The organism is Pseudomonas sp. 9.3L (assembly GCF_058536285.1).
Genome location: NZ_JBZUBK010000001.1, coordinates 95,001 through 210,343, shown reverse-complemented (window position 1 = coordinate 210,343; position 115,343 = coordinate 95,001). Strand labels below are relative to the sequence as shown.

The window sequence follows — 115,343 nt, the reverse complement described above, 5'->3', positions numbered from 1 at the left end:
TACCGCAGCAGTGGCGGAGTCTACGTTGATGCGCAGGTCCTTTGGATCGAGCCGTGCCAGCACCTGGCGTGCGGCTACACGGTCGCCTACATCCACGTTGCGCTGGATGACCTTACCGCCTACGCGAAAGGACAGTTGCGTCTGCACGCGGGCCTGAACGTCGCCGGTCACCTCAACCTTTGGTATAAACGCCGCGGCCTGCACATTCTGCACCTTGACCCGCGGCCGCTCTGGCTGCGAAGCCGGTTCTTCACCACAGCCATACAGCACTACTGACAGCAGCCCACAGGCTACTGCCTTTCCCCATGCACGCGTCATGCACACTCCCTTTGCACGGATTATTCGATGATCCGACTGTAACCGATTGTAAAGGGTCAATTGTGGGGAAGTAGCGTATTTAAGCGCGGAGAAGGCGTTACAGCGGGCAATGAAAAGGAGGGCATGGAGCGCTGGCTTGCGTGCGCCTGTTTAAACGCACACAAGCCCGGGTAATGCTCAGCTAAGTAGCCGTAGGGCGGCCAGCCGACGCGGATCAGAACGCAGGCAATACCGCGCCGTTGTACTTCTTCTCGATAAAGGCTTTCACTTCAGGCGAGGTCAGCGCCTTGGCCAGCTTTTGGATGGCGTCGCTGTCTTTGTTGTCCGGGCGGGCAACCAGGAAGTTCACATATGGAGAGTCTTTATCTTCGATCACCAAGGCGTCCTTGGCAGGGTTCAGCCCAGCCTCCAAGGCATAGTTGGTGTTGATCATGTCCAGGTCCACCTCGTTCAGCACGCGGGGCAACATGGCCGACTCAAGCTCCTTGAACTTCAGGTGCTTCGGGTTGCTGTCGATGTCCTTGGGGGTCGCCAGGGCATTTTTCGGGTCTTTCAAGGTGAGCACGCCAGCCTTCTGTAATAGCAGCAGGGCGCGGCCGCTGTTGCTGCCTTCGTTCGGAATGGCCACGGTGGCGCCGTCTTTTAACTCGGAGAGGTTCTTGATTTTCTTCGAGTAGCCGCCGAAGGGCTCAACGTGAACGCCGATTACGGTCACCAGGTGGGTGCCTTTACCTTCGTTGAAGCTGTTCAGGTAGGGTTCGGTCTGGAAGTAGTTGGCGTCCAGGCGCTTTTCGTTTACCTGCACGTTTGGCTGCACGTAGTCGGTAAACACTTTGACTTCGAGGTCCACGCCTTCCTTAGCTAGAGCGGGCTTCACCAGCTCAAGAATCTCGGCGTGAGGAATAGGCGTAGCGGCTACCACGAGTTTTTCCCCCGCGTGAGTGAAACCTGCTACCGAGAGCGCGGCAGCAAATGCCGAGAACAAAAACGCCTTTTTCATGAATGACCCTTATTTATTAATGGGTAGTTATTAATGTGCCAGCAGAGGGCAGGAACAATACTCAATTCCCTTATGCCGTTGAAATATCTTTTTCACAGTTGCCTATGAATTTTTCTCAGCTTGCAGCCCATCAGACGCCCTTGGGCCTGAAGAACAAGGTATCGCCCCGGCTCAGCCCGGTCAGGCTGTCGTGGTCCTTGACCACTTCCGCTTCGATCAACTCGTCCTGACCTTCTACCTTCAAGGTGATGCGGGTAGTGGCGCCCAACGGCCGTATGTCCCGCACTCGGCCCGCATGGTGTGCCTCCACCTCGGCACGCGCGAGGGACACTTCGTGCGGGCGGAACTGCACGGGTTGGTCGCCCCCCAGATGCAAGCGGTTGGAATCCCCCAGAAAGTGGTACACAAAGTCGCTGGCCGGCTGCTCATACACTTCACTTGGAGAGCCAATCTGCTCGATCACGCCCTTGTTCATCACCACGATGCGGTCCGCCACTTCCATGGCCTCTTCCTGGTCGTGGGTCACGAATACGGAGGTGAGGTTAATGTCCTCGTGCAGGCGAGCCAGCCATCGGCGTAGCTCCTTGCGCACCTTGGCGTCCAAGGCCCCAAAGGGTTCGTCGAGCAGCAGCACCTTGGGCTCGACCGCCAAGGCACGAGCCAGGGCGATACGTTGGCGTTGGCCGCCGGACAACTGTTCGGGGTAGCGATCAGAGAGCCAGTCCAGTTGAACCATGCTCAACAACTCGTGGACCTTCTCAGCGATTCTTGTCTCGCTGGGCCGCTGGGCCTTGGGTTTCATCCGTAAGCCAAACGCCACGTTGTCGAACACGCTCATGTGGCGAAACAAGGCATAGTGCTGGAACACGAAGCCCACGTTGCGATCCCGCACATCGTGGCCGGACACGTCCTCGCCATGAAAGACGATAGTGCCCTGGTCGGGCGTTTCCAGGCCGGCAATGATCCGCAAAAGCGTGGTTTTGCCACAACCGGACGGGCCGAGCAGCGCCACCAATTCACCGCTGCGGATATCCAGGTCAATGCTGTTCAACGCTTGGAACTGGTTGAAACGCTTGCTGACGTTACGCACTTCGATCGACATGAGTTATTCCTCCGCAGCGCTATGGCGCAGGCGGTCAAGACGGCTTTCGCTCCACTGCTTGAGCAGCAGAATGAACAGGGCGAGGGCGAGCAACAGGCTGGCCACACTGAAGGCAGCCACGTGGTTGTATTCGTTGTAGAGAATTTCTACGTGCAGCGGCAGGGTATTGGTTACGCCTCGGATATGGCCGGACACCACCGACACTGCGCCAAACTCCCCCATGGCGCGGGCGGTGCAGAGCACTACACCGTAAGTGAGGCCCCACTTGATATTAGGCAGGGTGACGTGCCAGAACATCTGCCAGCCATTGGCCCCCAGCAAGCGCGCAGCCTCCTCTTCCTGGGTGCCCTGCTCCTGCATGAGTGGAATCAGCTCGCGCGCCACGAACGGAACCGTGACGAAGATGGTGGCCAACACGATGCCCGGCAGCGCGAAAACGATTTGCACATCGTGGTCGGACAGCCACGGGCCGAACACACCGCGTGCGCCAAACATCAACACATACACCAGGCCGGCAATCACTGGAGATACCGAGAAGGGCAAGTCGATAAGGGTAATCAGCAGGCTTTTGCCGCGAAACTCATACTTGCTCGCACACCAGGCCGCGCTCACCCCGAATACCAGGTTGAGGGGCACTGAAATAGCCACGGCCAATACAGTGAGCTTGAGGGCACTGAGCGCATCGGGCTCCAGAATCGCTTCGAAGAAGGTAGCCACCCCGCCTTTGAGCGCTTGCGACACCACGATGAACAGCGGCAGCACCAGAAATAACACGAAGATGACCCAGGCCGAGGTGATCAAGGCCCTTCGGGCAACGGGGCTGCCACGGCGGGCAGCATTGGCGGCACGCGCCGTCGAAACGGTCGAACTAGACATGCGGCCTCCTTATGGGGTTTCGATACGGCGCTGAAGCAGATTGATCAGCAGCAACAGAATGAAAGACACCACCAGCATCAACACCCCGATGGCCGTTGCGCCGGTGTAATCGTACTGATCCAGCTTCACCATAATCAGCAACGGCAGGATTTCGGTCTTCATGGGCATGTTGCCGGCAATGAAGATCACCGAGCCGTACTCACCTACCCCGCGGGCAAACGCCAGGGCAAAGCCGGTGAGCCAGGCCGGTAGCAGCGCTGGCGCAAGGATATGCCTGAACACCTGCCAGGGCCGAGCCCCAAGGCAAGCGGCAGCCTCCTCTACTTCACGGGGAATATCAGCCAATACCGGTTGTACGGTGCGCACCACGAACGGCAGGGTAACAAAGGTCAGCGCCAGGGTGATGCCCAAAGGGGTATAGGCAACCTTGAACCCCAGGCTGGTTGCAAATTGGCCGACCAGCCCTGCCGGCGCATAGAGTGCCGTCAGGGCAATGCCCGCCACGGCCGTGGGCAGTGCGAAAGGCAGGTCAATCATGGCGTCGATGATGCGCCGGCCGGGGAAGGTGTAACGCACCAGCACCCACGCCAGCAGGGTGCCAATCACGCCATTGAGCACCGCAGCGCACAAGGCGGTGCCAAAGCTCAGTTTCAGGGCTGCAAGCACTCTGGGTGCCGTGGCCACGGCCCATAGCTGGTCCAGGCTGAGTTGGGCAGCGTTCACGAACATGGCGGCAAGGGGTATCAGCACAATCAGGCTGAGGTACACCAAGGTATAGCCTAGCGTCAGCCCGAAGCCGGGTATGACGGGAGAGATACGGCGCGACATAAGGGTCCTTGTTTGAACGAACCAGACCCGGGCAATGACCCAGGTCTGTTGGCTACCACCGCGTTGATATTACTGAGCCTGATAAATCTGGTCGAATACCCCGCCGTCGTTGAAAAACTTGGGCTGGGCGGTTTTCCAGCCGCCGAAGTCTTTGTCGACGGTGACGAGGTTCACCTGTGGGAAGCTGGCGGCATATTTCTTGGCCACCTCAGGGTCCCGTGGGCGGTAGAAGTTTTTCGCGGCGATCTCCTGACCCTCCGGGCTGTACAGGTACTTCAGGTAGGCCGTTGCCACCTCTGTATTGCCTTTTTTCTCTGCGTTCTTATCGACCACGGCCACAGGGGGCTCTGCCAGGATCGACAGCGACGGCACAACGATGTCGAACTTATCAGCCCCGCCTTCTTCCTGCAGCGCCAGGTGCGCCTCGTTCTCCCAGGCCAACAGCACGTCACCTTGCCCATTGTTGACGAAAGTGATGGTCGAACCGCGTGCGCCGGTATCGAGTATAGGTACGTGCTTGAACAGCGTTTGCACGTAAGCCTTGGCCTTGGCTTCGTCACCGTTGCTGGCTTTCAGGCCGTAGGCATAGGCCGCCAGGAAATTCCAGCGCGCACCGCCCGAGGTTTTAGGGTTAGGGGTAATCACCGATACATCGTTTTTTACCAAGTCGCCCCAATCCTTGATGCCCTTGGGGTTGCCCTTGCGTACCAGAAAGACAATGGTCGAGGTGTAGGGCGTACTGGCGTCCGGCAAGCGGGCCTGCCAATTAGCCGGCAACAATTTGCCCAGGTTGGCGATTTCGTCGATGTCCCCGGCCAGGGCAAGAGTAACGACGTCCGCGCGCAGCCCGTCGATCACCGAGCGCCCCTGCTTGCCTGAGCCGCCATGGGATTGCTGTACTTTCACCGTGTCGCCGGGGTGGCTCTGCTGCCAATGCTTGCCAAACGCCGCGTTGTAGGTCTGATACAGCTCGCGTGTGGGGTCATAGGACACGTTGAGCAATTCGTAGTCCTTTGCAACAGCGGGCCCTGCAAGCGCAACGGCGGCAAGCATAGCCAACGCATAACGGCGGGTGGTCATGGTGAAGCTCCTGATAGCGGCGCGTAATGGCGTTAGACGGTGTTAATAGGGCAAAGCGTTAGCTGGGCTTGGTGCCGGGCTGTTGAAGACGAAACTTTTCCTTGCGCTCGATCTGCACCACGTGGGCGTTGTGAACGGTGATTTCTACCGCACCAAAGCGCAGGCCCTGCAAGGCCCGTTGGATTTCCCTGAGGATCGCGGCTTCGTCCTGCCCTTCGAGGCTACGCAGCGGTACGCTCATGCTTCAGCTCCTATAAAAACGATGCCCGACGCTACGCCAGACGTGCGCCAACTATACGAGCGCCTCTTTATTCTCAAAAATAATATTTATGCATGTTTATAGACCTTAAAGGCATAACGAAATCGAACTGCTCCTTTCCTTACATACCTGCTTACTAATTAGTAAGGTTCTGGTCGTAAACCCCTATCGTTGAGTACAGGGAGCCGTTAGATTCACCCGGTCTTTCACCGACGAGGCTTTCCCTGCCTATGTGGTACAACGGCTTACTCGACCTCACTGTCTGGCAACTGGTAGCGGTCACCCTGGTCATGACTCACGTGACCATCATCAGCGTCACGGTTTACCTGCACCGGTATTCCGCACACCGCTCGCTGGAGCTCAATGCCGGGCTCAAGCATTTCTTCCGCTTCTGGCTGTGGCTAACCACCGGCCAGAACACCCGCGAATGGACTGCCATCCACCGCAAGCACCACGCTAAGTGCGAAACCGTCGACGACCCCCACAGCCCGGTCATCAAGGGGCTGGGTACCGTGATGCGCACCGGCGCCGAGCTGTACCGCGCCGAAGCCGAAAACCCCGAAACCCTGCGTATCTATGGCAAAAACTGCCCAGACGACTGGATAGAACGCAACCTGTACAGCCGTTTTCCCATGGGGGGCGTTACTCTCATGGCGGTCATCGACCTGGCCCTGTTTGGCGTGCTGGGCATGACCGTCTGGGCAGTGCAAATGATGTGGATACCCTTCTGGGCGGCTGGGGTGGTCAATGGGCTTGGGCATGCGGTGGGCTATCGAAACTTCGAGTGCCGTGATGCGGCCACCAACCTGGTGCCCTGGGGCATAGTGATTGGCGGTGAAGAGCTGCACAACAACCACCACACCTACCCCAACTCCGCAAAGCTGTCCGTAAGGCCCTGGGAATTCGACATCGGCTGGCTGTGGATACGGGTGTTCAGCCTGCTGAAGCTGGCGAAGGTCAACCGCGTGGCGCCTATTGCACACCGCGTACCCGGCAAAGGCTCCCTGGACATGGACACCGCCATGGCGATTCTCAACAACCGGTTCCAGATCATGGCGCAGTACCGTAAGCAGGTGATCGGGCCGCTGGTAAAGCTGGAGCTGTCACGGGTCGATGAGTCGCTACGCCACCGCTTGCGCAGGGCCAAGGGGCTGTTGTCCCGAGAGCCTAGCTTGCTGCACGAACATCATCAGGCACGCCTGGACAGCATGTTGGAAACCAGCCAGGCCTTGCGGGTGATCTATGAAAAACGCCTGGCCTTGCAACAGATCTGGGCGCGCACCAGTGCGAACGGCCATGACATGCTGGCCGCCATGAAAGACTGGGTGCAAGAAGCGGAAACCAGCGGCATCCATGCCTTACGGGATTTTGCCGCTAGCCTCAAAACCTACTCACTGCGCCCTGCTGCTGTATAAACAGCCCCTTGGTCATGGGCCTCACCGCCATGGCCGGGGGAACTTTACAAACGTCAAGCGTGTCTGAGGCTCATACTCGCTACTGCAGCGGGCCATATCATGGCCACCTCCTGGTGAGCCATCCCTCGCCGTATTCTTGAAGAAGCCGTGATGATGGCCAACACTCAAACCTCTACTCCACCACTCGATCAAACGCCTGAAGCCGCCCAAACCCTGCTTGCCCTGATGCACGCACAGGGTGAAGTCGCCCGCCTCAAAGAACGCGAAGAGCTGTTCAGCGCCCTGCTTGTGAGCGTGAACGCCGTCCTCTGGGCGTTCGATTGGGAAACCCAGCAGATGGTCTACGTGAGCCCTGCGTACGAGCGCATCTTCGGCCGTTCGGCAGGCCTCCTGCTGGCCGACTACAACGAGTGGCGCGACAGCATCTACCCCGACGACCTGGACTACGCCGAGCGCAGCCGCGCTGAAGTGCTAGAGAAAGGCTCTATCGAGGACCGTGAATACCGGATCATTCGCGCTGACGGGCAAATTCGCTGGTTAAGCGACAAATGCTTTATCAGCCATCAACCTGAGGCCGGGCAGCGGGTGATCGTGGTGGGGATTGCCGAAGACATCACTGAAAAGAAGCACCTGGAAGGCGAGCTACAACGTCTGGCCACGACCGACGTACTGACCCAGAGCAGTAACCGTCGGCACTTCTTCGAATGTGCCCACCGTGAGTTCGAGCAGTCGCGCCTCAATGACACGCCTTTGGCGTTCCTGCTGCTCGATATCGACGACTTCAAGATGATCAACGACACCTACGGCCACCAAGACGGTGACTTGGTGTTGCAGCGAATTGCCGAAAGCGGAAAAGGGGCCCTGCGCCGTGGGGACTTGTTCGGGCGGATTGGCGGGGAAGAGTTTGCAGCGGTGTTCCCGGGCTGCGCCCCCGACATGGCACGCCAGATCGCTGAGCGGCTGCAACGCGAAGTGCAGCGCTTGAGCTTTACCAGCGGCGGTAAAACCTACGGCATTACCGTGAGCCAGGGCCTCACGAACCTCAAGGAAGACGACGAGGCCTTGGATAACCTGTATTCCCGAGCGGACGCGGCCATGTACCAGGCCAAGCGCCAGGGCAAGAATCAAATCATCATGTCGTAAGCGTGGTTAAACTTGCCCTTATCACGCAGGCCTTGCTGATTTCCTCATAAAAAACCCGCCTTCTCCGGGCGGGTTTCTTACAACACAAGCGACCCTTTACAGCGCTGCGAAGCACTCTTCCAGGATGGCCAAGCCTTTATCGAGCTGCTCATCCGGCGCCGTGAGGGGCACCAGCACACGCAGCACATTCCCGTACGTACCGCACGACAGCAGGATCAGGCCTTTTTCACGCGCTGTGGTTACCACTTTAGCCACCGCCGCTGCGTTCGGCTTATGGCTGTCGCCGCCTTCGAACAGCTCTATAGCAATCATGGCACCCAGGCCGCGAACGTCACCGATCACCGGGTATTTCGCTTGAAGCGTACGCAGACGTGTGGTGAGGCGTTCAGCGACATCCAGGCAGCGCTGCAGCAACTGCTCTTCTTCGAACACGTCCATTACCGCAAGGGCCGCAGCACAGCCCAGTGGGCTGCCGGCATAGGTACCGCCCAGCCCACCCGGCGCGATGGCGTCCATGATTTCTGCCTTGCCGCACACACCCGCCAGCGGGAAGCCGCCGGCAATGGACTTGGCGAAGGTGGTGAGGTCGGGTGTAACGCCCATCTGCTCCATGGCGAAGAACGTACCCGTACGGCCGGCACCGGTCTGCACTTCATCCGCGATCAGCAGAATGCCGTGCTGGTCACACAAAGCGCGCAGCCGCTGCATGAAGTCTTTAGGCGCAACGTAGAAGCCGCCTTCGCCCTGAACAGGCTCAATAATGATGGCGGCGATATCACGCGGCTCGGCGTCATTTTTGAAAATGCGCTCAATGCTGGCGATAGCGTCGTCGGTGCTCACGCCGTGTAGCTCGCAGGGGAATTGGGCCCGGAAAATCCCACCGGGCATCAAGCCCATACCTGCGGAATACGGCACCACTTTGCCAGTCAGGCCGAGGGTCATCATGGTGCGGCCATGGTAGCCGCCCGTGAAGGCGATCACGCCAGCACGCCCGGTGGCAGCGCGGGCGATCTTCACGGCGTTTTCAACGGCTTCAGAGCCTGTGGTCACCAGCAAGGTTTTCTTGGCGAAATCGCCCGGCACCTTGGCGTTGATTTTCTCGCACAGCTCTACGTAAGGCTCATACGCCAGCACTTGGAAGCAGGTGTGGGTCAGCTTATGCAACTGAGCTTCAACCGCTGCCACAACCTTTGGGTGCAGGTGGCCGGTGTTGAGTACGGCAATACCGCCCGCGAAGTCGATGAACTCACGGCCTTCGACGTCGGTAACGGTAGCGTTTTTTGCGTGGTCGGCAAAGATCGGGTGGATCTGCCCAACGCCGCGAGGTACAGCAGCCATGCGCCGCTGCATCAGGGATTCATTGGTTTTACTCATGTCAGGCCTCAGTCGCCGCTCATCGTCGGCGTGATTCAGGAGGAGGCGTTGGCAGTGGCTGGGCAGCATACGATGATCGACTGCCCAGCAGCACCAAGTGCCCTAAAGAGTGCCAAGCGATCAGATGCTCAGGCAGATGTATTTGATTTCCAGGTAGTCTTCGATGCCGTACTTGGAGCCCTCGCGGCCCAGCCCCGACGCCTTCACACCACCAAAGGGCGCGACCTCGTTGGAGATCAAGCCGGTATTGATGCCAACCATGCCGTACTCCAACGCTTCGGCCACGCGGAACACACGGCTCAAGTCACGGGCATAGAAGTAGGACGCCAGGCCGAACTCGGTATCGTTGGCGGCAGCGATCACGTCGGCTTCGTCTTTGAAGCGGAACAGCGGCGCCAGGGGGCCGAAGGTTTCTTCCTTGGCCACAGCAGCGCTGGCCGGCACGTTCAACAACACAGTGGGCTGGAAGAAGTTGCCTTCCATCTGCTCGCCACCCGTCAGCACCGATGCACCTTTACCTACTGCGTCGGCGATGTGCTCCTTGACCTTGGCCACGGCTTTTTCGTCGATCATAGGGCCGGTGGTTGTGCCGTCTGCCAGGCCATCGCCGACCTTGAGTTTTTCTACCGCTACCTTGAGCTTCTGAGCGAAGGCGTCGTACACGCCATCCTGCACATAGAGGCGGTTAGCGCACACACAGGTTTGGCCATTGTTGCGGTACTTGGAGATCATCGCGCCCTCGACAGCCTTGTCCAGGTCGGCGTCGTCGAACACGATAAAGGGCGCATTGCCGCCCAGCTCCAGGGACACTTTCTTGATGTCTTTGGCGCATTCGGCCATCAACTGACGACCAATGTCGGTAGAGCCGGTGAAGCTCAGCTTGCGTACGGTGGGGTTGCTGGTCAACTCACCGCCGACCTCGCCCGCGCTGCCCGTGACCACGTTGAACACCCCTTTAGGGATGCCGGCGCGCTCAGCCAGCTCGGCCAGGGCCAGCGCCGAGTACGGGGTTTGTGAGGCAGGCTTGAGCACCATGGTGCAGCCCGCCGCCAGGGCCGGGCCGGCCTTGCGGGTAATCATGGCCGCAGGGAAATTCCAGGGGGTAATGGCGGCCGTTACACCGATAGGCTGCTTGAGCACGATCAGGCGCTTGTCGGGCTGATGGCCAGGGATCACGTCGCCATAGACCCGCTTGGCTTCTTCAGCGAACCACTCCAGGAAGGACGCGGCGTAGGCGATTTCACCCTTAGCCTCAGCCAGCGGCTTGCCCTGCTCCAGGGTCATCAAGCGGCCCAGGTCATCCTGGTGCTCTAGCATCAATTCGTACCAGCGGCGCAGCTTGGCGGCGCGCTCTTTGGCGGTTAGGGCGCGCCACGCAGGCAGCGCGCGATCAGCCGCTTCGATGGCGCGGCGGGTTTCAGCCTTGCCCATCTTCGGCACGCTGCCGAGGACTTCTCCGGTAGCCGGGTTATTGACCTTGAGGGTCTGACCGCTATCAGCGTCTGCCCAGGCGCCATCGACATAGGCCTGTTGGCGGAAGAGGTGTGCGTCTTTGAGCTGCATGTCTGCTCCCTAAGCGAGCCTCGCCAAAGCGAAGCCTTGAGGTAAAGGGCGATGTATCCCAGGGCTAGGCGTTTGAAATCTCAAACACATCCTAGAATCTGGAGGGCGAAAGGACAATAGCTGTTCGGAAAAAAGAACATTGCGGTGTGACGGCTACTACTGCCTCGCCTGCCTTTATAGGACCGTTCACATCTGAAAACGATGCGCAGCTCATCGGCGTAGACGCGCCCCTCCCACATCGGTATCATTGCGGCCGCTTGCACTCGTAGCTCAGCTGGATAGAGTACTGCCCTCCGAAGGCAGGGGTCATGGGTTCGAATCCCGTCGAGTGCACCAATTTCGTCAAGTGCTTGTAGGGTAAGGAATTATCCGCGAGCACCGGGTCTGCAAGGCTGGTGGGGCACTTCACAGTGCTTTCAGGTGGGGCATCGCAAAGGTGCCAGCAATGCCAGCCCAACCCTCATACATCACACTGAATCGTCACCGCACATACTATTTTCGGATAGTAGTACCTAAGCCCGTGCGCGCTGCATTAGGCCTTCAGCGCGAGATTCGTCGCTCCCTCAAAACTGACAGCCTACGGCTAGCGCTTCGCCGCGCCAGGCAATACGCTGCACGCATAGAAGCGGTTTTTGACAAGGTGCTCGGTATGGTTGATCAAGACGATTATGTCCTGACAGATGAAGACTATGAGTCGCTCACCAAAGAGCTGAATCAGGCTAGCCATGGTGATCTGTGGGGATCGCACTCAACCGATCCCGTAGAAGCTACACCTGCTTACAAGTCGGCTTTCACGGATGACGAATGGCGCCAATCAGAAGAGAAACAAAGGCGCAGCGATATTGCACAAAAATTGACAGGCCACTCAAAAAGAGATGTGCCTGAGAGCCAGCAGGATCTCGCAGAGCAGCTTTACACCGCAGGACTCAACCTACCCCGACGTGAGTTTGTGCGGCTGCTGCCTCAACTCATAGACAAGCTTGCGTTGAACCAGCTTGACGGAACAGCCCAGGCAACGCCAGCCACAGTGCAGTCAACGATCCAGACAGTCCCTTTGCCGAATGGCCCAACAATATTTGGACTGTGGGAGCTTCTACGAGAATCGGATATCAGGCTCAATAAGAAGAAGTCGGTTAGCGCTCACAATGATGAGCACGGACACGCTTGCAGGCTCACCATCTTGAGCGGAAACAAACCTTTTTCCTCGCTTAGCCTGGAAGCGATCAATCAGCTATACCTGCAATCTTCACTAGTAAAAACTGTGCGCGGGGCGAAAATTCCACAACCAGACTCTCCGGTCGAATCTATCCTAGCCAAGCCAGGCGATGAGCGCCTCAGTAGCGCAACCGTCGAAAAAATGGTAATTAGGCTAGATGTGCTCCACAAGTTTGCATACAAAAAAGGTCTTACTGACATCGATCCGGCGAAGACCGAAAAGCCTTACTTCCGCAAGCGGAAACCGCGTGCTACTCGGTCTGCTGACGAGGGGGAATCCTTCCTAGCTTCGGACCTTCAAGCGATATTCTCCGGCCACATCTACGTGGGCACAGACACTGGGAAAACCGACTTGGTATTTCCCTATCATTTTTGGCTCCCTCTTTTTGGCTTATTTACAGGCGGCAGGCTAAACGAGATCTGCCAGTTAGATCTGGAGGACATCTGTCAGGAGGAGGACACGGGACTATGGTTCATCCGTATTGCGGACGATCCCGACGACAAGCCGCTTCCAAAATCGCTGAAGAATGAGTCCAGTCACAGGCTCCTACCCATTCATGACGAACTCATCAGAGCAGGCTTTCTGAAGTTTATTGAGCAGGCACGGTCTGAACGGCGGGTGAAACTGTTTTCCGACGGCCTCACCTACAACCCATCAAAGGGATGGGGAGGTAATGCAACGACCTTCTTCACACGCATGCCCAGCCTCAGCACTCCGCAGGGTGGGTACTTTTTCAACGTTGGAATTCGTAAACGCTTAAAGAATGGCAAGCCCGACAACAAAAACTTTCACTCGTTTCGACACACCTTCATTGGATTATTGCGAAACACCGGAGGGAATGCGCTTTCTCTCTTGGAGACTTTCACAGGACATGCGAAGCAGAATAGAACTCAGGCTGATGACTACGGACTGGGTGTATATCTAAAAACGAAGTATGAAGCCCTACATAGCGTGCAGTTCCCAATCGACTTGTCAGGTATAACCTATGCCAACTTTAAGGAAAGGCATGGGAAAAAACTCGAGGAGAGCGTTACAGCGCACCGCAAAAAACATGGCGTGAATCAGACAGATTAAATCAAGTGACTCTCTGATCTAGAAATCTCATCACCGCGCCTGATTGCTGGCTCAAGGGAATGCGTGGCGAGCCGAGCACACTCTCTCAACCCCCTATACACTAAAAGCCCTGACTGATTCTTGAGCACTTGCAGTAAGGCGTAAAATAACCTGAGGTGATCGTCCATGGACAGATACAAGTTTCTGTATGAGCTATCTCGGAAGGCGCTGGACGAGGAACTTGATCGATACAAAAGGCTGGATGAGAAGGCAAGTCGCTTTTTGAGTATTTTGAGCATTGGAATCGTTGCATATACAGCTTTGCTCAATGCCGGTGCCTCAAAGATATTTCCATTACATAACGTTACCATCGCAGAGTGGTTATTTTTGGTCCTCGCAGTATTAACTTTCCTTGCGCTCCTCTCCTCTTGGCTCAGAATATTCCAAAGTATCAAGCTATCGAATAGTCCCAGAATCTCTATCGGGTCGCCAACCAACACCATGGCGGCAGAAGAGGAGCTGATCTCAATGTATTACGCGCTGTCCCTATCCTGCCAGGCGGCTTTAGCTACGGCTAGAACCATCCTGGCGGAAAAAACCGGCTATCTTGAAAGCGCATACAAAGAAATTCAGTTTTCAACGTATCTCCTCGGAGCCTCTGTGGGCTCATATTTCTGGATTGCTGCCACGACAACAGGAAAGCCCCTATGACTGATAGCCAAAAAACACCTGATCCTAAGCCAGACCAAAAACCGAAGCCGAATCCGCTAGTGAAGCCACCCGAGGTGGTCATGGTATTGGACCACGTGCATCCATCTCAAACCAAAAAACGCTAGGAGCACCTCCTTTTCATCAGCTTCGAAAGCTGATGAAGAGGGTCGGCCCCTTTAGCCTTATTCGGTTTTCTCAGCTCATCGCTAACTTACCTCACACCGTTATCAAAGAAGTAGACAGGTTTGATAGTGCTACGACCATTCGTCGATCACTATCAAATATCTATTTAAAATAGCTATCTGATCGAACTATCATAGGCCTACCGAATTCGAGTCTAAAGGATAGCCCCTATGAATGCCCACCTTTACCTCCGCGCATCGACCAAGGATCAGGACGCTAACCGAGCGAAGGTGGCGTTGGAGACCTTCGCGGCTGAGAAGGGGCTAACCGTCGCAGGCATTTACGCAGAGAACATAAGTGGGACCAAGCTTGATCGCCCTCAGTTGCTCGCCATGCTCGAAGCTGCGGCACCTGGAGACATCTGTCTCTGTGAATCTGTAGATAGGCTCACGCGACTGTCTCAGTCCGATTGGAAGTCGCTGAAAGCCACAATTGAAGCCAAAGGCCTGCGGCTGGTAATTGCCGATCTGCCAACGAGCCATTTGCTGGTGCAGGATACCGGTATAACCGGTCAGATTATGGAGGTCGTCAACGGCATGTTGATTGACCTGATGGCGACCATGGCCCGCCTAGACCAAGAAAAACGTGTAGAGCGTATTCGTCAAGGCATCCAGAACAAGCAAGCTGCTGAACCTGACTGGAAGCCCACCGGCAAGAGCAAGGACGCAGGCAAGTGGGGAAAGGTCCAAAGCATCCTCGCCAGACACCCGCAAGCTTCCGCTGATGAGGTCGCTAAGATGGCGGAGTGTGGCGTTGCAACTGTTTACCGCATCAAGCGGGCGCTGAACGCCTGATTACTACAAACCTGCATTGCACTTAACCAGGCATTTGCATTCGATGCCGACCACCGATTGCATAGGATTTGCCGAGAATACTCAGTGACCACTGATCGGCTGAGAGCTTCACATCGCTGCCGGTGGCGAAAGGCACAGTTCGGCCGATTCTGTTGAAAAAGTCGGTTTTTAAAAATGTCATAGGATGAGGTGTTGAAGTCCCTTTTCAACGCGCGTCCACGCGACATCTCACCCTGAAAGGGTTTGCGAACGATCGAGATTTTAATCTCAAACGCGTACTTTCTTGCCATCGAAACCACGTCCGACTGTTTTCAACAGAGTCGGCCATAAGCAGTCTCTCCTTTCTTGCTCGAAACGACCGGCTTCGCAGCTTCATTGGCGCTCAACGCACTGCTACCATCCGCTCACTAATAACCAGAGCCTTCTCTATCCTACGGATTGCAGCCTTTTCAATTTTTGCGGCCATCTTTTCTTTGCCAGCGTTGGCACAGGAAGAGTTTCAGTGTGCTGGCGCAACCGTCACTATTGGCGTGTATACGACCAGGCCGTTGCGGTCAACAGAAGGCGCAGACGTGGTCCTCCGAGTACAACGAGGTCCACGTTCAACGATTTTGCGATACAGCAATGTGGATTTCGTGGGCGGCGCATGCGACACCGACGCAAATAACGCAAGCCGGATCATCTATCAGGCTGTCTGCGGCGGTAGCGGTAGCGGTAGCCATGATTTATCGAACTGGGTGAATCAACCCTGAAAGCCTTCAAGCCCTGCTGGTACCTTCGGACGACAGCCTTGCGCCAGCCATCGCTCTGCTCGGGCATAAGCCGATGCTGAAAGACAAACCTATGAGTGTGAGCGATGAAGCTCATCGGGTTGGATTAACCACGCCGTAGCTACGGGGACAATATGTCCGCTTTCTGCCCAGAAGCCGTCAGTCAGTATCCGCGAATGGGCCGATTCACTGTGTATGGTGCTAGGTAAGAGGCAGGTTTCTTTACTCGAAAACCAACCTGTGGCAGTTGAGCTGGAGCTCCGGCCACAGGAAAATCCGACTATCCCTAACGCGGGACGGTCGTTATCCCGCAGCGACTTCTTTTGGTGTAAATGTATCGCGCGCTACGTTACCGATGGTGTTAGTCGTGTAGGCATCGAAACTTCCGCCAATCAAGCCACCCAGCAGGGGCACGGCTTTACCGAGATTGATAACGCCTTTTTCACCAAATTTGGTAAACAGCTTGAAGCCTACCTTTTTGTTTATCTCTATAAGCGTTTTACCAGAAATCGATTTCACGGCGTTCATCGCCAGCTTGTTACCGACGGCAATACCGATGTCCTTCAGCACTTCCTTGGCGGAGTTTGCTGTGAGGCAGGCGAAAACTAGAGTCTTTACCTTGTCATCCTTGACGTCGTAGCCGCCCAGGTGGGCGATGGCGGCAATCATGCGAATTTGTACGAAAAGCACACTCGTGATATTGGCGGGCAACGCGATGGGCAGTGTGATCAATCCACCCAAGCCGGTAATGAAGCCTGAGGTGGCGGATTTGGTGTTCTGCCAGCGAATCAGTGAATTCGCTTGATCGTAGGCAGAACTATCTCCCTCGGCGTAGCTGGCCGCAAGCTCCTCGGCGGAATCAAGACCGGAGAAACCATTCACAGATCTCTCGTAGGCCCAGTCGAGGACTTGCATTATCTTTTCTTGACTTATCAGTTCCATCTTCAGTCTCTGCGCATTATTGACGGCTTTATGATGCCATACATATTCCATTACCCGCATTATCTTGCTTTGAACAAATCCCTCGCCCCACCCATGCTCCACTGCGCCGACGGCAATGGTGGGCTCTTCGGCAAACACATTCGCCTCCCACCGTAGCGTGATGTGCCTTGGCGTCCGTCTCCCTCAACTTACTTTTATCGGGCCTAGTGAATTCCGGATTGAGAAATAATGACAGTCATCATTATGCCAAATCGCTCCTAAAAACATAATAAAACGCTTGCAAGCTACTGATATTAATCAATTAAACGCTAGACGCTATACATCGTACGGCATATCCTCAATCCACTGCTCACAGAAGCAGATTAACCATCAAACAGGCGAGATTCCAAATATGAACCGATATCAACACCCGAGACCAAGGACACGCCCCGATGAGTACCCTAGAAGAAAACGCTCGTGACTTTCTGAGTAATTCAGTCAGCTCATATCGTCGCCTGGCTCAACACCTAAACAACAGCAATCCGAGAACTGACGGCGTTCGTTGGACGAAAGACTCTGCTTACCATCTCTGCCGTAAAAATGGCTTTAGCTCGCCCAGGCCATGTAGGAATCAACCTGCTGCCAGCATCACCCAGCGCAGCCATACTCGCAAAGCCATCGCTGACGCTCTGACAGACACCCTTAATGCGTCCGGCACCCTGATAGCCTCGCTCGCCCCCTTTCAAATCAAAGATGTCGCCCGCATGTCTGGCTTTCCGCTTGCCACCGTTGCCAGCAACTGGGACCGACTCGAACGCGAGTTGCTTGCCTTGGCTAAACTGCCGCCAAAGGCGACTGTCCTTCACATCTTTGAAGAAGAGGTTTGAGATGGCAGGTAAAAAGGTCACGCCCGACCAAAGCACCCAAGTAGTCATACTTCGAGAAGCTGGCTACACGCTTCCAGTAATTGCGAGTCGCCTAGAACTCAGCATCAGCACCGTACAACGCATTATCAGGACGAACAAAGTAGTAGCTGGCGCTAGCACCCAAGCATTGATCGATAAAGCCAGGGAGGAGTTGCTCACTACGGCGTTTTCATTGGAGTCGGTGCAACAGCTCGCGGCGTCATTGGTAGTCGATGAGTTGGTGCTGACTGAGAAGATACGACTCAAGCTTGCTAACGCTATTGAAACTCTCGATCCGGCTGACCCGATGGCGTTTAGAGCCCTAGCTGCTGCATCGACAGCGCTTAAGCTGACACAGGAGGTCACCCGCAAAGCATTGCCCCTGGAGAAGCTGAATCAAGCGCTTGAGATAGAAGAACTGCCCGAACTCAAGATCCACATTATGACGGCTGATGATGTCGCGGAGATGCGTGCTCAGCAGCGGCTAGAAGATGCAGAAATTAGTGGAGATGATCAAGCCGCCCTAGACGAACTGGAAAACCTGCAATGGATGAAAAATCGGCGGCTAGTTCAATCAGATCAGAAGGACGAAGACGATGATGTTGTCTGCGAAGGGTTTGACCACCTCATGACCGGGACGTGACCGGGCGAAGTGTCAAAGTCTTAGAACGAACCTGAATGGTCGATCACCTTGGCGGCTCTGCCGGGATGACGATTTTGAAAATCTGACCCTGCTTCCACGTGGGTATGAGAGCCCTGATATGAGAACCACTCAGCAAAGCACACCAGCCTCATTAAGCAGTCCTGAATCGTTTACAGGAGCGCTCAACACCAAGACCCAAGCCCCGTCGGTAACACGTGTAGAGGGAACTCCCAGCCAACCCTGCGTAACAGGCGCTTTGGACGGTCATGAGAAAAAACCCGTAAAGTCCCAACCCTCCAAAACGAGCCAGGGCCTAGTATCCATGCTGTATGCGAAGCAATTGGCGATGTCGAAGAGGAGTATATTGTCTACAGACACTCCCTATACTCCGGGATCAATCTACAGACGAAAGACTCTCCTTGATCAGCCTGTACCCAAAGAGATGGAGCTCAAGGCTTGGAAGCATACCAACGAGTTCACGAAGCTAGCCGTAGCGGCTGGCCCATTGTATGAAATGGCTCAGGCAAGATCATGGGAGCTGAAAACTTTCACTTTGATTCTCAGTAAACAGCTGAGTGACCGGCTGGATAACGGTGACGCCACCGCACTCGAATATGTGCGGGACCAGATGACACGGCAGGTGCGAGCGGCGGTAGACACCAGAGCTGAATTTTTATATGGTGTCGAAAAAGCACCCGCAGCGCTGGCTGACAAATCCAGCCGGAGACGATGGCACCTGCATGGCGTGATGATCGGCCCAGTGGGATTTGCTGCTACCGGGAAAACGGCGCTGCGTATGAAGCTCCAATCGATCAAAGGAGAAGCTGACGCGGATTTTAGGTTTGATACACCCGGAGTGAGCATCGAACGTGATCAAAGGCCATCTGTGGTGGGATGGTGCTTCTACTCAGTTAAGAACGGACTATCAGTGGAAATCAAACCATCCCTCGAACACGAGTACGACCTCCCCCCTTGCAAACACACCTTCATATCGTCGCAGCTGAGGCGAGAGGCCAAACGGTGGCACGAGGCCAAGCTCCAAAACAAACTCCTCCCAGAACTCATTGCAGGAGCTCCAGAGCTGTACACCGCCACTGCATGCCCACCCCGGCGATCTGGCTGATGCGGCAGGCGCTCAGAGCACCTGCCCCGCTATGCTCGTTATGTGCTGGACTTTGTGCAATGCCCGCCACGAACAAAGTTCTTCACGTCGTTGTAGACCCCAGGCAACGTACCCCGCGACTCTAAATAGGTAACCTCGGTTTTGGCTCCGGTAACGCCTTTACCCTTGACAACCGCAATCACGAACGGTCCGCCACCCAAAGGCCGGGGGATTCCCCAAGAGATACTAAACTCGTCTCTCTCGGGATAGTAAAAGGATCGGGTCACGGAGAGGTCTTCACAAGTCGTACCTGGCTCCAGTGAGTTAGTCAGCCGGTAGTAGACATCGCCAACCTTTTGATCAACGACAAAAGCCTGGCGTCGCCCCTCTGTTTCGACGTCGGATTGGCTCGTTGCACAACCTAGTAAAAAGCACGGAGCGCATAGCAGTATCAAAAACTTCATGTTTTTCCCTTATTCGAGAGCTAATGAGCGAGGCGAGTGAGACGTGGCCTACACAATGCCTTTCTTGGGGGATGGCCGGTTCCCGCGCGCTTGGGCAAGAGCGCTACTGTGAGCATTCTTCTTTTGTAAAAAACTTGGTCTCCCCGTTAACCACCTGCACGCATATGGGTTCATCCATCGCAGCTTTGAAAGCCGCTTGCTTTTCAGCCTCCTCTTTCTCAAGCAAAGCGGCGGTCTCCAAAGGGTCCGGCAAGCACTCTTTAACAGTCGTTTTGCCGTCGCGGTTCTCAACGGTCGTAACACGACTGTACTTGCAGCCTGACTCGGCTTCTTTTTCTACAGGGCAACCAGCAATAGCCGCGCATGTTAGGAGCAGTAACAGGAGGTTCAGCTTTTTCATAGGTACACCTTTTAGATCAGAAGACCGCTATTTCCGAGGACCTGCCTCTAGCCCCTACTTGATTGCCTGTACCTTCAGGGCCAATCAATGAGCGAAAACTGTCTGCGCACCGTGCTGCAATCATCAGGGCTTAAACCCTGTGATTGACGCTCAGCGTTTTCACGGACACCTGCTATAAAAATAGGGAGGTAGGTCTTCTGGTCTTGGGAGCCAGGCTTGAAACGTCTGTCCATCCAAGAGCCGACTTGGCTCGCCTCACCGGTTACGCTAAGCCCGCAGCCTGCGGCACGGCCCAGCATCACGGCATACGTAGTCAGTTTATCGATGTCGGCATCTGAAGCGGCTTGGGCAGAATTGATGCTGAGCGCTATGAGAAATCTGAATGCAAGACTTGGGGATTGAGAGCTCAAGAAACGGTCCTTGTCAGCGTGCTTGATGAGCATATGCTAATCATAGTATGTAGAAGAGTAGTATGCATGCAGACACATTTGCAAGCATGCCTATTAAACCTAATGACTGCCCACTTGTGGCGGTCTTCGCCGCTAATGTCCGCCGCAGACGTCTTGAGCTTGAGCTTTCCCAAGAAGAGCTTGCCGCGCGCGCAGGCGTCCACCGCACTTATGTGGGGATGCTGGAAAGGAGCGAAAAAAATTGCACCATCTACAATATCTGGCGGCTTGCATCAGCTCTGGAAAGCGACGCAGCAGACCTACTGATCGAAAATAAATGATCCATGTTCTCGCTGATGCCAATGAGAGTGAGCATCATCAAAAGGCACTCTTTTGATTTTATGCGCGAACCTGTTCGAAGGTCGGTCGTCTCGTCCCAGATTCATGAGTAGGTTGTAGCTGAGCTCGAAACGTGCAGAATAGGCTGAGTTTGACCGCCACTAACTAGCTCCACTAAGTGTGACACTGCCTCTGCAACCTAGCGTGAAGGCCCCAGAAACAGGTGCTTCGGAGTTCATGGGTTCGAATCCCGTCGAGTGCACCATACAAAACAGGGCCTTAGGTGAAAACCTAGGGCCTTTTGTTTTGAGCTGCGCCAATTCTGTGCCTAAACCGTGCCTCCCTATCCCCTGCGACTTATGCGCTGAGTATGCCTTTGACTACTAGCTATGTGGGCTGGAAGAGCTGAGAGGATGTATCCATCCCTGCAATTGGCTCAGCCCAACGCACCTTCCACGTACACCAAGCCCTTATTGGCGGCTTGAGGTGCTAGGCCTAAGGCTTGGAGGCGCAAGACTCACCATTGCCCAAAACAGTTGTGGCAAGGCTTGTCAGAAACGCAGGCTGCTCAACTTGGAGATAAACATATCCACTATCCTCCCTGGATCCAGGTCAAATTTTTGCTCTTCCCTGATGTTCCGGTCATCGTCATACGGTGATCGCCATGAGGGCCAATGCAGGTCTGCTAGAGATGGCTCGAGAGGGCAGTTAGGTGCGGAGATCGAGAGCATAAGACTCAGCAGGATCTTTTCGCGCAGAACACCTCTTGGAACGCTATCAGCGGACTTCGCCAGAGCTTGAAAGAGCTTCTGAAGGTAGTGAATGAAGTGTTGCATCGCGTCGCCCAAAGGCGGTGCGGTTCCAAGCTCATAAACTTCCACGAAAAGGGCGGCTTTCTCATCGCGCACATCTTCTGACGCTTGCTGATGGAAGCTATCCGTCAGATGCAAGATATCAGTCGGCATCTCGTTTACGAAGAAACTCTCCACGGAATACCTCGGCGCCTCCCCCGGGCTGCTATAGAAAACTCTGTCCGCAACAGCGACATCTTCAATTTTCTCAGCTGGAAACGTTGCATTCACACCGAATCCTACTTGCGCAGCATCTAAGAGCGTAGATCGGACTAGCTCGATTAGCTCGACCCTATAGTCTCGATTGGTCGCACCTTGGTAATCGAATATATGCCCATGTCCGACATTCTCAACCTTGCCCAGCAAGCGACGCAGACCTCGCCACCGGCCGGAGTAAAAGTTGCGCCAGCCCCATGACTCCCTGGTTTCAATCGCGGGCAGTGGCGTGGGAGCAGCTTCTGGAGGCGCCGACCGCTCCTCCGAGCCTTGATCCGACCTGGATTGCAACTCCTTGAGGGCCCGTTGTTGGCGGCGAAGTTCGCTGGCCAAACCCAGACCCAGTGAGCTAAGGCGCGTTTGGCCCACAATCTCTTGATGGTTGATGGCAACCTGCGGGCGAAGTCCTGAGCCGAACACTTGCTCACACCAAGCGGCATAGGTTAGATTTTTGCCAGTGGTGCGGGGCAGTCTTTTTGCCAGCTTCTTAAGAAGGGAAGTCTCCAGGTAAGAGCAATCGACCAAAACGTCGAACCTCTTCAACATCCTGAACTGAACCCACTGCTCTAACTCTTCACGGTCCATCCAGTTACTCCACTTCAAGTAGAATCGGTGTTCTGTCTCATCTAATTCAACCGCAGGATAGCCTGGCTTCGACGAAGAGCGCTCCGGGGTGGCAAGTTATCGGCATGGCGCAACGTCCTCGAGCTGGAGCGTGATCTCCGTACAACAAGCACACGAGAACGGGATAAGGAGGGCTCTTTTTTTTGGAGCACAAAACGAACCTGCCAGGCAATTCCTTGGTCGAGCTTAATCATCAGACTTCTGAGAGCTGTATTTACTCCGCCGCATCAGCGGCTACGGTATCGACTGCTCAGCCATCACTTAATTACAAAGCCCAATAGTACTGCTTGATTTTCTGCGCCATCAGCCGGCGGCGCTCGGCCAGAAAGGCGTCAAATTGCGCGGGCTGATAAGCAGCCAGATCCTCAGGAAGACAATTCGCGGCCAGGTTGACTTTGAGATCATCCAGGTGGGTGATCGCCCCATACCGCGCTACGCCGGTGTCACACTGAGCGAGTACCTCCGCCATATAGTCAGCCGGCGCGGTGTGGCCGATCTTGATGTTCACTTCCTGCTGCACGTACACGTAGTTGGCGACTTGGTTGTACTTGCTTCGCTGCAGTCCTTGGAGTTTTAGGAAATTCTTCGGGAAGATGTGGTGAATATCACCATGGTGCGTGAGCATGTCGCGCACGGTGATGTCTTTTGACAAGAAGCCCTTGTCCCCACGGTTAGCCTGCGCGGCCCAAAACACCTTGATCGCAGGGGCATTAACGGACGATGTAGTCAACGACTGTGGCAAACCGAAATCCCAGAAAGCGTCGGAAAGCTCAGCGTCCTCGATCTCGCCCAGCACCTCCTCGAACTTGCGCTCATGAACGGCCTTGATGTCTTTGTCGAAGCGCGACTCCGGCGAACCCGAGTAACGCCCGGTCAACAGCGACATGACAAACCAACGTCGAACCCAGCTTTCGATATTGGGATTGTTGCCCAAGTTGCGTTTGAGCTTGAGGTACAAGACATAGGCGAAATTCAGCGCGTTAACCGAACCTATCATGGAGCTGTCCACGAATCCGGCCGAGCGAATGATCATCAAGAAGCGCTTGAAGTGCGTTTCGTTGATGAACTCCTTGACCCCTTCGCTCAGGACCTTGAACGACTCCTCTTCGATTTCTTTCTCATAGCTTCGCGTATCGAAGTTACGACCCGAGAGCAGCCCGACCAGATCCGATAGGCGACCACGATTGAATTTGGTAGTGAAGGCCACGCGCAGCATGTCCGAGTAACTCGGGTCGTACAGATCATCGTTCTCCCGCCTCAGCCAGCGCATAGCCTTGAAGTAGCCCGTCTGGACGAAGGCTTTGTCATTGTTCTCAATATGGGCGTAGAACTCGGGGGCGATGGAAAGGTGGCAGAAGTAGTCGATGGCCTTGCGCAGAGTATTACCGTCGAACTCCTCGTTGGCAGCGATTTTCGACATCACGAAGTCCGCCTGGCTGAGCACAACACCTTTTGAGTTGATGCGGATGAAGATCTCCGTGACGGTCTCGATATCCAGATCAGCCGCCAGCTCGATCAGACCGATCTGCTTTTTGGTGATATCGCAAAGCCTGTCCAATCGCTCGTAGACGAGATCTTCATTCAAGTCAGGGTTTGCGGTCAGATAATCCCTAGCGGCCTTGTGCGACTTTAACTCGCCATTGACGATTGGCGCGATATCGGCGAACCACGCTTTGTCTTTTTCAATAGCGGGGTTGCTGACCTCGAAGCGCTCCTCGATAGGGTGGAAGGCAATACGGATACGCACTTGCTGGTAATCCTGGTTGATCACCTGCTGGCCAGCGATCGCTGCGGTCAACGCGGTAACCCTTTGCTGGCCGTCGATCAACACCTTCTTGCCTTCGGCCAACGAGCCGTCTTTGAGCTTAACCGTGGGATTGCGCCAGGCGATAATGTAGCCGACCGGGAAACCCTGATACAGGCTGTCCATCAGGTCGCGCACCTTGCTGGCATCCCAGACAAAAGGGCGCTGAATTTCTGGGATCGCAATTTCGCCAGACTTGACCCAGCTCAAGAGAGTTTCGATCAGGTGCTGGTTAACGGAGTACTTTTGGGCAGACATACACAACATCCTTGTCGCAAAGCTTGCTCAGATTGAGTGGCTCAGATCATCAGGGTAAGGCAATCCACTCGCCCTCTCCGACCCCGGAGCGGATTGAGACAATCATTTGTTCCACTGCGGCCCGCTCCACTCGCTGGGGGCTGTCGGCATGGTAACGGGCTTGGAAATATTCATGCCCAATGCGAGTCAGTCGGTAACCGTCAGGCCCACTTTCGATTCGCCCTCCATCCAAGTGAGTTTGGAAATTCACCATGAACCGCTTCAACGGAAAGGATTCTCCCTGACTCATCTCCGTAACCTCCAAGATGGCAGCCATATATGTCCACAGCCGACGACCTGTGGGGGTTACGGCGAGTTTGTAGAGCCGACTATCGCTATCCATTCCTAGTTCCTTTCATTCCACCGAGCTGACAACACCTGAGTCTATATTGGGTCTCGTTAAGTATGGCACTTTGCCCGAGGGTACCAGATTTGCTGCAGCTTCCAAGTGGACGTCCTGGTCATCGAAGAAAATGTGGGGGTTGAAGCCCGTAAGCACTTTGGGCTTGCCCACACCACCGAGGAAGAAAGCTTCATCAACGTACACGCCCCAGGCACGCAGAGTGTTGATCACGCGCATTTCCGACGGGGAGTTTCGAGCGGTGACAATGGCGATTCTGATCGGTGAATCCTTGCTACCGGTAGGTAAACGCTCCTGCAATTTGGCCAGTTTTATGAGCAGGCTGGCGTAGGGGCCCTCTTCCATGGGGGTGTGCTGCAGTGCATCTTCCTGCGCCTGAAAGGCATCCAGCCCTTGGGTTTTGTAGACCAGTTCACTAGCATCGGAAAACAGGACTGCGTCACCGTCGAAAGCGATGCGTACCTGGCCTTTGGGGATTTGCGGAGCGTTGGCTGGGGGCGCCTTTAGGATCGCAGCGGCGCATTGCCGGGAATCGATCACCTTTTGCGCGTCGTCCACGTTGGTGGTGAGAAATAGATCGACATCGAAGGCATCCATGTAATCAGCCACTGACTCGCCACCAGTGAACGCTGAACGCGTGATCGCCAACTGATCCCGGCGAATGGTCTTGAGTACGCGAATACCCGTGTCCGGGCTGTTGCGAGACATCACCACTACTTCGACCAGAGGGGATAGGTCGCCTCTTTCCATATGCCGGTTGAGATCGAGCAGCGCCTTAGCCAAATGATAACCGGTGCCAGGTGACAGCGGCTCGTCCTCGTGCTCCTCCATGTAGCGACGATAGTTGTCGATCACGCTTTCGGGGTCGGCCTCAAGCGCCGTCTTGAACATCTGATCGGACTCGCTCATGTCAAAAAGGGCAGTGGCGGAGATGCCCACCACCAAGGTGTTGCTCAAATCAAGTGCCATCACATTACTTCCTGCATAACAGAGATGATCATGAGCCCCCCCCCCCGCCGCGAACGTTGGAAAGCTTGATGGAGGCGAGCCGCCCCCCCTCAGAGCTGACCAGCGAAGGCTCTCTGACTCAAGGATTCAAAAAGTGGAGAGTCTGCATCCCGAAACTTCTGTTTCAATCTATCCATCACGATTTTTCTGATACGAACGAACGCCTCCTGCTCGACAAGAGGTGGCTTAAATACCGGAGCCTCTCTTAACCTAGCCAAAGTAATTTCTTTGAAAGTCGCACCCTTCGAATTTTTATCAATCCATGAACGAAACCCAGCGCTCCTGAGCAGCTCAACTAAAAATTCAGCCTTAACGTCGCCAGCTGGCGAAATTTTTGCCGTCCCTTGAGTCAAATTTGCACCATCAAGAAAAGACGGAACGATATCAGCAGAACCAATGCTCGCTCTAATGCAATAAACAATGTCACCTGCACTGACCTCGGAACGCTTGAATTTATTTGCTATATCAACGGATGTGCATGCGTAGCCTGCAGCCTGCAGTTTTCCATTTTTAAAATCTCCAGTTCTAATATATGGAACACCACCATCCACATGATCCCCGGCCTGAACGATGCCATACGTAATAATTGAATCTTGTCTAACGAGATCCGAAAGAGCAAAAGTCTCCCAGCCCTTTAAATTGGTAGCTGGGTCACCGAACATGTCTAAAAAGGCGGCGCGAAGGAAGTCATTGGCGAGCTGGATGGCTTGCTGGCGTTTGCGGCGGATGGCGTCGGCCTTGTCGAGGATAGCAGCGATGCGCTTTTGTTCGGGCAGGGGTGGGAGAGGAATTTCAATTTTTGTAAGTCCCTGCCCAGTTATTTGAGGCTGTGCCGAGCCAGATATGACGTCATTGAAGCCACGTCCTAGAAGGTAGTAATAGAGATATCTGATATCTGCCTTTTCGCAGTCCAAATCATCCAGAGCCATTGCATTGCCATTAATGTAAGACTCAGGTTCAGATATATGTACATTTCCGCAAGTGGCGCCACGACAAGTAATCATCAAAGTCGGAAATTCGTGCGTATATTCCGAGTAAAAGCCAATTTTTCCATTGGCGCCATATACAGGGTAACCCTCTTCAAGCAGACTACTGGCGGAAATAGTTTTCCACTGTCGAGGACGGCATATGTCATGCAATTTGGGACTGTCAGAAATTTTGTGTTCGGGCATAACATGAGCGAAAGGAGCCTGTATGCCGACCAAAAAGAAACCTGCGCGCCAACCACTGAGAGATCTGCCCAAAATCCCGAAAGAGTTGCTTGAGTCTTTCGGTGAAGGGCTGATGACCGCCGATGCCATCGAGATGGCTTCTGCGGCGTTCAAGAAGGCCTTGATCGAGCGCGCCCTGAGTGCCGAACTGGGTCACCATCTGGGCTATCCATCGGGCGCGCAGCGGCCGGAGGATGAAACCAACCAGCGCAATGGTAAAAGCGGCAAGACGGTTCTAACCGGCGATGGCCCGATTCGGCTGGAGATTCCGCGTGATCGAGATGGCAGTTTCTCCCCCATCCTGATTCCCAAGCACGAGCGCCGTTACACCGGTTTTGACGACAAGATCATCGCCATGTATGCCCGTGGCATGACCGTCAGAGAGATCCGTGCGTTTCTTTGCGAGCAGTACGGCACGGACGTGTCGCCGGACTTCATCAGCTCTGTAACTGACGAGGTCATGGCAGAGATCGGCGCGTGGCAACAGCGGCCCCTGGAGCCGATGTATCCCGTTATTTTCTTCGATGCCCTGCGGGTCAAAATCCGTGAAGAGGGGCTGGTCCGTAACAAGGCGATCTACCTGGCGCTGGGTGTATTGCCCAACGGAACCCGCGATATCCTAGGTATCTGGATCGAAACCACGGAAGGCGCCAAGTTTTGGATGAAGGTCTTCAACGACCTCAGGACACGCGGCGTCGAAGACGTGTTGATCGCGGTGACCGATGGCCTCAAAGGCATGCCAGAAGCCCTCAGCGCCGTGTTTCCAGAGACGACCTTGCAGACCTGCATTGTTCATTTAATCCGCAACAGCCTTGATTACGCGGCCTGGGATAAGCGCCGCGAATTGGCCAAGGCGCTCAAGCCGATCTATCAGGCAGTCACCGCCGAAGCGGCCGAGCAAGCGCTGGATGCCTTTGAACAGGGGCCCTGGGGCAAGCAGTACCCCACAGTCGTGGCGGCTTGGCGACGCGCGTGGGATCGAGTCATTCCATTCTTTGTATTCCCGCCTGCCATCCGCAAAGTGATCTATACGACCAACGCTATCGAGAGCATCAATGCGCAGTTGCGTAAGATCATTAAAACCCGAGGTCACTTCCCGACCGACGAGGCCGCGACCAAGCTGATCTGGCTGGGGTTACGCAATATCACGGCCAAATGGGGCAACGCAGCCCATGATTGGAAAAGCGCGATGAATCAGTTCGCAGTTCTGTACGGAGATCGATTTATCAGGCCGACCTGGTAAAGCATGGCTTGCCTAACGGCAGGCCGTTATTGGCCCGCACACAAAAAATCTGACAGGCCCTGCAATTTAAGCGACGGCCAACTCACAGCATCTCCTCCAGCGCATCCAGGTCCGCCAAAATTTCCAATTCCAGCTCTTTTAGCCGTCCCAAAATCACCTTTGGATCTTCGTACTGCTCTTGCTGGTACTCCACCTCTCTATAGCGATTGATAGACAGGTCATACTTGTTAGCAGCGATATCTTCAGCAAGCACGACAAACGCCTTTTTGCGCTTGTCGCCAAACAGGGTGTTGATAGTGCTGGCGCTGACATTACCTTCGACCATCTGACGATATTTGTGCCACTGGGCAATCGCATCAGGCAGGTCATTGCTGCCCTCGCCTTTAAGCTCAATGCGTTTGTCGTCCAGCGAGTAACCATCGGCGTGCAGATCATAGAACCACACGCGCTCGGTGGTGCCGCCTTTAGTGAAAATCAGAATGGCTGTGCTAACACCGGCATAGGGCTTAAACACTCCGCTGGGCAAGCTGACGATGCCTTCGAGCTGGTTATTGTCGAGCAGCTCCTGGCGCAGTTGCTGGTGAGCCTTACTGGAGCCAAAGAGCACACCGTCCGGGACGATCACCGCTGCACGGCCGCCAAGCTTGAGCGATCGCAGGATATGAGCGACAAATAGCAGCTCGGTCTTTTTGGTTTTCACCAGGCCCAGTACGTCTGGGTTGGTGTTGGTTTCGTCAAGCGTGCCTTTGAACGGAGGATTAGCAAGCACCACGTCGAAGAAGTCTTGCTCCTGACGCGGGTAGTATTCCTTGATGGACTTGCTCAGGGAGTCCTGATAGCGAATATTCGCGCCATTCACCCCGTGCAACATCATATTCATGCTGGACACCCGCAGCATGGTGGTGTCGAAGTCAAAGCCCCAGAACATGTGCTTGTTGATATGCTCGCGATACGGCTCAAGCAGGTCGCCGCTGTAGTGCGGATTGCCGTCCTCATCTTTGAATATGCCGGCATCACTGGAGTGCACTTGGTTAAGGTACTCCATAGTACGGGCGAGAAAGCCCGCAGTGCCGCAGGACGGGTCGCATATCACATCGGTGGGCTGAGGCGCGATCAGTTCGATCATTGCATCGATAATGTGCCGCGGCGTGCGGAACTGGCCATTGATGCCGGCGGTTGTGAGCTTGCTCAGCAGGTATTCGTAGATATCACCCTTGACGTCGCTCTGGGTCAGCGGCAAGTCGTTGACCATCTCCACGGCGGAGGTCAGTACCGACTCGTTTTTGATCTCCAGGTCAGCGTCCTGCATGTACTCGCCGATATGACCCAGGCCTTCCAGCGCGCTGCCTTCTTCACCCAAGCCGTCCGCCGCATCGGACTTCTTGCCCAGTTTGGCGAAGTAGGGATAGACGTTCTGCTTGAGATGCTTGTGCAACTCTTTACCACTGAGGTGGTGGAAATTCTTCCAACGCAGCAACTGGCCTTCCGGCGTATTGGGGAACAGACGATCAAAAGACTTGCCGGTACGATTGGCCTTACGCTCGGCCACGTCTTCCTGCATGTCGAGCATGCGGGCGAACATCAGGTAGCTGATCTGTTCGATCACGGTCAGCGGGTTGGTGATACCGCCAGTCCAGAACTTTTCCCAGAGCTTGTCGATATCGTTGCGGATTTTGCCAGTAAGCATTTTTTGCTACTTCTCTTTATCAGAATTCGGAATTACTGCTGGGCGGACAATTCGCCAGCAAAAGGATCATGTGCGCCAGCGAGCAAAGGCTCGTTTGACGCGGCAGTTTCTTCGATGGCTTCGACGATCAGGGACAGACGCTCCGCCTCGAAATCCATATGGGCTGGCTCAAGCTGCGGCAGGGTCTTGCTGACTTTTGCGGACAGTTTGTCGAAACGCTCGACCTTACCGTAGAGACCCTGCTGCCCCGCCAAGGCTTTCACGGTGCCGTTGTAATGATTGCTCGCCGTATTGAGGCTTCCGCCCAGCTTGCTGAGGCGCTCGGCAACAATGCAGACCTGGTTGTAAATTTCCCCGGCTTTTTCACTGATCTCACGCGCATCGGCATTGCTGCGTTCAAGCATCCAGAGATTGGAGACGGTACGCAAAATCGGGATCAGCGTGGTGTGGGAGACCAGCACGATACCCTTCTTGTAGCCGTACTCAAACAGATCCTTGTTGTGCTTCATGGCCTCGATATAAGCAGGCTCGATGGGCATGAACATCAGTACAAAGCTTGGGCTACGCATACCAATCAGGTTGGTGTAATCCTTGGATGCCAAATCGTCGATGTGCCTGCGCACAGACTTTACGTGCTCCACCAATGCCAGTTGATATTCCTCCGGAGTGCTAGCAGAGCCGGCGCGATCATAGGCGACCAGCGAAACTTTGCTGTCGATGATCATGTGCTTGCCGTCTGGGATTTTGATCAGGTAGTCAGTCTGCTTGCTCTTGCCTTCAGCGTCCTTGAACGCGCTTTGCACTTCGTAGTGCGCCTCCTCGACCAGGCCGCTCATTTCCAGGGTGCGACGCAATTGTGCTTCGCCCCACGCGCCACGCTGCTGAGAATCACCCTTGAGGGCCGATGTCAGGTTGTTGGCCTCACTACTCATCTTCAGCCCAATATCCAGCACCTTCTTGATCTCAGCATTTAAGCTGGTGTTGCCTTGCAGAGAAGCATCGTGAACATCATTGATGCGCTTCTGAAAGCCCTCGATCTGATCACGGAAGGGTTTGAGCATGCCGTCAATGCTGGTCTGGCTAGTGTGGGTGAAGGTCTTGCCTTTTTCCTCGAAGATCTTATTAGCCAGATTTTCGAACTCCTGAGTCAGCGATTTGCGGGTATCGGCCAACTGAAGCATTTGCTCCTGGAAGTGCTCTTCGCGCTTTTGCAGAGTGGTTTTAAGTTCAGTGTGCTCGGACGACAGTCCGCCGAAACGCTCCTGCAATGCATTGAGTACCTGCGCCCGCTCAGTCAACGCCTGCTTGGCCTCGCTCAACTGCTCACGTACATCGCGGTCGGAAGTTTCCAGAGACTTGGCCCGCTTACCCTCATTGGCCAGCTCATCCTTGAGGCGGTCACGGTCTGCTTGCAATTGGTCGTTGGAAGTCTGCGCTTTTTCCAGGCGATCACGCAGATCGCTGACCCGCTCTTGGAGTGCCCTCCCCTCAGCCTGGGCAGTATCCAGGCGCTTAGCGGCTTCATGATGCTGCCGGTTTGCCTCTTCCAACTTCACTTGCACAGCAGCAATGACGTCCCGGCTCTGCTGTTGCTCAGTGTTCAGCCGCGTCACGTTTTCGAAGGCTGACTGTAATTGCGCGTTCAACTTGCTTTCTGCAACTTGCAGCTCATGACCGCGCCCTTCCGCCGCCTTTAGCTGCTCAGTGAGAACAACCTTCTCTGTGATTACCGATGCCTGAGCCGTGTGAGACTGCTCAAGCTGGACTGTCAGTTGGCTCAGTTGCCGCCCCTGACGCAACGCTGCTACGAAGTAACCGAGCAGCGCAGAAGCCACAGCGAGCACTGTAGTGATAACAATGATGTCCGTAGTCCATTGACTGGCTTGCATGGTCACTCCTGAACGCCAGATGGCGAGTTGTTCTCGCGAAGGAAGGGTTTGAGCACTGCGACCAGCTGATCAATATCAGTCGGCTTGAAAACGCCATCGATTCCCTCATGGGAAATTCTGTTGAAGGGTGCATCGTAGAGTTTTTCGATGACGATGCTGCCGTGCTGGGCGATGTAGTTCTTCAACAGGTTCATGAAGCTCACCTGCTGAGCAGTGAGGCTTGGGTGGCTGTGAAGGAAATTCTTGAAGTGCTCTTCGATGGCCTGCGCATCCTGTCCGATCATCTCGCGAATCGTGACGTGTAGCTGCTCTGCCGTACGTCCATAAAACTCATTCAGCAAATCTAGGCTTACTCCGGGATGGCTGGTAAGAATAGTCGAGGTCAGGGTTTTCAAGTCTGGCTCGGCGATTGGCTCGCCTTTGTGGATTTTTTGCAGAATCGGATTGGCGGCGAGCATATCTGTGAGAATTTTTTTCAGTCGACCACGATACTGCATCGCCTCGCTGGCACCCGAGATCACGACTCGACGCTCCTCAGCCACCACGTTGTCATCCTTGGCTTTGGTGACTCCAACTCCGTAACTGACCGCACTCCCCGTCTGCCGGTATTTCATGATGCCGCGCAGTTCCTGGCGGGCGTTCTCCAGCTTGCTAATGCTCGGCTGCTGCCAGAAAGCCGCACTGCGCACCTCGGCGAGAATCTCATCCTTCTGGCGCACGGCCTGGATATTCACAGCAAGCTTGTCCAGCTCAGCCAGAAGGGCGATCTTGCCGTCCTCGAAACAACTGGCCTGCTCCACCAGACAGCGTTCAATGTTGGCGACCAGCTTGTCCAGCGCGGTAGCGTGTTTGTCGTGCAATACCCGAGCGGACATCAGCGGGGCAATGGTGTTGCTCAAGAGATGCTGAGTATTGGCCTCAAAACGTTTTAGCAGATCGGTCTGCTGCAACTGGTGCACGTTACGCAGCTCGCGCTTGACCGCCACGCTGGTTTCCGGAAGGTCATTGATGTCGGCGGTCAATAAGTCAGTGGCGGCATCGAAAGCCTCGGCATGGTTGAGCCTCAGCGCGGCCTGGGCCAGTTCCAGACGAGCCTCGAAAGTCGACTGCAGCAAAGACTTGCCGCCAGTGTCTTCCGGCTCCTGGTACTCCTGCTCGAAGAAATCGAAGTTGCCGTAGTGATCAAAGATCAAGAACTCTTGCTTGTCTTTGCCATGACCAAACAGATTGGGACGCAGGCGGGTGCCTCGACCAATCATCTGCCAGAATTTGACCCAGGACTTCACCGGCTTGGCGAACACAAGGTTCACCACCTCTGGCACGTCGATACCGGTGTCCAGCATGTCGACCGAGATGGCTATCCGAAAGTCGTTATCCGGCTTTTTGAATTCCTTGATCAACGAGCCCACATGAGTGATCCCGTTATGGATAACCTTGCAAACCTTGGTCCCGTACTGCGGGTAGAGTTTGCAGAAGAGCTTTTCGAGATGCTCGGCGTGATCCTGGCGCTGAGCGAAGATGATTGTCTTGCCTACCAGAGAGCCGGTTTCATCCTTGATGCCGTTGTCGATCAGGTTTTCCAGAATGATGCGATCGGTGTCTTCACTGAAGATCTTACGGCCAATGTCCTTGCCGGCGATGGTCGTGCGCTGGGCCTCCTCTTCGCCGAGATCTTCCTCAAGCTGGGCCTTTTGTTCGTCACTCAGGTCTCTGTAATGAATGCCATCACGCAGAAAATCGGTGGTTAAATCCTTGACGCGAAACGGCACCAGATAAGGCGGCTCGTTGTTGATGGCGGCATCCAGACCAAACTCAAACGTAGGGTCGGTGGTCTCGCAATCGAAAATATCGAACGTGTTACGGCTGATGAATTTGACCGGCGTGGCGGTGAGGCCAACTTGCAGCGCATCGAAGTAGTCGAAGATATCGCGATATCTGTTGTAGATACTACGGTGGCTCTCATCGGCAATGATCAGGTCGAAGAAGCCCACGTCGAGCTGAGCGAAGCGGTTCATCATTCCCGGGTAAGTGGCAATGAAGATTCGCGCCGTCTGATCCACCTTGCTGGTTTCACCGATGACGCAGCGCGGTTCGCTCGGCAAGTTCTGCTTGAACGCATCGTCAGCCTGAACACGCAGCTCTTTGCGGTCGCAGAGAAACAACACTCGTTTGGCCCAGCCGGTGCGCAGTAGCAGCTCAGCCAGGGCAATGGCCACACGGGTCTTGCCGGTACCGGTGGCCTGAATGATAAGTGCTTTGCGCCGCTGCTTTTGAAAATGGGCGGCAACGGTCTTGATGGCCTCGATCTGATATGGGCGGTCGGCGATGCTCAAGTCAGGGTTGTGCTGCTCCAGCTTGGCGATACGATACTGGCGCTGGTACGCCAGATACTCGAGGCTGCTCTTACTATAGAGGCCATACACCGGGCGGTAGGTATTGTATTGCGCGTCATCCCAGATAAAAGTTTCGTAGCCGTTGCTGTAGAAAATCACCGGCCTCTGCATGCCCATACGCTCAAAGCCATCGGCGTAAATCCGCGCTTGCTCACGCCCGGCTTGCAGGCTGACATTGCCAGATTTCTTGGCTTCGATCACAGCCAATGGCTGGCCGTTATCACCCCAAAGCACATAGTCCGCACGCCCCTTGCCACTGGGATTGTCAGGACAGTCGACTTCGACTTCCAAACCAACCTGAGCAGAATCACTTACATTCCAACCGGCCTGTTGCATCATCAGATCGATCATGAGCTTGCGGGTTTTCGACTCGCTCCATTGCAGGCTGTCAGACACCTGTTGACTCTGCTGCATACGCTTTTGCTGATCAGGCTTGGCTGGCGGATCAAGCTTGTCGAGATTGCGGGTACGTTCTTGCTCAAGCTTGTCCAACACACGCTGAAGCTCTTCCTGCCGCTGGTTCAGCTCCTTTTCATAGCTGAAGACAGTCTTCTGCAGCTTAGCCAACGCAACAGTTGGGTCCTGGACATTGGCGAACTCGGGGATCGCAGCCTGTGCAGCTCCGTAATATTTGATAGCCATGTACATAGCCAGCTGATGGGCAGTTTTCAGCGCCTGCTGGGCGTTACGCAGATTACCTTCAGCACCATGGGCAGTGTCGTTGCCCTGGACGCGCAGAAAATTGATCTGGTGCACAAGGGGTTTGCTGACGCAGTCCGTGAAGACCGAGTTTTTCACCAAGTCGTAGAAGGTTGACTGCGGCATACGCGGAAGCAACTCTTCCTTATAGACGGATTTGGTAAGCTCCTCTGCGAAGCTGCGTAGGCGAGTCATTGCACTGCCTGGATCAATATGCAGTACAGCCTCAGCCAGACCAGCAAGGTTCGCCAGCAATTCATTGCCAGAGCGGAGGAATTCGAAGTTGACTGATTTCATAAAGGCTATTCTGTCCATATCGATCCTATAGCGAGGACCGTGCCAAATTTTAGTCGATGCCGTACTTGCTCATCCAGTTGCTCAGCGTCTGCTGGCTTTTGAGGCCTAGCAGGCCAGCCGCCCGAGTTTTGTTATTGCCTGTAATCTTAAGTGCCTGGCGAAGGTAATGATCAGCCATGCTAGATATTAACTCTTGCAAATCAATACCTTGAGACACATCAAGGGACATTAAACTTTGCTTATCCGGAGGCAACTGAAACAACGCCTGCTCGACGTCAGCCGCACCTATTACGCTGCCTGAACACCAGAGAGCTGCCCGCAACAAGGTGGATTGCAATTCCCGGACATTGCCTCGCCAAGGGTGTCGAAGAATAAGATTTTTTGCATCAATGGAAATCTTCTTACCTTTAAGGGAGCTATCCTGAGCCGTGATTTCCTTCAACAGCGAATCCGCGAGCAGCAGCAGATCTCCCTCACGCTCACGAAGCGGTGGTAGGTGCAAGACGCCGACCGCTACTCGGTAGAACAAGTCTTCCCTGAAGCGGCCGTCTGCCACGGCCTGCATCAGATTGCGATGGGTGGCTGTGATCAGGCGCACATCCACTTTGGTGTCCTGACTCGCTCCCACCGGAGTTACAACACCTTCTTGTAGCACCCGCAGCAGGCGTACCTGTGCGTCTGAAGTGAGTTCCCCGAACTCATCCAGAAAAAGAGTTCCCCCATGAGCTTGCTGGAAAACACCGACTCGATGCTCGACTGAACCTGTGAAAGCACCTTTACGGTGACCAAACAACGTGGAGTCAATCAGCTCAGGAGGGATAGCCCCGCAGTTAATCGCGATGAATGGCCCCGTAGAGCGAGGACTGGCATTGTGAATCGCCCTGGCGAACAATTCCTTACCGGTCCCTGTCTCTCCATAGATCAGTACGGGCACCTGCTTTTGCGCCAGAATTTGTGCCTGAGACTTGAGAGTCAGAATGCACTCGCTTTGCGTGATAATGCTGTCAAAAGCCGCGTTGACTGGGGCATGGCCATTAGCGAGCTGTAGCAGCTTGTCACCACTGATGGTATTAGCCGCTGGCACATACTCCGCAGCTATCTCGAATGGCACATCAACCTTCTGCACGCCTTGTTCTAGCGAGGACTGATAGAAAGTGGCGGGGTACCTAGTCTTGCCAAGCAAGATCCAGATAGCCTGCATGGCAGGTGTCCCGGGACTAATCAGAATCGAAAGATCCACCTGTGATGAAAACAATTGCTCCAGATGCGCTTGCGCTGCCTTGTAGATTTCCCCGAAGTGAACAGGGGAACTCAATGACTCGTAGCGTGGATTAATGACTATATCCACAGTCGACCTAAGCCATTGGAGATAGGGTTCTACACGCTCGGCCGGGTAGGAGCACAGCAGTTCCAGCTGATCAAAAGACGCGGCTTGTAGAGTGGCTAAAATTGGACCGACTTCAGTCCCGCCCGGGGCTTTGAGATCGTTCCCACCCACCCAACATGTCAAAACGCGTTGCTTTTTAGACACTGCCCTAATTCTCCCGACGCTTACTCCAGACTGGATCCAGACAGAGCATGCGGATAGTAAACTATTGAGGCAATTTTAACCTTGCCAATAGCATGAATTATTTACAGCTACACATCGCCTCTTCAGGTGTTCAAGTCCCGTCGAGTGCACTGTCTTTTTTCCCTTTGCTTCCAAAGGGTTGGCGTTTCTATCAAAGCCAGTTTCAGTGCTAAACGTCGTTTTGCCGTGCGTTTGCCGCAAGGGCTATCTAGCCTAGCGAATAACCTTCAAAACCAAATCTGACGCCCAAACTTGGGCATGCCTGATCGAAAGCGAAATTAACCGAGCTTTTTTGCGTTGTTCGCCGGTGCTTGAGGCGCTATTTACTCGGCGACGCATTGGGCTGCTCAGCCCACTGTTTGATGGCTATCTCTATATGCAGCTTTGCCAGATACTCCTGCTCAAGGCGCCCCCGCTCTTGGTCCCAGAGAAACCTATAGAAAGCAGCCTCCTCAGCCAGCAAACCTGAAGGGGCCGACTCTTGGGCTTTAGTGGGTTCAACAACAGCATTTTTCGAGTACCGGTCGAATAGCACCCGCTCCATTAGTAGTGCTTCAACGGTGGGCTGATGGCGTCTAGCTCGGGCAAGCATTAGCAATCCCCACGTGTCCATGTCACCCCAGTAAGCGATCCGTTTCTCTCCTAGATGTGCAGACGCCAACCACTTCAGATCAAGCCCGGCACCCAGCACAGCTACAGTACCTGGTACACCTTCAGGTAGAAGGTGAATGCAGTGTTCATTTTCCACTACGAGCAATCGAGAACCAGGAAGTGTAGTTTCGGCCAGTTCAGACGTGGTAAGTCTGAGTCGCTTGAAGGGGAGCAGCTCCGGTTGAAGAGGTACGACTAGCACCCAATGGCTGCTCTCACCAAAAGCATCTAGAAAAGTCGTCAGGCCCTGCTCGGAAACGGCGCCTTCGAAGCGCTCATCAAGAAGTTTTATCAACAGGGTAGCGTTTCGCTCGAAAAACTTGGTATCTACTTCGTGCTCAGCAAGCAGACGCAGCGAGCGGCCTTGGGCACAGCCTGGAGACAATCGAGTGGCGAGTTGCGCTGTGGCGATAACCTCGCCAGGAGGTTTCGTTAGCCACAAACTCCGTTGAGCCACCAGCAGGGCATGAAAAGCGCTATCAACCCGCTCGACCAGATACTCGAGCTGAGCGTATTCCCTACCAACGCATGAGTCGCCAGTCGCTAAAATCCATTCCGACGGGCTGTTCAGTTGCCAGTGCAACGGCAAGGAAATCGGGGCTAACCCCGCCCGGTAGTTAACGGCCCCCCAGTTAACCGTTCCTACTGTTACGCATCGCCAGCGCTCCACATGCTGAAGAACCGCCTTAATGTTGTTAGCAAAAAGTCGTGCCGGAGGCTTACCGATATTCAAGGTGTATGGCCAGCTATCGGGATTGAGCAAACGCTCTAACCGAATACTGGATTGCTGCCATTGCCTAGCCAAGCCAAGGCCAATTTCAAGGGGTGACTTCATGCGTAACCTTTATACGCTGCTGATGGTGCTCATCCAGAGCCTCCCAGCTGAGGGAAACCAAGCTGGACTCCAAGCCTCGCCGGTGAACGACGATGGCCGAACGCGTGTGGTGGCGCAACAAACGCATTTCCTTGTTGGGCGTGATGAAAACGGCATGCAGGCCGAATTCCCTTAGCGCGGCGATTATCCGGCCGGCAACTGCGTGAGAACTACGCGAAAAGGCTTCGTCTAGAACGATAGTGCCAAAGAGTGGCCGGCTGCTGCCGTCAGGGCAAAGAGCATAGCTAAGAGACGCGGTTAATACGTAAGAGGCAATGATCTCCTTCTCACCACCGCTGCCACCCTGAGAGCCTTTTAAAGTGTGAATGACATTCTTGCTTTCTCGATCAATCACCGAGACCGCGAACTCAAGACGGAAGCGCGGATCCAGAAGTGACCTGGCCCATAGAGTTCGATTATGCTCGCAGGCATCTTTAAGTTGCCGTACAAGCTCTTGAAGCGCCTTGTAATGGCTCGCACCTTCATCATCGGCAAAGCGTGCTGAATTCAACTGGCGTTGAGCACGCTGTAGCGTACGTACGCGCTCATGGATAACTTTCCCTGCAACCAGTCGCAAATAGCGACCAGTTTGGAAGTCGACACGCTGCATCGTACTATTCAAATCATCCAGGCGCTCCTCGATCATCGATACCTCATGGTCGATATAGCTCAGCAATTGAGTAACGCCGTCATCGGAGGAACGGTTGAGATATTCCAGAAAACGCTTGAGTTTCTCGGGAAGCGCCTCCTCTGTCAGTACGCGCAAACGTTCTAGATATTTGGGTACGTCCACTAGATCTCGCCCAGCCTCCGACAGCGCACCGGTATCTACTTTCAAGGCATCGGACATACGCCCAACGAGCTCTGCTTGTTTCTCACTCAGCTTGTCACCGACCACTCTGAGCTGCTGTTGAAGCTCGCGCGCGTGGGTGCGTTCCAGCTCCAGAATGTCCCCAAGGTCTTCCGGCGCTAACGTAGGAAAGTGCTCTTCTGCCAGTTCGCGCTGCCCATCACTTAGCCCCTTTTCAGCGCCGTGAAAAGCCTTACGGGTAGCGGATGCGGCCTGATCAAACTGCGTTTTTAGCCGACTACACTCCCCGATCAGTTGGTTCAACTGCTGCTCTAGTGATGCCTGCAACGCCATGGCTTCATCCAGTTCGATCTTGACAACGGTGAGATCAGAATCGGGAAGAGTCAGCGTTTTCATGTGCGTGCGTAGCGATTCCAGCTCACTCTGCGCACCTGGTAGATCAATGTCCTCGAACTGCTGCTCTTCAATGCGCTTGAGCGCCAATGCCTGAGTTTCCAACTGTTTTACGTTATCTTGAGCAGCATTCAATGCCTGATTGGATGGCATGAGCTGTTCATTTATCCTCTGGATCTGATGGGCAAGGTGGGCTAGGCGGTCGCGGTTATCGAAGCCAGTTAACCAGCCCTCATCCAGGCGCCTCTGATCCTGCTTATCAAAGAAGCGCTCCTTGCCAGACATCAGCCCTTGGGCTGTCATTGCGTGAGGCATATGACGCAGTTGCTCTGAGGTTTCCACGCAGTGGCGATCGGTGTCCGCTAACAGTGCTTTTACAACTTCACGGTATGGATGTTCCTTGAAGGTCAATTTGCGCGTGAAGCCATCATCAAAGAACACGGGAAGTGAAGAGGGCTCTTTTACCTCCAGTAAGCGCACATGCAAGCGGTTATGTCGCTGGTTCACCCAACGCAAGGCCGACTGGGATGCTCCCTGCGGTACCAGGATGCGCAGTCTATGGCTGCCAATGGCCCGTTCGATAGCGCCCCGCCATGCCTGCTCCTCGGGCTTGACCTGTACCAGTTCAGCAACGAAAGGAAGGGCCAACTCATCAAGACCAAGCGCTTGCGCTAGATCACTCCGAAAAGTATGAAAATGTCCATGCAGGTTCGAACCCGGCCGCGTCTCAACTTCGACACGCTCCTGCTGCAAGGTAGATAGTTGATCTTTCAGCTCTTGCTGGGCGACGCCAGCTTTAAACGCCACTTCACGCGCGCTATCGAGCTGCTGACTAAGAATTTCCAAGCGCTCGGCAACCTGCCCCTGGTTATTTTTAAGAGAAGCGAGCGACAGCTGCTCAGATAAACCTAAATTTTTGGCCAAACGGCAGTAATGCTCAGCTTGTAAGCTACGTCTATTGCATATCTTGTCCCAGTCAGCAATACGTTCGCGCAGTTGATCTATACCAGCGCCACCGACTTGCAGGTAACGCTGACGTTTTTGCTCAACCATTTCTTTTTGAACACCGATTTGGCTCTTGCATTCCTTCCAATCCAGTTCGGCTTTCTTACACTCCTGCTCTAGTCTGTTTGTCTCGGCCAACCACAGGCGATACCCCTGCTCGGCAAACCAGATCGGAAGAATACCGTCGAGAATCTGCTTATCCTGTAACCGCTCTTGCAATACCTTATAGTGCTCCCAGCCATCAGCAACGGGTTGCAATGACCGCTGCTGTTTCCTAGCAGTTTCCAGTTCTCGGTGGATATCGGTTAGATCATCGAAGCTGTTGGCAACCTCGGCGGCACGCTCGAAGGCAGAGCGCTCATCCAGTACTAGTTCACGAAAGATTTCGTCGATGCTATTAAGCTGTTTCAAACCGGCAGCACGGTTGAGCAGAGTGAATGCGTTTTCACCAACCTCAAAGTAGTCCCTCAGCCGGGCCAAGAACGCTTTCTTGCTCGGATAAGGCCAAATACCTGTGCCCTCCTTGTCCATATGACGCAAAGCCCGCATTCCTCCCTCGCGGTGCCGATTGAGCCAATGATGCAAGGTTTGCTCGGGTGCTTCGCTTAACAGCCAAAGCTTTTTCAGGTCAGATGCCGAGGAACTTGTGTCCTCGAACCATAACACAGCCCCCAGGCGCACCTGCGTACCGTCACGCTCGAGCGTGGCGGCGATTGCGGTAACAGTCCTGCCCTTACGAGCGATGTGAGACTGCTGAATGCCTCCATCTCCAGGACCGGTTACACCCCTTACATAGGACACTAGGTCCCGGTCACTCTCATGCCCACCCGTAGAGGCCAGGTTATAGCGAGGGGTGGCACACAACAGGGTCATCAATGCATCCACCAAGGTCGTTTTGCCGCTACCCGTCGGGCCGATTACTGCAGTTCCGGACGGATCGATTTCGGCACGGTGATACGCTTGAAAGCCACCCCAGTTATAGAGCTCAAGGGTGGTCAGAATAAAGGTTTCACTGTCACGCCAGAGGGGTGCCTGCTTCATAACACATCCTCTCCCGCCTCTTGAGCCACTAGTGGCGTATCCTCCACCTGCTGCCTTAACCAAGCTACCAGGGCCTGCAGGCTTTCCGGGTTAGCCAAGTGCGTAATGATAGGGCGGATAATGACGCGGTCATGTGCGTCCAGAGCGGATACTAGACCATGACCTTTGAGCTGGTCTAAAAGTGTAATCATGCGGTTGCGCTCCTTGGCTTCACTGCCTAGTTCTCCCAGATAAACCTGCAACTGTGGAATTAACTCATCAGCTGCTACTAATGCTTGGCCTGCACCGGTGCCGCTTTCCTGCTCGTACACAATGAAATGCTGTCGCAATATGGCGATCAGTAGCGACTGCTCTAAATTTAGCGTCTGCCTGCGCACCAGCGGATGCGACCAGTCATCCTGATCAGTAATCTCGTTATGTCGAACAGTGACAAATACCAGTCCCCGTACCTCATCGACACCCATGGCAAGATCAAGCGGTTCCAAAATTCTGGCTACCTCCTCGGTATTTGAAAGTGCTGATCGATAGAGATTAGGCTTATGGTTCTCTTCTAGTAGCCCGTACTTGAGCATTTCCTGGACTGCCTCACGCACATGTTGCAACGTGCGCTGCTCCCCAGTTTGTGTAGCAGCACTTACGAGAAACTGCTCATCTCTTATACCTTCATCTATTAGTACAGGCTCTGCTTCGCCTGTATTGTTGGCATTTGCGATACGATCAAAAATTCCTGCCATGCTCATAACTCCCAGTCGACGTCCTTGAGTGCCTCGTAGTCGAGCCCCGCATAAGGCAGATTGAAGCGCCAGCGCTGCTCTTCCTTGTCAATCAGATCTACTGTCTGACGCTCCTCGTTGAGCACTTCAATACCTGCTTCGCGCGCCATAGCCAGCCAAAGCGCAAAGGTTTCCAAATCGTGTATTGGCGGCAGCATAGACGCCAGTTCCCTGAGGCTGACTGGATGCTCTTGGCCTGCCAGTACTGCCAAGGTGCCTTGGATTAGGGCTTCCCGGTCCAGCCCATCTAAGGCATCCCAAAAGTCATTTTCAATCTGTTCCAAGCCCACCGGATTTAGACTCAGATCCAGCTCACTCGCGTCCTCATCATCAAGAGCCTTGAACCGCAGGCGTTGGATTGCTGGAACCCCAGTAATCGCTACGCCGACCGGTGGCAGGCAGACAGTCTTTCGTCGTACTGACTGCCGCTGCCAGTCCACGCTGATCGCCAGATTAAAAAAATCATTGAGTAAATGCCCTACACGATGATGCTCGGCGGCCAAGCCCGTCTTCATAAAACCACGTACATCCCGCTCGCTTCTAGCGCGTGCTTGGAGAACAGCCTGCGACTCCCTTACCAAACGTGACGTCAACCAACGTAATTCACGTTGCTGGGGACGATTCAACGCCTTTGAAACTGAAGGGTGACGAAGAATGGTGCGTAAGCGCTCGCGCATAGCCTCCAATTCAGAGGACTGACGTAGTTGCTGTTGGAAGCTTTCGAAGACACGCCCTTCCGGTGTGCTGAGTAAAGCATCCTGACTGTCCAGTAACCGATCAACAATCTCGCCACGGTGAGCCTGCTCACTGATGATGGAATGTCGAAGAGCTCGATCAGCCTCTCGCCATGAGTCCTCTACGCGTCGAAAATCTGCGCGCAAGCCTGTAGCCAGGTTATATACCTCGCGCACGCCCTCTATGGCCTGTGCTTCGTTCAACACGCTGATATGTCCGGCCTCTACTTGCTCCAACTCGTGCTCTAAATCTCTAATTCGACGGCGCAGGCTAGCGATACGGCCAGTTGGGCTAGGGTTAAGGCCCGTTTCTAGGTTTTCGATTTCACGCTGGACTACTGAAAGGCGAGAGGCTGTAGAAGTCATGATCCGGCTATCGAGCGAGTCTACGAATTGAATAGCGGACTCCAGTGCATCAGTAGCGTAGATACGGCCCTCGCGCTCAACGATGAGACGTCGCTTGATCCATTCACGAAGTTCACGACCAGACTGAAGGTGCGCTGAATCTGGCTCGATCTCATAGAGCTCTTGACCAGCATAAGCAGCCAACATATCGGATAGCGCTTGTAGCGCATCATCCATAGGAATTCCGTCCTGCGCTCGCTCGAACAATGCCCGCAGACAGCCCAATACAAGCGGAGCACGATGTGAAGCGAGCAAAAGCCAAGCGGGATGTTGGGTGCGGGCAGAAGCGTAACGTTCCGATAATTGTTGCGCGCTTTCTTGCATAGGGGCCACTTCCCAAAGGTAATCCAAGAATTGATCACAAAAGAAAATTGTGCGCTTATGATACATATGCGTTTTATCAGAGCGTACAGCAAAGTCTAAAGACGCTCATGCATTACAAACCAATTGACCTAAATCAAAATTGCGAGACCCTTTTTTATCTCATCAGCCTGCCGGATATTCGTTAGCAGCAGTTGGCCATTACCGCTCTTACGAACACCTTATTTAACTTATTTCAACATCATAATGAAATATCAGGTAACGATGAGAGGCTAGTGCGCTTGGCTACTCACGGACACCATGCATGACACTGCCTTTACCGACAGCGATGGCAGATGCCTTGCTGTGATGACGTAATTGATGGAGAATCATCGTAGCTACAACGTAGCCACAAACCAACAGAGGAAATGCCATGGCAGCGCTAAAAACGACAGACGTGCGGTGTCGTATCGAAGAGGATTTGAAAGAGCATGCTGCCGCTGTGCTCAGTAGCTGCGGGCTCAGTATCAGTGAAGCAATGCGCCTTTTCTTCCGACAGGTTGTTGAGGTGCAAGGGCTACCCTTTCAGGTGCGCTCTCCCTCTGCTCGAACGGCTCTCGCCCTTCAAGAAGCCCGCGGCATCCGTCAGCAATACGACTCGATGGATGAAATGCTCAGAGAATTGAATGCCGAAAAAGCTAAAAAAACCAAATAACAAAAGGGCAGAAAGGCCTAGACGCTGTGCTTATACACCCACTTTTAATAAGGCGTGGGAGCGCTATAAACGGGCTGGGATGCGTGATATGGCTTCGGCCGTCGATGTAATGACTATGATTTTTCAGGGCAAAACCTTGCCGGAAGAATATCGAGATCATGAGCTAACGGGGAATTGGGATGGCTCCAGAGAATGCCACATAGGCGGAGATTTTCTTCTGGTATACAAAATCACTGGCGATTTAGTGACGTTTGTTGACCTCGGCAGTCATTCTGAATTGTTTGGTTAACCCCAGTGAAAAGCCGCTTTAGCGGGGGCGGTTGCAGCAACCGAGTGCAACACCACTACTGAATTGAAGTGGGTGACTCATGATACATGCCCATCACCTCGCTAATGACTTCAATCGGGCATTTGAAATCAAAGCGTTTACGGGGACGGATGTTCAGTCGATACGCAATAGCGTCCAAGTCTTGCTGGCTATGCTTCGACAAATCCGTGCCTTTAGGCAGGTGCTGACGAATCAGGCCATTGATGTTTTCGTTGCTGCCGCGCTGCCACGGGCTGTGCGGATCGCAGAAGTAAATCGCCACGCCCGTCTTCTGGGTCAATTCGGCATGTTTGGCCATCTCGCGGCCCTGGTCATAAGTCATGCTTTTGCGCACCACTAGCGGCATGCTGTTCAGCGCTGCGCTAAACCCTTCAACGGCCGACGTGGCGGTGGCATCACGCATCTTGACCAGCATCAGATAACCGCTGGTGCATTCCACGAGCGTGCCAACCGCCGAGGCGTTGTCCTTGATCAAATCGCCCTCCCACTGGGCCGGCACACCGGTGGCCGGGCATTTGGCGGTCTTTAATCTCCGGCGGGCGAACGTGGATGCTCACCATGTCCGGGATCTGGCCGCGCCGATCAACACCGCCGCTACGCGGCCGACGGGTGCTTTTCCCCTGGCGCAGACACATGATCAGCTCCTTACGCAGCTCGCCTACAGGCAGGGCGTAAATAGCGTTGTAGATCGTTTCCCGGCAGACGTAAGCGTCTTCAAAATTGATTTTCATACGCCGCAGCTTGCCCGCGATCTGCTCGGGAGAAAAGCCTTCTCGAAGCAAGTAGACGACCAGTTCAAACCGCTCACTGCCCGGTACGAGCTTCCTAGCAGGGCAGCAGGCCTTTCGACGGGCACGGGTAAAGGTCTGCGCCTCACACGCCACATAGCCCCGGAGGGGGACTGGTTTCTACGCAATTCACGGCTGACCGTCGATGGACTGCGCCCGATCAGCCGTGCGATTTCACGCTGGCTGAGGCGTTGATATTGGCCAATTTAGATGGCCACACGTTCTTCGATGCTGAGTTCGGTATAAGACATCGCGGCACCTTACCGGAGGTAGAGGTGTTGCACTCAGTTTTTGCGGCCGCCGGGTTTAAAACTATAAGCGGCACCAATCTAAGCTACCGCAGGCTCACTACTCGCAGTTACTATCACTTCTGCCCCGGACGTGAGCCCAATGAAAAACCCCCTGCCCCTCATCCTCGCCCTCCTCTGCTACACCACCCCCACGCTCGCAAAAATCCCGACCCTGCACGCTCTACCCACGTGCACCCAAACCGCTTCCATCCTGATGTGCGTGGACAGGCGCGGTAGCTACTACAGCTTGTCCAAGGCAGGCAGCAGTGTATTGACGGCTGGCTTTGACGTACCCACGCAGCAACGATGGGCGCAGACGATAACGCGCTTTGGGCGCTTCTATTTTTTCAGTGGGATAACGAGCAGAGGGCAGGTCTGGGTGGGTTCAAGCCGAAAGATTGGGTGGGACATGCGCATGAAAATGACCACGTCCGATGGGGATCGGCTGAAGTTTGTCTGCAACCGCTTGATGGGTTGCCAATAGGTATAGCCCCCCGCTGAACCTAGGCAGGGCGTGGCGCCCACAACAGCCTGCCCAAGTGCCGGCGGCGCTTGCCTGGCTTAGGTATTGCTCGGTGACGTGAACCCAGCAAAGCGCTTATTGAAGCCAGCGATGCGGCCTTCGGCTTGGGTTTTACGCACTTGGCCGGTGTATACCGGATGGGACGCGCTCGACACGTCCAGCGCAACGTAGGGGTAGAGATTACCGTCGCTGTGCCGCTCGCTGCGGCTGGTCTCTACGGTAGAGCCAATCAGGAAATACACGTCAGCGGCGGTGTCGTGGAACAGGACCGGGCGGTAGTCAGGGTGAATATCAGGCTTCATGAAATGCTCCATCAGGCAAAAGTTTTAGTTACATTATAACGTTTCCAGGCTATTGTATACCCCTCTGCAGCCATGCCTTAGCTGGCCAGGCTGCTGAAAGCGTGGTGTCGCGGAGCCAACATTGCCATGGCATGCCACCTTTCAAGGCTAAGCATGCAGCCTGAATAATCATGGATTTTCGTAGGAAAAACTCATCGCGTATTGATTCAATAGTTTAACTAAGCATTAACATTATTTATGTTCAGGCACCTTTAAGCATATGCGCTGCAGGGTTAGGGAGTTTATACACGGCACTATTGATAGCGGCCCTCAATAGCATAATAAGTGGTTCTTATTTGTAGCTAATTCGCTACTCCCGGCCACCTAACCGCCTGCTTTTAATGGAATGTCTATTATTAGAATCTAATCCTCAGAGTATTTTATGAAAATAAACTCTAGCGCTTCCTTTGCCCAGCATTTAAACGAACACATTGATCGTCACGACAAAGGCCCACAACTAACGCTGGACCCAAGCGTCGGTGATGGAGCACTCACTACAGGGCATGAAAATTTCGACCAGGTGCGGGGTTTTCATGTAGGGCGAACGGACCTTGGCAAAGACCTCAGCGATGCATGGAAAGGTAACGTGCATTCCCGACGGTTGGCGTTTGCCTTGGGTAAGTTGGTCAATGCACGACGCGCCGACCTTCAACGCCTTAAGCTTACCTCCGGCAGGGCGGGCGCTGCGCTTGAAGCGTGCGCCCCTTCCAGTAGCCGAACGCTTGCAGAAGAGGGCCTGGAAGCGCTGACCGATAGCGCGATCCTGGCTAAGGACATGGAGCGGCTGCTCGAAGATGCACCGCCAGACTGGCCGCTGCGTAGTGCCTGCGAGCGCATCCTCCACTGCACCGATGATCTGCGCACGGCCCTTGGTCAAGCGACGGCCCCTCCTGAGGAACACCACAATCATGATGGGCATGGCCACGGGCATAGCCACGATCATGGCGGCGGCGTCATTGTGATCGATGTCGACGAGGCCATACACGGCATGTACGCGGCCATCAGTTACGCCGTCCAGGCCATGAAGGGTGGCGGTCAGGAAGTGGCAAAACAGTTCAATGATGACGCTCACCTCTTGGCTAGCTCGACGCTGGACTGGGTCAAGGACCAAGGCACGCCTCATGGGGTGGCTGACTTCGCGATGGGCGTCAGCGTGGGCGGCGCGCTGCTGCCCTTCTCGCTGCTGGCCATGAAGGCTGGCGTGGAGGAGATCCATGGCGCACGCCATGAGCACAAGCGATTAGGCAAGCTCAAGACACAATTGATGGAGCGTTTGGCGCAGCTCAAGCCTGCACCGCGTGGCCGTGGCGAGTCACCAGTAGCGCCGGCTCTGGAAGGGCCTGAAGGTATTGAGCGGCTACGGATCGAACAGCAACTTGATGAGTTGGCGTTCTCCAGCCAACAGAACACCGACAGTGGCATGGTGGGCGTGTTCTCCCTGGCGTCTGGTGCATCCATTGCGGCCAAGGTCGGGTTGGAAGTGGGCGCCAAATCCGCTTACATCGCTACCAACGGTGCCGCGGGCGCTAGCGCTGCAACGGCCGCGGCGGGAATAGCCGGAACCTTCGCCCTGGGCCCACTGGCGGCAACCAGCGCTATGGGCCTGGGCGGCTACATGGTGCATAAATCGGCGGCCAAGGCGAAGGCCTTCAGTGCTGAAAAACAAGACACGCTCGATGCCCATCGAAACCTGCCCGAAGAACGCCCGACGCCGCTGAAGCAGTACGACAACTTTCTAAAGCAGAAACTTGATCAACACGAACACTTCTACAATAGCTACCGGGATTGGAATAAAGGCTTTTTGGCTGGCAGCGGCATTTATGCGGCTGGCACTTTGGCTAAAGTGGGCATGGTCGCTGCGGTGAGCGCTGGCGCCACGGCACTGGCCGAGCCCGCTACCCTGGCAACGGTGATTGCCCTGGGCGCAGTGGGTGGTGCGATGATGGGCGCCAGCTCTCACCAATTTCTGTCCGGGCATGGTCGCCATCACCGCTATGAACAATACTTCAAGAAAGATGATCTGGAGCTAGACCGGCACTTCCTCAGCGCAGCAGACCTCTTGTGCCTGAACGACCCCAAGGCCGGGCCCTTAACCGGTTTGGAACTACGCAGTAACTTTCACCAGCATATCTACCAGCGCGAAGAGCTGCGCCAGGACTTACTAGAGCAAGTGGCCGCCGACACTGGCAAGCGTTTCACAGGGCACTACACCTACACCGGCGATACCGACGCTACGCGAAAAAAGCGGGGCGAGAAGCCTGGCAAGCGCCAGCGCTTTAAAGAGCAACTTATTCAGCGCAAGGAAAACACCGCGGCGCGGCTGTCTTCAGCAAGCGCCTTCGGCCGCGCGCTGTCTACGGGCAGCCTTAGCACCGCTGTACAGGGCAGCCGCGATACCTGGAACGAACAACGCACTGCACTGAGCAAAACCCATGTAGCACAGTGGCTGGAACAGCATGACCCCAGCGCGCCCATGAAAGCGATGCTCGATCAGCAATTAGCCTTGGTGGAAAAAAGACTGGAGATCAAGCTACGCGCCTACGCCGCCGTCAAGGTACAGAGCGAGGGCGGCCTTTCCCTGGAAGGCGGCCAGAACATGCGTGACCTGTTGGTGGGGCTAGACAAGGACCTGGAAAAGGATGACGTGCTGTACCGGCAACTGAGCGAGGTCCGTAGTAGCCTCGACCAGCCTGCGGGCGACGAGGCGCGCAGCGTGAACATCGGTCGCTTCATCGCATTACAACAAGGCAAGCTATACGACGCTGAACAGACGCCCGTACCCTTATCCGAAAGCCATCGAGCGTTGGCCCACTACCTCTTGGAAGACGCCCCAAAACGCTACCGCGACCTGCGAGGCACTTTATTGGAGACCGAGCTGCAAGCCACCCGGCTACGGGGCCGCTTCCATGCAGCAATGACCGCCGCGCCGGTAGCACCTGCCCCTGGCATGCGTACGCCGCGCACACTCACGAAGTCGCGGCCATCTGGTCATTGAAACTCGTGAAAAACTGCTCATACCCGCCATTCACTTCGGCGAAGCGCAGTGGTTTGACACGCTCTACCAGGATCTCGTCAGCGTCAGGCGCTCTTTGAAAAATCCCCATGACTTCATCGATAAAGTCTTTCAAGGGCATCGCATGAGGGTCATTTGCCTGACGCTCTCCCATCAACTCCGTCTGCACATAGGGCGGCGCCAATTCGTGAACGTTTACGGCGGTATCTTTAAGTTGGTAGCGCAGCGATTGGCTATAGGAATGCACCGCCGCTTTAGTTGCGCAATAGCTGGGCGTAAGCGCCAATGGCACAAAGGCAAGGCCTGAGGACACGGTGACGATGGCCGCATGGGGCTGTTTGAGGAAGTGCGGCAACAGCCAGCCATCCAGGCGAATCGGGCCTAGCAGGTTGGTAGCGACGGTTGCATCGAGTTCTGTAGCGCCGGAGCGCAGCGATTCACCGCGCATGATGCCTGCGCAATGGATCACCGCATTGAGCGTTGGATACTCCACGATCAGTTGCTCGGCCACCCTTTGCGTATCTGCGGCATCGCTTATATCGAGTACGGCATAGTTCAAGCCTGGGTTAGCAGCCGTAACTTGCTTCAGCTTTGACTCACGGCGCCCAGCAACAATTACCTCATTACCCAACGCCAAGAAAGCCTCTGCCAGCGCGCGACCAATTCCGCTGCCGCCACCGGTGACCAAAATAGTATTACCCGTCGTTTGCATTGCCGTCTCCAATCAGGTCAGCGAGTAGTACGCGCTGGAACACCCGGGAAGGGTGCCGCGCGTCTTGGGATACCATAGGGCCGTTGGGTGCCGACGAGAAGTAGGCACCGAACAGTGCCGTACTTACCCAAAGGAAACCATGGCGATGAACGACCCTATGCAACCGGCGGCGCGCGCTCCGCAGTGGCCTCATGGCAGTGAAACGAGCGATCCGCAGTTGGACAAGCTGGTACGCGAAATCATCGGTCGCATTGCTGACAAGTGGACAATGCTGGTGATCGAGGCCCTCGCTGAACATGGCTGCTTGCGGTTTACCCAGTTGGCAGCACAGGTTGGGAATGTCAGCCAGAAAATGCTGACTAAAACCGTGCGCCAGATGGAAGCTGATGGGCTGCTCGTACGCGCGGTTTACCCGCAAGTACCACCCAAGGTGGAGTACCAGCTCACTGAGATGGGCATGAGCCTCGGGGAAGCGTTTTGCAGCGTATGGCTATGGGCCGAGCGGCATCGCGAACACATAGAGGCCTCACGGCAGGCCTACCATGCGCAGGCTGGTGTGCAAAACGGAACCCCTGGCGCTGTTCAATAATTAGGCTTTGGTGTGGGCGAAGCCCTGCCCATTTGTTAGCGCTATGGCATCCGCGCCGGCCGCCATTCGCGTCGGCGAGGCAGGATCGGTAGCCGCGCGCCAGATCGCTTCCGCAACATCCTGAGCTTCAGTGAATTGGGTAGAGCCTTCCCACTCGGCAAAGATTTGCTGAGCCAGATCGGCATAAGCCTCCGGAATACTGCCTTGCATGCGAGGCTGAGCGTTCTTAGCAAAGTCGGTTCCGGGAGCACGCCCTGGCAATACCAGGCTCACGCGAATATTGAACGGCTCAAGCTCTAGTGCCAGTGACTCGGTGAACGCATTTACCGCAGCCTTGCTTGCGGTGTAAACGCTCAGTAGCGGTAACGATTTGATCGTCACGCTAGAGGTGACGTTGACCACCACCCCGGCCTTGCGTTGTCTAAACTGCGGCAGCACCGCCTGAGTCATCGCCATAGTGCCAAAGGTGTTGGTTTCGAAGAGGCCACGGATCACCTGCATCGTGTTGCCTTCGAGGGCGCCGAGCAAACCAATTCCGGCATTGTTGACTAGCACATCAATGGGCCCGGCGGCCTCTAGTGCCTTATGAATACTGTCCGGGTCAGTCACGTCCAAGGCAAGTACACGCAGGTGTTCGGAGGCTACAAATGCACTTGGGTCTGGCGTGCGCATCGTTGCGATCACCTTCCAGTTTTGCGCCAGGAAGTATTGAGCAGTGGCCAGACCAAAGCCTGAAGAGCAGCCGGTAATCAGCACAGTTTTCATCGATTGATTTCCTTTTGGGGGCTTACACGCTGCAACAATAGACGGCGATACGAGGACTTAATATCATCCCCGATCCATTAATCATTCGCAGGAGTCCGGCATGCCTGATCCGTTGGCCGAGGTGGTTACCTTGCTGCAGCCCAGCGCTTCGTTTTCCAAGGTGGTCAGCGGTGCCGGAGTCTGGCGAGTGCGCCGCTCGGTGCAAGGTCAGCCTTTTTACTGCGCGATTCTCAAAGGGCAATGTCGGCTGTCTGTGGCAGGCCAGCCTCTGATAGCCTTGCAGGCCAGCGATTTTGTACTAATCCCGGCCGCTTACGATTTCACGATGATGAGCCTTGAGCCGAAGGCAGAAAACGACGCTGATACGGTGCCAATTGAAATTCGCCCATTGGACATTCGTTTGGGTACGCCCGACGTCCTGGCCGACGTTCAATTGCTGGTGGGCCATTGCACGTTTGGTTCGCCGGACGCTGGATTGCTGGTATCACTGCTCCCTCAGCTGGTGCATGTGCGTGGTGACAGCCGACTGACTACACTGGTAGAGCTGGTCTCCGAGGAGGCGCGTGCGCAACGTCCCGCTAGGGAGGTAATCCTGGCGCATCTATTGGAGGTATTGCTCATTGAAGCCCTGCGTTCAACCAAGAACACAACCGCATCGCCCGGTTTGTTGCGCGGCCTAGGCGATGAACGTCTGGCTGTAGCGATACGCCAGATGCATGAGCATCCAGGCCGGCCGTGGACCGTGGTGCAACTTGCCAGAGAGGCCGCGCTATCGCGATCGGCTTTTTTCGAACGCTTCAAACTCGCATTGGGTATGGCGCCGATGACGTATTTGCTTGCATGGCGAATGGCCCTGGCTAAAAAGCTGCTGCGTAGCCGAGACGGGAATATTGAAAACATTGCCCAACGGGTCGGTTACAGCTCCGCGAGCGCATTTAGTGTGGCCTTTAGCCGCTATACAGGGCTTGCGCCTGCTCGCTATTCACGGGAAGACACCGCGTTGGTAGAGGCTCCATGAACCATCCACTGCGCCGGCCTGACGACGAGTCAGGCCTTCAACAACGTAGCGCACTAAAGGGGCGTGAAAGTTTAGAGCCGGCCAGGCATCTAGGCGCAACAGCCGATTGATAATCCGCCCCCTGCCCACCACCGCACAACCTTCCGCCTTCATAGGCCACTGTGTATGATCAGCGCGGGCCGGTGCTGCCCGCCGCTCGCGTCCGCAAGGAACGGTGAAAGCATTTCCCCCCCATGCCCTCGTCTCTCTTGAAGGCTGAAGCTTGGCAATGCGAGCACCCACCTGCTTCGGCTACAGGAGGAACGATGTTTTCAATCGAGCAAGCCAAGCAAATGGCTAAACGGCTACGTGCCTCGCTAGCGTCGCGCGATCACGCGATGACGCACGGGACGGCGCTGGAAATAGTAGCCCACCAGTTGGGTTACAAAGACTGGAATACCGCGTCAGCAACACTGCCGTCGGAAGCGCACCAGCCTGCAATCACCTTTGAACGCGCTATCCCGATCGTGCGGATGTTCGACGAAGCCAAGGCGCGTGAGTTTTACCTTGATTTTCTCGGCTTCAGTGTCGAGTTCGAGCACCGATTCGAGGCAGACCTGCCGCTGTATCTAGGGATACAACGCGGGGCATTGCACCTCCACCTTTCTGAACACCATGGCGACGCGAGCCCAGGGGCCACGGTATTCGTGCCGATGCAGAATATCGAACAACTCCATGACGAATTGCAGGCGAAGCGCTACGGGTACGGGCGCCCTGACATCGTGCAGCAAGGGTGGGGGCAGGTGTTGGAAGTGCATGACCCCTTCGGCAACCGAATTCGATTCTGCCAAGGCTGAGGTTAGCCTGCGGGCCGTGGATACCCAGCCCTGCAGTCAGTGGCCGCTACTCGGTTAAGCGCGACCTCTCACTCCACCGCTACCCAATGGTCTGCCCCCACGGGTGCGAAGCGCTGTGGCGGGGCAATGAAGCCGGCGTCTTTGATAGGGTTGGGCGGCACGAACTCCTTGAGCAGGCTTTTAAAGTCGCGGCGGCGGCCCACCTGGGGCACGGGCACTGCAGCCAGCAGGCGCTGGGTGTAGGGGTGCTGCGGATTATGCAGCACCTGATCGCGCGCGCCGATTTCGACGATGCGCCCGGCGTACATCACGGCCACGCGGTGGCAGATCCGCTCTACGACCGCCATGTCATGGGAGATGAACAGGTAGCTCAGCCCATGCTCGGCGCGCAAGCGTTCGAGCAGCTCTAACACCTGGGCCTGTACCGACACGTCCAGCGCGGAGACGGACTCATCGGCGATGATTACCTTGGGGTTGAGCGCCAGGGCACGGGCGATGCAGATACGTTGCCGCTGCCCACCGGAAAACTGGTGCGGGTGGCGCTCCAGGGTTGAAGGCGGTAAGTCCACGTGCTGCAGCAGTTGCGCAACGCGCTCGCGCCGTTCAGCTTCGGGCAGGCGGTCATGGATCAATAAGGGCTCGCCCACCAGGTCGAACACGGTTTTGCGCGGGTTAAGGGCCGCATACGGGTCTTGGAACACCATTTGGACGTCGCGGCGCACGCGTTGCAGGGCATCGCCAGCCAGCCCGTTGAGCTCCTGCCCTAGCAGTTTCACGCTGCCTTGATAGGCCAGCATGTTCATCACGGCTTTGCCGGTGGTGGACTTGCCGCACCCGCTTTCGCCCACCAGGCCGAGGGTTTCACCCTTGCGCAGCTCGAAACTCAGGCCTTCCACGGCATGCACGGTACGCGGGCGCTCGAACCAGCCCTGACGCAAGGCGAAGCGCACGCTTAAATCCTTCACGGCCAGCACCACGGGTTGCTCGCTGAGCGTTTCCGGTGGCGGGGCGGTACCGAGCACGGGTACGGCCGCCAGCAGCTTGCGGGTATAGGGGGCTTGGGCCGCAGTGAACACCTGCTGCAGGCTGCCGCGCTCTTCCACGCGGCCCTGATTCATCACCACCACGTCGTCCGCCATCTCGGCCACCACGCCCATGTCGTGGGTGATGAGCAGCAGGCTGGTCTTGAACTGCTGTTGTAACTCGCGCATCAGCTCCAGGATCTGTGCCTGAATGGTGACGTCCAGTGCAGTGGTTGGCTCGTCAGCGATCAGCACTTCGGGCTGGCAAAGCATGGCCATGGCGATCATCACCCGCTGGCGCATGCCGCCGGACAGCTCGTGGGGGTATTGGGTCAGCCGCTTGTCCACCTGGGGCATGCGCACGGCTTCCAACATCTCGCGGCAACGCCGACGTAAGTCGGCACGGCTCATGGCCTCATGCCGGCGCAAGGTTTCAGCCAGTTGCTGGCCTACCGTCAGCAGCGGGTTGAGCGAGGTCATCGGCTCCTGAAAGATCATGCCGAGGCGCTTGCCCCGCAAGGCCTGCATGTCGCGCTCAGGCAGGCTCAGCAGGTCGCGGTTGTCGAACAGGATGGCGCCGCTGGGCACGCTTGCGGCCTTGGGCAGCAAGCCCATGATCGCCAGCGATGACAGTGACTTACCGCTGCCCGACTCCCCGGCAATGCACAGCGTGCGCCCTGGGTACAGCGCGAAGCTCAGCTCATCGACCACTCGCTGGCGTGAGGCACCGCCGCCCACGTCGATGCTCAGGCGCTCGACCGACACGCTGGGTACGGGCTTGGCCATCAATTAAACACCACCTTCGGGAAGTAGAACGACACCACCCAATTGGGCAGGTCGACAATCTCGCTGATGCGCAGGTCTCCGCACACAGAGCACAGCATGTAGGCCTGTTCGGCAGGCATGCCGTGTTCGCGGCAGAGCCAGTCCACGGTATTGGCCACGGCTTGGCGGGCCGCCTGCATGAGGTCGGGGCCGATGCCGGTGAAGGCTTCGTAGCCGGCGCCGTCCAAGTGGCGGGTGACCGGGCCGGGCGTGCTGAAGCGTGGCGTGGCCAGCGGCGTCTGCTTGATCAGGTCGAGCGTTACCACCACGTCCATGGCGCTTTCGATGGCCGTGCCGCACACCTCGCCGTCGCCCTGAGCGGCATGGGTATCGCCGATGGAAAACAAGGCGCCTTCGACCTCAATCGGGAGGTACAGCACGCTGCCTGTCGCCAGGTCACGAATGTCCAGGTTGCCCCCTACGCGTCGGGGCGGCACTACCGAATGCAGCCCAGCCTCGGCGGGCGCCACGCCGACGGTGCCGGCAAACGGTTTGAGCGGTACCTTGGCAAACTCACCGAAAGCGGCAGGCGCCAGGGTGTGCGTGTCGTAGTGCCAGAGCGCGAGGGCGGGGTCGGGGAACTGGTCCGCCAGCAGGCCGAAGCCTGGAATATTGGCCGTCCAGCCGAAGCCGCCGGGCTTGAAGCTGTCCAGTGTGATCTTGAGGATGTCGCCGGGCTGGGCGCCTTCGACGAAGATCGGCCCGGTGACCGGGTTGATCTGGTCGAACGGCATTGTACTCACGTCCGCGACCTGCGACTGCGCGGTGAAGTAACCGTTGGATGAGTCCCGGCAGTTCATTTGCAGCGTGGTACCGGGCGCAACGCGCTCTACCGGGGTGATGCTGCGGTCCCAGCCAAAGTGGCTGTTAACGCTGTGGATGGTCTTGACCAGGCAGTTCTGGCACATGGGGTTGTCCTCGTTGCGATGATGGCCATAGCCCGCGGCAGGGTTACCTGGCGCGGGCCACAGCGAGCGTTCAGCCGCTGTTCACTTCACCCAGATGTAGTCGTAGTTCACGGGCACGTGTACCGGGTCCACATAAAGCGCGTCATCGCCACCCATACGCTTGGAGCGCACCGTAAAGCGCTGCTCGTTAAAGATCGGCACCCAAGGGGCATCGGCCATCACGTCGGTGAAAATGCGCTTCCAGGCCTCGGTGCGTTCGGCTTGCTGTTCAGGGGCTGCCATGGCGTCGGCCTTGGCCGCGCGCTCATCCAATGCCTTGTTGCAATACAGCGCCCAGTTCCAACCACCCTCTACCGCGCCGCTGCACCCCAGGATCGGGCCATAGAAGTTGGAAGGGTCCGGGAAGTCTGCGATCCAGGCCATCCCCCCGGACCACACCATCGGTGCCTGGTCCTTGGAGCTGCCAGCCGCGATCACGTTGGCCTGTGCCAGGGATTTGATCTGTACGCGAATGCCCACCTTGGCCAGGTCCTGCTGGATCGACTGGGCAATGCGCGGCTGCGGGTCGGTGTTCATCACGTACAGCTCGGTGTCGAAGCCCTTGGCGAGACCAGCGTCGGTCAGCAGCTTCTTGGCACCTTCTACGTCGTAGGGCAGGCCCTTGTATTGCGGATCGTAGCCCGGCATGGCAGGCGGCAGCGGTTGGTTGGCGGGTACCGCACGACCATTGATGATGCGCACGATGCGCTCCTTGCTGATGGCCATGTTCACGGCCTGACGCACCTTCAGGTTGTCGAACGGCGGCAGCGTCGTTTTCAGCGTTACATAACCGGTTTGCAGCTGATTGCCGGTCACCACCAACGCTTTGGACGCCGCGTCATTTTTGAATTGCAGAAACTGCGCGGGCGGCACGCCGTCGCCGGCGATGTCCACTTCGCCCTTTTGCAGGCGCAGCAGCGCCACGGTCGGGTCTTGGCCGATTTCGAAGGTAATCTTGTCTACGTATGGCAAGCCCTTCTGAAAGTACTCCGGGTTTTTCACCAGCTCCAGCCGCTGGCCCAACTGCCAGTTGGCCAGGCTGAAGGCGCCGCTGCCTACCGGGTGCTTGCCAAAGTCTGCGCCCCATTTTTCGACCGCTTCCTTGGGCACCACCGAGGCGAAGTTGATGGCCATGATGTGCAGAAAGGTGGCGTTCGGTGCGTTGAGGGTGATGGTCAGGTGCTGGTCATCGATCACCTTGATGCCGCTGAGCGTCTGGCTTTTGCCGCTGGCCACGTCGTCATAGCCGGCGATGGAGCTGAAGAAGCCGGCGCCCGGGCTCTGGGTTTTCGGGTTAACGGTGCGTTCCAGGGAGTACTTCACGTCACTGGCCACCAGCTCGCGGCCATTCTGGAACTTCACCCCCTTGACCAAGGTGAAGCTGTACACCCTGCCGTCGGGCGATACGCTGTAGGCCTCGGCCAGGCTGTTCACCAACTCGGTGGTGCCGGGCTTGTAGTCCATCAGGCGGCCGAACAGGCTTTTGATCATCGACCAGTTCTGCCAGTCATAGCCGATGGCCGGGTCCAGCGTGGCCACATCGTTCTGGTAGGTCACCACTACAGTGCCGCCGCTTTTGGGCGTGTCGGCCCACAGCGGCGAAGTGAACAGCGTGGCCGCCACGGCCAGGGTCAGCGCTTTGATCTTCATGGTTTGCCCCGTTATTGAGAGGTTCAGTGACGCTTGAGGTCGATACGCGGGTCTACCAGCGGGACTACCAGGTCCGCCAGCAGGTTGCCGAGCACGATGGCGACCGCCGACAGCGTGGTAACGCCGACGATGACCGGGATATCCACTTGCTGGATCGACTGCCAGGCCAGCTGACCGATCCCCGGCCAGCCGAACACCGATTCCACGACCACCAGCCCACCCATGAACACGCCGATATCGATGCCGATCATCGGGATCACCGGCACGATGGCATTGGGCAGTACGTGGGCGAACACCACCCGCGCCCGGCTCAGGCCTTTGGCGCGTGCGGTACGGATGAAATCCTGATGAAGCACTTCGAGCATGGAAGAACGCACCATTCGCGCGTACCAGCCGCTGCCCAGCAGGCCTAAGGTCAGCGCTGGCAACATGAGATGGCTGACCCCGCCATAGCCGCCCAGCGGGAACCAGCCCAGTTGCACGGCGAAGAAGTACAGGAACAGCATGGCGGCGATGAACTGCGGTGCTGACACCCCCACGAATGAAAACGCCATTAGCAGTTTGTCGATGGCGCTGTCTCGCTTGATGGCCGCCAGCATGCCTAGGCTGATGCCGATTAACAGCTCAAAACCAATGCCTGCGGCCATCAGCTCCAGCGAAGGGCGCAAGCGCGAGCCGATCAGTTCGCTGACGGCGGTGCGCTGGATGTACGAGCGGCCCAAATCGCCGTGCAGCAAGTTGCCCAGGTAGCTCAGGTATTGGGTGTAGAAGGGTTGGTCCAGCCCCAACTGTGCGCGAATGGCCGCCACCACTTCAGGCGTGGCGCTGCGCCCGGCGATTTGCCGCGCAGGGTCGGCCGGCAGCAAAAACAGCAAGAGGTAGGTGATCAGGGTCACGCCCAGCAGAATCAGCAGGGCATAGCCCACCCGACGGCAAATGAACGGCAGCATCAGCGGCGCCCCTTGAGTGTGGGATCGAGTTCATCGCGCAGCGCGTCGCCGACCAGGTTGAACGCCAATGACAATAGGATGATTGCAGCGCCCGGAATGAACACCAGCCAAGGCGCCGAGGTGAAGTAAGTCTGGCTTTCGAAAATGATATTGCCCCAGCTGGGTGTGGGGGGTTGTACCCCTACGCCCAGGTACGACAGGGTGGCTTCCAGCAAGACAGTGGTGGAGATGCCCAATGTTGCCCATACCAGGATGGTGGGCAGCAGGTGCGGCAGCAGGTGCGAAAATAGAATACGCAGCGAGCTGGCCCCCAGCGTGCGTTCCACGGCCACGAAGTCACGCGCGCTCAAGGCCACGGTTTCGGCATAGATCACCCGGGCAATCTGCACCCAGTTCACCATGGCGATCACCATTGCAACGATCCACACGCTGGGTTGGAAAATGGCAGACAGGGCAATCGCCAGCAGCAGCGCCGGAAACGCCATCATCAGGTCGGTCAGGCGCATCAGCGCACTGCCTAGCCAGCCCCGTACAAAGCCTGCGGTCAACCCCACCAGGGTGCCTATCAACACGGCCAGGCCATTGGCAAGCACACCGATGAACAATGACGTACGCGCCCCGAAGATCAGCCGCGAGAGCAGGTCACGGCCCAACAGGTCAGTGCCCATCCAGTAAGGCGTGGCGGGCGCCAAGGGGGCGCCTTCCAGGGACAAGCCTTCGATGAATTGTTCGTCCGGGTCGAACGGCGTGAGCCAGGGTGCCAGGAGGGCCAACACCACCACGGCGGTGATGAACAACAGCGACATGGCCACGCTCGGCCGACGCAACAGCGCTTTGAGCGTGCTCATGCGCGGCCCTCGTCGCGAACGGCGAGGATGTCTTCGCACAAGGCCTCGATGGGGCGATTCAGCTGCATGGACAGCGTGCGCAACCGTTCATACGCCGTGGCCTCGTCGAGGCGCTGGGTGATCATCACCCGCGCGAGTGCCTGTGCCAGCAGCGGCCGCTGTGCCAGGCGATGCCGGAGCGTGGCAAGCTCCTCGGCGTCGGCCCGCTGCCGATCGCGCAACCCCACGGCCATCATCAGCGTGGTGTACACCGAGCCCTGACTGATGGGTTTGTTAAGCAAAGCCGTGGCGCCCAATTGCAGCGCCCGTTGAATTTGCGACAAGGTTTCGTGTGCGGTGAGTGCCACGATAGGGATCGCGGCGGCATTGAGCGCTTCTACCGCCGCCGGGCTGGCGAAATGCTCTACCTCCAAGATGGCAGCAAAGCAGCCGGCAGTATCGCAAGGCGCGTCGTGCTCCAGCGCCTGGGTACGGATGCCGAGGCGCTGAAGGCTTTTACCAAGGCTGGCCTGGCTGCGTTCGTCGCAGTCGATCAACAGCAAGCGGCCCTGCCCCAAGGTTGGAAATACCCGTGCTTTCATTTGACGATCCTCAAATGCGTTGCGCTGCGAACGTGTCGGTCGGCCAGGCCCGCGTGTAAGTCCGTGACGGTCAGGTAGGGGTCGGCGGCCAAGGGCTGTGCTGCCGACTGCACCACCTCGAAACGCCCGTCGCGCAACTCGGCAATGTGGCTGCCCAGTGCGCTGTGGTGGTTGTGTGCAGACAGGGTCAAGGGCCCCAGCACACTGGCCATGGCGTGGCCGTACAGGTAATTACAAATGGCTGTGGGCGCGGGGTCGCCACAGGCCTGCAAGGCATCGGCGAACACCCGCAAGGCGGCATAGGCCCCGGCGTAATAATGCGAGCAATGGCGCACGCCGTGACGTTGTTGGCGGGCTCGGAACGCCGGGGCCAAGGTTTCGAAAAATGGCCCACAGGACAGCAACCGCAGTGCGTGCATTGGCCCGACCGCCTCCAGTTCGGCTTCTGTGAGGTTGCAGCTCAGCACCGGCAGGCGCAGGCCCTGGTGGGCGCAGGCATGGTCCAGTTGCTGCAAAAAGGCGTAGGAGGATTCACCCACCAGGTTATTGAGCACGAACGCCGGCCGCTCGCGCATCAGCGTGTCTACCAGCGACGCAAAGCCAGTGGCACCCAGGTGCCAGTACTTTTCGCCGAGTAGTTGCGCGCCGTTGGCCTCCAGCACCTCCCGCGCGATGCGATTGCTTTCCCACCCCCAAACGTAATTTGAGCCCAGCAGAAACGCGCGCGGCCCGAAGTTGGCTAGCGCGTAGCGCAGCAGGGGTAGCAGCGTCTGATTGGGGCAACCCCCGAGGTAGAGCACGCTTTCGCTGCTCTCGTAGCCTTCATAGGGGCTGGAGTACCAGAGCAAGGCGCCATGCTGGTCCAGGTCGGGAATGATCTCCTTGCGGCTGGCCGACAAGGTGGTGCCGAACACGTGCTTCACGCCGGCTGCCAGCAGGCGCGCAATGCCTTGGCTGTAATTGGCAGCCTCGCCCTTCGGGTCGATGCACAACGCTTCCAGCCGCACACTGCGATCAGCCTCGGCGTTGATTTCGGCTAACGCGTCCTGCAAACCCTGCAACGCGTTGAGGCCCATGCGCCGGTAAGTGCCTTCGGTGGACAGTAGAAAGCCAACAGTGACGACAGGGCGCGCATCGAGCATGACCGTTATCCATAAAAAAAGCCCAATCCACCCGGTGAGGGGTCGATCAGGCTTCAGTACCTGGCGCAGCGAGCCGCGCGAATGTGGCAAGGCTTAAGGCGCGAAGGCCGGCTTGCAGGGTTGATGAAACACTATGAAATAACTGTGCCAGGTGGGGAGTGGCTAGTTTTAACAAGCTCGCAGACGGTGCTGGTGAATTGCTTGCCCTGCATTAGTGCGGCTTGGGGGTGTGCGCCTTATGAAGGGGCATGGCCTATATGGCACATTCGAATGCTCTGTCACCTAACATTTATAGACCGGTCATCTTGATTGCTGCCTCAGGGAGACGATCTCCCTTAAGCGGGACTCTGGCCGCTTCGACATTGATTTCTTCCAATTCAGCTGGGCTCAGATCTAAAGACACACCGCCAAGGTTTTCTTCCAGACGATGTAGTTTGGTGGTGCCGGGAATTGGCACGATCCATGGTCGCTGTGCAAGCAGCCAGGCAAGCGCAACCTGAGCAGGGGTGGTGTTTCTGTGCCCGGCCACAGCTTTGATGGTATCCACCAGCGCCATGTTGGCCTTGCGCGCCTCGACTGAAAAGCGTGGGACAGCGTTACGGAAATCACCTTCAGGGAACTCGGTGGTCGTGTCTATTTTCCCCGTAAGAAAGCCTGCGCCCAGCGGGCTGAACGGGACAAAGCCAATACCTAGTTGCTCAAGTACTGCCAGCAATTCTGTTTCTGGTTCACGCCAGAACAGCGAATACTCACTCTGCACGGCTGCCAGGGGCTGCACGGCGTGCGCACGGCGAATGGTCTTGATTCCAGCTTCGGAAAGCCCCCAATGCCGCACCTTGCCGGCTGTAATCAGCTCGCCCATGGTTCCCGCAACGTCCTCGATTGCGACGGCGGGGTCGACGCGGTGCTGGTAAAGCAGGTCGATATGGTCGGTGCGAAGTCGCTTGAGCATGGCATCGACTACCACCTTGATATGTTCGGGCCGGCTGTTGAGCCCCCCGCGCCGCTCGCCAGTTTGCTCATCAATGTCGAAACCGAATTTGGTAGCGATTACTACCTTGTCGCGGATCGGCTCAAGCGCCTCGCCCAGTAATAACTCGTTCTGGAGGGGGCCGTAAGATTCCGCTGTGTCGAACAGGGTGATGCCTCGTTCGTAGGCATCCCGCACTAGCTTGATCATCTCGGCCCGGTCAGTCGCTTCGCCGTATACACCGGTCATGCCCATGCAGCCAAGGCCAAGCGCCGAGACGTGTAAACCGGAGCTTCCAAGTGTTCGCATTTTCATCGAGGTCTCCTTCTGAATTGAAGCCGCCCTCAGGGCGCGACTTGCTTGACGGGGCGGACCAGAATTTCCTGCACTAACACGCGCGGATGCTGAGCAAAGGCATATACCAGCGACTGTGCAATATCGTCTGGAGTCAGCGCTTCCAGGCCCTCACGACGGGCTCGCAGATCCTCGGGCGCAACGTTATGGCCAAATTCGGTCCAAACCGCGCCAGGCTCAATCACGGTTACACGAATGCCGTCGGCCCCGACCTCTTTGCGCAGGGTCTCATGGAAGCCGACAACGGCGTACTTCGTCGCGCAGTAGACTGACCACCCCTCGACGCCGTAGCGGCCGCCAGTGCTGGACACGGAGGCGATCATTGCTCCCGGCCGCCCACGCATCAAGGGAAGCGCCGCGTGAGTGCAGTTGAACAGGCCTAGCACGTTGGTCTCTAACATCGTGCGCCAGTCGTTGGGTTTGCTATCGGCAAAGGCGCCAAACACGCCAAGCCCTGCGTTGTTAAACAACAGGTCCAGCCCGCCAAATCGCGCCTTCACTTCAGCAAACAATCCTTCAACCTGTGCCGGGTCAGTCACGTCGCAGGCCATGGCCACCGCGCCATTTCCAAGTTCGGCGGCAAGCGCTTCGATTGTCTCGCGACGACGTGCGGCGAGCACCACCTGCACACCCTCACTTGCCAATAAACGTGCGGCCGCCTCGCCGATCCCGCTTGAGGCGCCGGTCACGACTGCAACCTTGCCGGTTAAGTCCTGCATCTTCATGTCATCGTCTCCGGTCTGTGGGTTGGTCAGGCTATGTCGATAGCTCCAAGCCAACCGCGGACTTGATTTAGCGTACGGCGCTCTTGATCAGCTTCCATTACAAAGGGCGCCTCTATGCGCGCCTGCGGTGCGTGATTCCTGAGCACCGTCATGGCGTCGCCAATACCGTAACCACCGTGGGTGATGAACGGGCGAATCGTTTTGCCCGCCAGCTCATGCGCGCGCAGGAACGAGCGGATCGGTGGCGGTGCGGTTTCACCCCAGATTGGAAAGCCCAGGAATATCGTGTCCTTATCAGCGATGTCGGAAGCGTGCGCAGCGAGTGCGGGTTCCGTGCCTGCATCGCGCTCGCGTCGAGCCTTTTCAACCGTTTCTTCATAGTCACCGGGATAAGGTACTGCCGTGCTGATTTCAAACAGTTGGCTGTGAACTATCCGATGAAGTGTTTCCGCGATGACCCTGGTGTTTCCTGATCGGGTTAGATAGGCAACTAGCACCCTACTTTTCTCGTGGGTTGCCTCGCTCGTCGAAGCACACGCAAGCGTGGCGCCAATGGGTGCTAATAGCGCAGTGGCCAGTACCGTGCGGCGGCCGATGCCATGCGGCCTCATGCGCCTAGGCCCTCTCTGGGAAGTCAGTGCTGACGCTGGCTGCGGCCCAGGCGGCGATTTCTTCGAGCTGATGATTCAACTGCTTTGATACGATCTCGACCGCATCGCTGCCCAGCAGTAAACGCCGTGGCAATTGGGCGTTGGCTAGCGTATCGACGATCAACCGCGCTGCGCGCTTGGGGTCGCCGGGTTGAGTACCGTGCGTATGGTCATGTGCCGGGCGGCGCGGGCCGACCGTATCGGCGTAATCATCGATTTCGGTCTTGGCGCCAGCCAGCGAGCGCCCCGCAAAATCAGTACGAAACGCCCCGGGTTCGATGGCCAGGACACGAATGCCCAACGGTTCCACTTCCATCTTGAGCGTTAGAGTGACCCCTTCCAGAGCCATCTTCGCTGCTGAGTAATAACCTGATCCTGGGTTCCAGAACTGTGCGCCAATGGATGAGAAATTGACAATGGTGCCTGACCGGCGCTTGCGCATGGTCGGCAGCACTGCTTTCATCAGCGCCACGGGACCGAACACGTGCGTATCAAACAGGTCGGCTACATCCTGCTCATCGCCTTCTTCCACGGCGGCGCGATAGCCATAGCCGGCATTGTTGATCAGTACGTCAATGGGACCGAAATACTCTTCGGCCCTCTCAACCGCTTGGGCAATCGATGCTTTATCGGTTAAATCCAGTGCTAGGGCGAGAGCACGTTCGGGATAGGCCTGCTCGAACTCTTTTACCTTGTCGGCGCCCCGCGCAGTAACGATGGCGTTGAAACCTGCCTCAAGCACACAGTGAGCAATAGCGTGGCCGAGGCCCGACGAACAGCCGGTGATGAACCAAGTAGTCATGGTAGGTCTCCTTCTATACGTTGAGGTATTACAAATTGTTGCCAGGCTTTTATTAGCTTCCCTCTTGCGCAGGCACTGGGTCGCCTGCCTGTTTTGCCAAAGGGCGAACGATCATCGTAAGGACCACCAGCAGCGCCAATACCAGCATGGCCGTGCCTGTTTCGAACGCGACCTTGACACGCGATATGGCCAGCTCATGGCCAGTCAAACCAGCGGTTGCCATGCCTGCAACCGCAACCAGCACGCTCAGCCCTACCGAGCTGCCCAATTGGTGCGCGACATTCACCGCGCCGGATGCGGCACCGGCGTCTCGATGCGAAACGCCAATGACGCCCGCAGAGGTCAGCGGGCTCAGCGTTAGCCCCTGACTAACACCGACCAACAGCATCGGCAGGGCCACCGCCATCACGTAAGAAGAGTTCACCGAAACACAGCTGAGCCACGCCATGCCAACGATACCGATCACGATCCCTGCAACCACCAGGCGATTGGCGCTGAAGTGCCTAACCAATCGTGGTACGGCAATAGCGAAAGGAACGTGCAGGACGGTCGCCGGGATAAACGCCAGGCCACTTACCGCAGGCCCATAGCCTTTGACAATCTGCAGATAAAGCGTCGAGAAAAAGAAGAACCCCACCATCGCCCCCAGATACAGAATGCGAGCCGCATACGCCCCGGACCGGATAGTGCTGGAAAACAAGTGCAGCGGCAGAATGGGCTGAACGGCCTGTCGTTCAATCGCCAGGAACAAACCAAGCATAATAAAGGCACCCCCTATCGCGCCGAGGGTAAGCGGATCACCCCACCCGCTTTGGGCAGAATGGATAAAGCCCAACACGAGGCCGCCAATCCCAACCGTTGAGGTGATCGCACCGAAAAGGTCAAACTTGCCTACGTGTTTCTCGCTTTCAGGGATGTAGCGATAGGCGGCGAAGATCAAACCAACGCCTACGGGCAAATTGATATAAAACCCGGCGCGCCATGACACCCACTCCGCCAGAACACCCCCCAGCACCAAGCCCACCGTCGCTGACACACCAGCGGCAGCGGCGTAATAGGACACGGCACGTGTGCGTTCATGGCCCTCGGCGAAGTTCGTTTGCAACAGGGCAAGGGTGGAGGGTGCAAGCACGGCCGCGCCAATACCCTGGATAGCCCGCCATCCCAGCATCCAGGTGGCCGATTGCGAAGCACCGATTGCCAACGATGCGAAGGTGAAGATGCCAAGGCCAATCACAAACATCCGGCGCCGCCCAAGGATGTCGCCAGCGCGCGCGCCTAATAGCATAAAGCCGCCAAATGTCAGGGTATACGCGCTTTGAACCCAGGCTAGATTGGCTTCGCTGAACCCCAACTGCTGGCGGATCTTTGGAAGGCCGGTCAGTACGACAGAGATATCCAATACGATCATCACGTAGCTGATAAGGATGATCGCCAAGACAGCGCCTTTGTGTGGCGCTTGGGCAGAGCTCAGGTGCAGGCTCATGATAAATTCCGAAACCGGTCAAGCTGACAATGCGATGAACGCACGCAGCAAAGGAAAGCTTCAGCGCACTATAGGCCCGGCACTAGAAAGCGATAAGATGCCATAATCGGCATGTTGCTATAAGGTGCTCTAATTAATGGTAGGCGAGAACTATAACGAGTTGGCAGCCTTTGCCATGGTGGCTAAAGAGCGCAGCTTCACTCGCGCCGCAGCCAAAATGGGTGTCTCGCAGTCAGCGCTCAGCCAGACGATCAGAGGGTTGGAGGCGCGGCTTGGGCTACGCCTGCTAACTCGAACCACCCGTAGCGTGGCACCCACCGAGGCCGGGCGGCGCCTGTTTGATACGGTTGCACCGCGTTTTGAGGAAATTGCCCAGGAACTTGCCTTTCTGAGCCAATTACGGGACAAGCCTTCTGGAACAATACGCATCAATACAGGCGAACATCCGGCCATTTCAGTGCTTCAACCGGTGCTGCACAAGTTCCTGCCAGACAATCCGGACGTAAGCGTTGAAATCATCGTCGACTATGGGCTGACCGATATTGTTGCCGAAGGCTATGACGCCGGTGTTCGAATGGGGAATCAGGTCGCCAAGGACATGATCGCTATGCGGATAGGCCCGGACCTTCGCATGGCTGTGGTTGGCGCACCGCAATACTTTGCACAACGTTCGGTTCCACATGTTCCCCAAGACCTTACCGTGCATAACTGCATTGGCATCCGGTTGCCCACGTATGGCGGAGTCCCTCCCTGGGACTTGGGCAAGGACGGTCATGAGGTAAACGTGCGCGTCGAAGGGCAGTTGGTCTTCAACAATATCAGCCTACGGCTCAACTCTGCCCTGGACGGGCTCGGGCTGGCCTACCTTCCTGAAGACCAGGTGCTGCCGCATCTGGAAGCTGGACGGCTGGTCCGAGTGCTAGCCGACTGGTGTGAACCATTCCCTGGCTATTACCTTTATTACCCAAGCCGCCGTCACACGTCGCCGGCGTTCTCACTCCTTCTAGAAACTCTGCGTTACCGTGGATGAGTGCTAATAGCCTGCACATACTGCGCTTCGCTGACCGGCTCCATCCAAGTGACGGAACCGTTTTCGAGCCCCTCAGATAGCGCTACATGAGTCATGGCCTCGTGTGGCGCCGCCCCGTGCCAGTGTTTGACGTTAGGCGGTATCCAGGCAACATCACCCGGCCCAATCGCTTGTGCAGCCTGCCCCCACTGTTGTGCAAACCCATGCCCCCGCGTCACGATCAGCGTCTGCCCTAGCGGGTGCGAGTGCCAGGCTGTATAAGCGCCGGGCTCGAAAATGACCGTTGCGCCCCCTATGCGCGATGGTGCTTCGCGTTGGAACCTCCCTGTCACATGAACAGTACCGGAGAAGGTTTGTGCCGGCCCGCGAATTGCGGGGCCGGCGTCGCTTCGGATGACTGTAACCTTCTGTTGGTCCGGTTGTGCCGCCTCTGCTATTGCCATGACTAGCACAAAGATCAGCCCTGCCATGATGGTCTTACTTGCCGAACACCTCATTTACTAAAGACTTCACGCGCAACACCAACGGCGCTGATCGCGTTCGGCCACCCAGCGTAAAAAGCGAGTTGGGTAATAACCTCGACAAGTTCCTGCTCCGTCACCCCATTGCGCCGTGCCAGTTCCATGTGCGAGCGAAGCTGTTCGGGCCGATTAAGTGCGATCAATGCTGCAACGGTAATCAGGCTGCGGTCCCGTTTCGCAAGGCCTGGGCGTTCCCATACATCACCGAATAGCACGTTGTCTGTGAGCTCGGCGAGCTTAGGGTCAATGTCGCCCATCAATTGTTGCGCGCGGGAGGGAGGCCGCCCCTGCTCATCGCCTACGGTCTGAGCATTAACCGTCATGGATGTACCGCAGGCAAATAAGAGGCCTGCTGTACTGATCAGTTGTCTAGAGATTTTCTTCAATACGGACTCCTCGACGCGCAAAATGACTTCGCGCTCAGTAAAATCTGTGCGCCGAATGTGTTGACGTGCCCCATCAGCTAACAAGTGTTCTAAAGAAAAACGGTGTCAACATACCGAGTGCGATCTCGACATACTCAGGGACCCAGTAGGTCTCGATATGCCTGGCACCGTCGATCTTGAAAAACTCTTTTGTCCGAGGTGCCAGTGGCCTTCGGGGAGGCGCCCTCAGTCATGTACTGGGCGTCGGTCCGGTCGGTATCGTCGGCATAAAGGATCTCGCCCCCGGCGGCTTCTAGCCCGCGAGCAGTCGAGGCCTGTTGTAGACGTTGCTGAATCGTTGCCTTTTGCAAGTCCCGAAACCCGTTGCGACGCATCAATCAAGCTTTTCGTCAGACAGGTACTGCGAAATCTGGTCGGCTATCTGGAGATTATTCAGATCGGACATAATGAAGTGCGTATTCCCACGAATGCCGATGTCAGGCAGGTGCACAAGGCGAGCATTTCCGCCATGCCGGTTAATGGCCGCGACCCACAATTTCGCCATGGCCAGTCGCACACGCCAGTTGTCCTTCCCGCGCTCCGGGGTGGGCTCTGTTGGAATGTTGTCCCCGTAATAGATGACAATCGGGATACGGGTAAGCTTGGCGAAATCGCTCGCTGCAATAGTGACTGGTTTCAGCGTCCCAGCTGCACTGGGCATCTCGGCAGGGACGTCATCCTGCGGAAATACAAAGCCGCTTCCAGGCTCGAAAGCAACAATGGCTTTAACATTCGGGCTTTCGACTGCTGTCAGCCAACCCGGCTCGCCCCCCTGCGAATGAGTGAACAGTATCGCGGGCCCGGTTTTTTCCAGTAGCGCCGTCATGGCGCTTGAGATCACTTTGGCGTCGTATGGGCCCGTGTTCGGCGTAATCGAGCGGAAAAACTGATTGAGCGCGTCTGGATTGTGAGCGAATTGCACACCCTTGAAGAAGTGAGGCCACGTACCTAAACGGAATTGGTCGAAAAAAAGCTGATCATTAGGCACAGGTTCGATGGTTATCGCCACGCTACTGTTGCCTGCTCGACCACGACGTGGCTGATCAACAACATAGGTAGAGAAATGTCGGCGCAGGAAGATCGTCTGGAAGCCCTCCCGACCATCAGGCGTAGCCTCCCAGCTTCGCCCTGATACAAAGGCACCGTGAAGCATGACGATAGGTAGGCGACGGGCATGCACCGGCACTTGGAAAAAGGCATAGAGGTGATCGCCGTGGAGGCTCTGTCCCTGTGCTGTCGGCGCGTTATTGACGAAGTCACCTGGGGTTTTCGAGATAGTACCCCCTGCGGCGAAACTGCCTTGCTTTAGCACCACAAGCGGCTCGGGATCTGAAAAGGCCGCAGAACTGAATGTGGTCGTGAGGGCGGCAAAAACCGCAAGTGCTGGAATAACCCTTCGGCGCAACATGGCGTGTCCTCCTGGATAGCTGAGGAACGATAACGCCATTTTGCTTTAGTGATTAGCCACTCCAGCCTGCACAACGTTATTAGCGTTGCTTATCAGTGGCGGCGGGTAGGTATAGTGGTCAATGATTCTCGGAATTGACATCAAGTCTTCTTTCCCCGCCGGGGGACGATGTTTTCAAAAGCAACACGCGGGATCACAAATTATTGCCACGCACTGCGTGACTTGAAGGGGGAACAGTGGACTTAGGATTTCTAACCAACATTACCGAAACAGCGTTTCTGGGCATCTCACTCGCCAACTGGTTTTTGGCGCTATGCGCCATTACGCTGAGTTTCACGATTTCTCGCGCCAGTATCGGCTTCATACTCAGGAAACTGCGTAGCCGTGGAGAGCGCTCAGGAACGCACGCGACTCACATCGCCATAGAGGTGCTTTCCAGCACCAGCAATACGTTATTACTGCTCGGTTCAATCCTGATCGGTATCGGTGTGCTTGACCTGCCTATCCGTTGGGCAGGCAGGGTCAGTAGCTTATGGTTCGTGGTTGTAGCCCTTCAGGTAGGCCTCTGGGCTAACCGCGCCATTGCACTCGCGGTAATGCGCTACTTCAGGCGGCACAGCCATTCTGAGGTATACGCCGGAAGCGCACTGGCTACCCTTGGCCTCTGGGGCGCGAAAGTATTGCTGTGGGCAGTGGTGATTCTGGCTATGTTGTCCAACCTGGGTGTGAACATAACTGCCTTCGTGGCGAGCCTGGGTGTGGGTGGTATCGCGATTGCGCTGGCAGTGCAAAACATTCTGGGCGATGTCTTCGCATCGCTCTCTATCGCCGTGGACAAGCCTTTCGAAGTGGGTGACTTTATCGTTGTAGGTTCGCTGTCGGGAACCGTTGAACACGTAGGCCTGAAGACCACCCGCATCCGGAGCCTGGGTGGGGAACAGATCGTCATGGCAAACGCTGAGATGATCGGTAGCACGATCCAGAACTACAAACGTTTAAAAGAGCGTCGCATCGTTTTCAAGGTGGGCTTGACCTATGACTGCACACCAGCGCAGGTCAAAGAGGTACCCAGGGAGATCGAGCGGATCATTCGGGCACAGAGCATGGCACGCTTTGATCGGTCCCACTTTTCGGGCTTTGGCGACAGCTCGCTGGATTTCGAAACGGTTTATATCGTACTTGACCCTGGCTACAACGTTTACATGGATGTTCAACAGGCGATCAACATCGGGATGATGGAGTGCTTCGCAAGCATGGGCGTCGAATTCGCATTCCCTTCCAGGACAGTGTATGTCGCATCGCTGCCAGCAGCGCCTGACGCGCCCTCAACGCACGAAGACCCGGCTGAGCCAGCCGCTAACCCTGTTTAAGTAGCCTGCTCAGCCATCACAGACGCTGTGCCTAAGCGACCTTACCGCAGGCCAATCAAGAAGGATGATTCGCCTGCGGCAGGCCCGCACCCGCGCTTGCGGCAGTTTGTGTGTTATCGCAGGGTATGACGCGCTTGATCAGCTTACCGATGGACATGCCCTGCACAAGGATAGAGAACACCACTACGCAATAGGTGAGCGAAACCACCACATCACGTGCATCGCCTATGGGCAAGGAGAGTGCCAAGGCTACTGATATTCCTCCGCGTAAGCCTCCCCACGTCAATACACCCCAGGCCCCTTTAGGCAACCCAATACGCCGTTGAAAGAGCGCTACAGGCATGCCAACCGTAAGCAGGCGGGCCAAAAGCGTTAACAGAATTACCAACGACGCTGTCGCAACCAGCGTGCCGGAGAAGGGTATCAATACTATTTCGAGACCTATCAAAACAAACAGGACCGCATTGAGAATTTCGTCTATTAACTCCCAAAACATGTCGAGGTTTTTTTCAGTTTGCTCAGACATTGCATAGGAGCGGCCTTGGTTGCCAATGATCAAGCCCATGACCACCATTGCCAACGGCCCGGAAACGCCCAAGTGCGTCGCCAGGGCATAGCCACCCAATACGGCTGCCAGCGTGATAAGTACCTCTTCCTGATAACTGTCGATGCTCTTGAGCATCCGGTAGGTGACATACCCGATCAGCCCCCCTATAAGTGCACCGCCCCCAGCCTCTTCGACGAGCAGCCGTGCTGCACCTAAACCTGACGGGGCTGCACCGCTGGCGATCATGCCCACGATCAGTGAAAACAACACAACGCTTACACCATCGTTGAATAAAGACTCCCCAGAGATCACCAGCTCAAGGTTGTCGGGCGCACCGGCGGATCTAAGAATACCCATGACTGCAATAGGGTCGGTGGGTGAGATCAATGCGCCGAATACAAGGCAGTATGGCAGCGGTAGCTCCAACGTAGTTAAGGACAGTAGCCCCCATAGGCCAAAGCCGATAATCAGCGTAGATAGCGTGGTTCCGACGACCGCCAGGCCTGCGACCGGCCACCTGTAGGCCCGCAACAACGACAGGTCGACATGCAGAGCCCCTGCAAATAGCAACAACGACAACATGCCCTGCATCAGCAGCTCGGAAAAATCTATCGACTCGACGAAGGACTGCTCGTAGGCATGCAGGGCGTGGAACCCTATTGCATCACTGATCATATTGATCAACGACAACCCCAAGGCAATCCCCATCACCCCAATGGCAGGTGGTAGCCCCACGTAACGCCTGTTGAGGAACGCGAGTACGGCGGTGATGCACAGAAACGCTGCGACAGTGTCTAACATTGACAAAAATGCTCCGTAAAAAGCGTTCGTTTCTACCCGCAACTCACCTGAATGTCCGACAGCAGCCCCGTCATGGCCGTCTCTATCTGGGCTTCGTTGCGTTTGTAGTAGGTCCACTTGCCGACTTTACTGGCCGTAACGAAACCTTGGTCATGCAGGGCCTTCAGGCAGAGCGAGGTGGCGGGCTGAGAGAGGCCGGCTTTGTCTTGGATAAGGCTGGCGCATACACCGTGGACGCTGAAGTCGTACAGCTGGGTATACCCCTCAAAGGAAGCATGAGGGTGTTTGAGCCAGGTCAGTACTGCCCGCCGCGTAGGGCTGGAAAGTACTTTCAACGCCTCGTTCAATTCCACCATTGTGGTCTCAGCCCCCAAAAGGGCGGGACAACCCCGCCCGTCGAACGGGTGATTTTAAGGCGTACTGAAGGGATAGTCGATGTAACCCTGCGCACCGCCGCCATACAGCGTGGCAGGCTCCACCGAATTGAGTGGCAGGCCGTGCTTGAACCGGTGTGGCAGGTCTGGGTTAGCGATAAAGGTGCGGCCAAAGCCGAACAGGTCGCCATAGCCGTCGGCCAGAACACGTTTGGCCTTTTCCTCGGTGTAGCAGCCTGAGTACATGATGGGGTTCGAGAAGGTGTCGCGCAGCGCTTTGCGGAACGACACAGGCAGCTCAGGGCTGTTGTCCCAGTCTGCCTCGGCGATAGACAGATAGCCAATACCCAACTCATTGAGCATGGCTGCCGCACGGAGGTAGGTCGCGTGCGGATCGCTTTCTACAAGGCCAAGGTACACGCGGGCTTCCTGCGTGGTTTCGAACAGCGGCGCAAAACGCACGCCTACCCGCTGCGCACCGAAAACAGAGATCACCGCCTGGGTGACTTCCCGCAGGAAACGCAACCGGTTATCCAGCGAGCCGCCGTATTCGTCGGTGCGATGATTGGCGTGCTCGGAGATGAACTGGTTGAGCAGGTAACCATTTGCCGAATGCAGCTCTACGCCATCGAAACCTGCGGCTTTGGCATTCATTGCAGCAACGCGGTACAGCTCCACGAGTGCTTTCACCTCTTCGGTGCTCAAGGCGCGTGGCACACTTGGGTCGGCCAATTCGCCCGTGCCGGGGCTGGTCTCGATAAACACCTTTACGGCTGTCGCGGCGAGGGCCGATGGCGCCACAGGCGGCTGGTGGTCAGGTTGCAAGCTGGTATGAGACACCCGGCCCACGTGCCATAGCTGACAAAAGATGATGCTGCCTTCTTCGTGAACGGCGCGGGTCACTTCCTGCCAACCAGCCACCTGTTCAGCGCTATAGATGCCGGGTGTCCAGGCGTACCCCTGGCCCCTGGGCTCGATCTGTGCACCTTCGGTAACCATGAACCCGGCGGTGGCACGCTGCCGGTAGTAGGTGGCCATGAGAGGGCCGGGGATATCGCCTGGCTGCTCACTGCGCGAACGGGTCAGGGGAGGTAGCGCGATGCGGTTTTTGAGGGTAAAGCCTGCAAGCGACAAGGGTTCGAACAGAGGATGGGAAGGCATGTGACACTCAATAAAAGAAAACAGGCGAACACATTAAAACATTCGAATGTTTATATGTGTTTGCACTTTTATTGAGCTTTTTAGCAGCGGGGCAGCACCGCTACCCCGCTAACCCTTCATCACCTCTGCCCTGTAGCACTCATCAAGAACGCCGCAAACGCGTCGAGGGTCATCTTTTGGCCGTTGAAGTCCACCATGCCACCTTCGTAATGCAACGAGGCGAGCATGCTGTTCTCCTCGACCTTGGCCAGCCCTTGAAGCGTCGCCAGGGTTGCCACCAGCGTCGCAGTCGCGTCGGCGTTTTTAACCGCTGTGGCCTCGCTTTGGCCTTCCAATTGACCTTTCAGGGAGGCCAGATCGCGGATCGTACCTTTGGCCAGGCTTAGCTTGGCATCCAGCATTCCGATGGTTTGCTCAGCCAGTAAAGTAGGCGGCACGCTAGGGTTGGCCGGCTGGGTGAGGTCCAGCACAATACTCAGGTGGCTTTCGCCGTTAGTCGTTTTAAGCCCCAGCGGTTGTAGCTCTACATGCGGGCGGCCTGCCAACAAACGGCGCAGGCTGGCTTCCCATTGCGCCTGTTGTTGCGGCGTGAACTGCGGTGTAAAGGGCTGCTGTGCCTGCGCCGCTGCCAACGCCTGTGGCGCAATGACATTTTCATAGAACGCGACCAGTTCACGGCTGGCGGCGATGTCCAGGTTGTTGAACAGCCAACGCATCTGCGCGCTGCCAACAGGCTTGGCACCGATGGTCGCCTGCTCGAAACGGTATTCCATCGACCCTTTTAGTGTGCCGTTCAGCTCTTCAAGGCTGCCCAGTATGGCGAAATTCTGCACCTCCAAGGGCAGCCTGCCAGCCCCTGAGAACGCCTGATGCTCGACCTGCACCTGGCTATTGCCAAGATAAAAGCCCGACGCGCCTTTGATACCGCCGGTGTGAATGTTTACGCCTTTGACGTGCCAGGTCATCTGTTCGCCAGGGAGGCCGATCGTGTAGTCAAGGCCATCGATCCGGGTATCGAGTGCCATGTTTTTACCGTCTTGGGTACTGCTAACGGTTCCCTCCGCCCCTGCGTACCGCAGTAGGCCGTTGGCGCCTTGCCATTGGCCAGGCAATAGCGTGAACCGGCTATCCAGCTCGCCGCCATAAAAAGCGGTGGTGTTTGCGATCAGTGGCGTTGAGCCCTCAGGCGTACCTAGCATTTGCGCTAGTGCGGCGTTGCTTTCTACATGAAGATTTGCAGTCACCATGGCGGGCAACAGCTTCAAGGCCTTGAGGCGCGACCAGGGAAACGGCCCGTGTTCGATATCGGCCACCGCATCGATGTGCAGAGGCTGTTCGGCCTCGATCCCCGACCCTTGAACAGTGGTCACAAAGTGAGCAGTACTGGTGAACAATCGGCGCTCGAAACCTGTGAGCTCCACCTTTGCAGTGACAGGCTGACCCGCCAGCGTGCTTTTGAGCTGCTGATTAGCCTGGATGACTTGCTGGCGCAGCAAGGGCTCGACCTGGGTGCCGGTGTACCAGGCAATGCCGGTGGTGGCAGCGGCCACAATGACCACGGCGCCAACGGCGAGAGGAAACGCTTTACTCATGGACGGTAGTGCTCCTTGCAGGCTAAGCCGCGTAGCCTTTCGTGAAGCCCTGACAAAAGCACTGGCAGGGCAAAGGAAAATGACGGCCATTACTACAGGTTGCACGCCAAATGTGCCAGCGGTGGCCTGATGACCGTTTCAAATTGATCACCTTGGCCTCACCGGGCATGAAAATTCGCCAACTCCAGCACCACGCGGGTGAGGTGGTGGTTATTGCCTACAGCCGCCCACAACGTGGGGCTACTGGTGGCCACGCCATGCTCGGCGCACTGATGAAGGCAGTCATCGCCCCAAGAAAAATATCCACCGTCGAATTGCCCTGACTGCTGTACCTGTTGGCACAGTGAGCGGTAGGCGTGGGGGTTGGTGCCTCGCAGCGGATGGGTATGCAGGCGAAGCCAACCATCGGCAACGGTGTATTCAAGGTGGGCAGGGGTGTTGCACAGGCGCGGGTCCAGCACCCCCGTGTGCGGGTGGGCAATGGTGTAATCACCGAATGAGGGAAGCCGGTCGGTGGCCTTGAGTTGGCCAATCAGCCGCTTGTAAGCGAGCCATTCATAGCGACGCACGACGGCGCCCTGGCAGTCGTCTTCTGGAGTGACGTAGGCGGGGAACGAAGTGCCGGTGAGCGTAAGGCTTCGCCACTGGTGCAACTGCGGCAGTTGGGACAGTAACGCCTGGGTATGGCCTGCCTGGGCGGCAGCACTGCGTGCCACGTGCTGGCTGAAGTCGATCAGCAGGTCCACCTGCCCTGGCCCGACGCCCATGTAGGCCAGCAAGGCCCCCACTTGGGTGGTGAGCTGAGGGTGATCGAAGTCCTCGGTAATCAGGCGCAGGCACAGGCCACGGCCATGCCGCCTTGCAACGCGCGCGATGGCAGCCTGGTATTGGTAATGGCGGGCCAGGCCGGTGACTGGCAAGGCCATGCACCCCGCTACGGCAGCCAGCTCCAGCAGCCGATCGACATGGTGAGTACCGTCGGCGCAGAGCGCATCGGGCGGCAGGTAGCAGGAGTCCACGAAACAGGGGAGGCTGCCCCAGGTGGCCATCAAGCGCTCACCGAACCGCCCAATGTGCTCATCGATGCTCTTTTGCGGCCGCTCGTTTTCGTAGTCCCAGGCCTCGGCGGGTATTTCCAGCAACGGGGTGATGCGTTGCCGTAATACGTCGCTGATATGCGCCAGGGCGAGATATTCCCCGTGGCGCCATTTCAGTACAGGCACGTACTGACGGTGATCGAACATTGCCCTGGCATCCTTCCTTGCGAATTCAGCCAGGACTATACGGGCCTGCCCCTGCTGCTCAGAACGAGGCGAGGGCTTAAGTTTCTGTAGGAAAGACGAACCATACCCCGGAAACGCCCGCCGTAGACGGTGCGCGGGTATTACGTTTTGTGCATATGGCTTGCGCTCTATTGATATCCTGACTGAATGCCTGGCTGCTCAACGTGAGGCGCATCGTATGTACTCTTGTAGGCGCTTTACTAAAGAAATGATCAAAGTCACCTCTCGCCACGCAAGGCCGTTTGATCACCTACCCACAACATCAGCCTAGCTAATCAGGCATCAACAACCCATACCCCAGCAGCATCAGCGGCCATGCCAGCAAAGGGCTGAACAGCCAGCGCCACACCAGGGCGCGCGGGTCGAACCCCAAGCCATGCACGAAACCTGCGCTCAAGCCCCACATGACTAGCGCTAACACGCCGTGGCTGTAGCCGCCGTCTGCACCTAATAGGGCCAAGGGGTGTAGCAGCATGATCAGGCTGAGGGGCGCTGCAAGGATGAGCGATACCGAACGGCTGGGCCCACTGCCCAGGCCACGTGCCAGCACTTCAGCGGTCATGGCCCCCCTCCTCGCCCAGGCAGTTGGCGCCCTCAAGCCACAGCGCGTTGATGATGCCAAAGCTACAGGCCAGCAATACACCCAATATCCAGGCGAAATACCACATGACGGGGCTCCTTAGTACAGGCTGTGAGGGTTGAGATCGATGTGCGCTGGCGTGACCTTGCCCCAGAGCTTCCAGTAGCACCACAGGGTGTAGGCCAGGATGATGGGTACGAACAGGCCAGCGGCCACGGTCATGATGCCCAGGGTGGTACGGCTGGATACCGCGTCCCACACCGTGAGGCTGGATATGGGGTCGATACTGGAGGGCATCACGAAGGGGAACAGCGCAAAGCCGGCCGTACAAAGGGTGCCGACGATACTCAACGCGGTCCCGAGAAACGCCAGGCCACCGCGCCTAAAGGCCGCCGACAGCATCGCGACCAGGGCACCTAGCACAGCGAGAAGCGGCGCCAACGCGGTGTAGGGGTGTGCTTGATAGTTGGCCATCCAGCCGAGGTTACCCAGGTGTACGGCCTTGGTGAGCGGGTTGATGGCCGCGCCCAGATCCAGACCATCCTCCAGCACCAGCCCCGAGATACTACCGACGGCCAGCCATGCCCCCGCGCCGATGAATGCCAAGAGGTAGAGTAGGGCAAAGCCCATCACGGCACGCCGTGCCCGCTCCGCGATAGGGCCGTCGGTGCGAATCATCAACCAACTGCCACCATGGGCCGCGAGCATGGCCAGGCTCACCAGGCCGGCCAGCAGGCCGAAGGGGCTTAACAATTGCCAGAAGGTCCCGTGGTAGCTGGCGCGCAAGGTGTCGTCGAAGCGGAAAGGCACGCCCAGCAACAAGTTGCCGAACGCCACGCCAAAGACCAGTGATGGCACAAGGGCGCCCACCCACAAGCCCCAGTCCCAAGTGCTGCGCCAGCGGGCATGGGTCAGCTTGCTGCGGTAATCGAAGCCCACTGGCCGCACGAACAGCGCAAACAACACCAGCAGTAGCGCCCAGTAGAAGCCCGAGAACGCCGCCGAATACACCAGCGGCCATGCGGCGAACAGTGCGCCGCCTGCGGTGATCAACCACACCTGGTTGCCGTCCCAGTGCGGGGCAATGCTGTTGATAACCACGCGCCGCTCACGGTCGTTACGCCCCACTAAGGGCATCAGCAGCATGGCGCCCAGGTCGAACCCATCGGCTACGGCAAAGCCGATCAACAACACGCCTACCAGCACCCACCACAACAGTTTCAGTGTTTGATAATCCAGCATGGTGATGTCCTCAGGCGATGACAGGAGCAGGCGCGGCCACGGCGTGCACAGGGTGCGGCTCAGCGGTCAGCGGTTCGCGTTCGAAGTGATAGCGGCCGGTGTGCAGGCTGCTAGGCCCAAGGCGTGCAAATTTGATCATCAGGTACATCTCGATAATCAGCAGCACGGTATAGAACGCTACCAGGGCAAGCAACGAACCCCAGACATCCGAGGCCGCTAGCGTAGAGGCTGACAAATGGGTTGGCAGTACCTCACCGATGGACCACGGCTGCCGACCATGCTCGGCCACGTACCACCCGGTCTGGGTGGCAACCCAAGGCAGCGGCAGGCTGAACAAAGCCCACTTGAGTAACCACCGCTTGCGGTGCTCCACCTTGCGTGCCGACGCCCAGAAGGCGCAGATGAACAACGCCAGCATCAGGACGCCGCTGAGCACCATCAGGCGGAACGTCCAGAAAATCGACGCAACGCCAGGGATGGAATCCAGCGCCGCGCGCTTGACCTGCTCGTCGCTGGCGTCTACCACCTTGTCGGTGTACTTCTTGAGCAGCAGCCCGTAGCCCAGGTCGCCACTGACGGCATTGAAGGCGTTTCGCGTGGCTTCGCTATGGTCGCCCGCGCGCAATTGGCCCAATAGGCTGTAGGCAACCATGCCATTGCGGATACGCTCTTCGTGTTGGATCACCAAGTCCTTGATACCTGTCACCGGGGTGTCCAGCGAGCGGGTGGCGATGATGCCCATCACGTAAGGGATCTTCACGGCATAGTCCGTGCGCTGTTCGGCTTGGTTCGGGATGCCGAACAAGGTGAACGCGGCGGGCGCGGGTTCGGTTTCCCATTCCGCCTCGATGGCGGCCAGCTTGGTTTTTTGTACGTCACCGATCTCGTAACCAGACTCATCGCCCAGCACGATCACTGACAGGATCGAGGCCATGCCAAACGCCGAGGCAATGGCAAACGAGCGGCGCGCGAACGCCACGTCGCGGCCTTTGAGCAGGTAGAAGCTGGAGATCGCGAGTACGAATACGGCACCGGTCACGTAGCCAGAGGCGACGGTGTGCACGAACTTTACCTGAGCCACCGGGTTGAAGACCAAGGCCGAGAAGCTGTCCAGCTCCATGCGCATGGTGGTGAAGTTAAATGTCGCCCCTACTGGGTTCTGCATCCAGCCGTTGGCGATGAGAATCCACAACGCTGAGAGGTTGGAGCCCAGTGCCACCAACCAGGTCACGGCCAAGTGTTGGCGCTTGGAGAGCCTGTCCCAGCCGAAGAAGAACAAGCCGATGAAAGTGGATTCCAGGAAGAACGCCATCAGCCCTTCAATGGCCAGAGGCGCACCAAAGATGTCGCCCACGTAGTGGCTGTAATACGCCCAGTTGGTGCCGAACTGGAACTCCATAGTCAGCCCGGTAGTAACCCCAAGCGCAAAGTTGATACCGAACAATTTGCCCCAGAACTGGGTCATGTCCTTATAGACCTGCTTGCCGGTCATCACATAGACCGATTCCATGATGGCGAGCAGGAACGTCATGCCTAAGGTGAGCGGCACGAACAGAAAGTGGTACAGCGCCGTCATGGCAAACTGTAGCCGGGAGAGATCGACAACCGATTCGCTAATCATTGTTGAGGCTTCTCGGGAGAGAGTGGAACTGGGCCGAGCAGATGCTGGCCGACCTTGGCGCCGTCGTCCTTGACCGGATCCGCCGCTTCGAACCAGAGGCTGCGGATACCCATGAGCAAGACCAGCTTGATCAGCAGAATCACAGCGATTTCCTTTGCCAGAGGCTTGTTGAGAAAATCGAAATGCGCGGCCATGGTCGATACTCGTGTGGGTGCCAGCATTTTGCGCGGCGCCGTTTCGTTCACCTTGACCCAAGTCAATTTTTACGTCTCACACCGCTGCGTCAGGGTGCCGCAGCGTTAGTCCGAGGATCTATTCCTTACACAGCAGGCCTAACCCTCATTGCCTTTCGGAAGACACTTCATGAGCTTGCTCGACCGCTTGTCACGAACGCTCAACCCTGAAACCAATGCGGCACTGGAAACCGCCTTCCAGCGCAGCGCCGAACACTTGCCAACGCTGTGGCTACTGGGCAAGACCGGCGCGGGAAAATCATCGTTGGTGCGGGCCCTCACCGGGCTCGATCAGGTGGCCGTGGGCGCGGGCTTTCGGCCGTGCACCCTAACGTCCTCTCGTTACGCCTACCCCACCGATAAACCGCTCATGGCGTTTCTCGATACGCGAGGGCTGGCTGAAGCAGACTATGACGCCAGCGCGGACCTGGCCCAGTGCGAGCAGCACAGCCATGCGCTGATCGTGGTGATGAAGGCCGAAGACCCCGAGCAATCCCAGGTGCTCAATGCCCTCAAGCAGATTCGTAGGGCGGGGAAGATTCGCGAGATCCTGCTGGTGCACACCGGTGTGCTGCAGTTGGCAGACTCTGCAGAGCGCCAACGCTGTATCGCGCTCAACCAGCAGCAGGTGGAGCAGGTGTGGGGCAAGGTCGCTAGCGTGCCTGTGGATTTCGTAGGCGCAGACGATGAGCCCTATGGGGTGCACGCCCTCACGGAAAAACTCGGTGAGCGCTTGCCCATCATCACTGAGCTGTTCGACCGACGCGGCCACGCAGATGTGGAAGAGCGTAATTTTCAGCGCTTGAAAAAGGAGGTGATGTGGTACGCGAGCGCGGCAGGCGCAGCGGATGCGTTGCCTGCGGTAGGGCTAGTAGCGGTACCGGGCCTGCAATTGAAAATGCTTCATAGCCTGGCCAACCAGTACGGATTGACCTACAACCGCCGGCTACTGGCCGAATTCGGCGCCGCGCTGGGGACCGGGGTAGGTGTGCACTATGCCTCGCGCCTGGGCCTACGCCAGGTGATGAAGCTGATACCTGTGGTGGGCCAAACATTAGGCAGCGCATCCGCTGCGGCGGCCAGCTACGGTTTTACCTATGCCCTTGGGCGAGCGGCCTGCATGTATTTCTATCGACTGTCCCATGGCGAGCCCATTACCGTCGACGAGCTTCGTGCTCGTTACAAACAGGCGCTTGAGCGAAGTGGCCGGCACCCGCGCTGATGGCGATGCGGCTCCGCAATAGCGCTGACGCCGTTAAGGCGACGCCTTCAGAAGAGCCTAAGGCTCTGTACGTAAAGTATTGGCACTCGGTGATGCTGCGTTAAAAACCGGCTCGGAGTGCTCATTTACGACCAGTAAACTCCGCTTCCTCGCCGGTTTTTGCCTTGCCCGCGAGGCCCGGCCTGACCTTCGCTCCAAACCTTTTCGTACAGAACCTAACCTCAAAGTAATAAAAGCCGTCGGTTGAGCAGTAGCCTGCCGATCCCTAATGAGGTGTATCGTCTGAATGACTGTTACGGGCCTGTAAGATGCCCTACCTACACACAGCCCTCCGGTAGCACTGATGAAAAGAACCGTTAGCGGCCTGGCCGCCCTCGCCCGCCTCTCAGACCGCGTGGTGCCTTACGCCCTGCTGTCGGTGGTGCTGCCTGTGCTGGTGTTGGCCGGTTTTGGGCTGTTTGCAGTGGTCCGCGACGGGTACATCCTGCACCTGATCTTTACCCTGCTAGGCTGCACCCTGCTCACCAGCCTGGGGTTAGTGCTGGCACGGCGGCGCTTTGGCAAGCGGGTTGGGCCGGCGGTGCAGGAAGCCCTGGAAGCTGCCCCCCGTACCCCCGGCTATTGGCGGGCCCAAGACCGCGAGGTGCAACAGGCGTTGATCCCCGAGTTGCGTGAACGAGTGGCGGCAGGCTTCTCTTGGCATGAGCTACCTGACACCGGCCTGGCCGTGGTGCGCCTGGTCGCGGCGCGCTACAGCGAGCAGTCAGACCGCGCCCACTGGGCCTTTACCGCGCCCGAGCTGTTGACCATCGTGGAGCAGGTCAGCCGACGCTACCGACGCGTGCTCAAGGCCCATGTCCCTGGCGTGGAGCACGTGCGTCTGTCAACACTGATGAGCCTCAACGACCAGGTTGAACGCTATGGGCCGGTGGCGCGCAAAGCATTCAACCTGTATAGGGCGGCCCGCCTGATCTCTCCTCAGGGCCTAGTGGCCGAGGCGCTGACGCAGATTCGGGGGGAAGTGTTCAACGGCTTGAGCGACGAGCTGCAAAACCGACTGAAATACCTGCTGCTCGTGGAGGTGCTGCGCGCCGCCATCGACCTGTATGGCGGGCACTTCCGCGTAGACGACGACTCACTGCAACAAGGGCGCACCACGGCGTTGGATGAAGAACGCAAGGCGCCGCCGTTGGACCCTGTGCGGGTGTGCTTGGTGGGCCAAGTGGGTGCGGGGAAGTCTTCCCTGATCAATGCCCTCACGGGCAGCCTCAATGCCGAGGTCAGCGCCCTGCCTGCAACCGACGGCATTGCGGTCTATGAATGTGCCATTGAAGGCGCACCTAACCTCCGCTTGGTAGACCTGCCAGGCCTGGATGGCAGCGAGGCGGTGGACGCTTTGGTGTTCAAGGAGGCAAGAGAATGCGACCTGCTGATCTGGGCGCTGAAGGCCAACCAACCCGCGCGAGCCCTGGACCGGCAATTCCGGGAAAAGCTCACCCTGTGGTTTGCCCGGCCAGAACACCTCAACCATGAACCCCCTGCCCTCTTAGGAGTAATAACGCAGGCGGATCGCTTGCTACCTACCGGTAACTGGCCTGCAGCGTTTGCCCTGGACGACACGAGTAAGGCAGCCCGCGCAGTGCGTGACGCCAGCGCTTACAACAGCGAAGTATTAAACCTGCCGGAGCTGATTACCGTGGCACTCCCGGTGGGCCAGCCGGCTTTCGGCCTGGACGCCCTGCAAGCCCGCTTGCAAGCACTTTATGCAAAAGCGGTGAACGTGCAACTGAACCGCCGTCGCCGCGAAGCGGGATCGTTCTCGGTGAGCCGCGAGATGGAGCGCATCAAGCAAGGCATGAAAGGCGCGTTCAGTTTGTTGCGCTAGGCAGGCTCAGTTCATTCGCGTGCCTTGCCTGCTCCTTCAGGGGTGCGCTCCCAGCCACCGCCCAACGCCAGGAACAGGTCGATTTGCTGCATGGCCACTTGAGTATTGGCCTCGGCCAGCTGCGCCCGAGTGTTGGTGTAGGTGCGGGTCGCCTGGAGGTCTTCCAGAAAGGACTGACGCCCCGCCAGGTAAAACCGGTGGGATTGATCGGCGGCCTCCTGGGCGGAGCGTTCGGCGTCGGCCAAGGCATCCCGGCGCTCAAGGGCCGCGGCATAGCGGGCCAAGGTGGTCTGCACTTCCCGCACAGCATTGAGCACCGTGCCATCGAAACTCGCCAGGGCGCCTTGGGTAGCGGCCTCTGCCTCGCTGATGCGGGCACGGGCGCCGTTGGTGGGCAAGGTCCAGCTCACCAACGGCCCGAAGCCCCAGCGGTTGGTCACCGGGGTGCCTAAGTCTTCCAGCAACCCCACGGTGCCTACGGTGGCACCGATGCTGATGTCGGGATACAGCTGGCCAGTCGCTACGCCGATGCGCGCGGTCGCAGCGGCCAATTGGCGCTCGGCCCGACGCACATCAGGCCGGCGCTTGAGCAGGCTGGCGCCATTACCTACCGGCAACACCTGCGCCACATGAGGCAGCTCGGCGCACTCCCCGACGCCTGCGGGCAAGTGTTCCACCGGGCGGGCCAACAGCATGGACAACCGATACAGCCCGGCAGCACGGGCAGCCTGGAAGCGAGGCAGCTCCGAGCGTAACGATTTGAACTGCGTCTGGGTACGCGTAACCTGGGTTTCATCGCCACGCCCCGCGTCACGCAGGCGCTGGGCCAGGTTGACGCCTTGCTGCTGCAACTCAAGCGAGCGCAGGGCGATGTTGCGTTCCTCGTTGGCGGCACACACCTGTGCATAGGCGCGGACCACATCGGCCACTACGGTGATGCGCGCGGTATCGGCAGCCGCCTGGGCCGCATCGGCGTTGGCGTTGGCCGCTTCTACGCCGCGCTTGAGGGTGCCCCAGAGGTCAAACTGGTACGAAGTCTTGATCTGCACGGCGCCAATGTTACCTACCGGCACTTTCTCGCTGAGCAAAAAGGCTTGGCCGGATTCCTGTAACCGTTGGGCTTCGGCGCTCACGCTGGCGCCAAAGCCGCCCTCAGCCTGTGCCTGCTCAGTCTGAAAGCTGGCACGGGCGATGTTGGCGGCGGCTACCCGCAGGTCCGTATTGGATGCCAGGGCTTCGTGCACCAATTGGTCCAACCGAGGGTCATAGTAGAGCTGCCACCAATTGGCGGGCACCGGTGCGGATACCACGTCGGCATTGCCCTCGCCCAAGGGGCCTTGAAGGTCCGGCCGCTTGAGGGCGGCATTGCCCGGCAGTTGGTAATCCGGGCCCACGGTCTGGCAGGCCGCCAGGCTCACCACGGCGGCCAACAATAGGGCACGCAGCGCTGTACTCATTGCCGTGCCCCTTCCTCGCGCGCGCCTGGCACCTCGTCCTCCAGCAGAGAGACAGTAGCCGTTCGCCCGGCGATCATGCGGAAGTCCGCCGGTATCTGGTCAAAAGCTATCCGCACTGGAATGCGCTGTGCCAACCGAACCCAGCTAAAGGCCGGGTTAACGTTGGGCAACAGGTTGCTACCGCTGGTACGGTCGCGGTCTTCGATACCCGCTGAAATGCTTTGTACATGACCGTCCAGGCGCAGGCTGTCGCCCATTACCCGAATGTCCACGGCCTGGCCGATATGGATATGCGGCAGCTTGGTTTCCTCGAAATACCCGTCAATGTGATAGGAGTCCGCATCGACAACGGATAACACCGGGTGGCCTGCACTGACGAACTCGTGCTCGCGAGGGGCGCGGTCGTTCACAAAGCCGTTCACCGGGCTACGAATCACCGAGCGGTCCAGGTTGAGTTGAGCAGCGTCCACCGCCACCTGAGCTTCAAGCAGGGCGGTTTGGGCACGGGCTTCACGGGACTGGCTCTCTTCCAATTGCTCTTTGGCTACCAAGTTACCCAGGCCCCGGTTGCGCCTGTTCTCCCGCTGCGCCTGGGCCAGGGTTTCTTTGCGGTCGGCATAACCAGCCTGCGCCTGGCGCAAGGCCAGGCGGAAGCGGTCCTGGTCGATGGTAAAGAGCACATCACCACGCTTGACGGCCTGGTTGTCGCGCACCGTCACCTGTTGAATCAGCCCGGACACGTCAGGCGCAATTTGCACGATGTCAGCGCGGATATGCCCGTCTCGGGTCCAGGGCGCGAACATGTAGTACATCACCATGCGCCACACCAATACGGCAGCGAGCGCGACCACGATCAGGGTCAGTAACAGGCGACCAAACGTTAGTAAGGGTTTTTTCATTTCATTAGGCTTCTGCAAAATACGTCGACCGCACCAAGGAGTACGGTATAGAGGGCAACGTTGAACAGGGCCCGATGCCACACCAGGCGATAGAAGTGCAGCCGGTTGAGCACTGCGTGCACCACCAGAAACAACCCATAGGCGATGGCCATGATCCCTAGCAGGGTGGGCAGGAAAATACCGCCGATATCCAGTTCACCAATCACAGAGGGGCTCCATCGATGCCATAGGGAGGTTGCTCCTCCACCACGTCGCCTTCCAGTACTACTTCGGTACCGGGTAGCAGAGCCAGGCGCAGCCCGCTTAGCGCCAACAGCAGGTGCGGGCAAGCGTCGACGTCCAGGCAGCCATTGAGCGCGCGTCGGGCACGGTCCATGGTTTTGAGGGTGTTCAGGGGAGCAGGCAAGCGCTCGCCGGCCTTGAGGCAGGCACCGAAGTGAGCTGCCACTTCACTGACCACCTGTTGCAGCAAGGCCTGCGCGCTGGCGTCCACCCGGCGGCCGTAGGCCAGGATGTCCAGCAAGTTGAGGGCTACCCGCACATCACGCAGTGCACCACCGGTGTCATGCCCTGCCTGCGCAAGGCGCGGCATCAACTGCATCAGCCGGTCCAACAACCGCACGGCCATGTGCCGGTGCGCTTTCAACGTACCCGGCGTGCCCAGGCGCGTGATGTCTTCCCAGCCAAAACGCGTCAGCCGACGCGCCGCAGCTTCAGTGCCGAACGGGCGCACCACCAAGGTCCAGCAGAACGCGAACAGCAGCCCCGCAGGGCCGGCGATATTGCCATTGATGAAGCTCATGAAGTCGGCGTCGTACTGGCTTTGGATGCTAATGAAGGTTGAGCTGTTGACGATGGTGAGCAGGGTTCCCAAGTAGAACTTGGGCTGTACCGTGAGTGCGCCTATCCAGATAAATGGCACCGCGAAGGCCAGAACCAACATGGCGAAGTCATGCAGGTTAGGCAGCACCAGAAACAGGTACAGCCCTGACAACACGACAGACACGCAGGTCCAGAAGAAAAACCGATAAATCTGCGGGGCGGGGTCATCCATGGCGGCGAAAAAGCTACAGGACACCGCAGCCAGGATCACCGCGCTGGCGCCGTCTGCCCAGCCTGTCCATATCCAGATGGCAGAAGCCGCCATGATGGCGGTCACCGAGGACAGCGCCGAATACAGCATTAACCCACGATCAAGGAATGGGGTGAGGCGGCCCAGGCGCCAGTGGCGGTAAACGGCCTTCCATGGCGGCCGCTGTTCAGTGCGGATCGCCATATGCAAGGTGCGGCAGTCTTGCCAGAGGTCGACCCACTCCTCCAGCCGGTACAAGGCATTCGCCAACAGCAGTTGGTGCCGGTCGCTCAAGGCGTCAAGGCTTGGCCGGGCCTGGTCTATATGCTGGTGCAAGGCCTGCCATGCGGCTTGGCTCGGTGCTTGCGCCGTGGCCGCCAGCCATTGCTGGGCGTGCTCCAGTACCGGTAGCAGCTGTGCGCTGAACTCAGGTGTTCGCCGCTCCACTGCAACCAAGGCATCGTCCAGGGCATCGATGGTAGGCAGCAGGTGGATCATTCGCCCGCGCAGCTCCTTGCGGTTACGAACGCTCTGAGGCGTAGCGCCTTCGTGGGACAACTGGCCGATCATCTGCTCCAGCGAATTGAACGTCACGACCATGGATGCGCGTAGCGGGCCTACGTCGTCTGCGCTGACAGTGCGTGCCAGGTAGCGAAGGTTATAGGCACTGGCTTCGTTGAACCATTTGTCCAGCGCGCCCGCCACTACCGGTGCCAGGCGACGCGGCCAGAAAATGGCCCCTACCAACGCAGCACAGACGATACCGATGAAAATTTCCTGGGTACGTGCCGAGGCTACATCGAACACGGCCGAAGGGTTGTCCACCACCGGCAGCGCAATCATTGGCATGGTGTAGCCGGCTAACATCAGGGCATAGAAGTTGGCGGTACGCAGGTGCAGCGACAGAAACAACAGCGTGCCGGTCCAGAGTGCGACCACCACCGCCAACAGCATGGGCACCTGCACGAACAGCGGCACCAGCAGCACCGCTGCGCTGGCCCCGAGCAGCGTGCCCAGAAAACGGTAAACCGCCTTGGAGCTGGTAGGCCCAACGTAAGGGCTGGAGACGATATACACCGTGGCCATGGCCCAATACGGCCGTGGCATTTCAAGCTTCAGGGCCACGTACAACGCCAACATGGAGGCCGCAAAGGTACGCACCCCGTACCACCAGTCTTGCTTAGGAGGCAGGTCGCTGAAAAACCCCTTCACGAAGCCCATACAGCGGACCCCTGCCCTGCGTCCTCGAACGCCCGCACCACACGCAGGGCAGCTTCCAGGTCGGCCTTGTCAACATTTTTCAGCACTTCGCGGCGCAGGCGGACCAACTCGCCTTCAATGGCCTCCGCCAGCGCACGGCCCTGCGCCGTCAGGTTCAGGGCCTTGGCACGGCGGTCGGTCGTATCTTCGGTACGCTGCACAAAGCCTTGGGCGCAGAGCTGGTCCAGCAGGCGCACCAGTGAAGGGCTTTCCAGGCCGGAAGCCTGGGCGACGGTGACTTGCCGCACGCCATCACCCAGCCGCACGATCGCCAGTAAAGGGACTGCGCAGGCCTCAGAGATGCCGTAATTGGCCAAGGTGGTCTGGCAGATGCGCCGCCAATGGCGGGCTGCCACGACCATACCGCTGCTGATATTGAGCTGGAGCGTGTCGAGGTTTTTCACGGATGCGCTATTTGATAGGTTGCTAACTATCAATACTCGATCAAGGTACGTTTGTAGTCAATAGTTACAACTGGCCAGGGTGATAAGTGGCCAGCGCAGACAGAAAAACGGGCTCAAATGAGCCCGGTTTCTTCATCGTTGATCAGCCGCGTAAGGCCGCCGAGCGCTTCACGCGCCTGGTTGCGCTCTATCAGCTTGGCTTGCGCGGCGGCAGGCAGGTCGGTAATGCGAATAGTGCCTTTGCTGGTCAGCAACTGGATAAGGTCATCCAGCACCCGGATCATGTCCAGGTCGCTTTGCTGCAAGTGCTTGAGGCTGTGCTCCACCGCCTCGCTGCTGAACCAGCCCTGGATATCCAAGTGGTCGGCAGCCAGGGTTTCGGTATAACCGGCAAACTCCGATGGCTGGACCCTCAACAGGCGGCCTTCGGCGTTGCGCTCGACATAAAACATCTGTGAACCCTCGTGTTTGACGTTAGGCCCTTGGCCCGGCGATGAGCATAGGTCATCACCGGACCAAGGGCATCAGGCGTGATCCACCTTGATATGGGCATCGGCGCCTGCCACCAGGCTCTTGAGGGCATCGTAACCGATACCCGTCATCTTAATGCTGACGTCTGCCGCCGATGCGTTAGCCTCTGCGGGTGCGTTAGCACTGAGTTTGCCCGCACTACTCACCAACAAGGCGGCGGTGCCATCGCTGGCGGTACCGACTTGCAGGTACTGGGTCAGGTCGTCGCCATGGCCTGGAAGCAGATCGCTCAGGTCAATCACGTCACCCTGGTCCAGGCTGAAGTCGGTGATGGTGCTGTTACCCGCGTCGCCTTTCACGAACATGAAGGTGTCAGCGCCAGTACCACCGGTCAGGCTGTTATCGCCGATACCGCCGAACAGAATGTCGTTGCCCGCGCCGCCATTGAGGATGTCATTGCCACCCTGGCCGAAGATGATGTCATTGCCATCATCGCCAGAGATCAGGTCTGCGCCGCCCGAGCCGCCACCGGTCAGCTTGGCGATGTCGGTTGAATGCTCGGTGATGTACTGGTGCAGTGCCGAGTCTGTTACCGCACTGGCCTTGGTCAGGTCAGCCACGTAAGCGCGCAGCGCCTCTACGCCTTCCTGGTTATTGCCCAGCACGATGGCATCGCCGAAGAGAATGTCGTTGCCCGCACCGCCGGAAATCGTGTCGGCACCCGCCGGAATCGACTCGTAATGGCCCAGGATCGCATCTGAAAGATTCGACGGGTCGACATCAGCCTGTACCTTGCCATCGGTGTCGTAGGGCAGCAGCTTCTCAGCGGTAATGGACGACTTCATGCCAATCGCATCGATGCTCTGGCTTACCTCGTGCAGCTGGTTGAATGCCTGGCCTGCCTGCTCGGTCGAGACCTTGGCGTCGCTGGCACTACCGCTGGCTTCGCTGTTATCGAGGGTCGACACTTCATACGTGCCGTCCCCTTGAGCATGAATAGTGCCCAGGGCCGTAGATGTCCAGCCATCGGTATCGCTGTGGTTCCACTGGTACACCTGACCCGAGGCATCTACCACCGTGCGCGCCTGGCCGCCGATCACCTCAGTGATGACCGTGCCAGACTTGATCGTGTAGTTGTTCACGTTGACCAAGTTGTCCAGGTACACCGCCTTGGTGCCATCCGAGTAGATCAGCGGGTCGGTTTCGCCCTTCTGGTAAGTGTTGGGTTCGCCGTCGGTAATGAAATAGGTCATGTTGGCGGCATTGGCATTGTTGACCGCCATCGTGCTTTCGAAGAAGTTGGCGGTCACCTTGAACGCGTCTTCGTAGTTGGTATTGCCGCCATTGGTCATGCTGTTGAGCACGGCAGACAGCTTGGCCAGGGCATCGCTGTCTGCGAGGTTCACGCTTACTGACTTGTTGGCCGTGGTGTCGAAGTCCACCAGGAACAGGTTCACCGTACCCGCGCCTTCACTGGACACACTGTTCTTGAGGCTGTTGAAGGCCTTGGTCAGCGAGGCGATGGCGTCTGACACCGCTTTGCTGCCCATGCTGCCCGAAGTGTCCACAATGAACGCGATGTTGTAGTTTTGGCCTTTTACCAACTGAGTACCGGCCACGTCCCCGGCAATGATGTCGTTGGCCGTGGTGCCGGTTACGCTGCCATCACCGGCGTTGCCGTTCTGGTGGTCGTACACCGCTGGCGTCACGGTGATGGGCAGGTTGGTCACAGTGTCCAGGGTAGACGTACCGTCCACGGAGGTCGTGGTCACCTTCAAGGTGTCCGTGCCGTTGTGGTACGCCGCTGGGGTGTAGGTCAGCGTGTTCATGTTCCACTGGCTGACATTTACTTCGGTGACGCTCGCGGTTGCGGTGAAACTGTGGCCACTGCCATCGGACAAGGTCGCGCCCACCGGGATGCTGCTGACCTTGGTCACCGACGCGGTTTCTGAATGGTCGGTGTCCGTGGTGCCAGCGACCAGCTTGAGGGTCGTCGCGCCGTTCTCGGCGGCAACGGTATTGCCCGTGACGGTGAGCGTCGACGTGTCGGCTACCGGCGTCACGTTGATGTTGAGCGTGGCGCTGTCGCTCAAGGCGCTGCCATCGAACGCTTTATATACCAGGCTGACGATGCCCGAGGCGTCCTGGTAAGGCGTGAACTTCAGGGCGCCAGCCTCGATGGCAGGCTGCCCGATGACCAGCGTGGAATTCGCTTCCAGGGTGACCCAGGTATCGCCACTGCGGTACTGCAACGCCCCCTGGCCTGCGGCCGGGGCGGTGATGTGAACGCTCAAGCTGTCTGGGCTGTTGTCCACATCCGAGACGGCGAAGTTGGCCCACTTCAGCACAACCCCGGTGTCTTCCGCCGTGGTCGCGGTGCCCGTGGCGGCAATAGGCGCATCATTGACCGGGTTCACCTGCAAGGTACTGGCGTAGGTGGTGGTTACGGCCGGGGCACGCGCAACGTCGAGGCCACCGGCATCGGTCAGCGCGACCGAGACGTTCCGTGCGCCTTCAACTGGCGCATCGCTGCTGTTGGAGAACTGAATGGCGCTCACCAAGGCCTGGTATTTCTCCAGGGTCGCGGTGCCTTTCAGGGTGAAGGTCTGCGCGCCGTTTACTACGTCGCCTACCACCAGGGTAACGCCGGTGGGCAGGCTTCCAGTGAAGGCGAGGTGATCGCCCGCACCCAGGCCACTGACGGTGACCACTGCCTTGGTCAGTGTAGTGTTGTCCACGTCAGTGACTTTCAGGCTATTAACGATAGACACCGGCCGATCACCTTCGGTGAAGGTCACAGGCGTGCCTTTTACCACCGGGGCGTCGTTCTCCGGGATCACGCCGATGAGCGACGTGGCCGTAGCGCTTGCGCCGCTGTCGTCGGTGACCTTGATGCTGATGTTACGGGTGGTGGCGTCAGGGTTTTGCGAGTTGTTGTCGTAGGTGATATTGCGGATCACCGTCTCGTACTGAGCCGGGGTCGCGTTGCCGCTCAAACTGATGGTAATGGTGCCCTTGCCGCTGGCGTCCACGGCGTTGGTGATCGTGGCCACGATCCCGGTGTTGCCGGTCTTGACCGCCAGGCTGTCACCCTGGAAGGCATTGGTGAGCACGACCGTGGCGCTTTTGATCAGGCTGTCCACGTCGGTGAGCTTGAAGTCCCGAGCGATGATGGCTTCGCCCTGGCCCGGGCGGGCTTTTTCGCCTACGTCCGGGGTTTCGAGGAAGGTATTGCCGAAGTGATCGGTCTCGGTGCGGCCGTCTTCATGGGTGATGACCGGCGCGTCGTTAAGCACACTCACCTGCAAGGTGCTGGTGTAGGTGGTGGTTGCTGCCGGGGCACGGGCCAGGTCCAGACCACCGACATCGGTCAGCGCGATGGACACGTTCCGTACGCCTTCCACAGGCGCCTCGCTGCCGTTGGAGAACTGGATGGCGCTCACCAGCGCCTGATAGCTCTCCAGGGTCGCGGTGCCGCTCAAGGTGAAGGTCTGGGAGCCGTTCACCACGTCGCCCGTAATCAAGGTCACGCCGGTGGGCAGGCTGCCCGTGAAGGCCAAATGGTCGCCCGCGCCCAGGCCGCTGACGGTGACCACCGCCTTGGACAAGGTAGTATTGTCGATATCGGTGATGTTCAAGCCGTTGACGATGGAGACGGCCGGGTCGCCTTCGGTGAAGGTAACGGGCGCGCCTTTGACCACCGGGGCGTCGTTCTCAGGAATCACGGCAATATGGGAGGTGGCGGTCGTGCTGGCGCCGTTGTCGTCGGTGACCTTGATGCTGAGGTTACGGGTCGGGAAGTCCGGGTTTTGCGAATTATTGTCGAAGGTGATGTTGCGAATTACCGTTTCGTACTGGGCCGGGGTCGCCTTGCCGCTCAGGCTAATGGTAATGGTGCCCTTGCCGCTGGCATCCAGGGCATTGGTGATCGTGGCTACGATCCCGGTATCGCCGGTCTTGACCGCCAGGCTGTCGCCTGGGAAGGCGTTGGCAAGCACCACGGTGGCGCTTTTGATCAGGCTGTCTGCGTCAGTGAGTTTGAAGTCCCAGGCGATGAGCGCTTCGCCTTGGCCAGCATGGGCTTTTTCGCCTACGTCCGGGGTTTCGATGAAGGCGTTGCCGAAGTCATTGGTTTCGGTACGGCCGTCCTGGTGGGTGATGACCGGTGCATCGTTGTCGGGCGCGATGTTGATAATTTCGGTGGCAACGCTCGTGCTGGCGGCGCCTTTATCATCGATCGCGGTATAGATCACCCGAGTGGTGCCGTTCCAGTCCGGGCTTGGCACGAAGGTCAGAGTGGCGCTATTGCCAACAGCCATAACGGTGTCGCCCACGTTCATGATGCTAGTGGGGTCATTGGCGTCACGCAGCAGCACGCCATTGGCGGGTAGCGAGGTGATGGTGAAATGGTCCACATGACCATCGATGTCCGAGCCATTGAGCGTAACGCTGACCGGTGTGTCTTCAAGGCCCCGGATCAGGCTGTTGGCAACTTCCGGCGCGTCGTTCACGGCGGCCACGTGCACCACCAGATTCTGGCTCACGCTCTCGGGCGCCGCGCTGCCATCTTTGGCTGTGGCGGTTACCACCAGCGTGTAGTCGCCATTGGCATTGGCCGGGGCGGTGAACGTAACGTTAGCCAGGTTCCAATCGGTGACATCCACGGTGCCGTTGGCACCGACTTTTACAACGTGCTCCTTGGTGCCATCGGTCAGCACGGCGCCTTGCGGCAGGTTATCGATTTTAACGGTCAGGGTTTCGGAGCCATCCACGTCCGTATTGGCCGCTTTGATTACCGGCAACAGAATCGGTTGGTCTTCCAGGCCGCTGGCGCTGCCACCCGACGCGTTCTGGCCAGCCAGCTCAAGGGTTGGGATGTCGGTCACCGGATTCACAGTGACCACAATGTTGCCGCTGGTTTGCGCTGAGCTGCCGTTGGCCAGCTCGATGGAGGTGCCGGTCACGGTCAATGTGTAGGTGCCGCTGGCGTCCTTGGCAGCGCTGAAGCTGATCGCGCTCAGGTTCCAGTCGCTTACGTCCACGCGGCCATCACCGCCCTTCTCTGCGGTGTAGCTGTGGGTGCCATCTGTCAGGGTCGCGCCCTGCGGAACGCCGCTGATGATGGTGGAGTGAATTTCCGAGCCGTCAGTGTCGGTGTAGCGGGCCACAGTACCCAAGGCGATGCTGGTGTCTTCGTCACCGATCACGCCACGGGACTCGACCCTTACGGCTGCATCGGCGACGGGTACTACATTCACGTTGAGCGTGGCGGTGCTGGTGGCGCTGCCGCCGGTGGCCGCCTCAGTGGCCGTAGCCGTTACGATCAGGGTAAGCGTACCGCTATAATTCTGGGCCGGGGTGATGCTCAAGGTAGAGAGGTCCCAACCGCTGATGTCTACCTGGCCATTACTGGCAGTACCTGCAAAGCCATGACCCGCGCCGTCTGTGAGCACGGCGCCGTCGGGCACCCCTGACAGCGTGGTCTTGAGGGTTTCGGAGCCGTCAGTATCGACCAGCGACACCTTGATGTCGCCCAGCTTGATGTGAGTGTCTTCTGCACCATGACTATCGGTAGGCACCGCTAGCAGGGGAGCGTCGGCGACCGGCGTGACGGTGATATCCAGCGTACTGGTAGCACCGGTGTTGGTGGTGTACGTCACCTGCGGCACCGCACCCGACCACTGCGCGTTCGGAATGAAGCTGTAGCTGCCGTCGGTGGCAACGGTCAGCTTGCCGATGCCAAGGTCAGCTTCGGTGCCTGCGGCATAGGTCGTACCGCCAACGGCGATGGTACGGATGCTCAGAGTATTGTCGACGTCGCTGTCGTTGTTCAGCAGGTTGCCGGTAGCCGAGGCATCTTCGTTGATGGTTGCGGTGTCGGCGCGCAGCACGCTGGCATCATCGGTACCGGTGACCGTCAGCGTGAGGGTTTTGCTTTCGCTGGTTGCCCTGTGATCGTCGGTGACAACGTACTGAATCTTGAAGGTCTGGGTGTCGCCGGCTGCCAGCGACTGGTACGCCACGTTACTGGCATCCAGCGTCCAGCTACCGTCCTTGTTGAGCGTGAAGCCGGGCACTGCGGGCTGGCCCTGCGCGGTGCTGAAGGTCAATCGGGCGCCGTCGTCCACATCCGTGGCGGACACTGTGCCCGTGACTTGGGCGTCCTCTCGCACTGCGGCGGTACTGTCGGCGCTGGACGTCGTAATGACCGGGGTATCATTGGTGCCAATAATCGTGATGGCCAGGGTTTTAGCTGCACTTACCCCGCCGTTTTCATCGGTTACTACGTAGTCGACCTTCACTACCTGTGCAGCCCCTACTGCCAGGTGCTGGTACGCCGCATCGCTGGCATCCAGGGCCCAGCTGCCGTCGGGCTTGAGGGAAAACCCGGGCACGGGCGTCGTGCTAACCGTACTGAAAGTAAGCCGGGCGCCGTCATCCACATCGCCGGCTACAAGCTTGCCGGAGATGCGGGCGTCTTCGTAGATACCCGCGGCGGTGCCCGATCCAATGCTCCCAATACCCCCCACGGGCACTGTGATGACAGGCACGTCATTGGTACCGGTAACGGTCAAGGTCAGGGTGTTGCTTTCGCTGACTGCGCCGTGCTCGTCGGTCACCACGTACTGCACAGCAAAGGTTTGCTGCTGACCCTGTGCAAGGTGCTGGTAGGCCGCGTTGCTGGCGTCCAGCGTCCAACTGCCATCCGCGTTCAGGGTGAAACCTGGCACGGAGGGCTGGTTAATGACCGTGCTGAAGGTGAGTTGGGCATTGTCGTCGACGTCGCTGGCAGTAAGCCGGCCAGCCACTTGAGCATCTTCGTTTACCCCTACCACGCTGTTGGCAGCAGTGGTGGTGATGATCGGCGTGTCGTTGGTGCCGGTCACGGTCAGGGTTAGCGTTCTGCTCTCGCTGATCGCGCCCTGCTCATCGGTAACCACGTATTGGATAGCGATGACTTGGGTAGCACCGGCTTCCATGTGCTGGTACGCCGCATTGCTCGCGTCCAGGGTCCAACTGCCATCGGCGCTTAATGTAAAGCCAGGCACAGCAGGCTGGTTGGCGGCCGGGCTGAACGTCAGTACCGCGCCGGCATCGACGTCAGTAGCGGTCAGGCGGCCAGAGACAGAGGCGTCTTCAAGTACGCCTGCCGTACTGGCAGCGTCGGCAGTAGTAATGACCGGGATGTCATTGACGGGGTTGACGACGATGTCCAATGATCCGGTCGCACCGGTATTGGTGGTGTACGAAATCTGCGGGACGGTGCCGTTCCAGTTGGCATCGGGGGTGAACGTATAATCGCCGTCGGCCGCGATACTGAGGGTGCCTATGCCAGCAATGGTTGCGGCTTGCCCAGCGGCGAACGTACCCGCTACCCCAGTAATGGTGTAGCTGGCTACGCTAAGGGCGCCGTTGGCATCCCGGTCATTGCTCAATACGTTACCGGTGGCGACGCCGTCTTCCGCGATGGTGGCGCTATCGCTGCCTATCACCGTTGCGCTGTTTGTAGGCGCGGACTGTTCGGCGGTTAGGCCGTCTCGGCTGTTAGCGCCTGCTGTTTCGAAACCAACCGTGGGGTCGACTTCGCCACCGGCCTCTTCGAGCATTACGAAGCTATGGCTGCCACCATCGGAAGCCCCCGTGTCTACCGTATTGCCAGCAGCGGTGGGCTCAAGTTGGGTAGTGGGGTCGGCGCCAGCGACGATGGCGGTTTGCAGCTCGGCTACCGAGGGTGCCCGATTAACGCTATCGCCCACGGTTTGAACAACGCCAGGGGTACTCGCGCTCCATTGGGTGTCGCGACCAATGTCCATCGAACGACCATCGTTGAGGCTCAGTGTCACAGCCCCGGCAACCCCCGTGTCCAAAGTGTCGCCTGCGAACAGCCGGTCTCCCTCGATCAGCACTCGGCGAGTACCCTCCGGCGACACCGCAACAACCTGGCCAACGACGCTTTTAACGATGGCGACGACACTGCTCATGTGACTTCTCCGGAGTTACCGATTTGGGCGCTTCCTTACGACTGGCAGGAGAAGCCCTGACACTTCCGAGGGGAGCGGGAACCTTAATTAATTGACGCCATTAATATGGCATACGTGTAGGAGATTGGCTATTGGATCGCCATTGACGTAATGGCCGGCATCCTAAACAATCTTCTCAATAATGTCACATTGATATCGCACTTTCAGAGGATTGGCCTGTCCTACCCTCGTTTCACCACACATCAGTGCAACTTCATTATTTTTGGCGATAACATTTCTTACACACACGCTTTAGCCTTAGTCACTGTTTATTAAGGTCTTTATAAAAACGTCGGCCGCTGCAACTCGATTTCTGGGCAAAGCGTAACGGGCTGTACTTATCGCGAATAAGGTCGGCCGCCCGCACGAAAACTTGAATGCACAGTAGTGGCCCAGGTATGGCCCGCTCGTCGCTTTATTCGAAGTCAGGTACGGAAACGCCCTGCACGGCCGATAATCCGTTACCGGTAATGCGGGCCTGCCGGAGCGGCTGGCCGGCCATGGTATGCAGCGGCGCCAACCTGTACGCTGACGCCGCTGCATCAGGGCTGGCAGCCCACGTGTTGCATGGCTGACACGCTGGGTGATACGCCCTTGAGCGTCCCAGCTGATTACCCCCCCCATCATTCAAAGACAGAGAGCACAGCGTGGAATCAGAAGCCGGTCGAAATCTACCCACTCATGATCCACGCAGCATGCATGACGACCCGCTGTTGGACGGGCTGTTGTCGCTGTGCTACTTGCATCAGAAGCCTGCCAGCCGCGCCATGCTCACCACCGGCCTGCCCTTGCCGGATCAACGCCTGTCGCCGAACCTGCTCAGCCGCGCCGCCGCGCGTGCCGGGCTGCAAGGGCGGTTGCTAAGCCGGCGCCTGGAACAGATCCCCGCTATCGCCATGCCGGTGTTGTTGTTGCTAAAAGACAACCGCAGCGCAGTACTGGTGGGCTGGGAGGGCGACCAGGCGCGCCTGTTGCTCAGCGAGAGTGACGGCGGTGAGGTGCGAGTAACCCGCGAGCTGCTCCAAGAGGATTACAGCGGGCGAGTATTCTTCGCTCAGCCTCAACACAAGTTCGATGTCAGCCACGGGTCGCTGATCCCCCGCGCCAAGTCGTGGTTCAAAGACACCCTCAAGCGGTCACGCTGGCTGTACATGGACGCCATCGCTGCCAGCCTGGTCATCAACCTGATTGCCATGGCCGCGCCTCTGTTCGTGATGAACGTATACGACCGCGTGGTTCCCAACCAGGCTACTGCCACACTCTGGGTATTGGCCGCCGGTATCACCGGCGCCTATGTGTTCGATTTACTGCTCAAGGGTTTGCGCGGTCTGTGCCTTGACCTGGCCGGGAAGAAAACCGACTTGATCATCTCGGCGACGCTTTTCGAGCGCGTGGTGGGCATGGCGATGAAAATGCGCCCCGCCCGGGTAGGCAGCTACGCCCAGAACATCCATGAATTCCAGGGCATGAGGGACTTCCTTACCTCATTGACCCTTACCAGCCTTATCGACCTTCCCTTCACGGTGCTGATCCTGATCGTGATCGCCATTCTGGGTGGGCACTTGGTGTGGATTCCGGTGATTGCCTTCCCCCTTGCCCTGTTGCTCGGGCATGTGCTGCAAAAGCCGCTCACCTCTACCTTGGAGCGCACCATGGCGCTGGCCTCCGAACGCCAGTCCACGCTCATTGAAACACTGGCCGGGCTGGACGGCATCAAGGTCAATAATGCCGAGAGCGAGCGCCAATACCAGTGGGAGCAAACCATTGGCACCCTGAGCCGGCTCGAACTGCGCGTAAAAGTGCTATCAAGCCTGGCCATGAACCTGACGCTGATGATTCAGCAGCTTGCAGGCGTGGCGATGATTATCTTCGGTGTGTACCAAATCATCGACGGCAACCTGAGCATGGGTGGGCTGATCGCTTGTTACATGCTCAACACACGGGCCTTGGGGCCGTTGGCGCAACTGTCCGGGTTATTGACTCGCTATCAGCAAACCAAGGTAACCATGGCGTCTGTGAACCAGATGATGGACTTGCCACAAGAGCGCAACTTCGAGGAGCGACCACTGAGCCGCCCTATTCTTCAAGGCGCGGTAGAGTTCCGCAACCTGAGCTTTACCTACCCTAATCAACAGAATGTGGCCCTGCATAACATCAACCTGGCCATTCGCCCCGGGGAAAAAATCGGCATCATCGGCCGCAGTGGCTCGGGCAAAAGCTCCCTGGCCAAACTCATTGTGGGCTTGTACGAGGCGGACGAAGGCGCGCTGTTAGTGGATGGCGTGGACATCCGCCAGATCGATGTGAGCGAGCTGCGCCATAACGTCGGTTACGTGCCGCAGGACATCCAACTGCTGGCGGGCACCCTGCGCGACAACCTGATTTCAGGTGCGCGTTACGTGGAGGACGAAATGGTGCTGCAAGCCGCAGAGCTGAGCGGCGTGCATGAATTTGCCCGGTTACACCCTCAGGGTTACGAGCTGCAAGTAGGCGAGCGTGGCCAGAACCTTTCTGGTGGGCAGCGGCAAAACGTGGCCCTGGCCCGTGCATTGCTTCTGAACCCACAGATCCTGCTGCTCGACGAGCCTACCAGCGCCATGGACAACAGTGGTGAAGAACGCCTCAAGCAACGCTTGCAAGCGGTGGTGGGCGACAAGACCATCGTGCTGGTTACCCACCGGGCCTCGCTGCTGTCGCTGGTAGAGCGGCTGATCGTGATCGACCGGGGACAAATTGTGGCGGATGGCCCGAAAGCGGCCGTGCTCGAAGCGCTTAAGAAGGGGCAAGTCAATGTCGCTTAATGTGGATAAAGGCGGCATCGGCGCCTACTTCAAAGGCCGGGATAACCTGTCTGGCCAACCGCTGCCAGAGGTGAACAAGGCCTTGATCGACGATGCCCCGCGTATCGTCCGGCTGACCATCTGGGGCGTGATTCTGTTCTTCGCGTTCCTCCTGACCTGGGCGCACTTCGCGGTCATCGACGAGGTTACTAAAGGCGAAGGTCGTGCGATCCCCTCTTCGAAGATCCAGAAGATTCAAAACCTGGAAGGTGGGATCGTCGCGCAGATTTACGTAAAGGAAGGCCAGATCGTAGACCCTGGTGCACCGCTCATTCGCTTGGACGATACCCGCTTTGCCTCCAACGTGGGCGAAACCGAAGCAGACCGCATCGGCATGGCGCTGCGCGTGGAGCGCTTGAGCGCAGAAGTCGATGACCGCCCGCTGGCGATCTCGGATGACTTGCGCAAGGCCGCCCCTAAACAAGCTGCCAACGAAGAACAGCTGTACCGCAGCCGGCGCCAGCAGTTGGCCGATGAAGTAGGTGGCTTACAGGCTCAACTGGCCCAGAAGCAGCAAGAGCTGCGTGAATTTGCCTCCAAGCAGGAGCAATACCGAAGCAGCCTCGCCCTGTTGCGCCAGGAAATCGGTATGTCCGAGCCCTTGGTGAAGCAGGGTGCGGTATCGCCTGTGGAAGTATTGCGCCTTAAGCGTTCTGAAGTTGAAACCCAGGGCCAGTTGAATGCCACGTCCCTTGCCATTCCACGGGCCCAGGCTGCTATCTCCGAAGTACAGCGCAAGATCGATGAGACACGTGGCAAGTTGCGCAGTGATGCCCTTACCCAGCTCAACGAGGCGCGCACTGACTTGAGCAAGTTCACGGCCACGGCCAAAGGCTTGGAAGACCGTGTTAGCCGGACCATGGTCAACTCACCGGTGCGGGGGATTATCAAGCAGGTGTTGGTAAACACCGTAGGTGGGGTAATCCAGCCAGGTAGCGATATCGTGGAGATCGTTCCGTTAGACGATACGTTGATCGTGGAAGCCAAGATACGCCCGCAGGACATCGCTTTCCTGCACCCAGGGCAGGAAGCAATGATCAAGTTCACGGCCTACGACTACACGATTTATGGCGGGCTCAAGGGTGAGCTTGAGCAGATTGGTGCCGACACCATCACCGATGAAGACAAGAAGCAAACGTACTACCTGATCCGGTTACGTACCAACCAGAACCACCTGGGTACAGCTGAAAAGCCCTTGTTGATCATTCCAGGCATGATCGCGTCGGTGGATATCATCACCGGGCACAAGAGTATTCTGAGCTACTTGCTCAAGCCTATCTTGCGGGCCAAGGCCGAAGCGCTGCACGAGCGCTAAGCCCAGCACTGCCTGCGGAGCGGGGCCCTATTGCCAGGGCCCAGGCTCCCCGATCAAGCGCCCTTGTACCCCCTCAATGCCCATTTCCCGGATCACTGCCAACTCCCCTTCGGTTTCTACCCGCTCTGCAATAAGCGGTAAGTCAATGCTATGGGCAGCCCGCTGGATGGCCTCAATAAAGAGCCGCTTGTGGTTCTCTTGGTCGATGGCTCGGATATAACTGCCATCTATCTTCAGATAGGCCAGGCCCAGACGTGACAGGTTGCCAATCATGCTGAACCGGCCACCAAAGTGCTGTAGCGCTAGGCCAAAGCCTAGGGTATGCAACCGTCGGGTGAGCTGCTCTAACACCTGCTGTTCAGGTAGCTGCTCTTCGCCAATCTCAAACACCAGCCTGGCCCCCAGGTCGGCGTGCTGTGTGAGCAACTCGAACACACGGCTCATTGCTTGAGGATCCTCCAGCGTTGGCGCGGCCAGGTTGAGCGCCAACACGCCAGGGCGCGCCCGCAGGTGGGCTAACACCAGGCGCAGCATGACCAAGTCTAGCCGGCTGGACCACCCAAAGCGCTCGATCCATGGCAGAAAGCGCCCGGCCGGTACCGCGAGGCCCTGGGCATCCAGTACACGTGACAACACTTTATGGTGCAGCGGCGCTGTGCCCAACGCTGTTACGACGGGTTGGAAGAACAACTGGAAGCGCGCCATGTGCAAGGCTTCATCCAGCAAACTGTGCCACGCATGGTGGTCGTCGCCGCCAGACTGAACAGTAGGCTGATCCAGGCAAACCCAGTTGGCCTCTCCATGGGCCTCAGCCTGGGCCAATGCCTGGTCAGCAAGCTTGAGCAAGTCATGCGGTGCTTCGCCAGCGATATAAGGGGCCAGCCCGAGCAGCGCTACAGGGTAGACGTCCGAGGCACTGGTTTCGTACAAGGTGCTGAGCGCAGTATCCAGGGTATGTGCCAACTGCTGCGCCTCCTCCAAGGTAAGGCCTGGCGCCAATACGGAGAACTCTCCGCCTCGGGTACGGCAAATCAGGTTGCTGGTTTCCGGGTGGCGGGCGCAGTGGCGCACCAACATGGCGGCGACTTCTTGAAGCAGAGCATCAGCGGCTCCCGCCCCCTTTCGCTGGTTAAGGCCCGCCAGGTCGTTCACCCTGAGCAACAGTAAATAGCCTGCGCGGTTCTCCTCGGCCTGGCTTACGCGCGCCTGGAGCTGCATGTCGAAATACCGCCGGTTCGCCAGCCCTGTCAGGCTGTCTTGGTAAGACTCCACACGCAGGCGTTCACTCCGCTCAGCCTGCTCCATGAACAGAGCCTTAAGTTTCTCCACCATCTGATTCATCGCTTGAACGACGCGACGTAGTTCAGGGGTGCGTGGCAGCTCTGGAAGGCTTAAGAACTCACGACGCGCAATTGCATGGGATTGCGCCACCATGTAATCCAGCGGGCGTAATTGACGCCTGAGCAACAGGGCGCCCAAAAGGCCGCTGACGGCACCGCACAGCAACAACCAACTCAAGCTACCCAACGCGCTTTGCCATAGCTTGGCCAGGGCGAACATAGGGTGACTGATGACTTCGACACGGGCCGCCTGCTGCCATCCCCTGCTCACGATAGCATCGCCCCCGGCGGCTTCCAGCCCGATCAGCCGTACGAACCAATGAGGCACGGTAGTGCTGTCCGGTTCGGCATGACGTTCCACCATCACGTGGTCATCCGCCAGGTCTACCACGCGGATACTGGCGTAATAGCCACTGTCGAAAATCGAACTCACCATCAATTCCACCATGGCCGGATCGTCGATATTGGGGGTGAGCGACAAGGCCAAGGCAGTGGCGGCGTCCTGGGCGTGGGAACGCAACTGATTGACGTACTGGGCCCGAGAGCTTTCCAGGCTGACCATGAAGCTGCCACCGAATGCCACAATCAGGAATAGGCAGATAGCTATCAGAAGTTGCTTGAACAGAGACATCACGGCTCCTGGTTAATTGGTAGGCTCGGCGGGAAAGCCTTCGGCGTCCATTTTCTTGAGCAAATCTTGCCAACGCGATAACCGCTTCGTATCACCTACCTTTTTGTTACCCCCTGCGCCGGTCAGCCATAAGCCTTCACCATTGAAGGCATACACGGGCAGAAGGTCAGTACGCTGGCTGGCGGGCTGAATGGTATCTACCAGGCTATCGAGCACCAACGGCATAGACTCAGGCGTGGCGTAGTAGGTCAAGACCATATGCGCCCGGTTTTGACGCAGGGCCTTGACGTAGGTGATGCGTAGCTTGTCACCGGAAACGCCCAAGTGACGCAGGCTGAAATACTTGGCGATGGCATAGTCCTCACAATCCCCGGCACCTTTCCATAGCGACTGGATGGGGGTAGCCCAATAATCCACCTCATGCCAAAGGTCGATGTCTTCCTGATAGCGTAACTGACGGTTAAAGAAGAGGTTCACAACCCTAAGCTGTTCGGCCTCCGGAACCTGACGCTGGGTCGCCAACAGCTGCTGCCAGGCATCAATGCGCTGCTGGCCAGTGCCAAGAGGGCCGTACAGGGCCTGGGCACGGCGGCTAATCAGGGAAAAGTCCCAGTCTGCCTGTAAAACGCCGAGCAGGCTGAAGCTCACCGCAAGCGCAAGCGCGACACGGCGTAACAACCTGCCTGCGTTAAACTCCATTAGCACCACACCCAGCCCAATGACACTGGAAAGCGGCTGATGGTGCGGGTACATTCAGCAAAAGACAATGGCAACTTGCAATCACTTTGACCACGCTGGCTTGCAATTGCTTGATCTGGGCGCGCAGGGCCCCGAGCGGCAATGATAGATACTGAAAACCTGCGCTAAAATACGTAAGCTGCTTCCGGCAAGTCAGTAACGTAATACATCGAAGTGAAACTCATTCATCCGATAAATCGACCTGATGCGCCAAAACTGTAGTCGAAAACTTATAACGGTTTCACCTTACTAGGTAGTCAAAGTGCCCAGAAAACCCAGCCCATTGAGTGTAGTGCTGGCAGCAGAGCAACTGCCCGCTCACCTTGCTCGCTCTATTATCGAAGAGCGGCTGCGCGCCGCTATATTGGACGGTAGCCTGCCCACAGGTACGGCTGTCCGCCAGCAGGAGTTGGCTACGCTATTCGGCGTTAGCCGCATGCCTGTACGCGAAGCGCTGCGCCAACTCGAAGCCCAAGGCCTATTGGCCGTAGAACAGCACAAAGGTGCTGTCGTAGCGCCGCTGATTACCTGGGACGCCACAGAAACCTACGAGCTGCGCATAGTGCTTGAGAGCGAGGCATTGCGCCAATCCGCGCCCACATTGGCAGAGGCTGATTTCACGGAGATCGAGCGGCTGATCAACTGCATGGAGGTCGAGACCGATTATTCAGTGATGGGCGAGCTGAACAAGCAATTTCATTTGGCACTCTATAGCAAGGCGCACAATCGCCGGCTAATGACGCTGGTGAGTGTCGGCCTTGATGAAGAGGAGCGCTTCCTGCGTTTCAACCTCAAAGACATGGGCTTGGGCAAGGTTACTCAGGACGATCACCGTGAATTGCTTAAGGCTGTGCGAAGCGGTGATGTCGACCAGGCCGTGCAGTTACTGACCCAGCACCTTGAGCGTGGTATTGCTGCAATCACCCAATACATGCAAAACAAACCAAAAAGCTAAACCTCACGCCGGGCAGCCGGCGTGCCCTCCTCTTTGGCTTTATGCCCTCTCTTCCAGCGACACCGCCCTTACCCAGGGCGCGCCGTTGCACGTCCCCTATGCAATCTGGACAGCCTGGTTCACACCTCACACCCTTCAGCATGGCGTTATGCCGTCAAAACGAACACTCTTTAGCTCAATCGGAACGGGCCCCACTTAGGAGGCGCCACAGGGATGAAACAGGAGGAACGATAACGGCCTGTGTGTAAGGCCAATTACATATTCCCCTTCCGAAACACCCCACAACCCGCGTTCCGCGCCGATAGGCGCACTACTTAATTTCGATCAATTTGATTGAAAGGAGTAGCTCTACGCCTTAAAAAACTTATCTATAAGTTTTAATGTATACACTCGCGCTCGATAAAGTTGGATATAAGAATTTTCCAGAAATAACTTGCCAATCGCTTTTTCCCTGGACTAATTTGATGTCAGCGATGCGGATCCATTCGGCACGGCCGCTTAGTTAGGCTGCCGAGTTGCAATAGGCTGCAGCGCGAACCATGAAAACGTTATCTGTCCGGCCTGAACGCCCTGTTCTAGAGGTCTCGGGAGCACTTCGCCGGAATTTCATGGCTAATTAACCAGGATGATTCCAAAAGGGATAAACACATGCAACTTCTTGAAAACTTGCTTATTAAGCGCAAGGAAGAACTTTCTACGCACCCCCTCTTTTCCGAACTCACTACACTCGAGGATCTTCGACTGTTCATGGAAACCCATGTGTATGCAGTCTGGGATTTCATGTCCCTGACCAAGCGCCTGCAAATTGAAATGACATCGATCAGCTTGCCTTGGTTACCTCCGCAAGACCCACATTCAGCTCGCCTTATCAATGAGATCGTATTAGGTGAGGAGTCCGACCGCTGTCTTCGCGGCGGGCACTACAGTCACTTTGAACTGTACTTGGATGCAATGCGTGAAGTAGGCGCTAATACGGCTCCGGTTGAGCACTTCATTGCGCTGCAACGCCAGGGTGAGCACTTTCAGAGTGCCTTGTTGAAGGCAGGCGCAGACGATGCTGCGGTTCACTTCGTTGGCCATACCCTTGAAATCGCCCAACAGGCGCCTGCACACCAGGTTGCAGCGGCCTTCCTGCATGGGCGGGAGAGCGTTATTCCTCACATGTTCCAGCAGCTCCTGGACGATCTGGGTGTTGCCCAGGCGCAGGCGCCTACGTTCCGTTATTACCTGCAACGGCATATCGACGTTGACAGTGAAGACCACGGCCCCGCCGCCGAAAACCTGCTACGCCGTATGACCGGAGATGACCACCTATTGCGCCGGGAAGTACTGCAGGCCGCTATCTCGGCAGTAGAGAGCCGGCTCCTGCTATGGAACCGGCTGCGTGACCGGCTGCGTGCCGCACGCGAGGTGGCTTGATCATGGAGGCGCTTGACTACGTATCCTTTGCCGAGCAATGGGAGCGTCGGGCGACCATCCGTACACGCCCACGGCGCGTGCTGGAGCAGGACAATCGCTTGATTTATCCGCTGAGCCGTCAACCTCTGGCGGTCAGTGGGGTACTGCAACAGCAGTGCCCCGAACAGCGCGACTTCGTTCTGCTGCAGACCCTCTACAAGTTCATCAACGATATCGTCATCTTCGAAACCGAGATCGTTGATAAGACCGCGCGCAACATTGCTAAAGGGCGCTTTGCCGTGCCGTTTCCGTTGGCATGCCGTTATGACGCCATGACCGTAGTAGTGGATGAGGACTACCACGCCTTGGTAGCAATGGATTTTCTTCAGCAAACCATTGCCGCCACCGGTATCGAGCCTATCGCCATGCCGCACGAAATTGAACTCAGCCGGGCAATCCCTGCTGCCATGGCGCAGGCACCTGAGCGATTACGCCCTGCCATTGAATTGATTTGTGTAGCGATCGCGGAAAACACCGTGACCAATGACGTCGCCGCCTTTGCCAAAGACGATAGCGTCAAAGCCTCTATCAAAGGCTTGATGGCCGATCACTTGGCTGATGAAGGCCGTCATTCAACGTTTTGGACAGACCTTACCCGGTTGTACTGGGCCCGTGCGTGCGACGAGGACCGGCACGCCATTGCCGCGCAACTGCCGGTGTTTATCGAGCAGTACCTGACCAACGATATCCAGAAGGCCTTCGACATGCGTTTGATCGAAGCCCTTCCCATATCACCCGCCGTTGCTGCAGCACTCAAGCAAGAGGCTGCCGGGCTGGCATTCCCGCTTGGCCCACAGCATCCACTGGTCCTCAACATTGTCAGGTTTTTCAAACGCAGCAGCTTGCTGGATACCCCCTGCGTGCACACGGCGCTGGCCCCCTATCTTTGCTGAATAGGCACCTCTCTCATGAAACGATTGAATATTTGGCTAGTAGGCCGCAGCGACCTGCTGCGTGTCTTGGACCAAGAGCTGCAAGCGTTTGGTCATGTGTGTCACCTACAGACACAGCAGCCGGGTTTACCCTCGACTGGCGTGGACCTTTTGATCGAAGACCACAGTGTAGCGCTTGATCCTGCTCTTCTGAGAGACATAGGCGATGCGCATCATGTGTCGCTTCAGGTAACGATGGAAGGCACCCCAGGCGTTGGTCTGCCTGACCTCGCCCTATGGGGAGGCGCACCCGGTCACGGGTGCTTCTATGAACCGGCAAGGGTGCAGCATGGCGGAAGTGGCCGTGTGCTGCATGACGCTGCCATTGCGCAGTGGGTTAATACGCTAGTGGATTACGTAGGAGCGCTGGCCAGGGACGACAACGCCGCCAGGCCGTCGCTAGGCCCTACCGGGCCGACCGAAGCCGTGCCGCTCACTCACGTGGATACCCTGGCTTACCACCACACCGGCAACGATACCCGGGACGAGGCACTGTTGGCAGTGGCCGAGCAGCCGCTAAGCCAGCGTCTGGAGGCCAGCTTTATCCGACATGCAGGCCTGACTGCCTTACGCTGGGAAGGTCAGGCATGGACCTATGCCCAACTGCGGGCCGCGGCCGAACCTATGCGGCAATGTGTATTGGCACTAAGCGCTAACGGTGACCGGCCGGTCGTAGGCGTATGTCTGAACAAAGGGTCTCAGTTGTTCGCTTGCGTGCTGGGTATCTTGCTCGCAGACGCGGTCTACCTGCCCCTGGAGCCTAGCCACCCTGTTGAGCGCCGCCGATTCATCTTGGAAAACAGCAGTACGCAGTTGTTGTTTCAAGAGGCCGAAGATGAGCCGCTTACAGGCCCCTGGCGTACACAGGCCCCCTCAGGTCTCAAAGCATATAGCCCATGGCCTGCCTCGCCGTGCTGGGCCGCGGACGCGCCCTGCATGGCGCTCTACACGTCGGGGACCACCGGGCAGCCCAAGGGCGTACTACTTAGCCAGCGCAACCTAAGCCACTTCACTGCCTGGTATGCCGCGTATGTGCACCTCAACGAGGGTGTTCAGGTATTACAGTTCTCAACGCTTAGTTTCGATTCAGCCAGTATCGACCTGTTTCCCACCTGGCTAAGTGGCGCTGCGCTCGTGGTCGCAAGCGAAGACCAGCGACGTGACCCTGCCCAATTGGCGGCGTTGATCGTTAATGAGCGCGTGACACATGGGTTTCTGCCTCCGGCGTTGTTAAGTGTGATGCCGATGCAGCCGCTTATGGCCATGCAGTGCATTACCACAGGCGGTGATGTGTGTGAGCCTTGGGTTATCGAGCACCTAGCAGACAAGTGCCGCTTTATTAACCTTTATGGGCCTACAGAGGCAACGGTGCTGGTGACGGCTCGCGACTTCCAGCCTGATACTAGCAGCCGCAGCCTGGGCTTCCCTATCGCCAATAGCCAGGTCTGGGTACTCGATGACGACGGGCAGCCTGCAATGCCCGGTGAGACAGGCGAGCTTTATCTCATTGGCCCAGGCGTAGGCCTTGGCTACATCAACAACCCGGAGCAAACAGGGCAGCGCTACGTTACGTTGCCACTGCCCGATGGCAGCACTATGCATGCTTATCGCACAGGGGACTTGGGGCGTTGGGGGTCGCAAGGTCTGGAACTGGTTGGCCGCAAGGATAACCAGGTGAAGATCCGAGGGTTTCGGGTAGAACCCGAAGAAATCGAATGCTGCCTGCGCGAGGGCAAATGCTACGACCAAGTGGCCGTGGTGATTACAGAGGGGGCACGCGTGCTAGCCTTCATGGCGCACCCCTCTTCGGGTGTAAGCAGCCCAGCACACACGCTTCGTGCCTATGCGGCGCAGCGCTTGCCACGCTACATGCAGCCCAGCCACTACGTTGAGTTAGCGGCGCTGCCCATGGCACCTAACGGTAAGGTTGATCGTCAGGCTTTACTAGCACGGCCCACAGAAATAAGCCCTTGTGATGCCTATAAGGCGCCAACGGGTGCTGTGCAACATGAACTTCAGCAGATGTGGGCGGAGTTGCTTGAGCTAAGCCCAGGCGAGATCTCCACAGACGATAGTTTTTTCAACCTTGGAGGACATTCCATTGTGCTCTCCGCCATGTTGTTGGCACTTCGAGACCGTTTCGGCCGTGGCATTTCCATAAATCGCTTTATTGAACTGCCCACTCTGGAGCGGCTTGAAGAGTTACTGAACGCTGACGCCACTCATGACACCGGAGCACTCGATCCTGGCGTACTACTCGACGCGCAGCGACCCCTCGCCATTACCCCTTTGTCACCCATGCAAATGGGCGATGTGCATAAGGTATTGGTAACAGGCGCCAACGGTTTTGTAGGGGTACACCTGGTTTCGGCACTACTGCAGTGGGGCGCTACCGAAGTTACCTGCCTGGTCAGGCAAGGGAAGCGGAAAACGGCAGAGGAAAAATTTGCCGAAGCGCTTGTGGATAACGCCTTGGTGGTGGACCTCAGCAGGGTCCGTATCATAGCAGCGGACTTTACCCAGCCTCGGCTAGGCCTTTCTGTTGAGGACTACAGCAGGATTGATCGCGAGTATGGCGCGGTTATCCACAACGGCGCTCATGTAAACCACGTGTTGGACTACCCAGCATTAGCCAAGACCAACGTAGCCCCCCTGTTTGAGTTGTTGGCTCTGTGCGAAGGGCAGTGCAAGAAAGTGCTGAACTTCGTTTCTACCCTCTCTGCCTGCAGCGCTATCGATAGCGCTGGCAACGTACTAGAAACCGGCCCTGTGGATACGCCGCCCATTTATATCCGCAATGGCTACAACCTTTCCAAGTGGGTAGCAGAGCGCGTTCTTCAACGCGCCCAAGCGGCAGGGTGTTTCGTCAACATCTTCCGCCCTGGGAATATCAGCTTCAACAGCGCCACAGGCGTTTGCCAGCCTCATAAAAACCGGCTGATGCTAATGGTCAAAGGTTCATTGCAGTTGGCGGCAGTGCCCGCCCTGGAATTGAACTTCGACCTGATGCCAGTGGATTTCCTGGCCAAGCTTATCGCCTTCCAAAGCAGCCGTTATGAGCCTGCAGCTGCGGTCTTTAACCTTCACAATCCAGAGCCACTAAGTTGGCCGGACTATGTCGCTTCATTTGCCGCGGTGGGTTATGACTTTGACATGGTTCCTGTCAGCACTTGGCAAGCGCGGCTTCAAGACGTGAAGGAAGACAACGCGCTCTTTGGCGTACTGGGCTTCTACCTCAATGGTTTTGAGGAAGACATTGGAGATGTCTCTCTTATCCACCACTACAACGCAGCCCGCGTGATCGGCAGGATGGGTGACGCGTACCCCTTAAAAACCCCCGCTTTGCTGGCACGTGGCAGTGCCTATCTGCAACACATTGGTTTTATCTGATACCTCTCAACTGGAGCATTACCATGAATCTTTTGTACCCTGATACTCGTATCCACAACCCTGCTGGTGTACGTATCGAATCGGCTGTAGACCTTGATACCAGCTGTAATACAGCCTGGGCCGTGGTCGGTGATTTTGGCGGTTTTCACCGGTTCATCACAGGCTTGGAATCTACTCACGTAATCGGTAATGGCATTGGCTGTGTGCGCCACAAGACATTCAAAGACGGCAATTTTGCAGTTGAGCAATTGAACACTTACGACCCGACTACATGGGCTATGACATGGACGCTGATCCATACCACTTTGCCGGTAGGCAATCTGTGGGCGGCCATGCAGGTTATGCCCTTAGGGCTGAATCGTTGCAAAGCTGTATGGACTATCCAAGCTGAGCCCATTCAGGCCGACCCAGCTCAGGCTGTAGGCAGCGAAGGGCTTGAAACGTTTAAGGCGTTTCTTCAGAGCTTTGCCGATGCTGCAATGGCCGCAGTAGGCACTGAGTTGAATTAACCCACTCAATACCCCTGGAAACACAAAAGCCCTGGTCGCGTTAGCGGCCAGGGCTTTTGTATTTGGATCTTGACGATGACCTACTCTCACATGGGGAAACCCCACACTACCATCGGCGATGCATCGTTTCACTGCTGAGTTCGGGAAGGGATCAGGTGGTTCCAATGCTCTATGGTCGTCAAGAAATTCGGTAGCCGCATCGCCTTTAGGCGCCACAGCGAATTCTTGATACTTCTACTTAAAAGACAAAACCCCTGACCGCAGTGCGATCAGGGGTTTTGGGTGTGAATCTTGACGATGACCTACTCTCACATGGGGAAACCCCACACTACCATCGGCGATGCATCGTTTCACTGCTGAGTTCGGGAAGGGATCAGGTGGTTCCAATGCTCTATGGTCGTCAAGAAATTCGGTAGCCGCGGCGCGTACACGTCGTGGCGAATCTGGGTATGTGAGTGTGCAAGCGTCTGGTGTGTCTTCACCCCTGCGCGCTGCCATTGGCAGATTGCTTGGGTGTTATATGGTCAAGCCTCACGGGCAATTAGTATGGGTTAGCTCAACGCCTCACAGCGCTTACACACCCCACCTATCAACGTCGTAGTCTTCGACGGCCCTTCAGGGAGCTCAAGGCTCCAGTGAGATCTCATCTTGAGGCAAGTTTCCCGCTTAGATGCTTTCAGCGGTTATCTCTTCCGAACATAGCTACCCGGCAATGCCACTGGCGTGACAACCGGAACACCAGAGGTTCGTCCACTCCGGTCCTCTCGTACTAGGAGCAGCCCCTCTCAAATCTCAAACGTCCACGGCAGATAGGGACCGAACTGTCTCACGACGTTCTAAACCCAGCTCGCGTACCACTTTAAATGGCGAACAGCCATACCCTTGGGACCGGCTTCAGCCCCAGGATGTGATGAGCCGACATCGAGGTGCCAAACACCGCCGTCGATATGAACTCTTGGGCGGTATCAGCCTGTTATCCCCGGAGTACCTTTTATCCGTTGAGCGATGGCCCTTCCATACAGAACCACCGGATCACTAAGACCTACTTTCGTACCTGCTCGACGTGTCTGTCTCGCAGTCAAGCGCGCTTTTGCCTTTATACTCTACGACCGATTTCCGACCGGTCTGAGCGCACCTTCGTACTCCTCCGTTACTCTTTGGGAGGAGACCGCCCCAGTCAAACTACCCACCATACACTGTCCTCGATCCGGATAACGGACCTGAGTTAGAACCTCAAGGTTGCCAGGGTGGTATTTCAAGGTTGGCTCCACGCAGACTGGCGTCCACGCTTCAAAGCCTCCCACCTATCCTACACAAGCAAGCTCAAAGTCCAGTGCAAAGCTATAGTAAAGGTTCACGGGGTCTTTCCGTCTAGCCGCGGATACACTGCATCTTCACAGCGATTTCAATTTCACTGAGTCTCGGGTGGAGACAGCGCCGCCATCGTTACGCCATTCGTGCAGGTCGGAACTTACCCGACAAGGAATTTCGCTACCTTAGGACCGTTATAGTTACGGCCGCCGTTTACCGGGGCTTCGATCAAGAGCTTCGCTTGCGCTAACCCCATCAATTAACCTTCCGGCACCGGGCAGGCGTCACACCCTATACGTCCACTTTCGTGTTTGCAGAGTGCTGTGTTTTTAATAAACAGTCGCAGCGGCCTGGTATCTTCGACCGGCATAGGCTTACGGGGTAAACCCTTCACCTTCGCCGGCGCACCTTCTCCCGAAGTTACGGTGCCATTTTGCCTAGTTCCTTCACCCGAGTTCTCTCAAGCGCCTTGGTATTCTCTACCCAACCACCTGTGTCGGTTTGGGGTACGGTTCCTGGTTACCTGAAGCTTAGAAGCTTTTCCTGGAAGCATGGCATCGACCACTTCGTGTCCTGAGACACTCGTCATCAGCTCTCGGCCTTAAGATCCCGGATTTACCTAAGATCTCAGCCTACCACCTTAAACTTGGACAACCAACGCCAAGCTGGCCTAGCCTTCTCCGTCCCTCCATCGCAATAACCAGAAGTACAGGAATATTAACCTGTTTTCCATCGACTACGCTTTTCAGCCTCGCCTTAGGGACCGACTAACCCTGCGTCGATTAACGTTGCGCAGGAAACCTTGGTTTTTCGGCGTGCGAGTTTTTCACTCGCATTGTCGTTACTCATGTCAGCATTCGCACTTCTGATACCTCCAGCCAGCTTCTCAACTGACCTTCACAGGCTTACAGAACGCTCCTCTACCGCGTCACTTGCGTGACACCCGTAGCTTCGGTACCTGGTTTGAGCCCCGTTACATCTTCCGCGCAGGCCGACTCGACTAGTGAGCTATTACGCTTTCTTTAAAGGGTGGCTGCTTCTAAGCCAACCTCCTAGCTGTCTAAGCCTTCCCACATCGTTTCCCACTTAACCAGGATTTTGGGACCTTAGCTGACGGTCTGGGTTGTTTCCCTTTTCACGACGGACGTTAGCACCCGCCGTGTGTCTCCCATGCTCGGCACTTGTAGGTATTCGGAGTTTGCATCGGTTTGGTAAGTCGGGATGACCCCCTAGCCGAAACAGTGCTCTACCCCCTACAGTGATACATGAGGCGCTACCTAAATAGCTTTCGAGGAGAACCAGCTATCTCCGAGCTTGATTAGCCTTTCACTCCGATCCACAGGTCATCCGCTAACTTTTCAACGGTAGTCGGTTCGGTCCTCCAGTTAGTGTTACCCAACCTTCAACCTGCCCATGGATAGATCGCCCGGTTTCGGGTCTATTCCCAGCGACTAGACGCCCTATTAAGACTCGCTTTCGCTACGCCTCCCCTATTCGGTTAAGCTTGCCACTGAAAATAAGTCGCTGACCCATTATACAAAAGGTACGCAGTCACAGAACAAGTCTGCTCCCACTGCTTGTACGCATACGGTTTCAGGTTCTATTTCACTCCCCTCTCCGGGGTTCTTTTCGCCTTTCCCTCACGGTACTGGTTCACTATCGGTCAGTCAGTAGTATTTAGCCTTGGAGGATGGTCCCCCCATATTCAGACAAAGTTTCTCGTGCTCCGTCCTACTCGATTTCATTGACAAGAGATTTTCGCGTACAGGGCTATCACCCACTATGGCCGCACTTTCCAGAGCGTTCCGCTAATCTCAAATCAACTTAAGGGCTGGTCCCCGTTCGCTCGCCACTACTAAGGGAATCTCGGTTGATTTCTTTTCCTCAGGGTACTTAGATGTTTCAGTTCCCCTGGTTCGCCTCTTGCACCTATGTATTGAGTACAAGATACCCAGCTTGTGCTGGGTGGGTTCCCCCATTCAGAGATCTCCGGATCAAAGTCTGTTTGCCGACTCCCCGAAGCTTATCGCAGGCTACCACGTCTTTCATCGCCTCTGACTGCCAAGGCATCCACCGTATGCGCTTATTCACTTGACCATATAACCCCAAGCAATCTGGGGAGTACAGGTGTGAAGAACAACATTCGCTTTACCTTAGCCTGATCACACCAGCAGTGAAACTGGTCTGAAC

88 protein-coding genes, 1 tRNA gene, 3 rRNA genes and 2 pseudogenes (1 of these 94 only partly in view) are annotated in these 115,343 nt (G+C 57.2%); 28 read left to right on the top strand and 66 right to left on the bottom strand.

From position 1 onward, the window contains the following. The 7 genes from AC4LE2_RS00940 to oscA form a co-directional block, all read right to left on the bottom strand. Positions 1–318 carry the start of an efflux RND transporter periplasmic adaptor subunit gene (locus AC4LE2_RS00940; protein WP_491823480.1) on the bottom strand. Its footprint begins 759 nt before the window's first position, so 318 of the gene's 1,077 nt are visible here — the first part of the coding sequence; its start codon is at positions 316–318; its stop codon lies beyond the left edge, outside the window. Positions 319–532: 214 nt separating this feature from the next. Further along, positions 533–1,318, bottom strand: a complete 786-nt coding sequence (locus AC4LE2_RS00935) for a MetQ/NlpA family ABC transporter substrate-binding protein (protein ID WP_491823478.1) — start codon at positions 1,316–1,318, stop codon at positions 533–535. A gap of 130 nt (positions 1,319–1,448) precedes the next feature. Then, positions 1,449–2,420 carry a sulfate/molybdate ABC transporter ATP-binding protein gene (locus AC4LE2_RS00930; RefSeq protein WP_491823476.1) on the bottom strand — a complete coding sequence of 324 codons (972 nt, stop codon included), beginning with the start codon at positions 2,418–2,420 and terminating at the stop codon, positions 1,449–1,451. Between the two features lie 3 nt (positions 2,421–2,423). Beyond that, a complete protein-coding gene (gene cysW, locus AC4LE2_RS00925; RefSeq protein ID WP_491823475.1) occupies positions 2,424–3,296 on the bottom strand; it encodes a sulfate ABC transporter permease subunit CysW in 873 nt (290 codons plus the stop codon). A 9-nt stretch (positions 3,297–3,305) separates the two neighbouring features. Beyond that, positions 3,306–4,124 carry a sulfate ABC transporter permease subunit CysT gene (cysT, locus tag AC4LE2_RS00920; RefSeq protein WP_491823473.1) on the bottom strand — a complete coding sequence of 273 codons (819 nt, stop codon included), beginning with the start codon at positions 4,122–4,124 and terminating at the stop codon, positions 3,306–3,308. Between the two features lie 69 nt (positions 4,125–4,193). Continuing rightward, positions 4,194–5,204, bottom strand: coding sequence for a sulfate ABC transporter substrate-binding protein (locus AC4LE2_RS00915; protein ID WP_491823471.1), 1,011 nt, complete (start codon positions 5,202–5,204; stop codon positions 4,194–4,196). Positions 5,205–5,262: 58 nt separating this feature from the next. Then, a complete protein-coding gene (gene oscA, locus AC4LE2_RS00910; protein ID WP_491823469.1) occupies positions 5,263–5,445 on the bottom strand; it encodes a sulfur starvation response protein OscA in 183 nt (60 codons plus the stop codon). Positions 5,446–5,693: 248 nt separating this feature from the next. Between oscA and desA the strand changes: the two genes are divergently transcribed. After that, positions 5,694–6,878, top strand: a complete 1,185-nt coding sequence (gene desA / locus AC4LE2_RS00905) for a delta-9 fatty acid desaturase DesA (protein ID WP_491823467.1) — start codon at positions 5,694–5,696, stop codon at positions 6,876–6,878. Positions 6,879–7,031: 153 nt separating this feature from the next. Then, the gene (locus AC4LE2_RS00900) at positions 7,032–8,021 is read left to right on the top strand and encodes a GGDEF domain-containing protein (protein ID WP_491828016.1); all 990 of its coding nucleotides are present in this window, start codon (positions 7,032–7,034) and stop codon (positions 8,019–8,021) included. 96 nt (positions 8,022–8,117) lie between these two features. On the opposite strand, the gene gabT is transcribed toward AC4LE2_RS00900, so the two are convergent. Together gabT and gabD are read right to left on the bottom strand one after the other, a co-directional pair. Continuing rightward, entirely contained in the window at positions 8,118–9,395 is a 1,278-nt protein-coding gene (gene gabT, locus AC4LE2_RS00895) for a 4-aminobutyrate--2-oxoglutarate transaminase (protein WP_491823466.1), read from the bottom strand. Between the two features lie 120 nt (positions 9,396–9,515). Continuing rightward, positions 9,516–10,958, bottom strand: coding sequence for an NADP-dependent succinate-semialdehyde dehydrogenase (gene gabD / locus AC4LE2_RS00890; RefSeq protein WP_491823464.1), 1,443 nt, complete (start codon positions 10,956–10,958; stop codon positions 9,516–9,518). Between the two features lie 259 nt (positions 10,959–11,217). Between gabD and AC4LE2_RS00885 the strand changes: the two genes are divergently transcribed. The 4 genes from AC4LE2_RS00885 (at position 11,218) to AC4LE2_RS00870 (ending at position 14,915) form a co-directional block, all read left to right on the top strand. Then, positions 11,218–11,294, top strand: a tRNA-Arg gene (locus AC4LE2_RS00885). 109 nt (positions 11,295–11,403) lie between these two features. Further along, entirely contained in the window at positions 11,404–13,248 is a 1,845-nt protein-coding gene (locus AC4LE2_RS00880; RefSeq protein WP_491823463.1) for a DUF6538 domain-containing protein, read from the top strand. Positions 13,249–13,413: 165 nt separating this feature from the next. Next, complete coding sequence (locus tag AC4LE2_RS00875; RefSeq protein WP_491823462.1) at positions 13,414–13,938, top strand: hypothetical protein; 525 nt, start codon at positions 13,414–13,416, stop codon at positions 13,936–13,938. Between the two features lie 353 nt (positions 13,939–14,291). After that, positions 14,292–14,915 carry a recombinase family protein gene (locus tag AC4LE2_RS00870; protein ID WP_491823461.1) on the top strand — a complete coding sequence of 208 codons (624 nt, stop codon included), beginning with the start codon at positions 14,292–14,294 and terminating at the stop codon, positions 14,913–14,915. Positions 14,916–15,988: 1,073 nt separating this feature from the next. On the opposite strand, the gene AC4LE2_RS00865 is transcribed toward AC4LE2_RS00870, so the two are convergent. Further along, complete coding sequence (locus tag AC4LE2_RS00865) at positions 15,989–16,765, bottom strand: EcsC family protein (protein ID WP_491823459.1); 777 nt, start codon at positions 16,763–16,765, stop codon at positions 15,989–15,991. Between the two features lie 293 nt (positions 16,766–17,058). Between AC4LE2_RS00865 and AC4LE2_RS00860 the strand changes: the two genes are divergently transcribed. The 3 genes from AC4LE2_RS00860 (at position 17,059) to AC4LE2_RS00850 (ending at position 19,277) form a co-directional block, all read left to right on the top strand. Beyond that, complete coding sequence (locus AC4LE2_RS00860) at positions 17,059–17,493, top strand: hypothetical protein (protein WP_491823457.1); 435 nt, start codon at positions 17,059–17,061, stop codon at positions 17,491–17,493. A 1-nt stretch (position 17,494) separates the two neighbouring features. Continuing rightward, positions 17,495–18,154 (top strand): helix-turn-helix domain-containing protein, encoded by a 660-nt coding sequence (locus AC4LE2_RS00855; protein WP_491823455.1) that lies wholly within the window; start codon positions 17,495–17,497, stop codon positions 18,152–18,154. 322 nt (positions 18,155–18,476) lie between these two features. Next, a complete protein-coding gene (locus AC4LE2_RS00850; RefSeq protein ID WP_491823453.1) occupies positions 18,477–19,277 on the top strand; it encodes a hypothetical protein in 801 nt (266 codons plus the stop codon). Between the two features lie 546 nt (positions 19,278–19,823). Here AC4LE2_RS00850 and AC4LE2_RS00845 read toward each other — a convergent pair. Then, positions 19,824–20,120 carry a hypothetical protein gene (locus tag AC4LE2_RS00845; RefSeq protein ID WP_491823451.1) on the bottom strand — a complete coding sequence of 99 codons (297 nt, stop codon included), beginning with the start codon at positions 20,118–20,120 and terminating at the stop codon, positions 19,824–19,826. Positions 20,121–20,194: 74 nt separating this feature from the next. Next, positions 20,195–20,563, bottom strand: coding sequence for a hypothetical protein (locus AC4LE2_RS00840; RefSeq protein WP_491823449.1), 369 nt, complete (start codon positions 20,561–20,563; stop codon positions 20,195–20,197). A gap of 29 nt (positions 20,564–20,592) precedes the next feature. On the opposite strand from AC4LE2_RS00840, the gene AC4LE2_RS00835 reads away from it, so the two are divergent. Beyond that, entirely contained in the window at positions 20,593–20,850 is a 258-nt protein-coding gene (locus tag AC4LE2_RS00835; RefSeq protein ID WP_491823447.1) for a helix-turn-helix domain-containing protein, read from the top strand. Between the two features lie 549 nt (positions 20,851–21,399). On the opposite strand, the gene AC4LE2_RS00830 is transcribed toward AC4LE2_RS00835, so the two are convergent. From AC4LE2_RS00830 to AC4LE2_RS00815, 4 genes are all read right to left on the bottom strand, one after another. Further along, positions 21,400–22,500 (bottom strand): hypothetical protein, encoded by a 1,101-nt coding sequence (locus AC4LE2_RS00830; RefSeq protein WP_491823445.1) that lies wholly within the window; start codon positions 22,498–22,500, stop codon positions 21,400–21,402. 304 nt (positions 22,501–22,804) lie between these two features. Further along, positions 22,805–24,601: a GmrSD restriction endonuclease domain-containing protein gene (locus AC4LE2_RS00825; protein ID WP_491823443.1), complete on the bottom strand. Its 1,797-nt coding sequence runs from the start codon at positions 24,599–24,601 to the stop codon at positions 22,805–22,807. Between the two features lie 394 nt (positions 24,602–24,995). Beyond that, the gene (locus tag AC4LE2_RS00820) at positions 24,996–25,970 is read right to left on the bottom strand and encodes a 5'-nucleotidase (RefSeq protein WP_491823441.1); all 975 of its coding nucleotides are present in this window, start codon (positions 25,968–25,970) and stop codon (positions 24,996–24,998) included. An 89-nt stretch (positions 25,971–26,059) separates the two neighbouring features. Beyond that, positions 26,060–27,181: a restriction endonuclease subunit S gene (locus AC4LE2_RS00815; protein ID WP_491823439.1), complete on the bottom strand. Its 1,122-nt coding sequence runs from the start codon at positions 27,179–27,181 to the stop codon at positions 26,060–26,062. A 22-nt stretch (positions 27,182–27,203) separates the two neighbouring features. Between AC4LE2_RS00815 and AC4LE2_RS00810 the strand changes: the two genes are divergently transcribed. Beyond that, positions 27,204–28,463 (top strand): IS256 family transposase, encoded by a 1,260-nt coding sequence (locus AC4LE2_RS00810; RefSeq protein ID WP_491823437.1) that lies wholly within the window; start codon positions 27,204–27,206, stop codon positions 28,461–28,463. An 82-nt stretch (positions 28,464–28,545) separates the two neighbouring features. Here AC4LE2_RS00810 and AC4LE2_RS00805 read toward each other — a convergent pair whose 3' ends face one another. From AC4LE2_RS00805 to AC4LE2_RS00770, 8 genes are all read right to left on the bottom strand, one after another. Next, on the bottom strand, positions 28,546–30,150 hold the full coding sequence (locus tag AC4LE2_RS00805; protein WP_491823435.1) for a type I restriction-modification system subunit M: 1,605 nt from the start codon (positions 30,148–30,150) through the stop codon (positions 28,546–28,548). A gap of 32 nt (positions 30,151–30,182) precedes the next feature. Beyond that, positions 30,183–32,039 (bottom strand): DNA recombination protein RmuC, encoded by a 1,857-nt coding sequence (locus AC4LE2_RS00800; RefSeq protein ID WP_491823433.1) that lies wholly within the window; start codon positions 32,037–32,039, stop codon positions 30,183–30,185. 2 nt (positions 32,040–32,041) lie between these two features. Continuing rightward, entirely contained in the window at positions 32,042–35,428 is a 3,387-nt protein-coding gene (locus tag AC4LE2_RS00795; RefSeq protein WP_491823431.1) for a DEAD/DEAH box helicase family protein, read from the bottom strand. 49 nt (positions 35,429–35,477) lie between these two features. Continuing rightward, entirely contained in the window at positions 35,478–36,959 is a 1,482-nt protein-coding gene (locus AC4LE2_RS00790; RefSeq protein ID WP_491823429.1) for a sigma 54-interacting transcriptional regulator, read from the bottom strand. Between the two features lie 358 nt (positions 36,960–37,317). Next, positions 37,318–38,484 (bottom strand): Wadjet anti-phage system protein JetD domain-containing protein, encoded by a 1,167-nt coding sequence (locus AC4LE2_RS00785; RefSeq protein ID WP_491823427.1) that lies wholly within the window; start codon positions 38,482–38,484, stop codon positions 37,318–37,320. Beyond that, positions 38,468–41,773 carry an ATP-binding protein gene (locus AC4LE2_RS00780; RefSeq protein WP_491823425.1) on the bottom strand — a complete coding sequence of 1,102 codons (3,306 nt, stop codon included), beginning with the start codon at positions 41,771–41,773 and terminating at the stop codon, positions 38,468–38,470. The genes AC4LE2_RS00785 and AC4LE2_RS00780 overlap by 17 nt, the downstream gene beginning before the upstream one ends. After that, positions 41,770–42,507: a DUF4194 domain-containing protein gene (locus AC4LE2_RS00775; protein WP_491823423.1), complete on the bottom strand. Its 738-nt coding sequence runs from the start codon at positions 42,505–42,507 to the stop codon at positions 41,770–41,772. The genes AC4LE2_RS00780 and AC4LE2_RS00775 overlap by 4 nt, the downstream gene beginning before the upstream one ends. Positions 42,508–42,509: 2 nt before the next feature. After that, positions 42,510–44,009: a DUF3375 domain-containing protein gene (locus tag AC4LE2_RS00770; RefSeq protein WP_491823421.1), complete on the bottom strand. Its 1,500-nt coding sequence runs from the start codon at positions 44,007–44,009 to the stop codon at positions 42,510–42,512. 409 nt (positions 44,010–44,418) lie between these two features. On the opposite strand from AC4LE2_RS00770, the gene AC4LE2_RS00765 reads away from it, so the two are divergent. Both AC4LE2_RS00765 and AC4LE2_RS00760 read left to right on the top strand, forming a co-directional pair. After that, the gene (locus AC4LE2_RS00765; RefSeq protein ID WP_491823419.1) at positions 44,419–44,700 is read left to right on the top strand and encodes a type II toxin-antitoxin system RelB/DinJ family antitoxin; all 282 of its coding nucleotides are present in this window, start codon (positions 44,419–44,421) and stop codon (positions 44,698–44,700) included. After that, a complete protein-coding gene (locus tag AC4LE2_RS00760) occupies positions 44,672–44,989 on the top strand; it encodes a type II toxin-antitoxin system YafQ family toxin (protein WP_491823417.1) in 318 nt (105 codons plus the stop codon). Before AC4LE2_RS00765 ends, AC4LE2_RS00760 begins: the two co-directional genes overlap by 29 nt. 55 nt (positions 44,990–45,044) lie before the next feature. On the opposite strand, the pseudogene AC4LE2_RS00755 reads toward AC4LE2_RS00760, so the two are convergent. Both AC4LE2_RS00755 and AC4LE2_RS00750 read right to left on the bottom strand, forming a co-directional pair. Beyond that, positions 45,045–46,022 (bottom strand): annotated as a pseudogene (locus AC4LE2_RS00755) (IS30 family transposase). Positions 46,023–46,667: 645 nt separating this feature from the next. Next, on the bottom strand, positions 46,668–46,931 hold the full coding sequence (locus AC4LE2_RS00750; protein WP_491823415.1) for a type B 50S ribosomal protein L31: 264 nt from the start codon (positions 46,929–46,931) through the stop codon (positions 46,668–46,670). 421 nt (positions 46,932–47,352) lie between these two features. On the opposite strand from AC4LE2_RS00750, the gene AC4LE2_RS00745 reads away from it, so the two are divergent. Then, on the top strand, positions 47,353–49,965 hold the full coding sequence (locus AC4LE2_RS00745; RefSeq protein ID WP_491823413.1) for a hypothetical protein: 2,613 nt from the start codon (positions 47,353–47,355) through the stop codon (positions 49,963–49,965). Here AC4LE2_RS00745 and AC4LE2_RS00740 read toward each other — a convergent pair. Next, positions 49,937–50,695 carry an SDR family oxidoreductase gene (locus tag AC4LE2_RS00740; RefSeq protein ID WP_491823411.1) on the bottom strand — a complete coding sequence of 253 codons (759 nt, stop codon included), beginning with the start codon at positions 50,693–50,695 and terminating at the stop codon, positions 49,937–49,939. The genes AC4LE2_RS00745 and AC4LE2_RS00740 overlap by 29 nt on opposite strands. A 145-nt stretch (positions 50,696–50,840) precedes the next feature. Here AC4LE2_RS00740 and AC4LE2_RS00735 point away from each other — a divergent pair, with 145 nt between their 5' ends. Then, positions 50,841–51,284 (top strand): winged helix-turn-helix transcriptional regulator, encoded by a 444-nt coding sequence (locus AC4LE2_RS00735; RefSeq protein WP_491823410.1) that lies wholly within the window; start codon positions 50,841–50,843, stop codon positions 51,282–51,284. On the opposite strand, the gene AC4LE2_RS00730 is transcribed toward AC4LE2_RS00735, so the two are convergent. After that, the gene (locus AC4LE2_RS00730) at positions 51,285–52,049 is read right to left on the bottom strand and encodes an SDR family oxidoreductase (protein ID WP_491823408.1); all 765 of its coding nucleotides are present in this window, start codon (positions 52,047–52,049) and stop codon (positions 51,285–51,287) included. It abuts the gene before it with no gap. A 100-nt stretch (positions 52,050–52,149) separates the two neighbouring features. On the opposite strand from AC4LE2_RS00730, the gene AC4LE2_RS00725 reads away from it, so the two are divergent. Further along, a complete protein-coding gene (locus tag AC4LE2_RS00725) occupies positions 52,150–53,067 on the top strand; it encodes a cupin domain-containing protein (RefSeq protein WP_491823406.1) in 918 nt (305 codons plus the stop codon). A 305-nt stretch (positions 53,068–53,372) separates the two neighbouring features. After that, positions 53,373–53,903, top strand: coding sequence for a glyoxalase superfamily protein (locus tag AC4LE2_RS00720; protein ID WP_491823405.1), 531 nt, complete (start codon positions 53,373–53,375; stop codon positions 53,901–53,903). Between the two features lie 68 nt (positions 53,904–53,971). On the opposite strand, the gene AC4LE2_RS00715 is transcribed toward AC4LE2_RS00720, so the two are convergent. The 12 genes from AC4LE2_RS00715 to AC4LE2_RS00660 all read right to left on the bottom strand — a co-directional run bounded on the left by AC4LE2_RS00715 (position 53,972) and on the right by AC4LE2_RS00660 (position 66,855). After that, positions 53,972–55,711 (bottom strand): ABC transporter ATP-binding protein, encoded by a 1,740-nt coding sequence (locus tag AC4LE2_RS00715; protein ID WP_491823403.1) that lies wholly within the window; start codon positions 55,709–55,711, stop codon positions 53,972–53,974. Then, positions 55,711–56,658, bottom strand: a complete 948-nt coding sequence (locus tag AC4LE2_RS00710; protein ID WP_491823401.1) for an acetamidase/formamidase family protein — start codon at positions 56,656–56,658, stop codon at positions 55,711–55,713. The genes AC4LE2_RS00715 and AC4LE2_RS00710 overlap by 1 nt, the downstream gene beginning before the upstream one ends. 81 nt (positions 56,659–56,739) lie before the next feature. Beyond that, a complete protein-coding gene (locus AC4LE2_RS00705; RefSeq protein WP_491823400.1) occupies positions 56,740–58,347 on the bottom strand; it encodes an ABC transporter substrate-binding protein in 1,608 nt (535 codons plus the stop codon). A 23-nt stretch (positions 58,348–58,370) separates the two neighbouring features. Next, on the bottom strand, positions 58,371–59,297 hold the full coding sequence (locus AC4LE2_RS00700) for an ABC transporter permease (RefSeq protein ID WP_491823398.1): 927 nt from the start codon (positions 59,295–59,297) through the stop codon (positions 58,371–58,373). Further along, entirely contained in the window at positions 59,297–60,145 is an 849-nt protein-coding gene (locus AC4LE2_RS00695; protein WP_491823396.1) for an ABC transporter permease, read from the bottom strand. The genes AC4LE2_RS00700 and AC4LE2_RS00695 overlap by 1 nt, the downstream gene beginning before the upstream one ends. Beyond that, positions 60,142–60,726, bottom strand: a complete 585-nt coding sequence (locus tag AC4LE2_RS00690; RefSeq protein WP_491823394.1) for an ANTAR domain-containing response regulator — start codon at positions 60,724–60,726, stop codon at positions 60,142–60,144. Before AC4LE2_RS00690 ends, AC4LE2_RS00695 begins: the two co-directional genes overlap by 4 nt. After that, the gene (locus AC4LE2_RS00685) at positions 60,723–61,868 is read right to left on the bottom strand and encodes a transporter substrate-binding protein (RefSeq protein ID WP_491823392.1); all 1,146 of its coding nucleotides are present in this window, start codon (positions 61,866–61,868) and stop codon (positions 60,723–60,725) included. The genes AC4LE2_RS00690 and AC4LE2_RS00685 overlap by 4 nt, the downstream gene beginning before the upstream one ends. 289 nt (positions 61,869–62,157) lie before the next feature. Continuing rightward, positions 62,158–63,153: an aldo/keto reductase gene (locus tag AC4LE2_RS00680; RefSeq protein ID WP_491823390.1), complete on the bottom strand. Its 996-nt coding sequence runs from the start codon at positions 63,151–63,153 to the stop codon at positions 62,158–62,160. A gap of 29 nt (positions 63,154–63,182) precedes the next feature. Next, positions 63,183–63,917: an SDR family oxidoreductase gene (locus tag AC4LE2_RS00675; protein WP_491823389.1), complete on the bottom strand. Its 735-nt coding sequence runs from the start codon at positions 63,915–63,917 to the stop codon at positions 63,183–63,185. Positions 63,918–63,943: 26 nt separating this feature from the next. After that, positions 63,944–64,528, bottom strand: a complete 585-nt coding sequence (locus AC4LE2_RS00670; RefSeq protein ID WP_491823387.1) for a flavodoxin — start codon at positions 64,526–64,528, stop codon at positions 63,944–63,946. 4 nt (positions 64,529–64,532) lie between these two features. Next, entirely contained in the window at positions 64,533–65,369 is an 837-nt protein-coding gene (locus tag AC4LE2_RS00665; RefSeq protein WP_491823385.1) for an oxidoreductase, read from the bottom strand. Between the two features lie 52 nt (positions 65,370–65,421). Beyond that, complete coding sequence (locus AC4LE2_RS00660) at positions 65,422–66,855, bottom strand: MFS transporter (protein ID WP_491823383.1); 1,434 nt, start codon at positions 66,853–66,855, stop codon at positions 65,422–65,424. A 136-nt stretch (positions 66,856–66,991) separates the two neighbouring features. Between AC4LE2_RS00660 and AC4LE2_RS00655 the strand changes: the two genes are divergently transcribed. After that, a complete protein-coding gene (locus AC4LE2_RS00655; RefSeq protein WP_491823381.1) occupies positions 66,992–67,885 on the top strand; it encodes a LysR family transcriptional regulator in 894 nt (297 codons plus the stop codon). Here the strand turns inward: AC4LE2_RS00655 and AC4LE2_RS00650 are convergent. From AC4LE2_RS00650 to AC4LE2_RS00635, 4 genes and pseudogenes are all read right to left on the bottom strand, one after another. Next, complete coding sequence (locus AC4LE2_RS00650; protein WP_491828015.1) at positions 67,873–68,328, bottom strand: (R)-mandelonitrile lyase; 456 nt, start codon at positions 68,326–68,328, stop codon at positions 67,873–67,875. The genes AC4LE2_RS00655 and AC4LE2_RS00650 overlap by 13 nt on opposite strands. A 50-nt stretch (positions 68,329–68,378) precedes the next feature. Beyond that, entirely contained in the window at positions 68,379–68,792 is a 414-nt protein-coding gene (locus AC4LE2_RS00645; protein WP_491823379.1) for a carboxymuconolactone decarboxylase family protein, read from the bottom strand. 73 nt (positions 68,793–68,865) lie between these two features. After that, a pseudogene (locus tag AC4LE2_RS00640) lies at positions 68,866–69,166 on the bottom strand (hypothetical protein); the annotation flags it as partial. Continuing rightward, the gene (locus AC4LE2_RS00635) at positions 69,166–70,239 is read right to left on the bottom strand and encodes an alpha/beta hydrolase (RefSeq protein WP_491823378.1); all 1,074 of its coding nucleotides are present in this window, start codon (positions 70,237–70,239) and stop codon (positions 69,166–69,168) included. The gene AC4LE2_RS00635 and the pseudogene AC4LE2_RS00640, both read right to left, overlap by 1 nt. A 236-nt stretch (positions 70,240–70,475) precedes the next feature. On the opposite strand from AC4LE2_RS00635, the gene AC4LE2_RS00630 reads away from it, so the two are divergent. Continuing rightward, positions 70,476–71,609 carry a mechanosensitive ion channel family protein gene (locus AC4LE2_RS00630; RefSeq protein WP_491823376.1) on the top strand — a complete coding sequence of 378 codons (1,134 nt, stop codon included), beginning with the start codon at positions 70,476–70,478 and terminating at the stop codon, positions 71,607–71,609. Positions 71,610–71,664: 55 nt separating this feature from the next. On the opposite strand, the gene AC4LE2_RS00625 is transcribed toward AC4LE2_RS00630, so the two are convergent. The 10 genes from AC4LE2_RS00625 to cydP all read right to left on the bottom strand — a co-directional run bounded on the left by AC4LE2_RS00625 (position 71,665) and on the right by cydP (position 81,004). After that, positions 71,665–72,957: a cation:proton antiporter gene (locus tag AC4LE2_RS00625; RefSeq protein ID WP_491823375.1), complete on the bottom strand. Its 1,293-nt coding sequence runs from the start codon at positions 72,955–72,957 to the stop codon at positions 71,665–71,667. 32 nt (positions 72,958–72,989) lie between these two features. Further along, on the bottom strand, positions 72,990–73,313 hold the full coding sequence (locus AC4LE2_RS00620; protein WP_491823373.1) for an ArsR/SmtB family transcription factor: 324 nt from the start codon (positions 73,311–73,313) through the stop codon (positions 72,990–72,992). A gap of 54 nt (positions 73,314–73,367) precedes the next feature. After that, entirely contained in the window at positions 73,368–74,492 is a 1,125-nt protein-coding gene (locus AC4LE2_RS00615; protein WP_491823371.1) for an alkene reductase, read from the bottom strand. Between the two features lie 119 nt (positions 74,493–74,611). Next, positions 74,612–76,084: a YdgA family protein gene (locus AC4LE2_RS00610; protein WP_491823369.1), complete on the bottom strand. Its 1,473-nt coding sequence runs from the start codon at positions 76,082–76,084 to the stop codon at positions 74,612–74,614. A gap of 158 nt (positions 76,085–76,242) precedes the next feature. Further along, complete coding sequence (locus AC4LE2_RS00605; protein WP_491823367.1) at positions 76,243–77,328, bottom strand: beta family protein; 1,086 nt, start codon at positions 77,326–77,328, stop codon at positions 76,243–76,245. A 310-nt stretch (positions 77,329–77,638) separates the two neighbouring features. Then, entirely contained in the window at positions 77,639–77,929 is a 291-nt protein-coding gene (locus AC4LE2_RS00600; RefSeq protein WP_491823365.1) for a cyd operon YbgE family protein, read from the bottom strand. Further along, the gene (gene cydX, locus AC4LE2_RS00595; protein ID WP_491823364.1) at positions 77,919–78,035 is read right to left on the bottom strand and encodes a cytochrome bd-I oxidase subunit CydX; all 117 of its coding nucleotides are present in this window, start codon (positions 78,033–78,035) and stop codon (positions 77,919–77,921) included. Before cydX ends, AC4LE2_RS00600 begins: the two co-directional genes overlap by 11 nt. 11 nt (positions 78,036–78,046) lie before the next feature. Next, positions 78,047–79,189: a cytochrome d ubiquinol oxidase subunit II gene (gene cydB, locus AC4LE2_RS00590; RefSeq protein WP_491823363.1), complete on the bottom strand. Its 1,143-nt coding sequence runs from the start codon at positions 79,187–79,189 to the stop codon at positions 78,047–78,049. Between the two features lie 10 nt (positions 79,190–79,199). Beyond that, entirely contained in the window at positions 79,200–80,810 is a 1,611-nt protein-coding gene (locus AC4LE2_RS00585; protein WP_491823362.1) for a cytochrome ubiquinol oxidase subunit I, read from the bottom strand. After that, positions 80,807–81,004: a cytochrome oxidase putative small subunit CydP gene (gene cydP, locus AC4LE2_RS00580; protein WP_491823361.1), complete on the bottom strand. Its 198-nt coding sequence runs from the start codon at positions 81,002–81,004 to the stop codon at positions 80,807–80,809. Before cydP ends, AC4LE2_RS00585 begins: the two co-directional genes overlap by 4 nt. 169 nt (positions 81,005–81,173) lie before the next feature. Here cydP and AC4LE2_RS00575 point away from each other — a divergent pair, with 169 nt between their 5' ends. Then, positions 81,174–82,265 (top strand): YcjF family protein, encoded by a 1,092-nt coding sequence (locus AC4LE2_RS00575; RefSeq protein ID WP_491823359.1) that lies wholly within the window; start codon positions 81,174–81,176, stop codon positions 82,263–82,265. A 343-nt stretch (positions 82,266–82,608) separates the two neighbouring features. Beyond that, the gene (locus AC4LE2_RS00570; protein ID WP_491823357.1) at positions 82,609–84,150 is read left to right on the top strand and encodes a GTPase family protein; all 1,542 of its coding nucleotides are present in this window, start codon (positions 82,609–82,611) and stop codon (positions 84,148–84,150) included. 11 nt (positions 84,151–84,161) lie between these two features. Here the strand turns inward: AC4LE2_RS00570 and AC4LE2_RS00565 are convergent, their stop codons facing one another. The 7 genes from AC4LE2_RS00565 to AC4LE2_RS00535 form a co-directional block, all read right to left on the bottom strand. Then, positions 84,162–85,607 carry an efflux transporter outer membrane subunit gene (locus AC4LE2_RS00565; protein ID WP_491823355.1) on the bottom strand — a complete coding sequence of 482 codons (1,446 nt, stop codon included), beginning with the start codon at positions 85,605–85,607 and terminating at the stop codon, positions 84,162–84,164. Further along, positions 85,604–86,506: an efflux RND transporter periplasmic adaptor subunit gene (locus tag AC4LE2_RS00560; RefSeq protein ID WP_491823354.1), complete on the bottom strand. Its 903-nt coding sequence runs from the start codon at positions 86,504–86,506 to the stop codon at positions 85,604–85,606. The genes AC4LE2_RS00565 and AC4LE2_RS00560 overlap by 4 nt, the downstream gene beginning before the upstream one ends. Beyond that, the gene (locus AC4LE2_RS00555; RefSeq protein ID WP_491823352.1) at positions 86,503–86,712 is read right to left on the bottom strand and encodes a DUF1656 domain-containing protein; all 210 of its coding nucleotides are present in this window, start codon (positions 86,710–86,712) and stop codon (positions 86,503–86,505) included. Before AC4LE2_RS00555 ends, AC4LE2_RS00560 begins: the two co-directional genes overlap by 4 nt. Beyond that, positions 86,709–88,790, bottom strand: coding sequence for an FUSC family protein (locus AC4LE2_RS00550; RefSeq protein ID WP_491828014.1), 2,082 nt, complete (start codon positions 88,788–88,790; stop codon positions 86,709–86,711). The genes AC4LE2_RS00555 and AC4LE2_RS00550 overlap by 4 nt, the downstream gene beginning before the upstream one ends. Next, complete coding sequence (locus AC4LE2_RS00545) at positions 88,787–89,200, bottom strand: MarR family winged helix-turn-helix transcriptional regulator (RefSeq protein ID WP_491828013.1); 414 nt, start codon at positions 89,198–89,200, stop codon at positions 88,787–88,789. Before AC4LE2_RS00545 ends, AC4LE2_RS00550 begins: the two co-directional genes overlap by 4 nt. Before the next feature lie 155 nt (positions 89,201–89,355). Continuing rightward, positions 89,356–89,694 carry a tryptophan synthase subunit beta gene (locus AC4LE2_RS00540; protein WP_491823350.1) on the bottom strand — a complete coding sequence of 113 codons (339 nt, stop codon included), beginning with the start codon at positions 89,692–89,694 and terminating at the stop codon, positions 89,356–89,358. A 72-nt stretch (positions 89,695–89,766) separates the two neighbouring features. Then, the gene (locus tag AC4LE2_RS00535) at positions 89,767–97,695 is read right to left on the bottom strand and encodes a retention module-containing protein (RefSeq protein WP_491823348.1); all 7,929 of its coding nucleotides are present in this window, start codon (positions 97,693–97,695) and stop codon (positions 89,767–89,769) included. Positions 97,696–98,381: 686 nt separating this feature from the next. Between AC4LE2_RS00535 and AC4LE2_RS00530 the strand changes: the two genes are divergently transcribed. After that, positions 98,382–100,535: a type I secretion system permease/ATPase gene (locus AC4LE2_RS00530; protein ID WP_491823346.1), complete on the top strand. Its 2,154-nt coding sequence runs from the start codon at positions 98,382–98,384 to the stop codon at positions 100,533–100,535. Continuing rightward, positions 100,525–101,889, top strand: a complete 1,365-nt coding sequence (locus AC4LE2_RS00525) for an HlyD family type I secretion periplasmic adaptor subunit (protein WP_491823344.1) — start codon at positions 100,525–100,527, stop codon at positions 101,887–101,889. The genes AC4LE2_RS00530 and AC4LE2_RS00525 overlap by 11 nt, the downstream gene beginning before the upstream one ends. Before the next feature lie 27 nt (positions 101,890–101,916). Here the strand turns inward: AC4LE2_RS00525 and lapD are convergent, their stop codons facing one another. Next, positions 101,917–103,860, bottom strand: coding sequence for a cyclic di-GMP receptor LapD (gene lapD, locus AC4LE2_RS00520; protein ID WP_491823342.1), 1,944 nt, complete (start codon positions 103,858–103,860; stop codon positions 101,917–101,919). Positions 103,861–103,872: 12 nt separating this feature from the next. Next, positions 103,873–104,559 carry a cysteine protease LapG gene (gene lapG / locus AC4LE2_RS00515; RefSeq protein WP_491823340.1) on the bottom strand — a complete coding sequence of 229 codons (687 nt, stop codon included), beginning with the start codon at positions 104,557–104,559 and terminating at the stop codon, positions 103,873–103,875. A 301-nt stretch (positions 104,560–104,860) separates the two neighbouring features. Here lapG and AC4LE2_RS00510 point away from each other — a divergent pair, with 301 nt between their 5' ends. From AC4LE2_RS00510 to AC4LE2_RS00490, 5 genes are all read left to right on the top strand, one after another. Then, positions 104,861–105,553, top strand: a complete 693-nt coding sequence (locus AC4LE2_RS00510; RefSeq protein WP_491823338.1) for a GntR family transcriptional regulator — start codon at positions 104,861–104,863, stop codon at positions 105,551–105,553. A gap of 648 nt (positions 105,554–106,201) precedes the next feature. Next, positions 106,202–106,972 carry a DUF3050 domain-containing protein gene (locus AC4LE2_RS00505; protein ID WP_491823336.1) on the top strand — a complete coding sequence of 257 codons (771 nt, stop codon included), beginning with the start codon at positions 106,202–106,204 and terminating at the stop codon, positions 106,970–106,972. 2 nt (positions 106,973–106,974) lie between these two features. Further along, a complete protein-coding gene (locus tag AC4LE2_RS00500; RefSeq protein WP_491823335.1) occupies positions 106,975–107,904 on the top strand; it encodes a diiron oxygenase in 930 nt (309 codons plus the stop codon). 15 nt (positions 107,905–107,919) lie between these two features. Then, on the top strand, positions 107,920–111,333 hold the full coding sequence (locus AC4LE2_RS00495) for an amino acid adenylation domain-containing protein (protein ID WP_491823333.1): 3,414 nt from the start codon (positions 107,920–107,922) through the stop codon (positions 111,331–111,333). A 23-nt stretch (positions 111,334–111,356) separates the two neighbouring features. After that, the gene (locus tag AC4LE2_RS00490) at positions 111,357–111,842 is read left to right on the top strand and encodes an SRPBCC family protein (RefSeq protein ID WP_491823331.1); all 486 of its coding nucleotides are present in this window, start codon (positions 111,357–111,359) and stop codon (positions 111,840–111,842) included. A 67-nt stretch (positions 111,843–111,909) separates the two neighbouring features. On the opposite strand, the gene rrf (AC4LE2_RS00485) is transcribed toward AC4LE2_RS00490, so the two are convergent. The 3 genes from rrf (AC4LE2_RS00485) to AC4LE2_RS00475 form a co-directional block, all read right to left on the bottom strand. Next, a 5S ribosomal RNA gene (rrf, locus tag AC4LE2_RS00485) occupies positions 111,910–112,025 on the bottom strand. A gap of 106 nt (positions 112,026–112,131) precedes the next feature. Beyond that, positions 112,132–112,247: ribosomal RNA gene (gene rrf / locus AC4LE2_RS00480) — 5S ribosomal RNA — on the bottom strand. Between the two features lie 115 nt (positions 112,248–112,362). Continuing rightward, positions 112,363–115,250, bottom strand: a 23S ribosomal RNA gene (locus tag AC4LE2_RS00475). Between the last annotated feature and the right edge of the window lie 93 nt (positions 115,251–115,343).

What these genes read in the sequence shown, in the direction of transcription:
- AC4LE2_RS00935 (WP_491823478.1), bottom strand. Translation starts at nt 1,318, where the DNA reads ATGAAAAAGGCGTTTTTGTTCTCGGCATTTGCTGCCGCGCTCTCGGTA.
- AC4LE2_RS00930 (WP_491823476.1), bottom strand. Translation starts at nt 2,420, where the DNA reads ATGTCGATCGAAGTGCGTAACGTCAGCAAGCGTTTCAACCAGTTCCAA.
- cysW (WP_491823475.1), bottom strand. Translation starts at nt 3,296, where the DNA reads ATGTCTAGTTCGACCGTTTCGACGGCGCGTGCCGCCAATGCTGCCCGC.
- cysT (WP_491823473.1), bottom strand. Translation starts at nt 4,124, where the DNA reads ATGTCGCGCCGTATCTCTCCCGTCATACCCGGCTTCGGGCTGACGCTA.
- AC4LE2_RS00915 (WP_491823471.1), bottom strand. Translation starts at nt 5,204, where the DNA reads ATGACCACCCGCCGTTATGCGTTGGCTATGCTTGCCGCCGTTGCGCTT.
- oscA (WP_491823469.1), bottom strand. Translation starts at nt 5,445, where the DNA reads ATGAGCGTACCGCTGCGTAGCCTCGAAGGGCAGGACGAAGCCGCGATC.
- desA (WP_491823467.1), top strand. Translation starts at nt 5,694, where the DNA reads ATGTGGTACAACGGCTTACTCGACCTCACTGTCTGGCAACTGGTAGCG.
- AC4LE2_RS00900 (WP_491828016.1), top strand. Translation starts at nt 7,032, where the DNA reads ATGGCCAACACTCAAACCTCTACTCCACCACTCGATCAAACGCCTGAA.
- gabT (WP_491823466.1), bottom strand. Translation starts at nt 9,395, where the DNA reads ATGAGTAAAACCAATGAATCCCTGATGCAGCGGCGCATGGCTGCTGTA.
- gabD (WP_491823464.1), bottom strand. Translation starts at nt 10,958, where the DNA reads ATGCAGCTCAAAGACGCACACCTCTTCCGCCAACAGGCCTATGTCGAT.
- AC4LE2_RS00880 (WP_491823463.1), top strand. Translation starts at nt 11,404, where the DNA reads ATGCCAGCCCAACCCTCATACATCACACTGAATCGTCACCGCACATAC.
- AC4LE2_RS00875 (WP_491823462.1), top strand. Translation starts at nt 13,414, where the DNA reads ATGGACAGATACAAGTTTCTGTATGAGCTATCTCGGAAGGCGCTGGAC.
- AC4LE2_RS00870 (WP_491823461.1), top strand. Translation starts at nt 14,292, where the DNA reads ATGAATGCCCACCTTTACCTCCGCGCATCGACCAAGGATCAGGACGCT.
- AC4LE2_RS00860 (WP_491823457.1), top strand. Translation starts at nt 17,059, where the DNA reads ATGAGTACCCTAGAAGAAAACGCTCGTGACTTTCTGAGTAATTCAGTC.
- AC4LE2_RS00855 (WP_491823455.1), top strand. Translation starts at nt 17,495, where the DNA reads ATGGCAGGTAAAAAGGTCACGCCCGACCAAAGCACCCAAGTAGTCATA.
- AC4LE2_RS00850 (WP_491823453.1), top strand. Translation starts at nt 18,477, where the DNA reads ATGCTGTATGCGAAGCAATTGGCGATGTCGAAGAGGAGTATATTGTCT.
- AC4LE2_RS00845 (WP_491823451.1), bottom strand. Translation starts at nt 20,120, where the DNA reads ATGAAAAAGCTGAACCTCCTGTTACTGCTCCTAACATGCGCGGCTATT.
- AC4LE2_RS00840 (WP_491823449.1), bottom strand. Translation starts at nt 20,563, where the DNA reads ATGCTCATCAAGCACGCTGACAAGGACCGTTTCTTGAGCTCTCAATCC.
- AC4LE2_RS00835 (WP_491823447.1), top strand. Translation starts at nt 20,593, where the DNA reads ATGCATGCAGACACATTTGCAAGCATGCCTATTAAACCTAATGACTGC.
- AC4LE2_RS00830 (WP_491823445.1), bottom strand. Translation starts at nt 22,500, where the DNA reads ATGGACCGTGAAGAGTTAGAGCAGTGGGTTCAGTTCAGGATGTTGAAG.
- AC4LE2_RS00825 (WP_491823443.1), bottom strand. Translation starts at nt 24,601, where the DNA reads ATGTCTGCCCAAAAGTACTCCGTTAACCAGCACCTGATCGAAACTCTC.
- AC4LE2_RS00820 (WP_491823441.1), bottom strand. Translation starts at nt 25,970, where the DNA reads ATGGCACTTGATTTGAGCAACACCTTGGTGGTGGGCATCTCCGCCACT.
- AC4LE2_RS00815 (WP_491823439.1), bottom strand. Translation starts at nt 27,181, where the DNA reads ATGCCCGAACACAAAATTTCTGACAGTCCCAAATTGCATGACATATGC.
- AC4LE2_RS00810 (WP_491823437.1), top strand. Translation starts at nt 27,204, where the DNA reads ATGCCGACCAAAAAGAAACCTGCGCGCCAACCACTGAGAGATCTGCCC.
- AC4LE2_RS00805 (WP_491823435.1), bottom strand. Translation starts at nt 30,150, where the DNA reads ATGCTTACTGGCAAAATCCGCAACGATATCGACAAGCTCTGGGAAAAG.
- AC4LE2_RS00800 (WP_491823433.1), bottom strand. Translation starts at nt 32,039, where the DNA reads ATGCAAGCCAGTCAATGGACTACGGACATCATTGTTATCACTACAGTG.
- AC4LE2_RS00795 (WP_491823431.1), bottom strand. Translation starts at nt 35,428, where the DNA reads ATGAAATCAGTCAACTTCGAATTCCTCCGCTCTGGCAATGAATTGCTG.
- AC4LE2_RS00785 (WP_491823427.1), bottom strand. Translation starts at nt 38,484, where the DNA reads ATGAAGTCACCCCTTGAAATTGGCCTTGGCTTGGCTAGGCAATGGCAG.
- AC4LE2_RS00780 (WP_491823425.1), bottom strand. Translation starts at nt 41,773, where the DNA reads ATGAAGCAGGCACCCCTCTGGCGTGACAGTGAAACCTTTATTCTGACC.
- AC4LE2_RS00775 (WP_491823423.1), bottom strand. Translation starts at nt 42,507, where the DNA reads ATGGCAGGAATTTTTGATCGTATCGCAAATGCCAACAATACAGGCGAA.
- AC4LE2_RS00770 (WP_491823421.1), bottom strand. Translation starts at nt 44,009, where the DNA reads ATGCAAGAAAGCGCGCAACAATTATCGGAACGTTACGCTTCTGCCCGC.
- AC4LE2_RS00765 (WP_491823419.1), top strand. Translation starts at nt 44,419, where the DNA reads ATGGCAGCGCTAAAAACGACAGACGTGCGGTGTCGTATCGAAGAGGAT.
- AC4LE2_RS00760 (WP_491823417.1), top strand. Translation starts at nt 44,672, where the DNA reads ATGCCGAAAAAGCTAAAAAAACCAAATAACAAAAGGGCAGAAAGGCCT.
- AC4LE2_RS00750 (WP_491823415.1), bottom strand. Translation starts at nt 46,931, where the DNA reads ATGAAGCCTGATATTCACCCTGACTACCGCCCGGTCCTGTTCCACGAC.
- AC4LE2_RS00745 (WP_491823413.1), top strand. Translation starts at nt 47,353, where the DNA reads ATGAAAATAAACTCTAGCGCTTCCTTTGCCCAGCATTTAAACGAACAC.
- AC4LE2_RS00740 (WP_491823411.1), bottom strand. Translation starts at nt 50,695, where the DNA reads ATGCAAACGACGGGTAATACTATTTTGGTCACCGGTGGCGGCAGCGGA.
- AC4LE2_RS00735 (WP_491823410.1), top strand. Translation starts at nt 50,841, where the DNA reads ATGAACGACCCTATGCAACCGGCGGCGCGCGCTCCGCAGTGGCCTCAT.
- AC4LE2_RS00730 (WP_491823408.1), bottom strand. Translation starts at nt 52,049, where the DNA reads ATGAAAACTGTGCTGATTACCGGCTGCTCTTCAGGCTTTGGTCTGGCC.
- AC4LE2_RS00725 (WP_491823406.1), top strand. Translation starts at nt 52,150, where the DNA reads ATGCCTGATCCGTTGGCCGAGGTGGTTACCTTGCTGCAGCCCAGCGCT.
- AC4LE2_RS00720 (WP_491823405.1), top strand. Translation starts at nt 53,373, where the DNA reads ATGTTTTCAATCGAGCAAGCCAAGCAAATGGCTAAACGGCTACGTGCC.
- AC4LE2_RS00715 (WP_491823403.1), bottom strand. Translation starts at nt 55,711, where the DNA reads ATGGCCAAGCCCGTACCCAGCGTGTCGGTCGAGCGCCTGAGCATCGAC.
- AC4LE2_RS00710 (WP_491823401.1), bottom strand. Translation starts at nt 56,658, where the DNA reads ATGTGCCAGAACTGCCTGGTCAAGACCATCCACAGCGTTAACAGCCAC.
- AC4LE2_RS00705 (WP_491823400.1), bottom strand. Translation starts at nt 58,347, where the DNA reads ATGAAGATCAAAGCGCTGACCCTGGCCGTGGCGGCCACGCTGTTCACT.
- AC4LE2_RS00700 (WP_491823398.1), bottom strand. Translation starts at nt 59,297, where the DNA reads ATGCTGCCGTTCATTTGCCGTCGGGTGGGCTATGCCCTGCTGATTCTG.
- AC4LE2_RS00695 (WP_491823396.1), bottom strand. Translation starts at nt 60,145, where the DNA reads ATGAGCACGCTCAAAGCGCTGTTGCGTCGGCCGAGCGTGGCCATGTCG.
- AC4LE2_RS00690 (WP_491823394.1), bottom strand. Translation starts at nt 60,726, where the DNA reads ATGAAAGCACGGGTATTTCCAACCTTGGGGCAGGGCCGCTTGCTGTTG.
- AC4LE2_RS00685 (WP_491823392.1), bottom strand. Translation starts at nt 61,868, where the DNA reads ATGCTCGATGCGCGCCCTGTCGTCACTGTTGGCTTTCTACTGTCCACC.
- AC4LE2_RS00680 (WP_491823390.1), bottom strand. Translation starts at nt 63,153, where the DNA reads ATGAAAATGCGAACACTTGGAAGCTCCGGTTTACACGTCTCGGCGCTT.
- AC4LE2_RS00675 (WP_491823389.1), bottom strand. Translation starts at nt 63,917, where the DNA reads ATGAAGATGCAGGACTTAACCGGCAAGGTTGCAGTCGTGACCGGCGCC.
- AC4LE2_RS00670 (WP_491823387.1), bottom strand. Translation starts at nt 64,528, where the DNA reads ATGAGGCCGCATGGCATCGGCCGCCGCACGGTACTGGCCACTGCGCTA.
- AC4LE2_RS00665 (WP_491823385.1), bottom strand. Translation starts at nt 65,369, where the DNA reads ATGACTACTTGGTTCATCACCGGCTGTTCGTCGGGCCTCGGCCACGCT.
- AC4LE2_RS00660 (WP_491823383.1), bottom strand. Translation starts at nt 66,855, where the DNA reads ATGAGCCTGCACCTGAGCTCTGCCCAAGCGCCACACAAAGGCGCTGTC.
- AC4LE2_RS00655 (WP_491823381.1), top strand. Translation starts at nt 66,992, where the DNA reads ATGGTAGGCGAGAACTATAACGAGTTGGCAGCCTTTGCCATGGTGGCT.
- AC4LE2_RS00650 (WP_491828015.1), bottom strand. Translation starts at nt 68,328, where the DNA reads ATGGCAATAGCAGAGGCGGCACAACCGGACCAACAGAAGGTTACAGTC.
- AC4LE2_RS00635 (WP_491823378.1), bottom strand. Translation starts at nt 70,239, where the DNA reads ATGTTGCGCCGAAGGGTTATTCCAGCACTTGCGGTTTTTGCCGCCCTC.
- AC4LE2_RS00625 (WP_491823375.1), bottom strand. Translation starts at nt 72,957, where the DNA reads ATGTTAGACACTGTCGCAGCGTTTCTGTGCATCACCGCCGTACTCGCG.
- AC4LE2_RS00620 (WP_491823373.1), bottom strand. Translation starts at nt 73,313, where the DNA reads ATGGTGGAATTGAACGAGGCGTTGAAAGTACTTTCCAGCCCTACGCGG.
- AC4LE2_RS00615 (WP_491823371.1), bottom strand. Translation starts at nt 74,492, where the DNA reads ATGCCTTCCCATCCTCTGTTCGAACCCTTGTCGCTTGCAGGCTTTACC.
- AC4LE2_RS00610 (WP_491823369.1), bottom strand. Translation starts at nt 76,084, where the DNA reads ATGAGTAAAGCGTTTCCTCTCGCCGTTGGCGCCGTGGTCATTGTGGCC.
- AC4LE2_RS00605 (WP_491823367.1), bottom strand. Translation starts at nt 77,328, where the DNA reads ATGTTCGATCACCGTCAGTACGTGCCTGTACTGAAATGGCGCCACGGG.
- AC4LE2_RS00600 (WP_491823365.1), bottom strand. Translation starts at nt 77,929, where the DNA reads ATGACCGCTGAAGTGCTGGCACGTGGCCTGGGCAGTGGGCCCAGCCGT.
- cydX (WP_491823364.1), bottom strand. Translation starts at nt 78,035, where the DNA reads ATGTGGTATTTCGCCTGGATATTGGGTGTATTGCTGGCCTGTAGCTTT.
- cydB (WP_491823363.1), bottom strand. Translation starts at nt 79,189, where the DNA reads ATGCTGGATTATCAAACACTGAAACTGTTGTGGTGGGTGCTGGTAGGC.
- AC4LE2_RS00585 (WP_491823362.1), bottom strand. Translation starts at nt 80,810, where the DNA reads ATGATTAGCGAATCGGTTGTCGATCTCTCCCGGCTACAGTTTGCCATG.
- cydP (WP_491823361.1), bottom strand. Translation starts at nt 81,004, where the DNA reads ATGGCCGCGCATTTCGATTTTCTCAACAAGCCTCTGGCAAAGGAAATC.
- AC4LE2_RS00575 (WP_491823359.1), top strand. Translation starts at nt 81,174, where the DNA reads ATGAGCTTGCTCGACCGCTTGTCACGAACGCTCAACCCTGAAACCAAT.
- AC4LE2_RS00570 (WP_491823357.1), top strand. Translation starts at nt 82,609, where the DNA reads ATGAAAAGAACCGTTAGCGGCCTGGCCGCCCTCGCCCGCCTCTCAGAC.
- AC4LE2_RS00565 (WP_491823355.1), bottom strand. Translation starts at nt 85,607, where the DNA reads ATGAGTACAGCGCTGCGTGCCCTATTGTTGGCCGCCGTGGTGAGCCTG.
- AC4LE2_RS00560 (WP_491823354.1), bottom strand. Translation starts at nt 86,506, where the DNA reads ATGAAAAAACCCTTACTAACGTTTGGTCGCCTGTTACTGACCCTGATC.
- AC4LE2_RS00545 (WP_491828013.1), bottom strand. Translation starts at nt 89,200, where the DNA reads ATGGTCGTGGCAGCCCGCCATTGGCGGCGCATCTGCCAGACCACCTTG.
- AC4LE2_RS00540 (WP_491823350.1), bottom strand. Translation starts at nt 89,694, where the DNA reads ATGTTTTATGTCGAGCGCAACGCCGAAGGCCGCCTGTTGAGGGTCCAG.
- AC4LE2_RS00535 (WP_491823348.1), bottom strand. Translation starts at nt 97,695, where the DNA reads ATGAGCAGTGTCGTCGCCATCGTTAAAAGCGTCGTTGGCCAGGTTGTT.
- AC4LE2_RS00525 (WP_491823344.1), top strand. Translation starts at nt 100,525, where the DNA reads ATGTCGCTTAATGTGGATAAAGGCGGCATCGGCGCCTACTTCAAAGGC.
- lapD (WP_491823342.1), bottom strand. Translation starts at nt 103,860, where the DNA reads ATGTCTCTGTTCAAGCAACTTCTGATAGCTATCTGCCTATTCCTGATT.
- lapG (WP_491823340.1), bottom strand. Translation starts at nt 104,559, where the DNA reads ATGGAGTTTAACGCAGGCAGGTTGTTACGCCGTGTCGCGCTTGCGCTT.
- AC4LE2_RS00505 (WP_491823336.1), top strand. Translation starts at nt 106,202, where the DNA reads ATGCAACTTCTTGAAAACTTGCTTATTAAGCGCAAGGAAGAACTTTCT.
- AC4LE2_RS00500 (WP_491823335.1), top strand. Translation starts at nt 106,975, where the DNA reads ATGGAGGCGCTTGACTACGTATCCTTTGCCGAGCAATGGGAGCGTCGG.
- AC4LE2_RS00495 (WP_491823333.1), top strand. Translation starts at nt 107,920, where the DNA reads ATGAAACGATTGAATATTTGGCTAGTAGGCCGCAGCGACCTGCTGCGT.
- AC4LE2_RS00490 (WP_491823331.1), top strand. Translation starts at nt 111,357, where the DNA reads ATGAATCTTTTGTACCCTGATACTCGTATCCACAACCCTGCTGGTGTA.